The 115,343-nt window shown below is 66.1% G+C and carries 90 protein-coding genes, 3 tRNA genes, 1 pseudogene and 2 riboswitches (2 of these 96 running past the window's edge); of the genes and pseudogenes, 27 read left to right on the plus strand and 67 right to left on the minus strand.

Annotated features, from left to right (window positions below; genetic code table 11):
• The 3 genes in view from QF038_RS13465 to QF038_RS13475 are tightly spaced (at most 5 nt apart) and all read right to left on the minus strand, a layout consistent with a single transcriptional unit that may run on beyond the window.
• On the minus strand, positions 1-592 hold the 5' portion of the coding sequence (locus tag QF038_RS13465) for an acyl-CoA dehydrogenase family protein (RefSeq protein WP_307610588.1). The gene continues 572 nt to the left of window position 1, outside the view; 592 of the gene's 1,164 nt are visible here — the first part of the coding sequence; it begins with the start codon at positions 590-592; its stop codon lies off the left edge, out of view.
• A gap of 2 nt (positions 593-594) precedes the next feature.
• Complete coding sequence (locus QF038_RS13470) at positions 595-2,826, minus strand: biotin carboxylase N-terminal domain-containing protein (RefSeq protein ID WP_307610589.1); 2,232 nt, start codon at positions 2,824-2,826, stop codon at positions 595-597.
• A gap of 5 nt (positions 2,827-2,831) precedes the next feature.
• A complete protein-coding gene (locus QF038_RS13475; protein ID WP_307610590.1) occupies positions 2,832-4,439 on the minus strand; it encodes a carboxyl transferase domain-containing protein in 1,608 nt (535 codons plus the stop codon).
• A 145-nt stretch (positions 4,440-4,584) separates the two neighbouring features.
• Between QF038_RS13475 and QF038_RS13480 the strand changes: the two genes are divergently transcribed.
• The gene (locus QF038_RS13480) at positions 4,585-5,292 is read left to right on the plus strand and encodes a TetR/AcrR family transcriptional regulator (RefSeq protein WP_307610591.1); all 708 of its coding nucleotides are present in this window, start codon (positions 4,585-4,587) and stop codon (positions 5,290-5,292) included.
• Between the two features lie 132 nt (positions 5,293-5,424).
• Here QF038_RS13480 and QF038_RS13485 read toward each other — a convergent pair whose 3' ends face one another.
• The 3 genes from QF038_RS13485 to pdhA are packed head-to-tail and all read right to left on the minus strand — an operon-like array spanning position 5,425 to position 9,145.
• Positions 5,425-6,948 (minus strand): dihydrolipoamide acetyltransferase family protein, encoded by a 1,524-nt coding sequence (locus QF038_RS13485; protein ID WP_307610592.1) that lies wholly within the window; start codon positions 6,946-6,948, stop codon positions 5,425-5,427.
• Between the two features lie 8 nt (positions 6,949-6,956).
• Positions 6,957-7,967, minus strand: a complete 1,011-nt coding sequence (locus QF038_RS13490; protein WP_307610593.1) for an alpha-ketoacid dehydrogenase subunit beta — start codon at positions 7,965-7,967, stop codon at positions 6,957-6,959.
• On the minus strand, positions 7,967-9,145 hold the full coding sequence (gene pdhA, locus QF038_RS13495) for a pyruvate dehydrogenase (acetyl-transferring) E1 component subunit alpha (protein WP_373461645.1): 1,179 nt from the start codon (positions 9,143-9,145) through the stop codon (positions 7,967-7,969). Before pdhA ends, QF038_RS13490 begins: the two co-directional genes overlap by 1 nt.
• A 207-nt stretch (positions 9,146-9,352) precedes the next feature.
• Here pdhA and QF038_RS13500 point away from each other — a divergent pair, with 207 nt between their 5' ends.
• Together QF038_RS13500 and QF038_RS13505 are read left to right on the plus strand one after the other, a co-directional pair.
• Positions 9,353-9,826 (plus strand): Lrp/AsnC family transcriptional regulator, encoded by a 474-nt coding sequence (locus QF038_RS13500; protein WP_091418192.1) that lies wholly within the window; start codon positions 9,353-9,355, stop codon positions 9,824-9,826.
• A 198-nt stretch (positions 9,827-10,024) separates the two neighbouring features.
• Entirely contained in the window at positions 10,025-10,708 is a 684-nt protein-coding gene (locus QF038_RS13505; RefSeq protein WP_307610595.1) for a hypothetical protein, read from the plus strand.
• Positions 10,709-10,815: 107 nt separating this feature from the next.
• Here the strand turns inward: QF038_RS13505 and QF038_RS13510 are convergent, their stop codons facing one another.
• Together QF038_RS13510 and QF038_RS13515 are read right to left on the minus strand one after the other, a co-directional pair.
• The gene (locus QF038_RS13510) at positions 10,816-12,432 is read right to left on the minus strand and encodes a cation acetate symporter (RefSeq protein WP_307610596.1); all 1,617 of its coding nucleotides are present in this window, start codon (positions 12,430-12,432) and stop codon (positions 10,816-10,818) included.
• On the minus strand, positions 12,429-12,809 hold the full coding sequence (locus QF038_RS13515) for a DUF485 domain-containing protein (protein WP_142062944.1): 381 nt from the start codon (positions 12,807-12,809) through the stop codon (positions 12,429-12,431). Before QF038_RS13515 ends, QF038_RS13510 begins: the two co-directional genes overlap by 4 nt.
• Positions 12,810-12,984: 175 nt before the next feature.
• Between QF038_RS13515 and QF038_RS13520 the strand changes: the two genes are divergently transcribed.
• From QF038_RS13520 to QF038_RS13540, 5 genes are all read left to right on the plus strand, one after another.
• Positions 12,985-14,193 carry a sensor histidine kinase gene (locus QF038_RS13520; protein ID WP_307610597.1) on the plus strand — a complete coding sequence of 403 codons (1,209 nt, stop codon included), beginning with the start codon at positions 12,985-12,987 and terminating at the stop codon, positions 14,191-14,193.
• A gap of 36 nt (positions 14,194-14,229) precedes the next feature.
• Complete coding sequence (locus tag QF038_RS13525; protein ID WP_307610598.1) at positions 14,230-14,946, plus strand: LytTR family DNA-binding domain-containing protein; 717 nt, start codon at positions 14,230-14,232, stop codon at positions 14,944-14,946.
• Complete coding sequence (locus QF038_RS13530) at positions 14,943-15,293, plus strand: DUF485 domain-containing protein (RefSeq protein ID WP_307610599.1); 351 nt, start codon at positions 14,943-14,945, stop codon at positions 15,291-15,293. The genes QF038_RS13525 and QF038_RS13530 overlap by 4 nt, the downstream gene beginning before the upstream one ends.
• A 67-nt stretch (positions 15,294-15,360) precedes the next feature.
• Entirely contained in the window at positions 15,361-16,827 is a 1,467-nt protein-coding gene (locus QF038_RS13535; protein ID WP_307610600.1) for a cation acetate symporter, read from the plus strand.
• Positions 16,828-16,905: 78 nt separating this feature from the next.
• Positions 16,906-17,595, plus strand: coding sequence for a hypothetical protein (locus QF038_RS13540; RefSeq protein ID WP_307610601.1), 690 nt, complete (start codon positions 16,906-16,908; stop codon positions 17,593-17,595).
• Between the two features lie 5 nt (positions 17,596-17,600).
• On the opposite strand, the gene QF038_RS13545 is transcribed toward QF038_RS13540, so the two are convergent.
• The 6 genes from QF038_RS13545 to rpsB form a co-directional block, all read right to left on the minus strand.
• Positions 17,601-18,185 (minus strand): DivIVA domain-containing protein, encoded by a 585-nt coding sequence (locus QF038_RS13545; RefSeq protein ID WP_307610602.1) that lies wholly within the window; start codon positions 18,183-18,185, stop codon positions 17,601-17,603.
• A gap of 93 nt (positions 18,186-18,278) precedes the next feature.
• Positions 18,279-19,202 carry a phosphatidate cytidylyltransferase gene (locus QF038_RS13550; protein WP_307610603.1) on the minus strand — a complete coding sequence of 308 codons (924 nt, stop codon included), beginning with the start codon at positions 19,200-19,202 and terminating at the stop codon, positions 18,279-18,281.
• Positions 19,202-19,759, minus strand: a complete 558-nt coding sequence (frr, locus tag QF038_RS13555; protein WP_091418226.1) for a ribosome recycling factor — start codon at positions 19,757-19,759, stop codon at positions 19,202-19,204. Before frr ends, QF038_RS13550 begins: the two co-directional genes overlap by 1 nt.
• A 127-nt stretch (positions 19,760-19,886) precedes the next feature.
• Positions 19,887-20,624 carry a UMP kinase gene (gene pyrH, locus QF038_RS13560; RefSeq protein ID WP_307610604.1) on the minus strand — a complete coding sequence of 246 codons (738 nt, stop codon included), beginning with the start codon at positions 20,622-20,624 and terminating at the stop codon, positions 19,887-19,889.
• Between the two features lie 118 nt (positions 20,625-20,742).
• Positions 20,743-21,579, minus strand: a complete 837-nt coding sequence (gene tsf / locus QF038_RS13565) for a translation elongation factor Ts (RefSeq protein ID WP_307610605.1) — start codon at positions 21,577-21,579, stop codon at positions 20,743-20,745.
• 130 nt (positions 21,580-21,709) lie between these two features.
• Complete coding sequence (gene rpsB / locus QF038_RS13570; RefSeq protein ID WP_307610606.1) at positions 21,710-22,585, minus strand: 30S ribosomal protein S2; 876 nt, start codon at positions 22,583-22,585, stop codon at positions 21,710-21,712.
• Positions 22,586-23,027: 442 nt separating this feature from the next.
• Between rpsB and QF038_RS13575 the strand changes: the two genes are divergently transcribed.
• Positions 23,028-23,573: a M23 family metallopeptidase gene (locus QF038_RS13575; protein WP_307610607.1), complete on the plus strand. Its 546-nt coding sequence runs from the start codon at positions 23,028-23,030 to the stop codon at positions 23,571-23,573.
• A gap of 51 nt (positions 23,574-23,624) precedes the next feature.
• Here QF038_RS13575 and QF038_RS13580 read toward each other — a convergent pair whose 3' ends face one another.
• From QF038_RS13580 to QF038_RS13605, 6 genes are all read right to left on the minus strand, one after another.
• On the minus strand, positions 23,625-24,812 hold the full coding sequence (locus tag QF038_RS13580; RefSeq protein WP_307610608.1) for an acyl-CoA dehydrogenase family protein: 1,188 nt from the start codon (positions 24,810-24,812) through the stop codon (positions 23,625-23,627).
• Positions 24,813-25,266: 454 nt separating this feature from the next.
• Positions 25,267-25,340: transfer RNA gene (locus tag QF038_RS13585), tRNA-Ile, on the minus strand.
• A gap of 73 nt (positions 25,341-25,413) precedes the next feature.
• Positions 25,414-26,583, minus strand: coding sequence for a glycosyltransferase (locus tag QF038_RS13590; protein WP_307613479.1), 1,170 nt, complete (start codon positions 26,581-26,583; stop codon positions 25,414-25,416).
• 155 nt (positions 26,584-26,738) lie between these two features.
• Positions 26,739-27,647: a DMT family transporter gene (locus tag QF038_RS13595; protein WP_307610609.1), complete on the minus strand. Its 909-nt coding sequence runs from the start codon at positions 27,645-27,647 to the stop codon at positions 26,739-26,741.
• Positions 27,647-28,267, minus strand: a complete 621-nt coding sequence (locus tag QF038_RS13600) for a CDP-alcohol phosphatidyltransferase family protein (RefSeq protein WP_307610610.1) — start codon at positions 28,265-28,267, stop codon at positions 27,647-27,649. The genes QF038_RS13595 and QF038_RS13600 overlap by 1 nt, the downstream gene beginning before the upstream one ends.
• Before the next feature lie 114 nt (positions 28,268-28,381).
• Positions 28,382-29,236 carry a phage holin family protein gene (locus tag QF038_RS13605; RefSeq protein ID WP_307610611.1) on the minus strand — a complete coding sequence of 285 codons (855 nt, stop codon included), beginning with the start codon at positions 29,234-29,236 and terminating at the stop codon, positions 28,382-28,384.
• Positions 29,237-29,408: 172 nt separating this feature from the next.
• On the opposite strand from QF038_RS13605, the gene QF038_RS13610 reads away from it, so the two are divergent.
• The 3 genes from QF038_RS13610 (at position 29,409) to QF038_RS13620 (ending at position 31,332) form a co-directional block, all read left to right on the plus strand.
• Positions 29,409-30,638, plus strand: a complete 1,230-nt coding sequence (locus tag QF038_RS13610; protein WP_307613480.1) for a multidrug effflux MFS transporter — start codon at positions 29,409-29,411, stop codon at positions 30,636-30,638.
• A 17-nt stretch (positions 30,639-30,655) separates the two neighbouring features.
• Positions 30,656-30,850 carry a hypothetical protein gene (locus tag QF038_RS13615; protein WP_091418240.1) on the plus strand — a complete coding sequence of 65 codons (195 nt, stop codon included), beginning with the start codon at positions 30,656-30,658 and terminating at the stop codon, positions 30,848-30,850.
• A 74-nt stretch (positions 30,851-30,924) separates the two neighbouring features.
• The gene (locus QF038_RS13620; RefSeq protein WP_307610612.1) at positions 30,925-31,332 is read left to right on the plus strand and encodes a hypothetical protein; all 408 of its coding nucleotides are present in this window, start codon (positions 30,925-30,927) and stop codon (positions 31,330-31,332) included.
• 50 nt (positions 31,333-31,382) lie between these two features.
• Here QF038_RS13620 and QF038_RS13625 read toward each other — a convergent pair.
• The 6 genes and pseudogenes from QF038_RS13625 to QF038_RS13650 all read right to left on the minus strand — a co-directional run bounded on the left by QF038_RS13625 (position 31,383) and on the right by QF038_RS13650 (position 37,683).
• Positions 31,383-31,455, minus strand: a tRNA-Asn gene (locus QF038_RS13625).
• Positions 31,456-31,580: 125 nt separating this feature from the next.
• Positions 31,581-31,653, minus strand: a tRNA-Asn gene (locus tag QF038_RS13630).
• 78 nt (positions 31,654-31,731) lie between these two features.
• Complete coding sequence (gene dnaG / locus QF038_RS13635) at positions 31,732-33,648, minus strand: DNA primase (RefSeq protein ID WP_307610613.1); 1,917 nt, start codon at positions 33,646-33,648, stop codon at positions 31,732-31,734.
• Positions 33,649-33,700: 52 nt separating this feature from the next.
• Positions 33,701-34,990 carry a deoxyguanosinetriphosphate triphosphohydrolase gene (locus QF038_RS13640; protein WP_307610614.1) on the minus strand — a complete coding sequence of 430 codons (1,290 nt, stop codon included), beginning with the start codon at positions 34,988-34,990 and terminating at the stop codon, positions 33,701-33,703.
• Positions 34,983-36,162 (minus strand): annotated as a pseudogene (gene dusB, locus QF038_RS13645) (tRNA dihydrouridine synthase DusB). The gene QF038_RS13640 and the pseudogene dusB overlap by 8 nt, the downstream one beginning before the upstream one ends.
• A gap of 60 nt (positions 36,163-36,222) precedes the next feature.
• Positions 36,223-37,683: a YibE/F family protein gene (locus QF038_RS13650; RefSeq protein ID WP_307610615.1), complete on the minus strand. Its 1,461-nt coding sequence runs from the start codon at positions 37,681-37,683 to the stop codon at positions 36,223-36,225.
• An 84-nt stretch (positions 37,684-37,767) separates the two neighbouring features.
• On the opposite strand from QF038_RS13650, the gene QF038_RS13655 reads away from it, so the two are divergent.
• Both QF038_RS13655 and QF038_RS13660 read left to right on the plus strand, forming a co-directional pair.
• Positions 37,768-38,526, plus strand: coding sequence for an alpha/beta hydrolase (locus QF038_RS13655; protein WP_307613481.1), 759 nt, complete (start codon positions 37,768-37,770; stop codon positions 38,524-38,526).
• A 45-nt stretch (positions 38,527-38,571) separates the two neighbouring features.
• On the plus strand, positions 38,572-39,396 hold the full coding sequence (locus tag QF038_RS13660) for a 1-acyl-sn-glycerol-3-phosphate acyltransferase (RefSeq protein ID WP_307610616.1): 825 nt from the start codon (positions 38,572-38,574) through the stop codon (positions 39,394-39,396).
• A 75-nt stretch (positions 39,397-39,471) separates the two neighbouring features.
• Here QF038_RS13660 and QF038_RS13665 read toward each other — a convergent pair whose 3' ends face one another.
• The 3 genes from QF038_RS13665 to QF038_RS13675 all read right to left on the minus strand — a co-directional run bounded on the left by QF038_RS13665 (position 39,472) and on the right by QF038_RS13675 (position 43,030).
• Positions 39,472-40,500, minus strand: a complete 1,029-nt coding sequence (locus QF038_RS13665; RefSeq protein ID WP_307610617.1) for a GNAT family N-acetyltransferase — start codon at positions 40,498-40,500, stop codon at positions 39,472-39,474.
• A 2-nt stretch (positions 40,501-40,502) separates the two neighbouring features.
• On the minus strand, positions 40,503-41,888 hold the full coding sequence (locus QF038_RS13670) for a glycine--tRNA ligase (protein WP_307610618.1): 1,386 nt from the start codon (positions 41,886-41,888) through the stop codon (positions 40,503-40,505).
• Positions 41,889-42,034: 146 nt separating this feature from the next.
• On the minus strand, positions 42,035-43,030 hold the full coding sequence (locus tag QF038_RS13675) for a DMT family transporter (protein ID WP_307610619.1): 996 nt from the start codon (positions 43,028-43,030) through the stop codon (positions 42,035-42,037).
• Positions 43,031-43,062: 32 nt separating this feature from the next.
• Here QF038_RS13675 and QF038_RS13680 point away from each other — a divergent pair, with 32 nt between their 5' ends.
• A complete protein-coding gene (locus tag QF038_RS13680; RefSeq protein WP_091418257.1) occupies positions 43,063-43,290 on the plus strand; it encodes an RNA-binding S4 domain-containing protein in 228 nt (75 codons plus the stop codon).
• A gap of 60 nt (positions 43,291-43,350) precedes the next feature.
• On the opposite strand, the gene QF038_RS13685 is transcribed toward QF038_RS13680, so the two are convergent.
• Positions 43,351-44,001: an alpha/beta hydrolase gene (locus tag QF038_RS13685; RefSeq protein ID WP_307610620.1), complete on the minus strand. Its 651-nt coding sequence runs from the start codon at positions 43,999-44,001 to the stop codon at positions 43,351-43,353.
• Positions 44,002-44,150: 149 nt separating this feature from the next.
• Here QF038_RS13685 and QF038_RS13690 point away from each other — a divergent pair, with 149 nt between their 5' ends.
• The 3 genes from QF038_RS13690 to QF038_RS13700 are packed head-to-tail and all read left to right on the plus strand — an operon-like array spanning position 44,151 to position 46,737.
• On the plus strand, positions 44,151-44,948 hold the full coding sequence (locus QF038_RS13690; RefSeq protein ID WP_307613482.1) for an SGNH/GDSL hydrolase family protein: 798 nt from the start codon (positions 44,151-44,153) through the stop codon (positions 44,946-44,948).
• 53 nt (positions 44,949-45,001) lie between these two features.
• Positions 45,002-46,165 (plus strand): winged helix DNA-binding domain-containing protein, encoded by a 1,164-nt coding sequence (locus QF038_RS13695; protein WP_307610621.1) that lies wholly within the window; start codon positions 45,002-45,004, stop codon positions 46,163-46,165.
• A 32-nt stretch (positions 46,166-46,197) separates the two neighbouring features.
• Positions 46,198-46,737: a hypothetical protein gene (locus QF038_RS13700; protein ID WP_307610622.1), complete on the plus strand. Its 540-nt coding sequence runs from the start codon at positions 46,198-46,200 to the stop codon at positions 46,735-46,737.
• A gap of 76 nt (positions 46,738-46,813) precedes the next feature.
• On the opposite strand, the gene QF038_RS13705 is transcribed toward QF038_RS13700, so the two are convergent.
• Together QF038_RS13705 and mmsB are read right to left on the minus strand one after the other, a co-directional pair.
• Positions 46,814-48,298 carry a CoA-acylating methylmalonate-semialdehyde dehydrogenase gene (locus QF038_RS13705; protein ID WP_307610623.1) on the minus strand — a complete coding sequence of 495 codons (1,485 nt, stop codon included), beginning with the start codon at positions 48,296-48,298 and terminating at the stop codon, positions 46,814-46,816.
• Between the two features lie 13 nt (positions 48,299-48,311).
• On the minus strand, positions 48,312-49,214 hold the full coding sequence (gene mmsB / locus QF038_RS13710) for a 3-hydroxyisobutyrate dehydrogenase (RefSeq protein ID WP_307610624.1): 903 nt from the start codon (positions 49,212-49,214) through the stop codon (positions 48,312-48,314).
• Positions 49,215-49,352: 138 nt separating this feature from the next.
• Here mmsB and QF038_RS13715 point away from each other — a divergent pair, with 138 nt between their 5' ends.
• Entirely contained in the window at positions 49,353-50,252 is a 900-nt protein-coding gene (locus QF038_RS13715) for a LysR family transcriptional regulator (protein ID WP_307610625.1), read from the plus strand.
• Positions 50,253-50,274: 22 nt separating this feature from the next.
• On the opposite strand, the gene QF038_RS13720 is transcribed toward QF038_RS13715, so the two are convergent.
• The 4 genes from QF038_RS13720 to QF038_RS13735 form a co-directional block, all read right to left on the minus strand.
• Positions 50,275-51,393, minus strand: a complete 1,119-nt coding sequence (locus QF038_RS13720) for an alcohol dehydrogenase catalytic domain-containing protein (RefSeq protein ID WP_307610626.1) — start codon at positions 51,391-51,393, stop codon at positions 50,275-50,277.
• Between the two features lie 97 nt (positions 51,394-51,490).
• The gene (locus QF038_RS13725) at positions 51,491-52,873 is read right to left on the minus strand and encodes an MFS transporter (RefSeq protein ID WP_091418270.1); all 1,383 of its coding nucleotides are present in this window, start codon (positions 52,871-52,873) and stop codon (positions 51,491-51,493) included.
• Between the two features lie 177 nt (positions 52,874-53,050).
• Positions 53,051-54,166 (minus strand): homoserine O-acetyltransferase, encoded by a 1,116-nt coding sequence (locus tag QF038_RS13730; protein WP_307610627.1) that lies wholly within the window; start codon positions 54,164-54,166, stop codon positions 53,051-53,053.
• A 12-nt stretch (positions 54,167-54,178) separates the two neighbouring features.
• A riboswitch (SAM riboswitch) is annotated at positions 54,179-54,294 on the minus strand.
• Positions 54,295-54,401: 107 nt separating this feature from the next.
• Positions 54,402-55,727 (minus strand): bifunctional o-acetylhomoserine/o-acetylserine sulfhydrylase, encoded by a 1,326-nt coding sequence (locus tag QF038_RS13735; protein WP_307610628.1) that lies wholly within the window; start codon positions 55,725-55,727, stop codon positions 54,402-54,404.
• 44 nt (positions 55,728-55,771) lie between these two features.
• A riboswitch (SAM riboswitch) is annotated at positions 55,772-55,888 on the minus strand.
• 166 nt (positions 55,889-56,054) lie between these two features.
• Between QF038_RS13735 and QF038_RS13740 the strand changes: the two genes are divergently transcribed.
• Together QF038_RS13740 and QF038_RS13745 are read left to right on the plus strand one after the other, a co-directional pair.
• Positions 56,055-56,693 (plus strand): VOC family protein, encoded by a 639-nt coding sequence (locus tag QF038_RS13740; protein ID WP_307610629.1) that lies wholly within the window; start codon positions 56,055-56,057, stop codon positions 56,691-56,693.
• 495 nt (positions 56,694-57,188) lie between these two features.
• Positions 57,189-58,811 carry an HNH endonuclease signature motif containing protein gene (locus QF038_RS13745; protein ID WP_307610630.1) on the plus strand — a complete coding sequence of 541 codons (1,623 nt, stop codon included), beginning with the start codon at positions 57,189-57,191 and terminating at the stop codon, positions 58,809-58,811.
• A 217-nt stretch (positions 58,812-59,028) separates the two neighbouring features.
• Here QF038_RS13745 and QF038_RS13750 read toward each other — a convergent pair whose 3' ends face one another.
• The 6 genes from QF038_RS13750 to tdh all read right to left on the minus strand — a co-directional run bounded on the left by QF038_RS13750 (position 59,029) and on the right by tdh (position 65,431).
• Positions 59,029-59,808, minus strand: a complete 780-nt coding sequence (locus QF038_RS13750; protein WP_307610631.1) for a CPBP family intramembrane glutamic endopeptidase — start codon at positions 59,806-59,808, stop codon at positions 59,029-59,031.
• Between the two features lie 109 nt (positions 59,809-59,917).
• Positions 59,918-60,706, minus strand: a complete 789-nt coding sequence (locus tag QF038_RS13755) for a DeoR/GlpR family DNA-binding transcription regulator (RefSeq protein ID WP_307610632.1) — start codon at positions 60,704-60,706, stop codon at positions 59,918-59,920.
• A 97-nt stretch (positions 60,707-60,803) separates the two neighbouring features.
• Positions 60,804-62,015: an imidazolonepropionase gene (gene hutI / locus QF038_RS13760; RefSeq protein ID WP_307610633.1), complete on the minus strand. Its 1,212-nt coding sequence runs from the start codon at positions 62,013-62,015 to the stop codon at positions 60,804-60,806.
• Positions 62,016-62,026: 11 nt separating this feature from the next.
• Positions 62,027-63,139: an FAD-binding oxidoreductase gene (locus tag QF038_RS13765; protein ID WP_307610634.1), complete on the minus strand. Its 1,113-nt coding sequence runs from the start codon at positions 63,137-63,139 to the stop codon at positions 62,027-62,029.
• Between the two features lie 40 nt (positions 63,140-63,179).
• Positions 63,180-64,376 (minus strand): glycine C-acetyltransferase, encoded by a 1,197-nt coding sequence (locus tag QF038_RS13770; protein WP_307610635.1) that lies wholly within the window; start codon positions 64,374-64,376, stop codon positions 63,180-63,182.
• 8 nt (positions 64,377-64,384) lie between these two features.
• Complete coding sequence (gene tdh / locus QF038_RS13775; RefSeq protein WP_307610636.1) at positions 64,385-65,431, minus strand: L-threonine 3-dehydrogenase; 1,047 nt, start codon at positions 65,429-65,431, stop codon at positions 64,385-64,387.
• A 144-nt stretch (positions 65,432-65,575) separates the two neighbouring features.
• Between tdh and QF038_RS13780 the strand changes: the two genes are divergently transcribed.
• Positions 65,576-66,487 (plus strand): LysR family transcriptional regulator, encoded by a 912-nt coding sequence (locus QF038_RS13780; protein ID WP_307610637.1) that lies wholly within the window; start codon positions 65,576-65,578, stop codon positions 66,485-66,487.
• 57 nt (positions 66,488-66,544) lie between these two features.
• On the opposite strand, the gene QF038_RS13785 is transcribed toward QF038_RS13780, so the two are convergent.
• The 5 genes from QF038_RS13785 to QF038_RS13805 form a co-directional block, all read right to left on the minus strand.
• A complete protein-coding gene (locus QF038_RS13785; RefSeq protein WP_307610638.1) occupies positions 66,545-67,138 on the minus strand; it encodes a hypothetical protein in 594 nt (197 codons plus the stop codon).
• 209 nt (positions 67,139-67,347) lie between these two features.
• On the minus strand, positions 67,348-68,856 hold the full coding sequence (gatB, locus tag QF038_RS13790; protein WP_142060283.1) for an Asp-tRNA(Asn)/Glu-tRNA(Gln) amidotransferase subunit GatB: 1,509 nt from the start codon (positions 68,854-68,856) through the stop codon (positions 67,348-67,350).
• Positions 68,856-70,451 (minus strand): Asp-tRNA(Asn)/Glu-tRNA(Gln) amidotransferase subunit GatA, encoded by a 1,596-nt coding sequence (gene gatA, locus QF038_RS13795; RefSeq protein WP_307610639.1) that lies wholly within the window; start codon positions 70,449-70,451, stop codon positions 68,856-68,858. Before gatA ends, gatB begins: the two co-directional genes overlap by 1 nt.
• A gap of 2 nt (positions 70,452-70,453) precedes the next feature.
• Positions 70,454-70,750 (minus strand): Asp-tRNA(Asn)/Glu-tRNA(Gln) amidotransferase subunit GatC, encoded by a 297-nt coding sequence (gatC, locus tag QF038_RS13800; RefSeq protein ID WP_142060287.1) that lies wholly within the window; start codon positions 70,748-70,750, stop codon positions 70,454-70,456.
• Between the two features lie 146 nt (positions 70,751-70,896).
• Positions 70,897-72,381, minus strand: coding sequence for a CitMHS family transporter (locus QF038_RS13805; RefSeq protein WP_307610640.1), 1,485 nt, complete (start codon positions 72,379-72,381; stop codon positions 70,897-70,899).
• 184 nt (positions 72,382-72,565) lie between these two features.
• Between QF038_RS13805 and QF038_RS13810 the strand changes: the two genes are divergently transcribed.
• Together QF038_RS13810 and QF038_RS13815 are read left to right on the plus strand one after the other, a co-directional pair.
• Positions 72,566-74,314: a sensor histidine kinase gene (locus QF038_RS13810; RefSeq protein ID WP_307610641.1), complete on the plus strand. Its 1,749-nt coding sequence runs from the start codon at positions 72,566-72,568 to the stop codon at positions 74,312-74,314.
• Positions 74,307-74,969 carry a response regulator gene (locus QF038_RS13815; protein ID WP_307610642.1) on the plus strand — a complete coding sequence of 221 codons (663 nt, stop codon included), beginning with the start codon at positions 74,307-74,309 and terminating at the stop codon, positions 74,967-74,969. Before QF038_RS13810 ends, QF038_RS13815 begins: the two co-directional genes overlap by 8 nt.
• A 22-nt stretch (positions 74,970-74,991) precedes the next feature.
• On the opposite strand, the gene QF038_RS13820 is transcribed toward QF038_RS13815, so the two are convergent.
• The 20 genes from QF038_RS13820 to QF038_RS13915 form a co-directional block, all read right to left on the minus strand.
• On the minus strand, positions 74,992-75,375 hold the full coding sequence (locus QF038_RS13820) for a RidA family protein (protein ID WP_091418300.1): 384 nt from the start codon (positions 75,373-75,375) through the stop codon (positions 74,992-74,994).
• Between the two features lie 46 nt (positions 75,376-75,421).
• Positions 75,422-75,925 carry a GNAT family N-acetyltransferase gene (locus QF038_RS13825; RefSeq protein ID WP_307610643.1) on the minus strand — a complete coding sequence of 168 codons (504 nt, stop codon included), beginning with the start codon at positions 75,923-75,925 and terminating at the stop codon, positions 75,422-75,424.
• A gap of 106 nt (positions 75,926-76,031) precedes the next feature.
• Positions 76,032-76,862: an inositol monophosphatase family protein gene (locus tag QF038_RS13830; RefSeq protein ID WP_307610644.1), complete on the minus strand. Its 831-nt coding sequence runs from the start codon at positions 76,860-76,862 to the stop codon at positions 76,032-76,034.
• Complete coding sequence (ligA, locus tag QF038_RS13835) at positions 76,859-79,078, minus strand: NAD-dependent DNA ligase LigA (protein WP_307613483.1); 2,220 nt, start codon at positions 79,076-79,078, stop codon at positions 76,859-76,861. The genes QF038_RS13830 and ligA overlap by 4 nt, the downstream gene beginning before the upstream one ends.
• A gap of 109 nt (positions 79,079-79,187) precedes the next feature.
• Positions 79,188-79,802, minus strand: a complete 615-nt coding sequence (locus tag QF038_RS13840; protein WP_307610645.1) for a hypothetical protein — start codon at positions 79,800-79,802, stop codon at positions 79,188-79,190.
• Positions 79,803-79,922: 120 nt separating this feature from the next.
• A complete protein-coding gene (locus QF038_RS13845) occupies positions 79,923-84,368 on the minus strand; it encodes an FtsK/SpoIIIE domain-containing protein (protein WP_307610646.1) in 4,446 nt (1,481 codons plus the stop codon).
• The gene (locus QF038_RS13850) at positions 84,365-85,069 is read right to left on the minus strand and encodes a hypothetical protein (RefSeq protein WP_091418310.1); all 705 of its coding nucleotides are present in this window, start codon (positions 85,067-85,069) and stop codon (positions 84,365-84,367) included. Before QF038_RS13850 ends, QF038_RS13845 begins: the two co-directional genes overlap by 4 nt.
• A 70-nt stretch (positions 85,070-85,139) precedes the next feature.
• Positions 85,140-86,846 carry a serine/threonine-protein kinase gene (locus QF038_RS13855; RefSeq protein ID WP_307610647.1) on the minus strand — a complete coding sequence of 569 codons (1,707 nt, stop codon included), beginning with the start codon at positions 86,844-86,846 and terminating at the stop codon, positions 85,140-85,142.
• Positions 86,843-88,828: an FHA domain-containing protein gene (locus tag QF038_RS13860; protein WP_307610648.1), complete on the minus strand. Its 1,986-nt coding sequence runs from the start codon at positions 88,826-88,828 to the stop codon at positions 86,843-86,845. Before QF038_RS13860 ends, QF038_RS13855 begins: the two co-directional genes overlap by 4 nt.
• Positions 88,815-89,810 carry a PP2C family serine/threonine-protein phosphatase gene (locus QF038_RS13865; RefSeq protein WP_307610649.1) on the minus strand — a complete coding sequence of 332 codons (996 nt, stop codon included), beginning with the start codon at positions 89,808-89,810 and terminating at the stop codon, positions 88,815-88,817. Before QF038_RS13865 ends, QF038_RS13860 begins: the two co-directional genes overlap by 14 nt.
• Positions 89,807-91,336 (minus strand): RDD family protein, encoded by a 1,530-nt coding sequence (locus QF038_RS13870; protein WP_373461571.1) that lies wholly within the window; start codon positions 91,334-91,336, stop codon positions 89,807-89,809. Before QF038_RS13870 ends, QF038_RS13865 begins: the two co-directional genes overlap by 4 nt.
• Positions 91,333-93,891: a transglutaminase-like domain-containing protein gene (locus QF038_RS13875; protein WP_307610651.1), complete on the minus strand. Its 2,559-nt coding sequence runs from the start codon at positions 93,889-93,891 to the stop codon at positions 91,333-91,335. Before QF038_RS13875 ends, QF038_RS13870 begins: the two co-directional genes overlap by 4 nt.
• Entirely contained in the window at positions 93,888-95,219 is a 1,332-nt protein-coding gene (locus QF038_RS13880) for a DUF58 domain-containing protein (RefSeq protein WP_307610652.1), read from the minus strand. Before QF038_RS13880 ends, QF038_RS13875 begins: the two co-directional genes overlap by 4 nt.
• Positions 95,220-95,271: 52 nt before the next feature.
• The gene (locus QF038_RS13885) at positions 95,272-96,243 is read right to left on the minus strand and encodes a MoxR family ATPase (RefSeq protein WP_307610653.1); all 972 of its coding nucleotides are present in this window, start codon (positions 96,241-96,243) and stop codon (positions 95,272-95,274) included.
• An 83-nt stretch (positions 96,244-96,326) separates the two neighbouring features.
• Positions 96,327-102,428, minus strand: coding sequence for an Ig-like domain-containing protein (locus QF038_RS13890; protein ID WP_307610654.1), 6,102 nt, complete (start codon positions 102,426-102,428; stop codon positions 96,327-96,329).
• A gap of 155 nt (positions 102,429-102,583) precedes the next feature.
• On the minus strand, positions 102,584-108,502 hold the full coding sequence (locus tag QF038_RS13895; RefSeq protein WP_307610655.1) for an Ig-like domain-containing protein: 5,919 nt from the start codon (positions 108,500-108,502) through the stop codon (positions 102,584-102,586).
• A gap of 376 nt (positions 108,503-108,878) precedes the next feature.
• Complete coding sequence (locus tag QF038_RS13900) at positions 108,879-110,003, minus strand: adenylate/guanylate cyclase domain-containing protein (RefSeq protein WP_307610656.1); 1,125 nt, start codon at positions 110,001-110,003, stop codon at positions 108,879-108,881.
• Complete coding sequence (locus QF038_RS13905; RefSeq protein ID WP_307610657.1) at positions 109,993-110,592, minus strand: PH domain-containing protein; 600 nt, start codon at positions 110,590-110,592, stop codon at positions 109,993-109,995. Before QF038_RS13905 ends, QF038_RS13900 begins: the two co-directional genes overlap by 11 nt.
• Complete coding sequence (locus QF038_RS13910) at positions 110,585-111,493, minus strand: biotin--[acetyl-CoA-carboxylase] ligase (protein ID WP_307610658.1); 909 nt, start codon at positions 111,491-111,493, stop codon at positions 110,585-110,587. Before QF038_RS13910 ends, QF038_RS13905 begins: the two co-directional genes overlap by 8 nt.
• A gap of 50 nt (positions 111,494-111,543) precedes the next feature.
• On the minus strand, positions 111,544-112,431 hold the full coding sequence (locus QF038_RS13915) for an NAD(P)-dependent oxidoreductase (protein ID WP_307610659.1): 888 nt from the start codon (positions 112,429-112,431) through the stop codon (positions 111,544-111,546).
• Between the two features lie 221 nt (positions 112,432-112,652).
• On the opposite strand from QF038_RS13915, the gene QF038_RS13920 reads away from it, so the two are divergent.
• The 3 genes from QF038_RS13920 to QF038_RS13930 all read left to right on the plus strand — a co-directional run.
• Positions 112,653-114,236, plus strand: coding sequence for an acyl-CoA carboxylase subunit beta (locus QF038_RS13920; RefSeq protein ID WP_307610660.1), 1,584 nt, complete (start codon positions 112,653-112,655; stop codon positions 114,234-114,236).
• A 14-nt stretch (positions 114,237-114,250) separates the two neighbouring features.
• Positions 114,251-114,472 (plus strand): acyl-CoA carboxylase subunit epsilon, encoded by a 222-nt coding sequence (locus QF038_RS13925; protein ID WP_307613484.1) that lies wholly within the window; start codon positions 114,251-114,253, stop codon positions 114,470-114,472.
• A gap of 161 nt (positions 114,473-114,633) precedes the next feature.
• A protein-coding gene (locus tag QF038_RS13930; protein WP_307610661.1) for a DUF885 domain-containing protein crosses the window boundary here: on the plus strand, positions 114,634-115,343 show its 5' end (the start). It continues 973 nt past the right edge of the window; 710 of the gene's 1,683 nt are visible here — the first part of the coding sequence; it begins with the start codon at positions 114,634-114,636; the stop codon falls past the right edge of the window.

Consider the following 115,343-nt stretch of genomic DNA (forward strand, 5'->3'; position numbering starts at 1 on the left):
TGTCGGTGGGCACGAGGATGGTGGAGATTTCCTTCTGGATGGAGCCGTCCGCGCGTTCCTTCTGCCCGGTGACGGCGGTGACGGTGACCAGGCGGGTGATGTCCGTGCCGGAGTTGGTGATGAACTCCTTGTTGCCGTTGATCACCCACTCGCCGCCCTCCCGCCGGGCGTGGGTCTTGGTGCCGCCGGCATCCGATCCTGCTTCCGGCTCGGTCAGGCCAAAGCCGGCGAGCGCCTGGCCGGACGCGAGCATGGGCAGCCACTGCTGCTTCTGCTCCTCGGTGCCAAACCGGTAGACGGGCATGGCACCCAGGGATACACCGGCTTCGAGCGTGATTGCCACAGACTGGTCCACCCGGCCCAGCTGTTCGAGCGCGAGGGCCAGGGCGAAGTAGTCCCCACCCATCCCGCCGAAATCCTCGGGAAAGGGCAGCCCGAACAGGCCCATCTCCGCCATCTGCTTGACCACTTCGTACGGGAAGCTGTGCTCCTCGTCGTGCTTGGCCGATACCGGGGCCACTACTTCGTCAGCGAATTCGCGGACGGTGTTGCTGAGATCCTGGTATTCCTCGCTGAGTTCAAAACCTGCCATGGCTAGGCTCCTTTGCCTGTTGCGTCTGAATCTGGGGTTGCGTCTGCCCCTGTGGGGCTGGTGCCGTTTGCGGCGGGATGCGGATGAATGGTGGCGAGCACCTGGTCCGCCTTCACGAGGTCGCCGGGACGGGTGGTGAGGTGCACTGTTCCGTTCAGCGGAGCCAGCAGCTGGTGCTCCATCTTCATGGCCTCCACGGAAACGAGTACCTGCCCGGTGGTGACGGCGTCACCGTCACTGACCGGAACGGACACCACCGTGCCCGGCATGGGTGAGCGCACGGCTGGATCGGCGGCGCCCTCTTCCCGTTGGATCGCCGCAAGCACCCGTTCCAGGCGTGATTCCCGGGTCAGGACTTCCAGCCGGCAGGACCAGCCCCCGTTGCCGAGGAAGATTTCGGCAGGCAGAGGGTTGTCAGGGCCGGACGGAAGCGGTCCGGCCTGCACCCTGACCAGCGAGTACGTTGCGGACTTCCCGTCAAGGGTGATTTCAGCGTGGCCGGCACCGGGGAACCTCAGTGTGGCTTCACGCCGGGGGCCACTATCCACGGCAACGGTGGCAGTCCCCTGCCGTGCGGATTCAAACACCTGCACTGTTGCCACCCCGCCGTCGGGTGTTCCCAGGCTGATCCGGCGAGGCGCGCGCGCTCCGAGCCGCCAGCCGTTGCGGGCGTGCCACGGACCGTGCGGTAACTCCCCGCCCTCTGGTCCCTCCGCCGCAATTGCGAAGAGCGCTGCCGCCACCAGTTCGGCCTCACCCACGCGGCGGAACGCGAGATCCGGCAGTTTGCGCTCGATCAGGCTGGTGTCCAGGCGGCCTGCGCGGACGTCGGGATCGTTGATCAGCAGCCGCAGGTATTCCACGTTGGTGTCCAGCCCCAGGGCCGTGTAACCGGCGAGCGCAGTATCCAGCGTTTCCAGGGCTGCGGCCCGGTCCTCACCCCAGGCGATGACCTTGGACATCATGGGGTCGTAGCTGGAGGACAGCTGCAGCCCCTCCACAAGGGAGGAATCCACCCTGATCCGGCCCTTGCCGGCAGCCGCCTCCACGCCGGGGGTGCTTCCCGGCCGCTGCCTGGGACCGGGCAGTTCGTCCAGCAGGAGAACTGTCCCGGTGGACGGCAGGAAGTTCTTCTCCGGCACCTCCGCGTAAACGCGCGCTTCCACGGCGTGTCCGTTAAGTTCGACGTCGGCCTGCCGGACGGTGAGTTCCTCGCCGGCGGCGATCCGCACCTGCCACTCCACGAGGTCCACCCCGGTGACCATCTCGGTAACGGGATGCTCCACCTGCAGGCGCGTGTTCATCTCCATGAAGTAAAACTCGTCCGGCGCCTCGTCCGACACCAGGAACTCCACGGTTCCGGCGCCACTGTAATTGACGCTGCGCGCAGCGTTGCAGGCGGCCTCGCCGATGCGGGCGCGGATGGCGCCGCCGTCGGGCAGCGCTTCAAGCAACGGCGACGGGGCCTCCTCGATGACTTTCTGGTGCCGCCGCTGCAGCGAGCATTCACGCTCGCCCAGGTGAATGACATTGCCATGGTTATCGGCCAGCACCTGCACCTCGATATGCCGCGGGGTGGACACCAGGCGTTCCAGGAAAAGCGTGTCATCACCGAACGCGCTCGCTGCGACGCGCCGGGCGGTGGCCAGAGTGTCCGGAAGGTCCTCAGGGTGTTCCACCACGTGCATGCCCTTGCCGCCTCCGCCCGCCGAGGGCTTGATGAGCAGCGGAAAACCGACAGCGCCGGCGGCCTGGATCAACTGCTCATCGGTCATGCCGGGCTTCGCTATCCCCGGAACCACGGGGACACCATAGCCGGCCACGTGGTTCTTGGAGCGGATCTTGTCCCCCATCATGTTCAGGGCCTCGATGCCCGGGCCTATGAACGTAATGCCGGCCTGGTCCAAAGCGCGGGCGAAGTCGGCATTTTCGCTCAGGAAGCCGTACCCCGGGTGAACCGCTTCGGCCCCGGTCGTACGGCAGGCTTCAAGGATGGCGCCGATCTTCAGGTAGCTCTCTGCTGCTGCGGCGGGGCCGATCCGAACGGCAGTGTCAGCTTCGCGCACGTGCCGGGCGCCGGCGTCGGCATCGCTGTAAACGGCGACCGAACGGATGCCCAGGGCGCGCAGGGAGCGGATCACCCGGCAGGCGATCTCGCCCCGGTTGGCCACCAGGACCGTGGCGAAGAGCGGTTTACGGGTTATGGGCGTGCTGGTAAGGGAAGGCGTGGTCACAGGGCTCACATCCTGAAGAGGCCGAAGGAGGTTTCCGGCAGCGGGGTGCGGGACACCACGTCCAGCGCCAGGCCCAGGACCATGCGGGTGTCGGCGGGATCAATCACGCCGTCATCCCACAACCGGGCGGTGGAGTAGTACGGGCTGCCCTGGTCCTCGTACTGCCGGCGGATGGGCGCCTTGAAGGCTTCCTCGTCCTCGGCGGACCACTCCTGGCCGGCCGTTTCGTACTGCTCACGCTTGACGGTGGCCAGGACACTGGACGCCTGGTTGCCGCCCATCACGGAGATGCGCGCCGCCGGCCACATCCACAGGAACCGCGGTGAGTACGCGCGGCCGCACATGGAGTAGTTGCCCGCGCCGAACGAGCCGCCGATGACAACCGTCAGTTTGGGCACCCGCGCGGTGGCGACGGCCGTCACCATCTTGGCGCCGTTCTTGGCGATTCCGCCTTGCTCGGCGTCCCTGCCCACCATAAAGCCGGAGATGTTCTGCAGGAACACCAGCGGGATCCCGCGCTGGTCGCACAGCTCAATGAAGTGCGCGCCCTTGAGCGAGGACTCGCTGAACAGCACGCCGTTGTTGGCCACGATACCCACCGGGTGCCCATGCAGGCGGGCGAAACCGGTCACCAGGGTGGTGCCGTACTCCTTCTTGAATTCGTGAAACCTGCTGCCGTCCACCAGCCGGGCGATGACCTCATGGACGTCGTACGCGGCATTGACGTCCGTGGGCACGGCACCATATAGCCCTTCAGGTTCCGTGACAGGTTCGACGGCGGCACTCACGTCCCACGCCGGCGGCGCAGGAGGAGGCAGTGTGGCCACGATGTCGCGGATGATCTGCAGGGCGTGTTCGTCGTTCTCTGCAAGGTGGTCCGTTACGCCGGAGATCCTGGAGTGGACGTCCCCGCCGCCTAACTCCTCGGGGCTGACGATCTCGCCGATCGCCGCCTTCACCAGCGGCGGCCCGCCCAGGAAGATGGTGCCCTGGTTCCGGACAATGACGGTTTCGTCGCTCATCGCGGGAACGTAGGCGCCGCCGGCCGTGCAGGAGCCCATAACGGAGGCGATCTGCGGAATCTTGGCCGCCGAGAGCCGGGCCTGGTTGTAGAAGATCCGGCCGAAGTGGTCCCGGTCCGGGAAAACCTCATCCTGTTTGGGCAGGAAGGCGCCGCCGGAGTCCACCAGGTAGATGCACGGCAACCGGTTTTCCAGCGCAATCTCCTGGGCGCGGAGGTGCTTCTTGACGGTCATTGGGTAGTAGGTTCCGCCCTTGACCGTGGCGTCGTTGGAGATCACCAGCACGTGGCGGCCGTGGACCAGGCCTATCCCGGCGATCACTCCCGCGCCGGGAGCTTCGTTGTTGTACATCCCGTTGGCTGCGAGGGGAGCGATTTCCAGGAACGGGCTGCCGTCATCCAGCAGCTGGTCGATGCGCTCACGCGGCAGGAGCTTCCCCCGGGCCACATGGCGCTGCCGGGATTTCTCCGGCCCGCCCATGGCGGCGTCGGCGAGCTTCTTCCGCAGCTCTTCGGCAAGCTCATGCTGGGCCGCGCGGTTGGCTGCAAACGACTCTGCAGTCCCATCGAGCCGGGTGGCAAGGGTCTCCATTGACGGTCCGTTCCTGTTCCAATCCGAGTACTGCTTAGGCAACTCGGTTAGTGCTCAATAACTGAAATTCAGGTTAGTCTGGATTAACTGTGAAGTCCACCACATAGCCGCTCTTGCTAGAATCTGCGGGATCCGAGGAGGAAATGTGCGCAGTACCGACGCCACGCAGACCGGCACTGCCCGGACCGGCCCGTCAACACAGGGTTCATCAACGCAGGGTTCATCAACGCAGGGCCCGGCATCACCGGCCCCATCAACCCAGCGCGGGCAGGCGAAGGAGAGCCGCAGGCAGGCGCTGCTGTCGGCTGCGGCGTCGCTGTTTGCGGTCAACGGGTTCAACCGTGTTTCCCTGGAGGATCTGGGGGCGGCCGCCGGCGTCAGCGGGCCTGCCGTCTACCGGCACTTCTCCGGCAAACAGGCAGTCCTCGCAGATCTTCTGGTCACCGTCAGCCAGGAGCTGCTCGACGGCGGCCTTCAGGTCGCGGCCAGCAACTCCGACCCCGCTGCGGCCTTGAGGTGCCTGGTGGAATTCCAGGTGGATTTCGCCCTGGGCAAGCCGGACGTCATCCGTGTCCAGGACAGGGATTTCAGCAACCTTTCCGAGCAGGACCAGGCGGCAGTGCGGGCACTCCAACTGAGTTATGTCGAGGTCTGGGTGGACGTCCTCTCCAAGCTGCACCCGGACACGGATATCGCCGAGCTCCGGATGCGGGCGCATGCCACTTTCGGACTGATCAACTCCACACCGCACTCCGTGCGCAGCCACGGCCGCAAAATGGCCGCCCGTTCCGCCCGGCCCCTGCTGGAGAGTATGGCCCTGGCCGCGCTGCTGGTGGACACCCCCCAGGACTAAGACACCCGCGCGCGGCATTCACTCATTGGGGAATCCCATTCACCTTTACCTGGGGACGGCCCTGGGCCGCATGAGCGTTGCTGGCCGGCAACGCTTATGCGGTCCAGGGCCGCGGCTTCGCCAGGTAGCCACCTAGACCATGGTGAGGACCATTCCCGGGTCGGCCAGGATGGCACCAACATCGGCAAGGAAGCGCGAGCCCTGCTCCCCGTCCACCAGGCGGTGGTCGAAGGACAGGCTCAGGGTGAGGACCTGGCGCAGGGCCACCTCGCCCTGGTACTCCCACGGCGTGTTCCGCACGGCGCCGAGGGCGAGGATGGCGGCTTCCCCCGGGTTGAGGATGGGTGTCCCGGCGTCAATCCCGAACACGCCGATGTTGGTGATGGAGATGGTTCCGCCGGTGAGGTCAGCCGGTGTGGTTTTGCCGGCCCGCGCAGTTTCCGTCAGTTCAGTGAGCGCGTCTGCCAGCTGAAGGAGTGACAGCGAATGCGCGTCCTTGATGTTGGGAACGGTCAGTCCCCGGGGCGTGGCGGCTGCGATGCCCAGGTTAACGTAGTTGAAGGTCACGATCTCCTGGTTCGCCTCGTCCCACCGCGCGTTGAGGGCGGGGTTCCGGCGCAGGGCAATGAGAACGGCCTTCGCTGCCAGGGTAAGCGGCGTCAGCTTGTGTCCGGTGAACTCGCGGCTTCCCTTGAGCCTGGCCAGCAGCTCCATGGCGGGAGTGACATCCACGGTGAGGAACTCCGTGACGTGCGGCGCGGTGAAGGCGCTCTGCACCATGGCGGCTGCCGTGAACTTCCGTACCCCCTTGATGGGCGTCCGGGTTTCCCGCTCCTGGCCTGGCTGAACGCCGGCCCGGGGAACTGTTTCCCGTCCAGGCGAGCCGACGTCCGCGGACTGTCCCTCCATAAAGTGCTGGACGTCCTCGCGGGTGATCAGTCCTTGCGGTCCCGTTCCAGGGACCACTTCCAGGTTCACACCAAGGTCACGGGCCAACTTCCGCACCGGCGGTGTGGAGCGGGGCCGGGTTTCAAGACGCCGGGTTTCGACAGGCCCGGTTTCGACAGGCTCGGTTTCGACAGGCTCAACCACCGGCGACCGGGTTTCGGCTGCGTCAACCACCGAAGGCTTGCTTTCAGCAGGCTCGGTCTCGGCAGGCTCAACCACCGAAGGCTTGCTTTCAGCAGGCTCGGTTTCGGCAGGCTCAACCCCCGGAGACTTGGTTTCTGCAGGGTCAACCACCGTGGCAAGGTTGCGTTGGCGCCGCACCGGCCGGTCGGAACTTTCGACGACGGCCCCATACCCCACCAGGTTCGGTTCCCTTTTGGCCGCTGCCGGCTCCTGCTCCGGATCCGGCTTCTGCCCCGCGGGGGACGACGTGGGGGTGACGGGCCGAGAGGAGGAGGTCCCGGCGTCGTCCGCCACTTCAAACGAGACGATGGGCTTGCCCACCTCTACGATGGTGCCGGGCTGCTCGTGCAATTCTTTGATGACGCCGGCAAAAGGGGACGGAAGCTCCACCACGGCCTTGGCGGTTTCCACCTCGGCGATCACCTGGTTCAGGCTGACGGTATCCCCCACGCCTACTTTCCAGCTGAGGATTTCCGATTCGGTAAGTCCCTCGCCCAGGTCGGGGAGCCGGAATTCCTTGATCATGGTGCCGCTCATCCTTCCAGCCCGCTGAGTGAGTTCGGCCGGCCCAGGGCACGGTCCACGCCATCGAGGATCCGGTCCAGGCCCGGCAGGTGGTGCATCTCCAGCTTCGAATAGGGGTAGGGGATGTCGAAGCCGGTGACCCGGACCGGGGCCGCCTCAAGGTAGTAGAAGCAGCGTTCGGTGATACTGGCTGCCACCTCGGCACCCAGGCCGCCCGACTGGCCGGCTTCATGCGTCACCACCAGGCGGCCGGTCTTGCGGACGGACGCAACAACGGTGCGGTAGTCCACCGGCGACAGCGAACGCAGGTCGATGACCTCGATGGAGATCCCTTCATCGGCAGCGGCTATAGCGGCATCCCGGGCAGTCTTGACCAACGGGCCGTAGGCCACGAGGGTGACGTGGGTGCCGTCGGTGACAACACGGGCCTGATCCATGGGAGCGGCTGTCCGCGGATCAACGGACTCGTCCACCTCACCTTTGTCGTGGTAGCGGCGCTTGGGCTCGAAGTACAGCACGGGGTCGTCGCAGGAGATGGCTTGCTGGATGACCGTGTGGGCGTCCTGCGGGTTGGACACAGTCACCACGCGCAGGCCTGAAGTATGCGTGAAGTAGGCTTCCGGCGACTCGGAGTGGTGTTCGGGCGAGCCGATGCCGCCGCCGAACGGGATCCTGATGGTGATGGGCATCTTGACGGCGCCGCGGGTGCGGTAGTGCAGCTTGGCCACCTGGCTGACGATCTGGTCGAATGCGGGATAGATAAAGCCGTCGAACTGGATTTCCACCACGGGGCGGTAGCCGCGGTAGGCCAGTCCCACGGCCGTCCCCACAATGGCCGATTCAGCCAGGGGCGTGTCCACAACACGGTGCTTGCCGAAATCTTTCTGCAGTCCGTCGGTCACCCTGAACACACCGCCCAGTGCCCCGATGTCCTCGCCGAGGAGGACCACTTTGGGATCGTTTTCCAAAGACTTGCGCAGGCCGGTGTTAATGGCGCGGGCAAAGGTCATCTGGGTCATCAGCGTGCACCTTCTTCTGACACGGCTTCTGCGGGATCACCGAAGGAAGCCAGGTAACGGGCGTAATGGTCCTGCTGCCGGTCCAGCCAGGAATTGGGCGTGCTGTAAACGTGCTTGAAAACGTCCAGCGGCTGCGGGTCCGGCATGGTGGTGCAGCCCCTGCGCATTTCCCGGGCCACGGCGTCGGCCTTGTCCCGGACCTGCTGCTGCAGTTCTGCCGTGAGCAGGCCTTTGCGGTCCAGGAGCGCCGCAACACGGCTGACCGGATCCTTTGCCGCCCAGTCCTCGAGTTCGTTGGCATCGCGGTAGCGGGTGGGATCGTCCGCTGTGGTGTGCGGACCCATCCGGTAGCTGACTGCCTCGATGAAGGTGGGACCGCCGCCGCGCCGGGCCCGGTCCAGCGCAACCCTGGTGGCGGCCATCACGGCCAGGACGTCGTTCCCATCCACCCGGAGGCTGGGGATGCCGAACCCTGTGGCCCTGTCCGCCAGCTGGATGTGCGACTGAAGCCGGACCGGTTCGGAAATGGCCCAGTGATTGTTCGTACAGAAAAACACCACCGGCACCTGGAAGCTCGCGGCAAAAACCATGGCCTCATTGAGGTCACCTTCACTGGTGGCGCCGTCGCCGAAGTAGGTCACGGCGGCCGAATCCGCGCCATCATTTTGGATTCCCATGGCATAGCCGGTGGCGTGCAGGGTCTGGGCACCGATGATGATCTGCGGCGTGGCCATGTTGATGGAGTACGGATCCCAGCCGGAGGAGGCATTTCCGCGCCAAACCCTCACGATGTCAGTGAGGTCTACGCCCCTGCAGTAGGCGACGCCGTTTTCACGGTAGCTGGAGAACACAAAGTCGTCCTCGCGAAGGGCCCGCCCGGAACCGATCTGTGCGGCTTCCTGACCCAGCAGCGGGGGCCACAAGGCGAGCTCACCCTGCCGCTGCAGGGCTGTGGCTTCGACGTCGATGCGACGGATGACGGTCATGTCCTCGAAGAGCGAGCACAGGTGGTCGTCGGTGATGTCCTGCAACCAGGGATCGAATTCGGGGTGGCTGACGCGTTCCCCGGAAGGGGTGATCAGCTGGACAAGTCCACTTGTCCGCCCGGGGGGTTCAGCGGGACCGCCCGCGCCGGTGAAATCAGCAGCGATGGGGGCACTTGCGCTGCCTTGGCCCATTCCGTCTGTAGACACGATAGCCGCAACCTCTCACGTCGTTGACCTGCGGATTCCGGGACTTGTGGTCCCACCGCCGCCGGCCTTCCGGGCGCCGTTGCCCCGGATACTGTGACCCTACTCACAATGCTCATTGGGTACAACCACCGCGGCCGTCGCTGAGCAGAATGCTCTGTCTGGAGGCGTGAGACGGTGCTAACGTTGCGCATTATGCAAGCTTTGGATGGCACTGATACCCGGCTGCTCTCGGCCCTGGCCCAAGACCCCCGGCGGACGGTAGTGGCCCTTGCCCAGAAGCTGGGACTGTCCAGGAACACTGTGCAGGCCCGGATGGCCCAGCTGGAGAAAAAGCACGTGTTCCTGTCCTTCGAACGCCGGATCAATCCTGCGTCCCTGGGCTACCCGCTGATGGCATTTATTTCTGTCCACGTCCAGCAGCAAAAGCTGGCGCAGTTGGCCAAGGACCTGGCCGACGTCCCCGAAATCCTGGAAGGCTACGGCCTCACAGGCTCCGCCGACCTGCTGCTTCGTGTGGTGGCACTGGACGCGGAGGATCTCTTCCGGATCAACGGAAAGATCCTCGCCTGCGACGGCGTGGACCGCACGGACACGGCCCTGGCCATGGGGGAACTCATCCCGTTCCGGGTCCAGCCCCTGCTCGAGCGGGGGTCGCAGGGCGCTTAGCAGTCCCCCCGCTGTTGCCGAAGCAGGCCCCTGCCCCAGGGACGGGCGTCCGGCACGCACTCACCCCGGCTTGGGATGGGCCGCCATAAAGTACGGCGCCACGCCCGCCCGCTATAGGCTGTTGCGAGTTATCCACGGGTGCCGTTCGCTGGCCCCGCGACCAGGCGATGCATTGCAACCCGCCGGAAAGGCTCCATCTTGGGCAATCCTCAGGAACCGTACCAGCCGGGAGAACCCGGTGACGCCCCGCAGCAGCAGTTTGTACCCGCACAGCAGGCGCGGGTGCGCAGCGGACAGGCCTACGGGGCTCCCGCCGGTGCTTACCAAAATCCCGCCAGCGCTTACCGAAATCCCGCCAGCGCCAACGAGGCTCCCGCCGGCGCTAACCGGGGTCCCGCCGCCGGATACCCGGAAGCCACTCCCTTCGGCCTGCCGGGCCAGCAGCCTCCGGCTAAGGGCCGGCGCAGGCTCTGGGTCATCCTTGGCAGCATCGGCGGTGTCCTGCTGCTCGTGATCCTGGGGATCGTCATCCTGGTGAACGTGGTGGGCAGCGCCACCAACCAGGCACGGGGCCTTGCCGACGGTTTCACCCAACTGGTCATCGAAGGCGAAAATTCCAAAGCCTATGACGACTACCTCGACCCCGCCCTGCAGGAGCAGCTGTCCAAGGAAGCCTTCATCACCGGCGTCGAAAGCCTGGACATGAACGGCTCCTGCAAGCCGTCCTACAACGACCCCAAGGTGAGCACCGAAAATGGCGTCAAGGCCGCGGACGTGGCCGGCGTCATCACCTGTGACGGCAAGGAAGTGGATCTTGCCTACCGGTTCGAAGGCACGGACCAGCTGAAGATGACGAACATCAAACTCCGGCCCAAGGCTTAGCCCCAGGCAGGACCAGGAACACAAAAGAGCCTCCGCGCCCGTAGCGCAGAGGCTCTTTTTGTTGCCTGTGTAGAGGGGTCAGGTCCGGAAGCCCGCGCGTCCCGGGGTCAGTGGTTGACCGCTTTCTCGGCACCCACACCGGTGAGGGACCGGACCTCCATCTCGGCCTGCTTGGCGGTGTCTTCGCGCTTCTTGTCCAGGACGGTTCCGAGCCAGCCGAGCAGGAATGCCAGCGGGATGGACACAATGCCCGGGTTGCTGAGCGGGAACAGCGCGAAGTTGGCGTCCTTGATCATGGACGTCGCTCCGCCGGAAACCACCGGCGAGAAGATGATCAGCACGATCGCCGCACCCAGCCCGCCGTACATGCTCCACACCGCACCCTGCGTGGTGAACCTCCGCCAGAACAATGAGTAGATGATGGTGGGCAGGTTGGCCGAGGCGGCAACGGCGAAGGCCAGGGCCACCAGGAACGCCACGTTCTGCCCGTTGGCGAGGATGCCGCCCAGGATGGCGAGGATGCCGATGACCACCACGGTGCGCCGGGCCACCCTGACTTCAGTGTCGGCGTCGGCCTTGCCCTTGGCGATGACGTTGGCGTAGATGTCATGTGCGAAGGACGCCGCGGCGGTGATGGTCAGGCCGGCCACAACGGCGAGGATGGTAGCGAAGGCCACCGCCGAAATGAAGCCCAGCAGCAACGGGCCGCCCAGGTGGAAGGCCAGCAGGGGTGCCGCCGCATTCACGCCGCCCGGCGCGGTCTTGATGGTGTCCGCACCCACCAGCGCGGCCGCACCGTAGCCGAGCACCAGGGTGAAGAGGTAAAAGAGCCCGATCAGCCAGATGGACCACACCACGGACTTGCGGGCTTCCTTGGCCGTGGGGACCGTGTAGAAGCGCATCAGCACATGCGGCAGGGCAGCAGTGCCCAGGACCAGTGCCAGGCCCAGGGACATAAAGTCCAGCTTGGACGTCTCGGTCTTGCCGTACTGCAACCCGGGGTTCAGGACGGCCGGGTTGTTGGCCGTCTCCACCGCACCACCCAGCAGGGCCGAGAGGTTGAAGCCGTAAATGGCCAGGACCCAGAAGGTCATCACGGCCGCGCCCGCGATAAGCAGGATGGCTTTGATGATCTGCACCCACGTGGTGCCCTTCATGCCGCCGATGAGCACGTACATAATCATCAGGGCGCCGACGACGATGATCACCAATGCCTGTCCGCCCCAGTCGCTGATGCCCAGGAGCAGGGAGATCAAGCTTCCGGCGCCTGCCATTTGGGCCAGCAGGTAGAAGAAGCAGACGGCGAGGGTGGAGATGGCGGCGGCGATGCGGACCGGCCGCTGCTTGAGCCGGAAGGACAGGACGTCTGCCATGGTGAACTTGCCCGTGTTGCGCAGGAGTTCTGCAACCAGCAGCAGCGCCACCAGCCAGGCCACCAGGAAGCCGATGGAGTACATAAAACCGTCGTAGCCGTTGATGGCAATGGCGCCGGTGATACCCAGGAACGAGGCGGCCGAGAGGTAGTCCCCCGCGATGGCGGTTCCGTTCTGGGAGCCGGTGAAGGAGCGGCCGGCCGCGTAGTAGTCAGCTGCCGTCTTGTTGTTGCGGCTGGCGCGGAACACAATCACCATGGTCACGGCGACGAACAGGCCGAAAATGCCCATGTTCAGCAGGGTGGTGTCCTTCAGTGCGGCGACATCAACCGCTGCAAGTACGTTGATCATTTGTTGGCTCCTCCCACTCGCTTGCCGTGCTTATCGAATTCGTGACCCTCGATTTCGTCCCGGATCTCCTTGGCGATGGGGTCAAGGCGTTTGTTGGAGTAGTGGACATACCAGCCGGTGATGGCAAACGTGGATACGAACTGGAGCAGGCCGAAGATCAGGCCGATGTTGATGTTGCCCCAGACCTTGGTGGACATAAAGCCCACGGCGTAGTCCGCCAGCAGGACGTAGGCGAAATACCACAGCAGGAATGCCACTGCCATGGGGAAGACAAAGCTGCGGTGACGCTTGCGCAGTTCCTGGAACTGCCCGGTCGACTGGACCTGTTCAAAGTCCACGGACGCCGCTGCGTCCGGAGTGTGGGCCTCGTTACCCATCGTTCCTCCTCATTGAGACTTGCCTTGACACACCCCATCCCGGACAGGGAAACCACAAGTGTGACTGCAATCACTTTGCTTTCCGGAATGCACCAGACGCCATACCTGGCCCCGCCGGCGTCGCTCAACGGTCGGGATGCTGCGACAAACGGCACCCGCCGCTACGCTGGGCACCATGCTGGACTCCCCCCTCCTGACCGCCGCGGCGGTGGCCGTCATCGTCATGGCTGTGGCCGTCGTCGTCGGCGTGGGGCTCAAGGTGCTCCGCTCCTTCCGGGACCTGGGCACCGACGCGGAGCGGGCCACGTACCACACCCTGCATGCGGCCTCCCAGGCGGGGCAGCACCTGCGCCGCGGCCTGAACCCGGCCGGTGCGGCCAAAGCCAGCCGGCACCTGCGGACACTGCTGGGCTGCGAGGCCCTGGCCATCACTGACACCACCGGGGTCCTGGCATGGGATGGCGCAGCCGAGGAACTGAAGCCGCACGTGATGCGCCTCGCGGAAGGGGTGCTGGCCGGCGGCCGGACGGTGGTGTTGCCCGCCGGGAGCCCCACGTCGGCGGACGGCGGCCCGAAGGACGCGACGGGTGGTCCGCTGGCTGCGGTGATTGCGCCGGTGCGCGCGGGAACGCGCGTGGTGGGCGCAGTGGCGGCTTTCGCGCCCTCGGCGGGTGCTGGACTGGTCCGGGCCACCAGCGAGGTGGCCGACTGGGTGGCCGTCCAGGTGGAGCTCGCCGAACTGGACGCATCCCGTACCCTGCTCATGGAAGCCGAGGTCCGGGCGTTGCGCGCCCAGATCAGTCCACACTTCATCTACAACTCGTTGAACGCCATCGCGTCGTTCATCAATACCGACCCCGCCCGCGCCCGGGAACTGGTGGTGGAGTTCGCCGACTTCACCCGCTACTCCTTCCGGCGCCACGGCGACTTCACCACCCTCGCGGAGGAACTCCGCTGCATCGACCGCTACCTGCTCCTGGAACGTGCCAGGTTCGGCGAGCGCGTGCAGGTCAGCCTGCGGGTGGCACCGGAGGTCCTGAGCACTGTCATCCCCTTCCTCAGCCTGCAGCCGCTCGTGGAGAACGCGGTGCGGCACGGGCTGGAGGCCAAGGAGGGCCCGGGACACATCAGCATCACTGCAAACGACGCCGGGGCGTTCGCCGAGGTGACGATCGAGGACGACGGCGTGGGCATGGACCCCGCGCAGCTCCAGACGATGCTGGCAGGCCATACCGACGGCGACCATGTGGGGCTGCACAACGTGGATGCCCGGCTCCGCCAGGTTTACGGCAACGAGCACGGCCTGGTTATCGAGACCGCACCCGGGGAGGGAACGATGATCACCATGCGCGTGCCCAAGTCCCAGCCCGGCCACGACGCCTGAATCAACCGGTGGAGCCGCGGGAGCTAACCTAGGAAGATGATTAACGTCCTCGTCGTCGATGATGAGCTTCCCGCCGTCGAGGAACTGGCGTTCCTGCTGGGCCGGGACGACCGTATTGGCACCGTCCAGCGGGCCACCTCCGGCAGCGAGGCCCTCCGGGCGCTGGCCACGGGCCAGATTGACGCTGTTTTCCTGGACATCCATATGCCGGCAGTGTCCGGCCTGGATATTGCCCGCGCCATCAGCGGCAGCAGGAATCCCCCGGCGGTGGTGTTTGTCACCGCGGACGAGGACCATGCGCTGAAGGCCTTCGAACTCGCCGCCGTGGACTACCTGCTCAAGCCGGTCCGTGCCGAACGGCTGGCACGGTCAGTGGGGCGGATCAGTGAACTGCGCGACGGCGGAACGGCGCCGGAGATGATCACGGTGGACCAGGGCGGGACCACCAGGATGATCCGCCGCGATGATGTCACGTACGTCCAGGCGCAGGGTGACTACGCGCGGCTTCACACGGCTGATGCAAGCTACCTGATCAGGGTTCCGCTGGCCGATCTTGAGCAGCAGTGGGCCGATGCAGGGTTTATCCGGACCCACCGCTCCTACCTCGTCGCCCTGAAGCATGTGACCTCCATGAAGCTGGCAGCAGACGGGCCCAGGGTTACCGTGGCGGGGGCCGGACTGCCCATTAGCCGCCGCCACCTGCCAACGGTCCGGGAGAAGCTGGGTGCCACTCGGATCAGGCCGCACGCATGACCCGGGTCCGTGTAACTGCTCCGCGTTCCGCCGCCCTGCCCGCCAGGGAAACCCGGGAAGCTGCGCAGGACTCCGAGGTAGGGCAGGTGTTCGTCAGGTCCCTGATCAGGTCTCAGCTGCGGCTCGCCCTGGTGGTGGCCGGCGGGTTCCTGCTGATCCTGGGCGCCTTCCCGCTGCTGCTCGCCGTGGCGCCGGGGCTGTCGGAGACCCGGATCGCGGGGATCCCCTTCGACTGGCTACTCCTGGGCGCGGGCATCTACCCCCTCATCGGGCTCAGTGCCTGGTTGTACGTCCGGACTGCAGCCCGTAACGAAGCACGGTACCGGGACCTGGCCGGCGACCAGTGAACGGGGAACCGGTAATGCGCAGTGAGTCTGGGCAGGGAACCATCAAGCAGGGACCAGTGACGGCAGCATGAATCCAGGCGTGGCCATCGCCGCGCTCGTAGTGGTCTCCGTGGCCACGGCGGTGATCGGCTTCTACGGCCTGCGGATCTCCCGCACCACAGGCGATTTCTACGTCGCCTCCCGGACCGTCCGGCCCTGGTGGAATGCCTCGGCGATCGGCGGCGAATACCTCTCCGCCGCAAGCTTCCTGGGCGTTGCCGGGCTCATCCTGCTCTCCGGAACGGACGCATTGTGGTTTCCTGTGGGCTACACCGCCGGATACCTGATGCTGCTGCTGTTTGTTGCTGCGCCGCTGCGCCGGTCCGGGGCTTACACCATTCCGGACTTCACAGAAGCCAGGCTCGACTCACGGATTGTCCGGAAGGTCACCAGCCTTGTGGTGGTAGTGGTGGGCTGGCTCTACATTGTGCCGCAGCTCCACGGCGCCGCCCTGACCATCCGGATCACCACCGGTTTGCCTTCCTGGGTCGGATCGGTGGCGGTGGTGATCGTGGTGTGCCTGACGGTAGTGGCCGGCGGCATGCGTTCCATCACCTTCGTGCAGGCTTTCCAGTACTGGCTCAAGCTCACCGCCTTGGCCGTCCCCATCCTGTTTATTGTTATTGTGCTGGCCGGCACGGGAACACCGGCACTTTCCGCTCCCGCGGTAAACCCCACCAGCCTGCCCCCTGCCGGCGCCTACCAGAACGTTTCGCTGCTGGTGGCCCTGCTCTTCGGCACCCTGGGTTTGCCGCACGTCCTGGTCCGCTTCTACACGAACCCGGACGGGCAGTCGGCCCGGCGCACCACGGTGATTGTCCTTGGCCTGTTGTCGGTGTTCTACCTCTTTCCCACCGCGTACGGACTCGTGGCCAGGATGTTTGCCCCCGGCCTGGCCCGCGCCAACCAGGCCGACGCCCTGGTCCTGCTCCTGCCAGGCGAACTGGTGGGCGGTACCGCCGGAGACCTGCTCTCGGCCCTGGTGGTGGCCGGCGCCTTTGCCGCTTTCCTGTCCACTACCTCCGGCCTGGTGGTGTCGCTGGCCGGCGTCATCAGCCAGGACGTCCTGGGCGGCGAAGTGGGCGGTTTCCGGCTCGCAGCGGTGATCTCCGCAGTGGTGCCCCTGGGCTTCGCCTTTATGACCGATTCGATGGCCCTTGCCGGCAGCGTCGGCCTGGTTTTTGCGTTCACCGCCTCAACGGTGTGCCCGGTGCTCCTGCTGGGGATCTGGTGGCGGGGGCTTACCGACGCCGGCGCGATCGCCGGGATGGTGACGGGCGGATTTCTGTGCGGCGGGGCGATGATTGCCGGTGCCCTGGTGGGAGCTGCAAACCTTGCGCCCTGGCTGGCGCAGCCGGCGGCGTGGACCGTGCCCACGGCCTTCGCGGTGATGCTGGTCGTCTCGCACGCCACTGCGCACAGAATCCCCGCAACAATGGCCCGTGTTATGACGCGGCTGCACACCCCGGAAAGGCCTCTGGTCACGGAACGTTGATTCCGCCGTCGGCCGCCCGTACATTTCCCAACGCTCCTTTTCCTCGCGCTGATGCCAGTGATGGGAGAGAATTGCGCCATGTCCATCGAGGGCGAAAGCCCGTCCGGCGCACCGGCCGAAATCCCCCCGTCCGTGCGGGCGCAGCTGCTGGCCACTGAGCATTGGGGCCTGCTTGCCTCCCGCAGCACCACCCAGAGCGAGGTACTGACCCGGATCAGCATGTTCCTCACCTTTACCTCCGCCAGTGTGGTGAGCGTGGCGCTGGTCGGCCAGGCCACACGGTTCTCGGAAGCCTTCGTGATGCTTGCCGTGATTGTGCTCTGCATCGACGTGGCCATGGGGCTCCTCACCCAGGTCCGTGTGCTGAACGTGGCCCAGGAGGACCTGATGTACGTGACGGCGATGAACCGGCTGCGCGCGGCCTATGTGGACCTGGATCCCGGGGTGGCGCCCTATCTGATGGCTGCGTACCACGATGACCAGGCCGGCTCCGCGCGGACCTATTTCTTTTTCGGCAACCGCAGCGATCTGAGCCACGTTGCCGGCAGCAGCATGGTTTTTATGAGCGCGGCAAACGCTGCGCTCATCGCCATCCTCTCGGGCCTGCTGCTGACGCTAGTAGGGGCAGGGACGACGGCGGCGGTCATCGCAGGTGCCGTCTGCGGCTTCGCTTTCCTGGCTGGTTCGGCCTACCACGGCTACCGGACCTACGCTGGAATCTGGCAGAGGTACGCGCCGCTCTCTCCCACGCCCCCGGATGAGGGCTGAACGCGTCAGTCGATGGCCGCCATCAGTTCAACTACCCGGTCCAGGAATGCGTCCACCTGGGTTTCCTCGTAGCCATCCTTGCCTGCCGCGGGACGGAAAACTGCCCGGCGGACGTTGTCGACGCTGAGCGGCTTGTCCTGTTCAAGGTAGGCGATGAGCTCATGGCACAGCCGGTCCACATCGGTAGTGTTGTAGCTGCGGGCCTTCTTCTTGGCAGGCCTGCGGAACCGCTCACCGTCAGGGCGGTGCAGGCGGCCGCGAAGGATTCCGGACAGATTTCCGATTTCGCGCAGCCACGCTTCCTCGCCCTGCGCCGCAATCAGCTCGTCCCGCTCGCGCCGGGCAAAGGCGTCCTCCAGGCGGTCCAGGGCCGCGTCCACAACTGCGGCGGAATAACCGCCCTTCACCGGATCAAAGGAGACCGCGCGGACATCCGAGCTGTTGATGGGATGCGCCGCCTCCTCCGGGGTCTCGAGGGAAACCCGTGCCCGCTGGAGGAACTGGTCCACCTGCTTGGCGTTGTAGCCATATTCGCTGCGCTGCACGCGCTCAAAGGACGCAGGGATCTGCCGATGAATGTCCAATGCCACTGTGATTCCTTCAATGCTCTTCCGCCGTATCGCTTCTGCCCCAGTCTAGGGGCGGCCGGATCCGGCAAGGGTTTGTGTCAGGCTAAGCCCGCGTCAGGCTCCGGCGACCAGCCCGTACAGGATAAACACCACCGGGGAGGCGAAGACGATCGAGTCGAGCCGGTCCATCACGCCGCCGTGTCCGGGCAGGATGCTGCTCATGTCCTTGACGCCGAGTTCGCGTTTGACCATGGATTCAGCGAGGTCGCCGGCGGTGGATGCCGCTACGGTTCCTACCGCCAGGGTGATGCCCACCCACCAGGGCTTATCCAGCACAAAGAGGCAGGCAAGGACGCCGATCAGCATGGCACCGGCGATTGAACCGGCGAATCCTTCCCAGGACTTCTTCGGGCTGATCTTCGGGGCCATCGGATGCTTTCCCAGGGAGGCTCCCACCAGGTACCCGAAGGTGTCGTTGGATACCACCAGCAGCAGCATCACCGCCACCTGCCATGCGCCGTCCGGAATGGTACCGCCCGGCCAGAGACCCAGCGGCGTGGCGCCTCCTGCGGCGTGCAGCGGAAGCGCGGCGAAACTGATAAAAAACGGCACCCAGCCCAGGGTGAACACACCGGCGAAGATGCTGTTGGCGGAGCCCGCAGCGCTCTCCACCGACCGCCACAGCAGGACGGCCACCGAGCTGAGCAGCATGGCGAAGAGCAGGCTCTCGATGCCGCCAAGGTAGGCGCAGAACGGCATGGCCACCGCGCCCGTTATCACTGGAATGATCGGCATCCGGGTGCCGTTCGCTTCCAATGCCCGGTAGATTTCCCAGACACCGAAGACAGCAAACGTGGTGGTCACCGCCACAAACCCAAGCGGGAGGAACAGCAGGCCGCCCAGCACCGCGAACAGCATGGCCAGGCCCACCACCACCGCGGCCGGCAGGTTACGCCCGGCCTTTGGTGTTGGATTGCTCCTGGGCTGCTTCCCCCGTGTGCGCGCCCGTTGTGCCGGGGCCTGTTCTGCCTGGCCCATCAGACTTCGAGCAGCTCTGCTTCCTTGCGCTTGAGCAGCTCGTCGATGCCGTCCACGTGGGCCTTGGTGATGCCGTCCAGTTCCTTTTCGGCGCGGGTGCCCTCGTCCTCGCCGGCCTCCCCGTCCTTGACCAGGCGGTCCAGGGTTTCCTTGGCCTTGCGGCGGATGTTGCGGATGGAGATCTTGGCGTCCTCGCCCTTGGTCTTGACGATCTTGACGTATTCCTTGCGGCGTTCCTTGGTCAGTTCCGGAATGGTGATCCGGATGACGTTGCCGTCGTTGGACGGGTTGGCGCCCACCTCGGAGTCGCTCAGGGCGCGTTCGATGTCGCGCAGTGCCGTCTTGTCGAACGGGGTGATGAGGATCGTGCGTGCGTCCGGGATAGCAAAGGAGGCGAGCTGCTGCAGCGGTGTGGGGGAACCGTAGTAGTCCACCAGGACCTTGTTGTAGAGCCCCGGGTTGGCCCGGCCGGTGCGGATGGAAGCGAAGTCTTCCTTGGCTACCTCAACGGCCTTGTCCATCTTGTCTTCGGCTTCGAGCAAGGTTTCTTCTATCACGGTCTCTCCTGACGGTTCTGGTGCAGTCCGGGGCGCCGGCTCCGTGCACGTGGTTCTCGGTTGCTGCTTTCCGCCCCCGGTCCCGAAAGACGGGGGCGGAACTGTCCTGAAAACATCCTAGCCGTAGCTAGGCGCTGACCAGCGTGCCGAGCTTTTCACCCAGGATGGCACGGGTGACATTGCCCTCACCCTCCATGCCAAAGACCACCATGGAGAGGTTGTTGTCCTTGCACATGGTCATGGCGGTCTGGTCCATCACACGGATGTCGCGCCGCAGGGCGTCGTCGTAGCTGAGCGTTTCGAGCCGCTCTGCTGAGGGGTCCTTCTTGGGATCGGCCGTGTACACGGCGTCCACGCCGCTCTTGGCCATCAGGACCACGTCTGCATGGACTTCGAGAGCGCGCTGGGCAGCAACAGTATCGGTGGAGAAGTAAGGGAGCCCGGCGCCTGCACCGAAGATGACCACACGGCCCTTTTCCATGTGCCGGATAGCGCGGCGGGGAATGTACGCTTCAGCCACCTGGCCCATGGTGATGGCGCTCTGGACGCGGGTTTCGACACCGGCCTGCTCCAGGAAGTCCTGCAGTGCCAGGCAGTTCATCACCGTTCCCAGCATGCCCATGTAGTCGGCCCGGGAACGGTCCATGCCGCTCTGGGACAGCTCGGCGCCGCGGAAGAAGTTGCCGCCGCCCACCACGATGGCCACTTCCACCTCGGGAACTGCGGCAGCGATCTGCTTGGCGACGTCGCGGACTGTCTCCGGGTCAACGCCCAGCTTCCCGCCGCCGAAAACCTCGCCGGAGAGCTTCAGGAGGACTCGGCGTCGACTTTTCTCTGGCTGCAATACAGTGTTGACGGCTTCCATGATGCCTTCCGGTTGGGGGGTCTGAAAAAAGATTATCCTGCTTGGGCCGATGCTCGGAACTGGCCCGTTGCATGCAAAAGGGGCGGCCACCGAAGTGGCCACCCCCTTGCAGTACCGGCTAGGAGCCGACGCGGAAACGCGTGAACGCGGTTCCCTTGACACCGGCCTCTTCGAGGACCTGCGCCACGGACTTCTTGGCGTCCTTGGCGAATGCCTGGTCAACCAGCACTTCACCCTTGTAGAAGCCGGTCACGCGGCCTTCCACAATCTTGGTGAGTGCAGCTTCGGGCTTGCCCTCGGCCTTTGCGGTCTCTTCGGCGATGCGGCGCTCGGACTCAACCAGCTCGGACGGAACGTCCTCGCGGGTCAGGTAGTTCGGGGCCATGGCAGCGATGTGGACTGCAACGTCGTGGGCGGCCGTGGAAGCGGCTTCGCCTTCACCGTCAACGGCGAACAGCACGCCAACCTGGGCCGGGAGGTCCTTGGAGGTCTTGTGCAGGTAGGCGTCAACCGTTGCACCCTCAACGCGGGAGATGCGGCGGACAACAACCTTTTCGCCCAGGACAGCGCCTTCTTCGACGACGACCTCGGAGAGCGGCTTGCCGTCAACTTCGGTGGCCAGCAGGCTCTCGAGATCGGCTGCGCCGGACTCGACGGCAACGGCCAGGACCTTGTCAGCCAGCTGGATGAACTTGTCAGCCTTGGCCACGAAGTCGGTCTCGCAGTTGACTTCGATCATCACGCCGACGCCGTTGCTGACCTTTGCGGCCACCAGGCCTTCAGCAGTGGAGCGGCCCTCGCGCTTGGTAGCGCCCTTGAGGCCCTTGATGCGGATGATTTCGATGGCCTTCTCGGCGTCACCGTTGGCTTCGTCAAGAGCCTTCTTGACGTCCATCATGCCGGCGCCGGTGCGCTCGCGCAGGGCCTTGATGTCCGCGGCAGTGTAGTTCGCCATGTGAACCCCTCTGTCTAGAAATGTGTTGTGGTGTACGGACCGACAGGACGGCAGCCCACGAAAGTGGGCCGCCATCCTGTCAGCTGCTCCGGCGCCGCAGGCGGCACCGGGAAATCCGGATGTACTTGTGTTACTTGGCGTCTTCAGCCGGAGCTTCGGCAGCCGGAGCTGCCTCTTCGGCGGGAGCCTCGGCAGGAGCCGGGGCTTCCTCAGCAGCGGGAGCGGCAGCCTCTTCAGCCTTGCTGCCTTCGAGGAGTTCACGCTCCCACTCAGCCAGCGGCTCTTCCGGAGCTTCGGTGGTGCCCGTGCCGCGGTTGTTGCGGGCGATGAGGCCCTCGGCAACGGCGTCGGCAACAACGCGGGTCAGGAGGTTCACGGAGCGGATGGCGTCGTCGTTGCCCGGGATCGGGAAGTCGACCTCGTCCGGATCGCAGTTGGTGTCCAGGATGGCCACAACCGGGATGTTCAGCTTCTTGGCCTCATCAACGGCGAGGTGTTCCTTCTTGGTGTCCACGATCCAGAGCACGGAGGGTGCCTTGGTCAGGTTGCGGATACCGCCGAGGTTGGACTCGAGCTTGGTGAGTTCACGCTTGAGGAGCAGGAGCTCCTTCTTGGTGTAAGCGGAGCCGGCAACGTCGTCGAAGTCGATCTCTTCGAGTTCCTTCATGCGCTGGATGCGCTTGGCGACGGTCTGGAAGTTGGTCAGCATACCGCCGAGCCAACGCTGGTTCACGTACGGCTGGCCCACGCGGGTTGCCTGCTCGGCGATTGCTTCCTGGGCCTGCTTCTTGGTACCGACGAAGAGGACGGTGCCGCCGTGGGCAACGGTGGCCTTTACGAACTCGTAGGCGCGGTCGATGTAGGACAGCGACTGCTGCAGGTCAATGATGTAGATGCCGTTGCGCTCGGTGAAGATGAAGCGCTTCATCTTCGGGTTCCAACGGCGGGTCTGGTGTCCAAAGTGGACGCCGCTGTCAAGCAGCTGGCGCATAGTTACGACGGGCATGCCGACGCTCCTTCCGGCAGGTCATTCATGAGAAACCCCTGGGGCTTCTTACCCTGCCAATAGTTGACGGTTGATTAGCCTGGCCCGGGCGGGCCGTGCTCCTGGCGTCCATCGGGCTTCCCATCAGGACCGTAGTCCTGACCGCAGGAAGTCCGATCCTCCGAAGAGGGCTGGACGCGCGTAGTCAGCCGCTGCTCCCCCACACTCCTGAATGAGATGTGCCGACGCAGGCCGGACAGGGGCATATACCGTAGGAAGAACCTTTGGGATAGACGCTGGACGGAAAGCGTTGAGGGCGCAGCAAACTGCTCCATCAAGTGTACTACAGGCCCCCGCACGCGGAGGACATGCAGAAAGGTTTGCACGACGGCGTCAACGTGCTTTTTCCACATAGGGGAACCTGGCCCTGCCGGCAGCTTTGCAACCCGCGCAGGCTGGATTCATGAAACCACCGGCACTGCTTGCGGCCCTGCTCCTGCTGCCCGCCTCCTTGGCCCCGGCCGGGGAAGTACTCGCGTTCGGCCCGGCATACTCTTTTGCAGCGCCCCAGACGGAAGTTTCCGCCACCGTCGAAGCGCCTTCATGGATGTGGCCGCTCACCCCGCGCCCGGACGTGCTGCGGGATTTTGATCCGCCGCCCAAACCCTGGCTCAGCGGTCACCGCGGCGTGGACCTGGGCGCGGTGTCCGACCGCGCAGAGGTCATCGCGCCGGCGGCAGGCACCGTCAGCTTCGTGGGCGTGGTGGTGGACCGGCCGGTGATCGCCATAGACCACGGCAACGGCCTGCGCAGCAGCTTCGAACCGGTGGACAGTACCTTGACCGCCGGCAGTGTGGTAGCCGCCGGGCAGGTGGTCGGGACGCTTGTGCCCGGCCACTGCGCTGCCGCGTCCTGTGTGCACTGGGGCGTCCGGCGCGGCGACGACTACGTCAATCCGCTGCAGTTCGTGATGGACTTGCGTCCGTCCATCCTGCTGCCGCTGGGCTAGCAGGCAGCAACAAGCACCAGCCGGAGGCCAGACGCCTGGCCCGGCGCCTGATCAGACGATGGCGGAAATTCCCGTGATCGCCCGGCCTGTCACCAGCGTGTTGATCTCGTGGGTTCCCTCGTAGGAGTAGATGGCTTCGGCGTCGGCGAAGATCTTTGCCATCTCAAAGTCAGTCACGATGCCGTTGCCACCCAGGATGTTCCGGCCGATGGCCACGCTTTCACGCATCCTGGCCGTGGTGAAGGCCTTCGCCAAGGCCGACTGCTCGTCCTTCGCCTCGCCCGCATCCTCAAGCTGGGAGAGCCGGACCATCATGCCCATGGAGCTGACGGCATTGCCCAGGATCTGTACAAGCTGGCTCTGGACCAGCTGGAAGGAGGCAAGGGGCCTGCCGAACTGGTGGCGCTCCACCGCGTACCGGCGCGCCACGTCGAAGGCTGCCAGCTGCTGGCCCACGGCCTGCCAGGCGACACCGAGGCGGGTGACTTTGAGGACTTTGTTGACGTCGCGGAAGCTGTTGGCGTGCGCCAGCTTGTAGAAGTCCGGTACCACCACGTTATCCAGGGTGATGTCGGCGTTCTGGACCGTCCGGAGGGCGATCTTGTTCTCGATCTTCGCCGCGCTGAAGCCCTCCAGCGAGGCGTCCACTAGGAAGCCTTTGACCCGGTTGTCTTCAACATCGCGGGCGTAGATCACCACCCAGTCGGAGAAGGTGGCGTTTCCAATCCAGCGCTTGGCGCCGTTGAGGATCCAGGAGTCCCCCTCGCGCTTGGCAGTGGTGCGCGTCCCGCCGGCCACGTCCGATCCGCCGAGCGGTTCGGTCAGACCGAAAGCCCCGATTTTCCGAAGCGAATATATGTCGGGAAGCCACGCGTCCTTTTGCTCCTGGGAGGCCAGGGCTTCGATGGAACCGGTAAAGAGTCCGTCGTGCACACCCATAAAGGTGGCGATGGAAGCGTCGGCCCGGGTCACCTCGGCGTGCATCAGGCCGGCGAAGAGGTTGGAGTGGCCTTGCCGTCGGACCGGGCTGACCAGGTCGATGTCGGCGAGCTTCGGAATCAGCTCCATGGGGAATTCGCCGCGGTTCCAGCAGTCCACGGCGATGGGCTTGACCTCGCGGGCCAGGAAGTCCCGGACCTCTGCCAGCCGGTCCTGCTCTTTTGCACTGAGCATCTGTTCGAAGGCATAGAAGTCGCCGTCGGCGTAGGGCAGGCCGAGGTTGGAATCGGACGTGGACATGGTTACCTCGCAAGTGATCAGCGGTGACCGGGGCTCGCGGAATGAGCACGGTATGTTACTGGTCAGTAACATACCGCATCTGCGGCTCTTACGAAAGGCCGGGATAGGACATGCTCCCTCCCCCAAACGCCCCATCACCCCCTGCTGTTTCAGTCGACCGCCCCATCACCCCCTGCTGGTTTCAGTCCAACGCCCCATCACCTCCTGCAGGTTTTGGAGCATGGCTCTATCACTTCGGGGATGGGGTTTCCTCGGTGGGACCCGGGCACGCGTCCGGGACCCACCGAGGGAAGATCCAAACACTGCTGGGGCGTTCGCCGGAATGTTGCGGGAGGTGATGGGGCGTTCCCCGGAATGTTGCGGGAGGTGATGGGGCGTCCCAGTTTTGACCTGTAACCGAAACGAAACTGCGGCCGGCAATGTGCGCCGGCCGCGGTTTCGCGTGTGTTGAAAGTAGGGCTACTCGGACTTGAACCGAGGACCTTAGGATTATGAGTCCCGCGCTCTAACCAGCTGAGCTATAGCCCCTTGCTGCCCCGAACCTCCCACAAACAGTGCGCGGCAGCAGGGCAAAAACACTCTAGCAAACCCCGGAAGGCGTTTAGACCACCTTGTCTTCGAATCCAGCGCCGCGGTAAAGGTCCTCGAAGGTCTGCAGGGTGCCTTGGATGCTGTGCGGTTCCACCATCTGCCGGCTGGCCTGTCCCATGGCAGCGCGCTGGTCTGCGGGCAGCTCCAGGACCAGGGTGATCTTTTTGGCCAGGTCATCGCTGTCGCCGGGAGCGAACAGGTATCCGTTTTCGCCATCGCGGACCAGGTGCGGCAGGGCCATGGCGTCTGCGAGTACAACCGGGGTGGAGGCTGACATCGCCTCCAGGGTGACCAGTGACTGAAGCTCAGCGGTGCCGGGCATGCAGAACAGGTCAGCCCGGATGTAGGCCTTCCGCAGCTCCTCGTCGCTGGCCAGGCCCAGGAACTTCACCCGGTCCCCCAGCCCGAGCCGCTGGACGAGGTTTTCGAGGTTCGACCGCACCTCGCCGCCGCCCACGATCTCCAGGTGCACCTTCAGCTCTGCGGGCGTCTTGCCGACGGCCTCGATCAGCACATCCACATGCTTTTCCTCCGCCAGGCGGCCCACGAACAACACAGTGGGGTGGGCGTGCGGTTCGATCTGTTCGCCGGGCTGCAGTTCGTAGGCGGCGGAGTCGATGCCGTTGGACAGCGGAAGGACTTTGCGCAGGAAGGCATGCTGGTGCATGGCTTTGGCCGCCAGCGGGGTGGGTGTGGTCACCACATCCGCCTGGCCCATGACCTTGCCCATGTCCTTCCAGGAGATGCGCCCGATGATGTTCTTGAACCACTGGGGAAAGGGAAGGAACGGGTTAAGGTTTTCCGGCATGAAGTGGTTGGTGGCAACGATGCGGATGCCGCGCCGGGCAGCCTCGTAGAGGACGTGCTCGCCGATCATGTAGTGGCTCTGGATATGGACCACATCGGGCTGGACGCGGTCGAAGAGGAGGCTGATTTCCTTCTTGATTTCCCAAGGGAAGCAGATCCGGAAGTACTCGTGGGTGGGGACGCCGTGCGAGCGGAGCCGGTGGACGGTCGCCTCCGAGCGGAACTCGGTGAAGCTCTTGCCGTTGTCCGCACGGCAGGCCAGCACGTGCACGTTGTGGCCGCGCCCGGACATTCCCTTCGCCAGGCGGTAGCCGAATTGGGCTGCGCCGTTGATATGCGGCGGGTAGGTGTCGGCGGCTATCAGGATGGTCAGGGGTTGCTGGTCTGGCGGGCGTGGTCACGTGGAGGGCTCCTGATGGTCACGGTGCGGACAGCGTGTACTGACAGCACGGCCGGCCGCGGCTGGCGCCGGGGCCTCGTGTATTTGCTGGGTGGAAGGGACTGGATGGACGGGAATGGCGGACAGGACTACGGGGACGGCTTGCCCTCGGCCCGCGGCGCGTCCTTCTTGCGCCTGGTGACCTCGGGGTGGTGCCTGGAAAGGGCAATTACCCCCACGATAGCAAGGGATGCGGCAGTTCCCATGGCAATGGCCATTACGGCGTGCACATCCGCACGGAGTTCGCCGAGGATGACGATCCCGATGGCGATCCCCACTAAGGGATCAATCACCGTGAGTCCTGCGATGACCAGGTCCGGCGGCCCAGAGGAGTAGGCGTTTTGGACAAACCATGACCCCAGTCCAGCTGCGGCGATGAGGGCAACCACTGAGTACCACTGCACGTTCAGCAGGAAGAGCCCGTTGGGATCGAGCAGGTGCTTGCCGATAATCCGGGTGAGTACGGCCACGAATCCAAAGAGTACCCCGGCGCCCAGTATGTAGACGAAGGCGTTTATCCGGTGCTTGAACATGACTGCCAAAGTGCCGAAGAGTCCGACGGCGAGGGCCAGCAGCAGCACGATCGTAAGTTCGTCCGCGAAGCTTACATGGTGGTTTTCCTGGGTGACGTTGACCGCGAGGATGACAAAGAGTGCCGAGCCTGCCACGCAGGCTGAGATGGCAACCACCGTTGCCCGGTTGATCGTTAGGTCCTGGTCCTTGGCATTGATGATGGTGGTGATGACGAGCGCGATGGCCCCGATGGGCTGGACGACGGTAAGTGGGGCAGAGACAAGGGCAACAGCGTTCATCGCCATTCCGGCGCCCAGCAGGAGGAGGCCGAACACCCAGCGCGGGTTCTTCAGCAGGCGGAGGAACCCGTTCGAGCTCAGGGCCAACCCCCCGGTGTCGGCCTTGACCGCACTCCCCTGGCGCTGCGCGCCCAAAGCCAGGCAGAACGCTCCCAGCACCGCAAGTACCACGGCGAGCCAGACCATCAGCCGGTCCCGCCGTCGTGATGCAGCCTTCTGCCCTTGCGCAGAATGGCCCAGAAATAGTTGTATGCGGCTATCCAGTGGCCGATCAGGCCCAGGCCCAGCACAATCCATGCTGCCACGAACAGTTCATCAGAGAATCCCGTATCCAGGCGCGAGAGGACCAGCAGCGGAGTGCCCAGAAGCAGCAGGCCGGTGCGGACCTTTCCCACAATGCTGACCGGAAGATCCGGGTGACCGCGGAAGAAGGACAGCGTCAGGGCCAGCAGTATGGCGTCCGGGACCACCAGTGCGGCAAGGTAGAGCCAGTGGACGACGCCGGCAATCACCAGCGTGACGGCGACGGCGATCAGAGCCAGGCGGTCGGCGATGGGATCCAGGACCCGTCCGAGCTTCGAGGCCTGGTCGAAGCGGCGGGCAACGTACCCGTCGATCCAGTCCGTGCCGGCCATAACCGCCAAAACCACCACGCCTGCGGCGTATTGCTTTTGGCCCAGGACGAGCCAAATGAACAGGGGCACGCCCATAAACCGCACAACGGTGAGCAGGTTGGGGATGGTGAAGACGCGGTCGTGGTCTACGTGGGGGCGGCCGGGACGGGAGCCGGCACCGATGAACTTCATCCCGTCCCCTTTCCTTCCTGCTGCCCTGCGGCGCGTACTGACGATTCGTGTCCCTGTTCACTGCCACGGTCTTTGTCTGGCCGGGCTGCCGGAGCAGGCTCAGTGTGGCCGGGGCTAGTACGTCCGGAGGAGCTTGCGGACCAGCACAACCAACACGGTCCCGGCGGCCGCAAGGGCAGCCAGAGGTTTCCACCGCGCACCCAGGCCTCCGGTGGATTCGGAGAGACCGGCCAGCCGGCTCGCGGCGAGGTCTTTGCCCCGGGCGGCCAGAACCTGGCCCTCACGCATCTTGACCTGCGCAGCAGCCAAGAGGAACCGGGCCTGGGTTTTGACATCGAGTTCATCGCCGAGGTCGTCGCGGACTTCGGTGAGGTGGTGGCGGCGCTGGCTCAGGCGGCGGGCGAGTTCCGGCTCGGAGGCCTGCGGGAATTCCTTGTTATGCTCCGCGGCCTTGGCCTCCTTTTCAGCCTTGGCCTTCGCAGCGGCTTCCGCCTTCGCTGCCTTGGCAGCTTTTGCCTCGGGAGTCCGGGGATCCAGGACCGCAGGGTTGAAGGCAGATCCCTCCTTGGCAACGCCAATATCGTGCTTGATGCCGCGGATGGTCTCCTCGGGCAGCAGCGGCATGGCCTTCTTGAACCTGCTGATGCCGATCAGGCCGCCGATGAGTGCAATCAGCAGGAACGCCGCGGAAACCAGCACCGCTGCCAGCCAGGCGGGCATGATGGTGGCCAGTCCCATGATGGCGGCAACGATCAGTGCCACCACGAGGAAGAGGACAAAGACCAGGGCCACAGCGAGGAAAGCGGAAGCAACTCCAACCTGGACACCTTTGCGCTTCAGCTCGATCTTTGCGAAGGCAATCTCGTCGTTGAGCTGGCGGGGCGCCAACCGGAAAAGGAGTTTAAGCGTCCCGGGCAGCGCGGCGATGCGCACTCCCTGGCTGGTCCGCCCGCTGTGACGTCCGCTCATCGGTCCCGCCTTACTGTTTCATGGTGGATTCGGCTTCCATGTGCTGCGGGAGAGTGCAGCTGCACCGTCCCCGCCCCCAAAAGTATCATTCAGTTCAATGGCGGACTCCGGGGCTTGCCGGACGGCGCGGCCTACAACGCTGCAAAAATCTGTTATCCCGGGCCTAGGATTGATCATCGTGACCATTCCCAGCAATCCGGGCGATCTGTTGAGCCGCCGCCGCAAACTCCTGTACATCCTCCTGCTCGGCGCCCTGACTGCCCTGGGTCCGTTCACGATCGACCTTTACCTTCCGGCCTTTCCCGCCCTCGAGGAGAGCCTGGGCGTCACCGAAGCCCAGGTCCAGCTGACACTGGCCGGGACCACGGTGGGTTTCGCCTTCGGCCAGCTGGTGGTGGGCCCGTTCAGCGACAAGGTGGGCCGGCGGATGCCGCTGATCCTGGCGACGGCACTGCACATTGCGGCGTCGCTTGGCGCCGCGCTGTCCACCGACATCACCACCCTGGGCATCTTCCGAGTTTTGATGGGTGTGGGGGCGGCCGGCGGAGGCGTGGTGGCCATGGCCATGGTGCGGGACCTCTTCTCCGGTTACGCCATGGTGAAGATGTTTTCTCGTATGTCCCTGGTCAACGGGCTGGCACCGATCCTGGCTCCGGTGATCGGTTCACAGCTGCTCCTGGTAATGGCGTGGCCGGGGATCTTTGTGTTCCTTGCCTCATACGGCACCCTGGTCATTGTCGCCGCCCTGTTCCTGGTGCGGGAGACGCTGCCGCCGGAAAAGCGCCGGCAGAGCGGCATGACGGTCCGCCAGCGCTACGGCATCCTGTTCAGGGACAGGATCTTTGTTGGCCTGCTGATGGTGGCCGGCCTGAACTTCGGCGGGCTGTTCACTTACCTTTCGGCCTCGCCCTTCCTGTTCCAGGATGTGTTTGGCTTCTCGGCTCAGGAGTACGGGCTGCTTTTCGGCATCAATTCACTGGGCATCGTGGCCGGCATCCAGACCAGCTCCCGCCTCATCCGGCGGGTGCCGCCGCAGTGGATCCTTGCCGGAGCCACCGCCTGGACCTTCTTGATGGCACTGCTGATCGTAGTGTTCGACCAGCTCGGACTGGGACTGTGGGGCGTTATGGTTCCCCTGTGGTTCTACATCATGGGCACGGGCTTTATGTTCCCCTGCGTCCAGGTCCTCGCCCTGGCCGGCCATGCGGGCCAGGCCGGCACCGCCGCCTCGCTGCTGGGTGCCGCGACCTTCCTGACCGCCGGCCTCATCTCCCCGGTGGTCGGCTGGCTGGGCATCACCAGCGCCACCCCGATGGGCGCCGTCCAGGCCGCCTGTATCCTGCTGGCCATCGCGGCTTTGTGGCTCGTGGTCCGGCCCCGGACCGTCCCATCCATCCACTGACTGCCGATGCCCTCCTGATGCCAAAGAAACCTGCCAGGCGCAAGCCGCACCGGAACCGCCGGGGACTCTTCCTCGGGGCGGTGCTGGGCGCCGTCGTGGGCTATTTCGCGGGGCGCGCCCTGGGCAATCCCGCCATGGGCATTGTCCTGGGCATGCTGGTTGGCTCCGCGTTGCTGTACCGGGTCAATCCGGGCCCCTGGAACCGTCCCTAGGCCTTCTTTCGGGTCTGGGTGCCGGTGCCGCGCCGTCTGCCGCTGATTGCCCCTCCCGAGATAAAATGTTGTTTGTGCCAGGCTGGCAGGATCAACCGCAGCTCCCGGCCACGTGGCAACGGTGCGATACCGGGATCCTGCCACTGTGGTGGGAGCGGTTGTGTGCCCAGAGCGGCGAGCAGTCGGCGGCCCTCTATGCGGCCGGGCTGTTCACCGAAGACCGCCGCCGGCCGATCGCCCAGTGGTACAACCCGGCCTTCAATGCAGCGCTCCTGGTGGCCCCCGAAACCTCTCCGGAGTGGCCCGTGCAGCGGTTCGGCATCTTCTATGCGCCGCCCGAAACAGGATTCGTGCGTGTCCATTCCGCACCGCACGAATGGAACCCGCGCCAGCCGCGTAAGTCACCCACCGAAAAGGAGGCGTTCCTGGCCGCGATCGCGGAGGCAGAGCGCTTCCTCCAGGTGGAGATGGACTTTGTCTAAAAGAAAAATCCCCGTTCCTTCCAAGGGAAGGAACGGGGATTTTTGGTTTGCTCCTCCTGCTGGACTTGAACCAGCAACCCTTCGATTAACAGTCGAATGCTCTGCCAATTGAGCTAAGGAGGAATGAAGCAGGTATGACATTAGCAAAGGATCCGCACCAATGTGAAATCGGCGGTTTTGCGGGCCCGCCGTCCGCATCCGGGCATAAAAAATCCCCGCTCCGAAAGTCCCGGAGCGGGGATTGCGCGCTCCTCCTGCTGGACTTGAACCAGCAACCCTTCGATTAACAGTCGAATGCTCTGCCAATTGAGCTAAGGAGGAATGAAGCGGGTATTAGCCTAGCAAACACCCGCAGTGGAAACGAAATCGAGGCCGTCCCGGACGTGTGTGGGTGCCTGCCTATGCGTCAGCACGCAGCGCGCGGCGTTCCATTTCGAGCATCATCAGCTCCCGGTTGAGCCGCTGGTAGGTTTCAGGGTCCGCCGACGGATCCAGCCGCTGCAGCTGCCCCATCTTGTCCGCCTTGACCCTGGTGATCTGCAGCTCGAACAGCCGTGACAGGATGTCCCGGCAGTACTTCTGCACCGCCTCTTCGGTATTTGCCGGCAGCGGCACCACCGCCAACTCGGAGACCAGGGGCCGCAGCGGTTCCGGAACTTCGTCCATTACGTGCTCCACCCACCGCACCGGGTCAACGGTGAGGCCCGGGCCGGTGGCACGCATGGCGTCGTGGACAGCTTGGAAGGCCGGGGTAGCGAAACGGGCGGCGGCGAAGCGGTCCCACACTCCGCCGGCCAGCAGCGCGGGTTCCTGCAGGGCCACTTCCAGCGCCTGCCGTTCCATGGAGGCCACGGGGTCCCGCGGGTCCGGCCGGTGGAAGGAGGGCACAGCGCCCGAGGCCGGTCCGGCAGCTACGCCAGGTCCGCCCGGTGGGGCCGGGCGGGAGGAAGCCCCGGGACCGACAGCGGCAGGGCCGCCCTGGTCGCCGCGCTTCACCGCGGCGGTGACCAGGCGCAGCACCTCATTGGGGTCCGGCATGCCCAGCCACCCGGTCAAGGCCTGGCAGTAGCCGGTGCGGGTGGACGCGTCACGGATGGCGGCAACCACGGGGACGGAGGCTTTCAGGCCCTGCACGCGGCCTTCCACGGTGTCCAGGTTGAACTGCTTGAGCGTAGTGCGGATAGCGAACTCGAACAGCGGCCGGCGGGACTGCACCAAGGCATGGACTGCCTCGTCGCCTTTGCTTTGGCGCAGGTCGCAGGGATCCGCCCCGGTGGGCTCCACAGCCACGTACGTCTGGGCGGTAAACCTCTGGTCCTCTTCAAAAGCGCGCAGCGCCGCTTTCTGGCCGGCGGCGTCGCCGTCGAAGGTAAAGATGACCTCTCCCCCGGTGCCGTCGTCAGAGAGGAGCCTGCGGGCGATCTTGATGTGCTCGGTGCCGAACGCCGTTCCGCAGGTTGCCACCGCCGTCGGAATTCCCGCCAGGTGGCACGCCATAACGTCCGTGTAGCCCTCCACCACCACCAGCTGCCGGTCCTTGGCGATGTTCCGTTTAGCGAGGTCTATCCCGTAGAGCACCTGGGATTTCTTGTAGAGCGTGGTCTCGGGGGTGTTGAGGTATTTGGGACCTTGGTCGTCCTCGTAAAGCTTTCTGGCGCCGAAGCCGATGGTGTCCCCCGCGATGTCCCGGATGGGCCAGATCAGGCGGCCGCGGAAACGGTCGTAGATGCCCCGGTTTCCCTCGGAGAACATCCCGGTGAGCTTGAGCTCGCCATCGGTGAAACCCCGGTTGCGGAGGTGCTTGAGCAGCGCGTCCCAGCCCTGCGGCGCATAGCCTACGCCGAACTGCTCGGCGGCGGCACGATCGAATCCGCGGCCGTGCAGGAACGTCCTCGCCTCCGCGGCCCCGGGCGTCAGCAGTTGAGACTGGAAGAACTCGTCGGCGATTTTGTGGGCGTCCAGCAGACGCTGCCGGCGGCCCACTTCCTCGCGGTTGGGGCCGGTGCCGCCGTCCTCATAACGCAGCTCGTAGCCGATCCTGGCGGCGAGCTTCTCCACGGCTTCCTGGAAGGAGCTGTGGTCCTGCTTCTGCACAAACGCGATAACGTCGCCATCCTCGCCGCAGCCGAAGCAGTGGTAGCGGCCTACCTGCGGGCGGACGGTGAAGGAAGGCGAGCGTTCGTCGTGGAAGGGGCACAGCCCCTTGAAGGTACCCAGGCCGGCGCCCTTGAGCGTGACGTAGCCGTCAACCACTTCCTTGATGTCCGTGCGCTGGCGTACTTCGTCGATATCTTCACGTTTGATCAGCCCAGCCACAGAGCAATCCTAGCCCCGGGGTACGACGACGACTGGAACCCTGTGGCGACCCTCACCACAGCGACGGCAGGCTCCCTACCAGGCGTTCGTACATTGCCAGTGCCGATCCGTCGGTGAGTGAGGCCACCTGGTCGATGACCACGCGAAGGCGCGCTCCGTCGTCGGGCGCGTCCCGCCAGTCCGCGGCGAACATCGGCTCGAGGTGGCGGTCCCCGGTGGCGCTCAGGGCCGTCACCAGGGCGTGGAGCACCTCGCGCTGGCGCTCGTAGATGGGCTGGCGGTGCTCGGTGGTCATCACGAAGGTGGTGGCCAGGCCCTTCATCACGGCGATCTCCATGACCGTCTCGTCCGGCACCATGAGCTGGGCGTTGTACCGGGTCAGGTTCTCCGGACCGTACACGGCGCGGGTGGTCTCCAGGGCGCTCTGGCAGAACCGGCCGATCAGCTGGCTGGTCATGTTTTTCAGGGCGGCCATGGACTTGCGGCTGCCGTCCGCTTCCCGCACCCACACATCAGTAGCCTCAAGCCGGGCCAGGGCGGCGTCGATCGCGGCGGGATCGTTGTGCGGCAGGTACCACTGCTTGGCGTAGCCCACCACCCGGGCGCGGTGGTCCGGGTTGTCCATCCAGCGGAGCTGGAAGTGGCCGGCGACGATGGCGTCCTCAACGTCGTGCACGGAATAGGAGATGTCATCGGCCAGGTCCATCACCTGGGCTTCCAGGCAGGACCGGCGCTCGGGGGCGCCTTCCCGGATCCAGTTGAAGATGGGGAGGTCATCCTCATAGGCGCCGAACTTGCTGGTTCGCTGGCCGTGGATCACAGGTGCTTCCAGCGCGGACCACGGATACTTCGACGCGGCGTCCAGGCTTGCCCTGGTCAGGTTGAGTCCGGCGGGCTGGCCGTCAGGGGCCAGGACCTTGGGTTCGAGCCGGGTCAGGAGGCGCAGTGTCTGGGCGTTGCCTTCGAAACCGCCGATGGCATGCGCCACCTCGTTCAGCGCCGATTCCCCGTTGTGCCCGAACGGCGGGTGACCGAGGTCGTGGCTGAGGCAGGCGGTGTCCACAACATCGGGGTCGCAGCCCAGGGCCCGGCCCAGCTCGCGGCCCACCTGGGCCACCTCGAGGCTGTGCGTGAGCCGTGTCCGGACGAAGTCGTCAGTGTCCGGTGCCACCACCTGCGTCTTGGCACCGAGCCTGCGCAGCGCGGAGGAATGCAGCACCCGGGCGCGGTCCCGCTCAAAGTCCGAGCGGTAAACATTCTTGGGCGGTTCCTCCACCCAGCGGGCGGAGTCGTGGGTGTCGTAGCCGGGCAGGACGGGCGCGGCGGTCCGGGTCTCAGCCACCGGAAACGTCCAGTTCAGCGGCTGAGATGTCGGCGGACTGCGCCGCGTTCAGCGCGCGGGACTCCAGCCAGTCCTTGGGCAGCGCCGGCCTCTTGGGTGAGCCGGCGCGGCCGCGCGGACCTTCTGCGTCAACGCCCGGGTACGGGGAGTCGAGGTCCAGTTCTGCGAGGGTGTCCCGCAGGACCTCAAGGCTGGTCACCAGGGCCAGGCGGGTGCGCAGTTCCCCGCCCACCACATAGCCCTTGAAGTACCAGGCGATGTGCTTGCGGATCTCACGCAGCGCCTTGCCCTCGTCACCGAAGGTCTCCACCATCAGTTCCGCGTGCCGGTAGACGCCCTCGGCCACCTGGCGCAGGTTGGGCCGGAAGCGGGTGTCGCTGCCTTCGAAGGCGGCCTGGAGGTCGCCGAACAGCCAGGGCCTGCCCTGGCAGCCGCGGCCCACCACCACGCCGTCAACCCCCGTTTCGCGGACCATGCGAACCGCGTCCTCGGCGGACCAGATGTCGCCGTTGCCCAGCACCGGAATGTCGGGCAGGGCTTCGCGCAGGCGGGCGATGGCCGACCAGTCGGCCTGGCCCGAGTAGAACTGGGCGGCGGTCCTGCCGTGGAAGGGCGACGGCGGCCACACCGGAATCGCGGGCGATGCGGCCGGCGTCGAGGTACGTGAGGTGGTCGTCGTCGATGCCCTTGCGCATCTTGATGGTCAGCGGGACGTTGCCTTTGGACGCTTCCTTGACGGCAGTCTGCACGATGGAGGTGAAGAGGTCGATCTTCCAGGGCAGGGCGGAGCCGCCGCCGCGGCGGGTCACCTTGGGGACGGGGCAACCGAAGTTGAGGTCGATGTGGTCCGCGCGGTCTTCCTCGACGAGCATCCGCACGGCAGCGCCCACGGTGCCGGGGTCCACACCGTAGAGCTGGACGGAGCGGACCTTTTCGTCGTCGTCGTGCGAGATGATGCGCAGGGATTCGGGGGTGCGCTCCACGAGGGCGCGAGAGGTGACCATCTCCGCCACGTACATTCCGCCGCCGTATTCGCGGCACAACCGGCGGAACGCCGAGTTGGTGATGCCGGCCATCGGCGCCAGGATCACCGGGGTGTGCACGGTGATGGGGCCCAGCTTCAGGGGCGGGAGTTCCAGCTTGGGGGCGGGAGGAGTTGCTGTAACAGTCACCTGTCCATTGTTGCAAAGCCGGGCAAATCGTGGATTGTCGGTGGTACTTCGGGCCCTCTGTCAGTCCCGCTCGGCGGCCCTGCGGCCCCGGCGGGTCTGGAAGGCTGCGGCTGCGAGCGTACCGGTGTCGGTGACATCGTCAGGGTTGACGGCGGGCTGCGCTGTCGCGGGCGTGGCTGTGAGTTCGGCACCTAACGGCCGGTCGCCGTCGTTCGCCGTACGTGTGCCGGACACCGCCACACCGGGCGAGCCCGTAGCCTTCACCACCAGCACCGCGATCAGAGTGGTGACCGGGATGGCCAGGACCAGTCCGATGGAACCCACCAGGGTGCGGATGACCTCTTCGGACAGTTCGGCGCTGGTGAGCGTGTCTGCGAGCGGACGGTCGTAGAGCATCACAATGATGAGGATCGGCAGGGCGGCGCCGGCATAGGCGAACGCAATGGTGTACACGGTGGAAGCGATGTGGTCGCGGCCGATCCTCATGGCTGAGGTGAACAGCTTCCGGGCGCTGCTCTGCGGCGCAAGTTCGTACAGTTCCCAGACGGCCGAGGACTGTGTGATGGTCACGTCGTTAAGGACACCCAGTCCGGAGATGATGAGCCCGCACAGGATCACCCCCGAGATGGAGATATTGGCCGAAGTGTTCATCAGGGTGGTGGCGTCATGGTTGCCCACTCCCGCGAGGTTGGCAGCACCGGTGGCCCACGCGGCCAGCAGAGCCGTGATTGCCAGGCCGAAGATGGTGCCCAGGAGTGCCGTGGAGGTGCGCGCGGAGAACCCGTGGGCGAAGTACAGGACCCCGATCATAATCACCGTGGATCCCACCAGTGCCAGCAGCAGCGGCGGCTTACCTTCCACCAGGCCCGGCAGCATAAAGCTGGCCAGCACAAAGTAGGCGCCGACCAGTCCGATCAGGGCACGCAGGCCGCGCCACCGCGCGACGGCGATCACCACCGCCGCGTACAGCAGCGCGAGCAGGACGATCGGGAGGGTCCGGACGAAGTCCACGAAGATATAGGCGGGCGAACCCTGCGAGGCGGAGGCACCCTGCGCGTTGGACAAGTTCAGGTAGCGGATCTGGTCGCCGGGCTTGACGCCGTGAGACTTGGCGACGTCCGGGTTGATGACCACCTTCACCGGACTTCCGCCTTTGTCCGGTTCGGTGAAGGCAAACGTGCAGTCGGACCCTTGTCCTTGTTGGGCTTGTCCCTGCTGGGCCTGTCCTTGCTGAGCCTGGCCCTGGTTCTGTTGGCTGACGCCCTGCATGCAGTTCTCGACCGCCACGCTCTGGATGGTTCCCGTGTCGAAGGTGACGCCCGGGGCCGCCGAATAAGGGTTGGCCAGGGAAACGCCTTCTTTGCTTCCCGAGGGCCACAGCATCGCCATGCCGGCAAGGGTCAGCAGGGTCAGTGGGATCAGCACTGCGGCCAGGATCCGGTTTGCCCGCCGCCTGGCGGCAATCGCCTCTGGTGTCGGCTCCGAATGGTCTGTAGAAGCGTGGGAGTGTCCGGACCCCATCAGCAGTAGAACCTCATACGTTGAACTCTACGTCCGGCACCATAGGGTTGATAAATGGATCGGCAGAACTGGGAGGAACCGGGCATGGCCAACCGCAGGAATGAGGAAAATGGCAGCCTGAACGCGGCTGGAGCCGCCGCGGGAATGCTGCACCAGCCCGTGCTCAGCGTGCTGCCGTCGTCGGGTCCCACCCGGGGCATTGCCCTGGTGCTGCACGGCGGAAAGTCCCGCAGCCGCGAGCCGGTGGAGGCCCGGCACCTGAGTCCAGCCCGGATGGTCCCCTTTGCCAGGCACCTCCACCGGGCGGGCCGGAAGCATGGGCTTTCCGTGTGGTCCTTGCGCAACAGCGTGCGGGGCTGGAACGGGGAGGACATGACGCCCCTGCAGGACGCCCGCTGGGCCCTTAAGCAGATAAGCACGCAGCATCCGGACGTCCCGGTGTTCCTGGTGGGCCATTCGATGGGCGGGCTGACGGCGGTCTGCGCCGCGGACCACCCCCAGGTTGCAGCCGTGGTGGCCCTGGCCCCGTGGCTCAGCCCCGGAACGCCGGTCTCCGCAGTAGCGGCCAAGAAGGTGCTGATTGTCCACGGGACGTTCGATCGGTGGACCAGCCCGTCGGCGTCGCTCGCGTTTGCCCGGCGGGCGGCGGCCGGTGCCGCCTCGATGCAGTACGTGGCGCTGAAGGGTGCCGGGCACTTTATGCTCCGCAAGATCAGGCTGTGGCACACGCTCTCCACCGGGTTTGTGCTGAAGGCCTTCAACGAAGCGGCGGGGACGGGTGTGGCCCTGCCGCGGGGATTCAACCAGCTGCTGCCGGAATCGTCCGTGCAGGTGACCCTCTAAGCACCAAATCCTGCCTGCACTGGCGTCACGAACGAAAGGAACGCTATGCCCTGGCGCCCCCGGCCGAGTGACCGTTTCTACCGGCTGATTGTCCGCCTGGGCCTGTTCCTCCGGTGGGGTTTCCAGATCAGGATTCTTGCCAGCGGCGTGGAGCAACTGCCGGCACCCGGGCCGCGGCAAGGGATCGCCCCGGCCGTGACGCCCGGCAGCGGTGCGGTCTTTGCCATCACGCACTTCGGCTACCTGGATTTCGCCCCGGTGGAACTCATCCTGTGGAAGCATGCGCATGCCCAGCTGCGTTTCTTGATCCATCAGGGCGCGGCCGACCACTGGCTCGCCGGCCCGGCCATCAGTGCCACCAGCAGCGTGGTGGTGGGATACGCGGAACGCGCCGGCGCCCTTGACGAGGCCGTGGCCAAGCTGCGGAGCGGCGAACACCTGGCAGTCTTCCCGGAGGCCGGCGTGAGCCGGAGCTTCAAGGTCCGGGAATGCAAAACCGGCGCTGTCAGAATGGCTGCGGAAGCCGGTGTCCCTGTTATTCCGGTCTCCGTGTGGGGCGCCCACCGCCTGCTGACGAGGGGTCATGGGTCGTCACTGCAGTCAGCCTGGCGTGCGCCGGTCCGTGTCCATGTGGGTGAGCCGTTGCAGGTGGGACCTGACGTTGACGCCGAAGCGGCCACGGCTGAACTGCGCGCCCGGCTGCAGGCGGGGATCGATGCGTGCATCGCGGACTTTCCCCTGCCTGTCCCGCCGGGCGCATGGTGGATGCCCGCCGACCTGGGCGGCGGGGCCCCGACCGAAGCCGAGCGGCAATTGCTGGACGCTGAGGACGTGCTGACGCGCCGCCGTCGTACTTCCCGCAGAAAGTAGCCCAAGTAAGTAGCGCCAAGTGTCGTTTTGGGCGGTCAAACGACACTTGGCGCTACTCAGTTGCGGCCGCGCTGCTTAGTCCGAGACCACCCAGGTCTCCGGGCCGGCGAGGCGGGCTTTGCCGCTTTCCAGCAGGGGCTCGACGGCGGCACGCAAGGCAGTCATGGAGTCGTCCAGTTCCAGCATCACCGGGTGCTGGTACGCGATCAGGGACAGCATGTCGCGGACGGCCTCGGCGGCGTCTTCCCGGGCCAGCGCCGGCTCGTGTCCAACGAACACGTCCGTGGGCGCTTCCTGCCCGGCAGCTTCCTGCCCGGGGGCGGCGTCAGGATCGGACGGCGCGGCGTAGCTGACGGCAAAGGCCCGGATCCGGCCCTTCTTACTGGGCGCAACCCCGGCGCCGAAGGCAGACTCCGGCTGTGCGCGCAGCACGATGGCGCCGTGGGCTCCAGTGAGGTCGTCCAGGAACAGTTTCTGCACCTGGCCCACGGACAGAACTCCCGGGGAATCCCAGTCGTGGATGGCGGTGTAGTAGCGGCCCACAACGTCCGTCAGTTCCACGGAGCCGGTGGCCAGGTCCATCACCACGTCAGAACCGGCGTTTTCGTCGTTGGCCGGTCCGCCGTCGTCCTTGGCCGGGAACACTGGAAGCCGCAGGGCGCCCGGTTCCACCACCACCAGCCGGGAACGCTGGATCGGGGACAGCCCGAAATGTTCGGCGAAGGCGGCGCCGGGGGTACCCGGCTCCACCTTGGCGCGGAGCTTCGTAACGCCCGACGGCGACTGTTCGGCTTCGCGGCGCAGCATGGTCAGGAGCGTGGCACCGATGCCGGAGCGGCGGTGGTCCCGCGCCACTTCGATGTAGGTCCAGAGCCGTTCCGGATGCAGCGACGCTTCGTACACCACGCCCGCCGCAACCGGGATGCCGACGCCGTCGATGACGTCCTCGGCCACTATGCAGCGCCGCCAGGGCGTGCTGCTCCCGTCGGAGGAAACCGCCAGGGCACCGCGGAACTGCCGGGCCTGGGAGGTTTCCGGGCCGCCCCAGATTTCCAGGAGGGCGAGGTCGTCCCCCTCGTGCCATTCGCGGTATTCGATGGCCATGCTCAGGCGCCTATCAGGCGTGCGGCCAGGTAGCCTTCCACCTTGTCCAGGGAGACGCGCTCCTGGCTCATGGTGTCCCGCTCGCGGATGGTCACGGCCTGGTCCTCGAGGGTGTCGAAGTCCACGGTGATGCAGAACGGGGTGCCGATTTCGTCCTGCCGGCGGTAGCGGCGGCCGATGGCACCGGCGTCGTCGAAGTCGATATTCCAGTTCTTCCGCAACTGCGCGCCGAGGTCCTTGGCCTTCGGAGACAGGTCCTCGTTGCGGCTCAGCGGGAGCACGGCGGCCTTGACCGGGGCCAGGCGGGGGTCGAGCTTCAGCACCGTGCGGACGTCCACGCCACCCTTGGCGTTGGGGGCCTCGTCCTCGGTGTAGGCGTCCACCAGGAACGCCATAAAGGAACGGGTCAGGCCGGCGGCGGGCTCGATGACGTACGGGGTGTAGCGCTCGTTGGTGGCCTGGTTGAAGTAGCTCAGGTCCGTGCCGGAGGCCTTGGCATGGGTGGAGAGATCAAAGTCGGTGCGGTTGGCGATGCCCTCCAGCTCGCCCCATTCGGAGCCCTGGAAACCGAAGCGGTACTCAATGTCCGTGGTGCCCTTGGAGTAGTGGCTCAGCTTTTCCTGCGGGTGCTCGAAGAAGCGGAGGTTCTCCTCGCGGATGCCAAGGCCGGTGTACCAGGACATGCGCTCCTTCATCCAGTACTGGTGCCATTCCTCATCGGTGCCGGGCTCAACGAAGAACTCCATTTCCATCTGCTCGAACTCACGGGTGCGGAAGATGAAGTTGCCGGGCGTGATCTCGTTGCGGAAGGACTTGCCGATCTGGCCGATGCCGAACGGCGGCTTCTTGCGGGAGGTGGTGAGGACGTTGTTGAAGTTCACGAAGATGCCCTGGGCCGTTTCCGGGCGCAGGTAGTGCATGCCTTCCTCGCTCGCCACCGGACCCAGGAAGGTCTTGAGCAGGCCGGAGAATTCCTGGGGTTCGGTCCACTGGCCGCGGGTGCCGCAATTGGCGCAGGCGATGTCCTTCAGGCCGTTCTCGGCGGGGCGGCCCTTCTTTTCCTCGTACTCTTCCTCGAGGTGGTCCGCGCGGTAGCGCTTGTGGCAGGAAAGGCACTCCACCAGCGGATCGGAGAAGACCTCGACGTGGCCGGAGGCTTCCCATACCTGGCGGGGCAGGATGACCGAGGAGTCCAGGCCCACCACGTCCTCGCGGCCGCGGACCATGGACTGCCACCACTGGCGCTTGATGTTTTCCTTCAGTTCGGCGCCGAGGGGCCCGTAGTCCCAGGCAGAACGCGAACCTCCGTAGATCTCACCGGCCTGGAACACAAAGCCCCTCCGCTTGGAGAGGGAAATGACCTGGTCGAGAACGGATTTTGCTGCCATGGGGGTAACTCCAATTTCTACAGGGCCGCTGGGTGCGGTCCGCGGTTTTCAGGCCCCGGTTGCGCCACAGGTATGCACCAGTGGCTGCCGGGAGGGGCGGATGAAGGAAAGATGCGTGAAAGCTGCGTGTCCTAGCCTACCGGTGCCTACCTGCGGAACGCTCCCCGCGGCCAGGGCAGGGTTGCCAGGACGATAGCGGCCAGGGTGAGGATGGTGCCCAACACGGTGGCCGGCGCCACCACTGTTCCCGGCGCTGGCAGGATCACGTCCAGCGCAAGCGAGCCCAGCAGCTGGCCTGCGATCATGCCAAGGCCCGTGACCAGCACGCCCAGGCTGCGGACCAGCAGTGCGCCCAGGCCAATGAACACACAACCCATGGGCCCGCCGGCGTAGTACCACCACTCCCCCGGCAGCGGGTTGCCCGGCCCGGCCACGGCCAGCTTGATGCCGTAAGCCGTCCACAGCACCAGGCCGCCGGCAACGAAGTTGACCAGCGTGGCGGCGATAGGAGTGCCGTAATGGACTGTGGCCGTCCCGTTCATGGCCTGCTGGAAGCTCATCAGGAACCCTGCCAGCACGGGCAGGAGGAGGGGAAGCAGCAGGGCTGAAGGGCCGGCGTCCGGTGCGCCGGCACCCGTGCCGTCCGCGGCCGCGCTGAACCGGGGAGAAACAGCCCAGGCGACGGCGGCGATGGTCAGCAGGCAGCCGATGATCCGGATCCCCGTGACTGATTTCTTGCCGGCCGGCCCAATGCCGAGCCGGTCAACCAGCAGTCCGCTGACGGTCTGTCCGGTGACGGTGGCAACAGTGAAGAGGGCTACGCCAAGGATGCCCACGGTGAAGGACTGAGCGAAAACGAACAGTGCACCAATACCGCCGGCGAAAACGTAGATCCGGGGAAAGGCCCTGCTCCGGACGGCGGGGAGGATGCTGGCCAGCCCGGCGCGGCCGCGTGGCAGGACCAGCGAGATGAGGATCATCAGCAGGAGGCCTGTGCTGAAACTCACCACGGACGCGGCGATGCCATCGCCCAACCGGGCTCCCAGCGCACCGTTAATGCGGCCCTGGACTGGAATGGCAAGGCCCGAGCCCACCGCCAGCGGCAGGCCTGCGAGCAGGGGCAGGCGGTGGGTGGAGGTCATTGAATCCACATTACGTCAGGCATTATTGCTTCATGAGCAACGTTGAAGAGGTCCCCATCCGCGACAGCATGATCCGCCTTGGCCAGCTCCTCAAGCTCGCCAACCTCGTGGAGGACGGCGTGGAGGCGGCGGACCTGATCAAGAACGGGCTCGTCAAGGTCAATGGGGAGATCGATGACCGCCGCGGCCGGCAGCTTCACCACGGGGACACTGTCACCGTGAACAACCAGACAGTGAAGGTCGTCGCGCCGGAGGCCTGACGCACCGACTCGGCACCCGGCGGGCCTGGCCGCCTGAGCCGCCGCCCCGCCGTCGTATGCCTACTTCTTGAGCACCTCGTGGGTAAGGAACTCGGACACGTGCCCGATCTCCTGCTGGTTGATGCCGTGCCACATGCCCGTGTAGAGCACTTTGGTCAGCTTGACGTGCTTGCGGACCCAGCCCATGGTGAATTCGATTTTGTCCGGAGTGATCACCGGGTCCTGCTGGTCCCGGCCCCAGAAGAAGGGGACGCTGCCGTCGAGTTCATTGTCCTTGAACGAGGGATCGTCCCCGGCGTCCACCACAAAACCTGAGAGTCCGACGACGGCCGCGAAGTCCGTGGGCCGCTGCCGCAGGAGCGTGGTGGCCATGGCCATGCCCATCGAGAAGCCGAGCAGGGTCACCGACGGGTGCCCCACCCGGATGGCGTCGATCCAGTCGAGCACATAGGACGAAGCCGCCTTGACCCGGTCCAGCGAGTAGTCGATGGATGCGGTGAGCGGGAACCAGGTGAAGCCGGGGCCCATGGCAATCGGTGCCCGGACCGATGCAACGGTGAAGTCATCCGGCAGCAGGTCGGCCAGACTGAGCAGGTCCTGTTCGTTGGCGCCGTAGCCATGCAGGAGCACCAGCAGCGGCTTGCCGTCGCGCTGGTCCTCGGGATGGGACCACAGAACTACAGGGGCAGGAAATACTTCGGCTTCAGTCATGGTTTCCATTCTTACAGTTACCCAAAGGTAACAACCTACGTTCGCGCAGCCCGCGCAACGGAAGGCAGGATAGGACCGTGACTGACACAACCAGCATCCCAACGTCCACTGCCCCTGCCGGATCCCACCCCTGGACCCGGTATGTGGCCATGGGCGATTCCTTTACCGAAGGCATCGGCGATCCCGAGCCTTCAAGCCCCGGCGGCTACCGCGGCTGGGCTGACAGGGTGGCGGAGGAACTGGGCCGCACCAAGCCCGACTTCGCCTATGCGAACCTGGCTGTGCGCGGCCGGCTGCTGCAGCAGGTCGTGGACCAGCAACTTGCTCCGTGCCTGGCGCTGAAGCCGGACCTGGTGACCCTCTCCGCCGGCGGAAACGACCTGATCCGCCCGGGCGGCGATCCCGATGCGCTGGCCGAGAAGCTCGATTCCGTGGTCCAGTTGCTGGCCATGGACGGCGCCACAGTGGTTCTCTTTAACGGCCCTGATACGGGGTCCTCCGTGCTGGGCAGGATCCGCAGCAAGGTGGCCATCTATAACGAAAACCTGCGGACGGTGGCAGCGCGCCATGACGCGATCATCGCCGACATGTGGTCCCTGCGCCAGCTCAACGATCCCCAGATGTGGGACGTGGACCGGCTGCACTTCTCGCCGCTGGGCCACCACACCATCGCGGCCATGGTGCTGGACGCGCTCAACGTTGACCACACCCTGGAGCCGCTGCAGCCCAAGCCGCTGCCGCCGCGGACCTGGCGTGAGGCCCGGTCCGGAGACCTCGTGTGGGCCCGGGAGTACTTTGTGCCCTGGGTGCTGCGCCGGCTGCGGAACCAGTCCTCCGGTGACGGGATCATGCCAAAGCGGCCGACGCCGGGACCTGTGTTCGGGCCGGGCGTTCCATTGGGTTCCGGCGAGGGTCCGTTGGGGAGCACCGAGGCTGCCCGGCGCTAGCGGAGTGATTGTGGCCGGCGGCCCGGTGCGGGCAGTTGAATAGCGGGGCTGACATGGAACCACATCAGGTGGTGCGGCTGCGGCTGCGGTCCCAGATGCTTCGCGGGCCCGGTGCTGCCTCGCCGGAAGCCGCCCTGCAGTCACTGCTGGCGGTGCAGGCGCAGGAGTTTCCCTATGCCAGGTGGAGTCTGGCCCAGCGCGTGGGGGCCGCTGGCGGGGATGCCAGCGCCGTCCCCGCCAGTGCGGCAGACACCGAGCAGGCAGTCGCGGACGGCCGGGTCCTGCGGACCCACATCCTCCGGCCCACCTGGCATTTTGTCCACCGGGACGATCTCCGCTGGCTCCGTGCACTCTCCGAGCCACGGCTGGAACAAATCAACGCAGCCACGTATCGCAGGACCGGTATTGACGCGGCTGCGGCCGCCCGGAGCGCGGAAGTCCTGGGCAGCGCGGTTGCGGGCGGCAACCATCTCACCCGGGACGGACTGGCGGCGCGGCTTCACGACGCCGGCTTTCCGGCTAAGGGCCTGGAGCTTGCCTACCTGATCATGCACGCGGAAATCAGCGGCGTCCTGGTCAGCGGCACGCCCGTGCACAGCCCGGGCGGGGCACTGAAACAGACATATGCGCTGTTTGATGAACGGGTCCCCGCCGGTCCCGGGATGACCAGGCCGGAAGCTGTGGCGGAACTCGCCCGCCGCTACTTCACCAGCCGCGGCCCGGCGACGGTCAAGGACTGCGCCGACTGGTCCGGGCTGACCATGACGGACGTCCGGAAGGGCCTGCAACTTGTCTGGGAGGCACATCCGGAAGCCCTGGCTGAAACGGTGATTGACGGCGTCGTCCACTATTACGCCGCCGAAAGTCCCGGCGGCAGCGAAGGGGAAGTCGAAAGTACTTCGGAAACCCGCCCCCGGATCGACTTGATCCAGTGCTACGACGAGTACGTGATGGGCTATTCGGCCACGCGGCACTATATGGGCGGCGGCGCCCCGGCCTTCCCGTTCCAGGGCGAGCCGATGCACGTGGTGCTGCTGGACGGGCGGATGGCCGGCTCGTGGCGGCACAGGCTGTTGCCTGGCCGCTGCGAGCTCGACATCCGGCTCTCCCGGACCGAAACTCCCGGCTCTCCGCTGGCCGCGGCCGTGCAGGACGCCGTGGACCGGTACAGCGCCTTCATTGGGCTTCCCACCACCCGCGTGGAGTCCGGGGCTTAAGCTGGAAGGACACCAATGAGAGGCACGGCACCGTGAGCAACTTGTTTTTCTGGATCATCATTTTGTCGTTCCTGATCCCGATGGCCATGCGGATGTACCGGAAGTCCGTCGCCCGCAGGAACCATGAACAAAGCTTCTCCGGGCGCTACCCGGACCAGTTTCCCGGCGGCGGAACGTACCCCGGCTCCAATGGCCCGCAAAGCAAACAGCCCCGGGACGGTTTCACCCAGCAGGACTACTTCGGCGGCGGGTTCCGCGAGCTTGACCGGCCGCAGCCGCTCCCGGGCGAGCCGCTGCCGCCTGTCCAGCCGCTCCCGCCGGTCCCGCCCATGGGCCAGCAGTTCCCGCCTTACGGGCAACCGATGCCCGGGCAACCGATGCCTGGACAACCCGGCTACGGTCAGCGCGAAGAAGCCCCGCAGCAGCCTGCTGCCCCCGCAACTCCCCCGCCGCCGTCGGCCCCGCAAGGCTACCGCGCGCGGAAGCTCGCCGAACTGGATCAGCAGTACAGCAACGGCGAGCTCTCCATGGAGGAGTACATGAGCCGCCGCAGCGACATCATGAACGGCTAGGCCCTGCCGTTGCTGCTTGGCCCCGGCCTTAATCCACCTGGGCCTTAATCCACCTGCGTCTTAATCCACCTGGGCCTTAATCCACTTGGGGGAAGCCCAGGTCGATGACGGACGTTGCCGGATCAGGCCACCGCGTGGTGACCACTTTGCCGCGGGTATAAAACCGGATACTGTCCGGCCCGTACATGTGGGTGTCGCCGAACAGCGAGTTCTTCCAGCCGCCGAACGAGAAGGTTCCCACGGGAACGGGAATGGGCACGTTGACGCCGACCATGCCTGCTTCTACGTCGAACTCGAACTGCCGTGCGGCACCGCCGTCGCGGGTGAAGATGGCAACGCCATTGCCGAACTCGTTGTCGTTGACCAGGCTGACGGCGTCACTGTAGGTATCCACCCGCACCACGGACAGGACCGGGCCGAAGATTTCGTCGTCGTACACCTTCATGCCCGGCTTCACGTGGTCCACCAGGCTGACTCCGATGAAGAACCCGTTTGAATCGAACTGCTGTTCGCGGCCGTCCACCACCACGGTGGCGCCTTCATTCTCTGCGCCCGCCACGTAAGAGGCCACCTTGTCACGGTGTTCGGCGGTGATCAAAGGGCCCATCTGCGACGTCGGGTCGGTGCCCGGGCCGATCGTGAGGGTGGCCATCCGGCTCTTGATGGCGGCGACGAGGTCGTCGGCGATGCTCCCGACGGCGACGAGCACGCTGACCGCCATGCAGCGCTCACCCGCCGAGCCGTAGGCGGCCGAGATTGCGGCGTCCGCGGCCATGTCCAGGTCCGCGTCTGGCAGGACCACCATGTGGTTCTTGGCCCCGCCCAGGGCCTGGACCCTTTTGCCGTGGTCCGCGGCGCGCTTGTAGATCGACTGCGCAATGGGCGTCGATCCCACGAAGCTGACGGCTTTGACGTCGCGGTGTTCGAGCAGGACGTCCACCGCCTCCTTGTCGCCCTGGACCACGTTCAGCACGCCGGCGGGCAGGCCTGCCTCCGCGAAGACCTCCGCGATGAACACCGCGGAGGACGGATCCTTTTCGCTGGGCTTCAGCAGCACGGTATTGCCGCAGGCCAAGGCGCTGCCGATCATCCAGAGCGGCACCATGGCCGGAAAGTTGAACGGGGTGATGCAGGCGACGACGCCCACCGGCTGCCGGACGGAATGGACGTCCACGCCGCTGGAGACCTGTTCGGACCGTTCGCCCTTGAGCATGTGGGACAGTCCGGTGGCGAACTCGATATTCTCGAGGCCGCGGGAGATCTCGCCTTCGGCGTCGGAAAGTACCTTGCCGTGTTCGCTGGTGAGGATGGCGGCCAGTTCGGCCTTGCGCTGGGTCAGGATTTCCCTGACCCGGAAAAAGATATTGGTCCGCTTGGCCAGGCTCGTTGCCCGCCAGGCCGGCAGCGCTGCCTTGGCCGCGGCAATGGCTTCCTCCACCCGCGCCGCGGAAGCCAGCGCCACCTGCTTCTCCTGCTCCCCGGTGGCGGGGTTGAAGACGGGGCCGAAGCGCGCGGCATCGGCAACGCGGCTGCCGTTGATGTAATGCGGAATGGTTTGCACGGCTATCTCTTTTCTATTTGGCTGATTGGAGCGAACCATCGGCAAGTTTGATGATCATGGAGCAGTCCTTGCCGGATTCGCCCGCGTCAATAAGGCGTTGGTACAGCTGCTGAACGTGCCTGCCGATTTCGAGTGGCGTGCCGGTGTCCTCCGCAGCGCTGATGGCCAGGCCGATGTCCTTGTTCGCCAGCTCGGCAGTAAACGTGGGTGCGAAATCGTTGTTGGATGCGGCGGTGGGGACTACGCCGGGAACGGGGTACCAGGTGCGCAGGGCCCAGCTGTCCCCGGACGACACGGAGGCGATGTCCCAGAACACCTTCTTATCCAGGCCCAGTCGGTCCGCCAGCACTGCACCCTCGGCCGTGGAGGCCAGGTTGATCAGGAGCATCAGGTTGTTGCAGATCTTCGCCGCCTGGCCCGTGGTGGCTCCGCCGGTAGGAATGATGTTGGCGGCCATCGGCCCGATGTAGGTGGTGGCCTCGGCCACGGCGTCCGGTTCACCGCCCACCATGAACGTCAGTGTCCCTGCCTTGGCGCCGCTCATCCCGCCTGAGACAGGGGCATCCACGAAGCGGAAGCCGGCGGCAGCGGCGGCGTCGTGCAGTTCCTTTGCTGCGGCAATGTCAATGGTGGAGGAATCCACCAGGAGTGTGCGCGCATCGGCATGCGCCAGCACGCCATCCGCTCCCAGATAGACGGCCTTTGCATGCTCGCCTTTCGGAAGCATGGTGAAGACGGCGTCCGCGCCGGTGACTGCCTCCGCGATGCTCCCGGCCGGCTTTACCCCTTCAGCCTCCGCAGCGGCGAGGGCGGCCGGGTTGAGGTCGAATCCGCGGACGTCGTGCCCCGCTTTTGCAAGGTTCGCCGACATGGATCCGCCCATGTTCCCCAAACCGATCCAACCGATTACTGCCATCGCCCAAGCTCCTTTGCTGTGCCTCCGGCCGGGAGCAGCCGGAAGGTCTGTGTCCACCATCACACCCTGCTACAGTGCAATCAAGGCGAAAAATCACAGACGGCATGTGCACTGATGCACACGAATGAAGGGACACGGATGGCGCGGCTTCCAAGTCCGGACGACTTGCTGATCTTGCTCACTGTGGCCCGGCTGGGCCGCTTCAACGCCGTAGCCGAAACGATGGGCACCACGCACACCACCATCTCGCGGCGGATCCTTGCCCTCGACAAGCAACTGGGCGGCCGCACGCTGGAGCGCAGCCCGCACGGGTGGGAGCTGACGGAGCTTGGCGCGTCGGCCGTGGCCGCGGCGGAAACGATCGAGGACACGCTCGGTTCTTTGGCCGCCGTTGTGGGCCAGGACCGGGACGCCGTGTCCGGCATGGTGCGCATCAGCACCTCTGACGGTTTCGGCGCCGAGTTCGTGGCTCCTGCACTGGTCCGCCTCCAGCAGCGGCATCCGTTGCTGAATGTGGAGATGCTCAGCGCCACACGCAAGGTCAGCCAGAACCGCTCCGGCGTGGACCTGGAAGTGGTGGTGGGCCGCACGGACGTGAGCAACGCGCAGGCCATCTTCCTGACCAACTACTTCCTGCGGCTTTACGCAAGCCCCGCCTACGCCAAGGAACGGGGTTTGCCGGAAACGCCCGACGGCGTGGGGCAGCACGGCTTCGTCTCTTACGTGGAGTCAGCACTCCAGGTTGCCGAACTGGGCCACCGGTCCTCGCAGCTTCCGGTGCCGAAATCCAGCTTCCAGGCGACCAGCATCTTTGCCCAGGTGGAGGCGGTACGCCGCGGCGGCGGCATCGGACTGCTTCCGAACTTTATGGTGGCGCAGAGTCCGGAGTTCGTTCCGGTGCTCCCCGAAGCCTTCCAGCGCCAGATTCCCATCTGGGCCGTGGCACGGCCGGAATCGCTGCGGTCCGCCCGGGTTCAGGCCGTGATTGCTGCGCTGAAGGAAGAAGTGGCGGAGCGCCAGGATCTACTGGCAGCCTAGGTCCTGGCACCCACAGCAATTGTCAGGCCTGGAAAAGGCGCCTCACCACCCGCCCTGCGGCGAGTGCGTCGAGGCCTTCGTTGATCTCGGCAAGGGGCCTGGTGTCGGTGTGCAGCAGCTCAACGGGCAGCCGGCCTTCGCGCCAGTACCCCAGGTAGAGGGGGATGTCCCGGTTCGGTACGGCGTCACCCATGTACGAACCAAGCAGCCGCTTGCCCGCTCCGGCAAACTGGAGGGCGGGCACCGTCAATTCCGCCGTGGGATGCGGCAGCCCTACCGAGACCACGGCGCCGCCACGCGTCACGTGCTCGAGGCATGAAGCAATGACCCGGGCTGAGCCCACAGCCTCTACGGCCGTATCCACACCATCACCTGCAGCCTCCGCGATCAGCCGGGCCGCGTCGTCGGGAGTCCCCACGGCCGTTGCCCCGCACTTCATGGCGAGCCCATGCTTGCTGGTGTTGGGGTCAATGGCGATCACCGCTGAGGCGCCGGCGAGCGCCGCCGCCATCACTGCCGAAAGCCCCACGGCCCCGAGGCCGAAAACGGCTACGGACTGGCCTGGTTGAACCGCCGCGGTGTTGAGCACGGCTCCCATCCCGGTGAGCACGGCGCAACCAAACATCGCCGCGATGGTGTCGGGGACGTCGTCGTCGATCACCACTACCGATTCACGGGCCACCACCGCATAATCCGCGAACGCCGAAACCCCCAGATGGTGGTTGATCCGCTGCCCCTCGGGTGTGCGCAGCAGGGCCTCGCCATGCAAAAGGTCGCCGGAGCCGTTGACCTCGGCGGCCCGGTGGCACAGGGCGGGCCGCCCCGCAAGGCACGCACGGCAGGAACCGCAACTGGGGACGAAAACGAGGACCACGTGGTCCCCCACGGACACGTCCGTGACACCTTCGCCTACCGAGGCAACCCGTCCTACGGCCTCGTGCCCCAGCGCCATGGGAAGCGGCCTGACGCGGGAACCGTCCACCACCGACAGGTCTGAGTGGCACAGGCTGGAGTAGGCGACGGTGACGCCCAGCTCGCCGGCCCGGGGTTCGGGACGGCTGAGCTCCTGAACCACCAGCGGCTGCGCTTGGCCATAGCTGGTGCCGGCGGGAACGGTGGAATAGAGGACGGCTGCTCGCATGATGTTCCTAACCTTGAAATGGGGACAGGCAGCTGCCCGGACCGGCGGTACGTGCGGTCCGGGCAGCTGCCATTTCCGTCTTGCCGTTCTGGGAAGACTACTTCTTGGTGGCTGCCAGAAGGTCAGCCGTGCCCTGGGCGTCCGCGGCATCGACGTCCCGCAGCGAAATTCCGCGGGTTTCCCTCAGGAAGAGGACAGAGACCGCTGTGACGATGCAGGCACCCAGCAGGTACAGGGCCACCGGAGTGGAGGACTTGAAACTGCCCAGCAGCGAGCTGGCGATGATCGGTGCCAGCGAACCGGCCACGATCGAGGTCACCTGATAGCCCAGCGAAACGCCCGAATACCGCATCCTGGTGGGGAACATTTCAGCCATGATGGACGGCTGCCCGGCGTACATGAGTGCGTGGAACAGCAGGCCGATGGTGATGGCGGCCAGGATGACGAGGTCGTTGGCGGTGTCCATCATGGGGAACGCGAAGAAGCCCCACGTTCCGCCCAGGACGGCACCTGCCATGTAGACCGGGCGGCGGCCGAAGGCGTCAGACATTTTGCCAACAAGCGGGACAGCGCAGAAGTGAATGAAGTGGGCCACGAGCAGCAGCAGCAGGATGCGGGACGTGTCGGTCTGGACAACGACCTTCAGGTAGGTGATAGAGAAAGTCACCACGAGGTAATAGAGGATGTTCTCGGCAAAACGCAGGCCCATGGCGGTGAAGACACCCCTTGGGTAACGGCGGAAAACCTCGGCCACGCCGTAACCCTTTTTCTCTTCCGTGACCTCCCTCCGGGCCTCCAGGAAGATGGGGGCATCCTGAACCTTGGTGCGGATGTAATAGCCGATGACGACGATCACTGCCGAGAGCCAGAAGGCCACGCGCCAGCCCCAGCCGAGGAACGCCTCCTGCGAAAGGGTGGAGGACAGGATGAACAGCACGCCGGTGGCGAGCAGGTTGCCCATGGGGACGGCGGATTGCGGCCAGCTGGACCAGAAGCCACGCGACTTGTTGGGGCTGTGCTCGGCAACTAGCAGCACTGCGCCGCCCCATTCGCCACCCACGGCGAAGCCCTGGACGAAGCGAAGGAACACCAGCGCCGCCGGAGCCCAGTAACCGATCTGGGCAAAGCCTGGCAGGCAGCCCATCAGGAAGGTGGCCACTCCTACCAGGATGATGCTCAGCTGCAGGAGCTGCTTCCGGCCGAACTTGTCCCCGAAGTGGCCGAAGACAATGCCGCCTACAGGCCGGGCAACGAAGCCCACGGCGTAAGTGACGAATGCGGCAATGATGCCGTCCAGCTCGGTTCCGGAGTTGGGGAAGAACATCTTCCCGAACACCAAAGTGGCTGCTGAGGCGTACAGGAAGAACTCATACCACTCCACGACGGTGCCGGCCATGGAGGCTGCAACAACTTTTCGCAGGCCTGACGCCTTGACATCGGTTTCCCCGGACCGTTGTGCGGCGGACTTTTCCGTACTCATTGATGAACTCCTTCGGCGTCTTCTTCGACACCACTGGACAGGCTAAGGCGGGTACGTGTGATTTTGGCCACGCGCCGCCGGGTCCAAATGAGTATCGTCTGCCATTCCGTCGAGCTCAACGACGAATCCTGCAGAGGCTATCTGCATTTATGCACAATCCCGCCGGTGGCGGTCCGGCTATGCCGCCAAGTGCACCCGGAGCTGGTTGCCCAGCTGGCCGATTTCGGTGAGGAAACCGTCGTGTCCGATGGGCGCCTCGATGAAGTGGACGTCCACGTCCCCCGGGAGTGCGCGGGCCAGTTCCAGGGACTGGGACGGGAAGTAGAGCCGGTCCGAATCCACGGCGGCCACGAAGAAGCGTGCACCGGCACGGGACAACGTTTGTTCGAGTGGCCCGCGGCCGCGGCAGACGTCGTGGCTCATCAGCGCCTCGGTAATGGCGATATAGCTGTTGGCATCAAACCGCTGGACCAGCTTGGTGCCCTGATGGTCCAGGTAGCTCTCCACCTGGTAGCGTCCGCGCGCCGCGAGCTGCTCGCCCTGGAGCGGCGATTCCGGGGCCTGGGGTGTCCGGCCGAAGCGGCCGTCCAGCTCCCCGGGTGAACGGTATGTGATGTGGGCTATGCGCCGGGCCAGGGCCAGGCCCTCTTCCGGCGACGGCCCGCCGTAGTAGTCGCCGCCGTTGAAGTTGGCATCCTGGCGGATGGCGAGCGTCTGTGCCTGGGCAAAGGCGATCTGTTCGGCGGTGCTCGCGGCCCCCACGGAAATCACGGCGCAGCGCTGCACGCGTTCCGGATACGTCACGGCCCATTCCAGGGCCCGCGCGCCGCCCATGGACCCGCCCAGCACTGCGAACCAGCTGCTGATGCCCAGCTGGTCCGCCAGCCGGGCCTCCGCCGCGGTGCTGTCCCGGAGGGTCACCAGCGGGAACCGGGAGCCCCACGGCGTGCCGTCGGGTGCGGGCGAGGACGGGCCGGTGGACCCGTAACAGCCGCCCACAATGTTGATTGAGACGACGAAAAACCGGTCGGTGTCCACCGGAGCGCCGGGGCCTGCAAGCTGCTCCCACCAGCCTTCTTCGTTGGTGTCGCCGCGGGTCACGTGCGTGCTGCCGGTGAGCGCGTGCTCGATCAGGACAGCGTTGCTGCCGTCCGCGTTGAGCGTGCCCCAGGTTTCGTAGGCCAAGGTGACATCCGGCAGGTAGCCGCCGGCTTCCAGCTTTAGATCGCCAATGGAGGCATAGCGGACAATCCCGTGTTCGGGAACGGTGGTACGGGTGACGGTAACCGTCATGGCAAGACCTCTTCTACGCGCTTGCCTGCCGTCGTCTGACCGGCAGGCCAGGTCTTCACCCGGGGCACCCCACCGCGGAAGGAGGGTTGCCGGCCAGCAAGCCGGGGCTGTCACTGGCACTCATGACCTGCATTGAGTGTACGAAACAGCCCCCGCCTGCCGCCAAGAGTGTGACTGGTTGTGACTTCCCGGCTTGCCGCTGGTGCCCCTCATCAGGCGACGCTGGTGCCCGTGGTCAGGCGCCGCTGGCCTCCTTGGCGGCACGGAAGCCGGCTTCGAGGTCAGCGAGGATGTCATCGATATGCTCGATTCCCACGGAAAGCCGAACCAGGCCGGGGGTGACGCCGGCTACTTCCTGCTGTTCCGGCGAGAGCTGGCTGTGGGTGGTCGACGCCGGATGGATCACCAGGGAGCGGACGTCGCCGATGTTGGCAACATGGGAGTGCAGTTCCAGGGCGTCCACGAAGCGCTTGCCCGCCTCGGCCCCGCCGGCCAGATTGAACGAGACGATGGCCCCGGTCCCCTTGGGTCCGTACTTGCGGCCCCGCTCGTACCAGGGGCTGGAGGGCAGGCCCGCGTAGGCGACGGATTTGACGTCGTCCCTTCCTTCCAGCCAGCGCGCCACTTCGGTGGCATTGGCCACGTGCCGTTCCACCCGCAGGCTCAGGGTCTCAAGTCCCTGGGCGATCAGGAACGCGTTGAAGGGCGACACCGCCGAGCCCAGGTCGCGCAGGAGCTGGACCCGGGCCTTGAGGATGTAGGACAGGTTGGCGCCCAGCGCTCCATCGGCGCCGAGGTCGCGGGCGTAGACCAGCCCGTTGTAGGTGGGGTCCGGGGTGTTGAAACCAGGGAACTTCTCCGGGTCATTACCAAAATCGAACTTCCCCGAGTCCACAATCACTCCGGCAATGGCGGACCCATGGCCGCCCAGGTACTTGGTGGCCGAGTGCACCACGATGTCCGCGCCCCATTCGAGCGGGCGGATCAGGTACGGGGTGGACAAGGTGTTGTCCACGATGAGGGGCACGCCGGCCTCGTGTGCAACCTGGGACACGCCTTCAATGTCCAGGACGTCCTGCCGCGGGTTGGAAACCACCTCACCGAAGAAGAGTTTGGTGTTGGGCTGCACCGCGTCGCGCCACTGGTCCAGGTTGTCCGGGTCCGCCACAAAGGTGACCGAGATGCCGAACTTCTTCAGCGTATGCGCGAAGAGGTTGTAGGTGCCGCCGTAGAGGCTGGGGCTGGCCACGATGTGGTCTCCGGCTTCGGCGATGTTCAGGATGGCGAATGTTTCTGCGGCCTGCCCGGAGCTGAGCAGCAGGGCTCCCAGGCCGCCCTCAAGGCTGGCGATCCGCTGTTCCACGGCCTCCTGTGTGGGATTGCCGATCCTGGTGTAGATGGGAGCCAGTTCGGCCAGGGCGAAGCGGTTGGCCGCACTTTCCGCGCTCGGGAACACAAAGGACGTGGTCTGGTAGATGGGGAGGGCGCGGGCGCCGGTGGCGCTGTCCGGTTCCTGGCCGATGTGGATCTGGCGGGTTTCGAAGGACCATCCGTTGGACAATTCAAGGCTCCTTTGACATGGGCCCGGCATGCTCGAAGCACTGCGGGCCGCGCTTGCTATCCGGCCTCTTGCCGGACAGCCAGGTCCTCACCCGGGGCACCCCACCGCGGTTGGAGGGTTGCCGGCCAGCGAGCCGGGGCTTGATGCTGGCACTCATGACCTGAGCCCAGTGTAGGAACACGCAGAGTGCGCCCGACAGCATTGTGACGAACATGGTCCTGAACATCTTTACGCGCGCTGGTACGAATTTATGAGGCTTGACCAGCGGAAATCCCAGTAAGGGTACCCTTAGCTGAGAGCCCGATCACAAAGTGCCAAGATGATGGCATGCGCATGGATCACGTCTCTTACGCCTGTGAACACGATGGCCTGGCGGCCACCACCGAACGTATTTCTTCTGCCCTCGGCGTCGAGGCAGTGAAGGGCGGGGTACACCCCCGGTTCGGCACCCGAAACATGATCATCCCCCTCGCCGGGCACAAATACCTCGAAGTCGTGGAGGTCCTGGACCACCCCGCTTCGGACAAGGCGCCGTTTGGACAGGCAGTGCGTGCCCGGTCTGCTGCGGGCGGCGGCTGGATGGGCTGGTGCGTCGAAGTGGACGACCTCGCCCGGTTCGAAGAGCGGCTGGGACGCTCTGCCGTCAACGGCAACCGCAAGTTCCCTGACGGCCGCGAACTGGTCTGGAAGCAGATTGGCATCCTCGGTCTGATCGCCGACCCCCAGGTTCCCTACATGCTCAAGTGGGAGGGCGATCCATCCCTGCACCCGTCCAACGCGTACGAGAGCAACGTCAAGATGAGCTGCCTCACCATCGCCGGCTCGGCTGCACGGGTCACCGAGTGGCTGGGCGAGCCGGTGGAAAAGCCCCTCGAAGACGTGGCCGTTGAGTGGGTGGCACCGCACGGGACGCCCGGCATCCTGTCCGTCACTTTCGAAACCGCCACCGGAGCAGTCACCATCTGACGTTCCATCCGATGCCCGGGCCGCCGCGCGCGGTCATCGCAGTGGTGCGCCCGGGCTATTGCCTGGGTACCCTGTCCTCCCAAACTTCGGCCGCCATCAGCCGGTGACAACGGCGTCACCAGTTGATGGCGGCCGAATTCATTTTCTGCCTCCCGTTGCTCACACCTTCTGCTGGAATGCTCCAGTGGCGAGTGGGGCTGCTGCCCTACGGCACCGGCGCCGGCGGGACTGGTGCGCTACGGCACCGGCGCCATTTGCCGCTTGCTGCTCCGTCGTCGCTCTGACTCAAGCTACACAAATGACCCCAGCGCCTTCACATAGTTTCCGGTCATCTTAATTCGTACGGGGGTGCCGGGTGTGGGAGCTCCTACCCGCTGCGATGCGCGTTTTCGATCGGCTCCCTTTGGTCGGACGTGCAAGAAACTTTTCATAGTTCTCCCAGGAACCGAAACTTGGCGCTCCCAAAATGTCAGACCCCGTTGTCATGATGGGTTTATGGGGAAGGCGGCGGTGGTGAAGGCATTTGAGGACATCAAGGCCGCCCTTGTTGTGCTCAACGCGGAGGCGGAGGGGTGTGGTTCGGAGCCGTTCGCGGATGCTGATCCGTTAGCCGGGCTGGCGGATGGGTGCCTGGACATTCTTGCCAGGGCACGGGTGGCGGACGCCGGGATCGCTGGTTTGAAGGCCCGGGCTGCCGTCACGTATGCGGACACTGCCCACGCCATTGCGGGGCCGGCCGTGCCGGTGCAGGCGCAGGAGATGGCTGTCGCCGCGGAAATCGGCGCCCTCCTGGCTCTCGGTTCCCGGGCAGCCGGTGCATTCCCGGCCGCGTCCCACGCCATAACGAAGGAACGGCCGCTGACGTTGTCGGCCTTGCAGGCCGGGACGATCTCCTGGCAGCATGCCATGGTCGTGGTGGAGGAAACCGCCGGCCTTGACCCCGCCGGCGCCGCCGCACTCGAGGCACACTTCCTGGACCCGGACGTGCCCCGGCCACCTACGGCCGCCCCCATCGGGGAGCTGCCCGCCTACCGGTTCCGCCATAAGGCCAAGAACTGGCGGGAACGCCACCACCCCGAATCCATGGAGAAGCGCCACGTCAAGGGTGTGGCGGACCGGCGGGTGGAATACCGGCCAGACCGCGACGGGATGGCCTGGCTGTCCGCCTGCCTGCCCGCGGACCAGGCGATGGCGGGCTGGAACCGGCTCACCGCCCTCGCCCGCGGAATGCAAGGACCCGGCGAGACCCGCACCCTCACCCAGTTGAAGGCCGACACCTTTACCGATGCGATCCTTGGCAGCGGCAACCACACCGGGTTCGCCCATGCAGGCGGCAGCAACGGTAACAGCACCGAAAGAATGGATGGCCTGCACGGCAGCGGTACTCCCGGCGACAACGGGAACGGCGTGGCTGGCAGCCCTGGCGGTGGACTGACGGGCGGCGGTGTTGGTGGCGGGGGTGGAACAGGTCCAGGACCAGCCTCCGGCCAGCGATCACCGATCCATGCGCAGGTTCTGGTCACCGTCCCCGTGCTCACCCTGATGGGCCTGACCGACGAACCGGCAATGCTGGACGGCTACGGCCCGATCCCGCCGTCAATGGCCCGGCGGCTCGTCGCTGAAGGTGCCGGTTCGTTCTATCGTGTGCTGGTAGATCCGCGGGACGGGGCACCGTTGGAGATTGGCCGGACCAGCTACCGGGTGAGCAAGGCGATGCGGAACTGGCTCAGGTTGCGGGACGGTAAATGCCCGTTCCCCGGCTGCAACAACCCATCCCTGGACAACGAGGCCGACCATATCCTCGCGTGGCATCAGGGCGGCAGCACCGGGGTATCGAACCTGGGACAACCCTGCCCGAAACACCACAAACTCCGCCACACCAGCGGCTGGAAACCCACCCCGGCTACCAAAACCGAACCACCCGGCTGGACCTCACCTACCGGCAGGCACTACAAAAGCGAACACCAGGACTGGGAACCACCCAACTGGCCACAACAACTGAAGCCAGGACAACCGCAACCCGCTCGCCTCAATCCGACCTGCCTGCCACCTGATTTTGTCTACGGTCCCTCCACAGGAGAAGGCAGCATCATACGGTTCCTCCACGGCCGCTCTTAGCGAACCCGGAATCTAAGAGTGCCGCCCGGTGACCCGCAGATGACGCATGCCAGGCGTTCGGTGCTGGACGGGTGAATCACTCCGACACGGATGAACTGCCGTCGACCGAGCGCTTGCTGTGCCAGCTAGGGCGGGTCAGCTTGGGCGCGTCAGCTTGGCTGCAATTCGGCCGCATCAACCTGGCTGCGTCAGCTTGGGCTGGGTCAGCTTGCCTGCCTTAGCCCAGCCCGACCGCCCTGCCAAAGAGGCTGAAGCCAACAAAGGCCACGATGTCCAGGAGTGCATGGGCGATCACCAGCGGCATCACCCGCCGCGTCCGGGTATACAGCCACGCGAAGACCACCCCCATCACAAAATTGCCGATAAATGGTCCGAACCCCTGGTACAGGTGGTAACTGCCGCGCAGAAGCGAGCTCACCAGAATGGCGAGCGGCACGCTCCAGCCGAACTTCCCAAACCGGTCCATCAGATACCCCACCACAATGACTTCCTCCACCACGGCATGACGGATGGCGGACAGAATCAGCACCGGGACTGTCCACCAGTAGGCGTCCAGCGCACTGGGAATGATCGCGGTGGTGATTCCCAGCGCCCTTCCCGCCGCGTACAGGCCAAGGGACGGGATGCCGATCAGCGCCGCCAGTCCCAGCCCCTGGAGCAGGTCCCGGCCCGGGCGCGCGAAGTTGAAGCCCAGCTTGCGGAATGCGGAACCAGGGTTGCCGCCGTCGCCTGCCGCAGCGTGCCGCTGGTCGGTGAGGAAGTAGATCACCAGCAGCACCGGCACAAGCGCGAAAATGATGTCCAGCAGCTGGTAGGTGAGGTCGAAATACTCCCGGGTGCTCTGGGAGCGGTTCAGGGTGGAGGTGCCTTCCGCCAGCGGCGCCCGGGTCATCTTGTCCAGAAGCTGCACCACGGAGTACACGGCAGACTGCCCCAGGGACAGGCCTAAGACAATCCAGACTTCGATCCGCAGGCGACGGCGGGAGGGAACCAGCATGTACCTATCTTGCCTGCAGTTTCTGGATCAGCCCTGATTGCCCTCTGGCATCCGGCAGCGTGGTTACTGGGGCCGGACGCCTAACCTGGCGCCGGGGCCGGCCCCGCGGTCAGCTGCCGGCCACAATCACTTCCGTGCCCTTGGCCTCGAATGCCGCCTTGTCCCGCGCCGAGATGCCCGAGTCCGTGATCAGGCGGGTGAAGTTGTACCCGTCCATGGTGGCGAAGGCACGCACGCCAACCTTGGAGGAGTCAGCCAGCACGTAGGAAACGCGCGCGCGGCTGGCCAGCAGGGCGTTGACCGATGCCTCGCCCTCCCCCGTGTTGGTTGGCCCTACCTCGGGATCGATGCCGTTGACACCGATGAAGGCGATGTCCAGCACCACCTTCTGCATAATGATGTCCGTGTAGGGGCCCACCAGTTCGTAGGACCTCGGGTTCAGGATCCCGCCGGTAACCATGACCTTGATATTGGGCCGCACGGCCAACTGCCCTGCGATGTTGATGGCGTTTGTGACCACCGTCAGGGTGGGCTGGTTGGAGGGCGCGTTGAGATCTTCCCGGGTGGCCAGGATCTGTGCCAGCACAGTGCTGGTGGTGCCGCCGCACAGGCCAATAACGGCGCCGGGAGCTATGAGGTCGGACGCGGCCTGGGCGATCTGCTGCTTGGCCTCGGCGTGATCATCCCGGTTGTACCGGCCGGGGAGGTCGTAGGCAAGGGCACCCGTTGTGGCCCCGCCCCGGGTACGTGTGAGCAGCCGGCGCTTGGCCAGGCTGTCCAGGTCGCGCCGGGCAGTGGCAGGCGAGACGTGGAGGGTGCTGACGATCTCATCGACCTCAACTTGGCCGGTCTTGGCGAGGAGGTCGAGGATTGCCGTCAGACGGTCGGTGCGGGTCATGCAAGTGCCTCCAGATACTCCCGCCACCAGCTTCGATGACGTTTCCTGATCATAACAGAACCCAAATGATCATCTAACGTCACATCGGAGGAAAAGGTCAGCGAGCCCGAGCTCCAGCCCGCCATACAGCGTACGTCAGCGGCATGCCCGGGCGGTACGCGAGGTGCGTCGCGGACGGCGCGTTCAGCAGGTGGAGGTCAGCCCGATGTCCGACGGCGATGGAACCCACCGCCCGTTCGCCGTCGACGTCGTTCCCCTTGTCCTTCCCTAGCGCGAGAGCCCCGCCGTAGGTTGCAGCCCGCACGGCTTCATGGACGCTCAGATGCATCTGCAGCACCGCCGTTGTCACGCAAAAGGCCATGGAGCTGGTGTAGGACGTGCCCGGGTTGCAGTTCGAGGCGAGCGCCACCTGGACACCGGCGTCGAGGAGTTCCCGCGCCGGGGCAAGTGGTTGGCGGGTCGAGAGGTCGCAGGCGGGCAGGCATGTTGCCACCGTGCCGCGAGTACCGGTTCCGGTGGCGGTATCCCACCCGGTCCAGGTCCCGACCAGGGCATCCACGTCCTTGTCCGCCAGGTAATTCACGTGGTCCACACTGGCGGCTTCGAACTCAACCGCGAGCTGGACACCGGGCCCCTCGCCGAGCTGGTTGCCGTGGACGCGCAGTCCCAGGCCGGCGTCGCGGCAGGCCAGCAGGACCCGGCGGGACTGCTCGGCGTCGAAGGCCCCCTCCTCACAGAACACGTCGGCCCACTGCGCGTAAGGGCGGACAGCGGCGAGCATCGGGCCGCACACGAGGTCCAGGTAGTCGTCCGGATCCTGCCCGGCGGGGACAAGGTGCGCACCAAGGTATGTCACCTGGTCCGCAATGGTGGAGGCGATGCGCGCGCTCCGGGCTTCATGCTCAACGTCCAGGCCGTATCCGGTTTTGGTCTCCAGGTAGGTGGTTCCCTGCGAAACGGCTTCGGCCACCCGGCCCAGCGCCAGCCGAGTGAGGTCGTAGTCGGACGTTGCCCTGGTGGCGTTCATCGTCACCCCGATGCCGCCTGCGGAGTAGGACTCGCCCGCCATCCGCGCCTCGAATTCGGCCGTCCGGTCGCCCGCAAACAGCAGGTGGGTGTGCGAGTCCACCCACCCCGGGAGCATGGCACGCCCACCCGCGTCGACCGCGTCATCCGCAGCGGGAGCGTCGGCTGCAGCACCGATCCACGAAATCCGCTCGCCGTCAATCACCACGGCGGCATCTTTCAAGACCCGGTGGTCCAGGTCCTGGGTCATCAGCTCGGCGATATTGGTGATCAGGGTGCTCATAGGACCATTCTTCAGCGCCGGACGGACCAGCGGGTGGCTGCCAGCGCCTGCGCTGTCCGGGATGCCGGACCCGTCCCCGCTGCCTCAGCCGTACCACGGCCGGCAAGGATGTGGGCGGCGGCCAGTTCCGCCATCGCCGCTGAAGTCTGGAAGCCGTAACCCCCTTGGCCGGCAAGCCAGTAGAAGCCCGGCGCTTCGGCGTCGAAACCGGCCACCGGCACGCCGTCGGCCGCTTCCGTCCGCAGCCCGGTCCACGCCCTGCGGACCTCCGTGATGCCCAGCGTAGTCACCTGGTTCAGCCGGGCCACCAGGCGCTCCACGTCCCCGGGCCGGGGCTTGGCGTCTTCGGGCCCGCTGGGCACTGATTCAGACGGGGAGATCAGGATGTCCTCCCCGTCCCGACGGAAGTAGAACGAGTTATCCGCGGCAGCCACCATGGGGCTGTGTTCAGGCAGGGGGCGTTCGACGGCGGCAATCGCCGCAGTGCGCCGGTACGGCTGCAGTCCGAGCTTCTCCACCCCGCTGATGACAGCCAGTTCATCCGCCCAGGCGCCGGCAGCATTCACCAGCACACCGGCTTCGAAGGCTTCCATGCCGGCACCCACCTGCCAACCCGAGCCCACGCGCTGCGCGGAGTGGACCCTGGCGCCGGTGATGATGTCCACGCCGGCGGCGAGCGCGCGCTGGCGGTGATCCTCCAGCAGCAGGGGGGCGTTGCAGCCGAAGGAGCCGGTATCCAGGCCGGCAGCGGTGAAGGTTCCGGGAACGAGGGCCGGGCAAAGTTCCAGCGCTTCGGCCGGGGTAATGGCACGCATGTGGCCGCTGGCTTCGGCTGCCACTGCCTGCTCCGAACCGACCAGCATAAAGCTGCGCGGCGCGAGCACCGGCTCAGGCAACTCAGCGTCTCGGGCGGCGATTAACTCCAACGTGCGGACAGTCAGTTCCTGGACCACTGCCGGGCCGTAGCTGGGGATGAGCTGGCGGGCGGAGCGGGAGGACGTGTGGTACGCCAATTCCTGCTCCGCCTCCACCAGCGCCACGGTGCAATTCCCTGCCAAGGCAGAGGCCAGGGACAAGCCGGCGATGCCGCCGCCGACTATCAGGACGTCGTAATGAGCTGCCATGCCTTCATCCTCGCAGAGTTGAGGCAGGTCGTGGCTGTTGTCAGCCTGCCACCTCGGCACGGCTGGCCACGAAGGCACCCACGCACGCCTCGACGTCGTCCGCTGAATGCGCGGCCGAAAGCTGCACACGGATCCTCGCTGCCCCGCGCGGAACCACCGGGAAGCTGAAGGCGGTGACGAAGACGCCGTGCTGCAGCATCCGGTCGGCCACCTTGGCGGCCAGGACGGCGTCGCCAAACATCACCGGGACAATGGCGTGCTCTCCCGGCAGCAGGTCAAAGCCTTCCTCCATCATGCGGCGGCGGAACAGCGCGGCATTCTCGAAAAGCTGACGCCGGAGATCCGCCGAGTTCTCCACCAGGTCAAGGGCTTTGATGGTGGCGGCCACGATGGCCGGAGCCAGCGAGTTGGAGAACAGGTAGGGCCGGGCCTTCTGCCGGAGCATGGCCACCACTTCACTGCGGCCGGAGACGTATCCGCCCGAGGCGCCGCCCAGTGCCTTACCGAACGTGCCGGTGTAGATGTCCACCCGGTGGGACACGCCTGCGTGTTCCGGAGTGCCGGCTCCGGTTGCTCCCATAAAACCAACGGCGTGCGAATCGTCCACCATCACCAGGGCGTCGTGTTTCTCGGCGAGGTCGCAGATCGCTTCGAGCGGCGCGAGGTACCCGTCCATGGAGAAGACGCCGTCGGTGACGATGATCTTGCGGCGGGCGTCTTTCGCCTCCATCAGCTTGGCCTCAAGGTCTGCCATGTCCTGGTTGGCATACCGGTACCGCTGGGCCTTGCACAGGCGGATGCCGTCGATGATGGAGGCGTGGTTCAGGGCGTCGGAGATGATGGCATCCTCCGGGCCGAAGAGGGATTCGAAGACCCCGCCGTTGGCGTCGAAGCAGCTGGAGAACAGGATGGTGTCCTCGGTTCCCAGGAAACGGGAGACGCGGGCTTCGAGTTCCAGGTGCAGGTCCTGGGTGCCGCAGATGAAGCGCACGCTTGCCATGCCGAAGCCGCGTTCGTCCATGGCCTCCTTGGCTGCAGTGATGATGTCCGGGTGGTCCGCCAGCCCCAGGTAGTTGTTCGCGCAGAAGTTCAGCACGTCCGCGCCTGGCTGGCCGAGCACTCCGGCGGTGATGTGGCTTGACTGGGGCGAGTTGATGCTGCGTTCGGTCTTGAAGAGACCCGCGGTGCGGATCTCCTCCAGCTCGGCGTCCAGCTGGTCCTTGATCGAGGTGTACATGGTGTTCCTTAGAGTCGGGTCCAGTCGAGGACAACTTTTCCACCGGCGCCGCTGCGGGCAAGCTCGAAACCCTTTTGCCAGGCGGTGGCAGGGAGCGTATCAGTAACGACGGCGGAGATGCCCGCGTGCAGTACGGGGTTGGAGGACAGCATGGCGCTCATGGCGTACCAGGTCTCGTACATTTCGCGGCCGTAAATGCCCTTGAGCGTCAGCATGTGGGTCACCACCTTGCCCCAGTCGATCGTGATGTCCTGGCTGGGCAGCCCCAGCATCGCGATCCGGCCGCCGTGGTTCATGTTGTCGATCATCTCCGGCAAGGCGGTGGGGTGGCCGGACATCTCCATGCCGATGTCGAATCCCTCCCGCATGCCCAGCTCACGCTGGGCGTCGTGGACCCTGGTGGTGGCGACGTTGATGGCGAGGTCTGCGCCCAGTTGGCGGGCCAAATCAAGCCGGTGTGGCGACACATCCGTGATGGCGATCTTGCGGGCACCGGCGTGGCGGGCGACGGCGATGGCCATCAGCCCGATGGGCCCGGCTCCGGTGATCAGCACATCCTCGCCCACCAGCGGAAAGCTCAGGGCGGTATGCACGGCATTGCCGAAGGGGTCGAAGATGGCGCCGAGTTCAGGAGTCACGGAGGGATCGTGGTGGACCCAGACGTTGGTTTCAGGAATCACCACGTATTCGGCGAAGGCACCGTCGCGCTGGACGCCCACACTCACGGTGTGGATGCACATCTGCCGCCGGCCCGCCCGGCAGTTCCGGCAGATACCGCAGACTACGTGGCCTTCGCCGGACACCCGGTCCCCGACCTTCACATCGCGGACGTCCTCGCCCACTTCCACCACTTCACCGTAGAACTCGTGGCCCGGGATGAGGGGCGCTGCGATGATCCCCTGTGCCCAGGAGTCCCAGGACTGGATGTGGAGGTCGGTACCGCAGATGCCGGTGGTCATCACGCGGATCTTCACGTCGGCGGGACCGGCTTCCGGTTCGGGGCGGTCCACGAACTCGAAGCCGGCCTGTGGGCCGGCCTTGTACAAAGCCTTCATCGGCTTCCTTACTCTTTGTCTGCGTCACGTTGTCTGCGTCGTCGGCGGGTGCTGACCTCCTCATTACAGCGAGGAAGAAGCTTTAGCACAACCGCTAATTTCTCAATCAACGATGTAGCAAAAGCTAACGCATAGACTGAACGCATGGAGATACACCAGCTGGAAATCCTGCGGGAACTAGGCGCCCTGGGCAGCGTCAAGGCTGTAGCGGACACGCTGATGGTCACGCCTTCGGCAGTGTCCCAGCAGCTGGCCCTGCTGCAGCGGACTGTGGACGTGCCGCTGACCCGCAAAGAGGGCCGGAACCTGGTGCTCACCGAGGCAGGCCAGGTGCTGGCTGACGCTGGTGCCGCCGTCGTCAGCGCCATGGCCGACGCCCGCGGAGCCATCGGGAGTTATCACGGCGATGCGGCAGGGCGGGTAACGCTGTCCGGTTTCCACAGTGTGGGGCAGGCGGTGTTTGCGCCCCTGGCGAGGATCCTCGATGCCCCGGGCCAGCCACGGATCGAACTGTCGGATGAGGATGTGGCGCAGCAGGATTTCCCCGCCCTGACGGCGCGCTACGACCTGGTCCTGGCCCACCGGATGGACCACAGCCCCCGCTGGCCCGCCGAACGGGTCACGGTGATACCACTCGCGCACGAGCCGCTGGATGTTGCCTTGCCCGCCGCTCACCCCTTAGCGGGGAAGCCTGCCGTCACGGCGGACGACGTCGGCGGCGAGGCCTGGGTGACCAGCCACACCGGCTACTCCCCCGCCGATGTGCTGTCCGCCGTCGCGGCCGTCTCCAGCCGCGAACTGAACATCGTCCACCGGATCAACGACTATTCCACCGTGGCCGCGCTGGTGGCTGCCGGCGGGGTGGTGGGGCTGCTGCCGCGGTACACCGCAGGTCCCGTGCTCAATCCCGATATCGTGCTGCGGCCGCTTGAGGGCATCAGCACCCGGCGCCGGATCGACCTGCTGGCCCGGCCGGAAAACCTGAAGCGGCGGTCGGTCATGATCGTCTCCGAAGCGCTGCAGGGCATCATGGCCGGGCTGGTGGAGCAGGGCTGACCCAACTGGGTAGCACCAAGTGCCGTTTTGAGCGTCCAAAACGGCACTTGCCGCTACCTACTTTGAGTGGCCCTTGCCGTGGCCGTGCCCGCGGCCCATCCCGAACCCGGGTCCGTCACCGGCACCCTCCGAGATCCGCTCCGCCGTGGCCTGGTCGCCGTCCTTTACTCCGGCAATCCGGACGGTGTCCCCAGTGGCGATGTCCGCAATGGTTCCCTCGGCTGGCTTAAGCCGCTTGCCGCCGTCGTCCGTTCCCTGGGCGTTGTCCGGCTCAGCGGCCGGAGCCTTGGTGACCTTCGTGTCCGCGTTAACCGCATACGCCTGGGAGTAGCCGTCCTCGCTCTTGACGGTAATCGAGGTGTCGCTGACGGCCTCCACCGTGCCGCGCTGCTCAAGGATAGTCTGGAAAGTGCCGTCCGCCTTCTTGACCACGCCTTCGCTGTGGAGGTGCTGGGGGCGCTGGGATTTGTCCGGCTTTTTTTGCCCCGGAGCCTCGTCCGACTTGCCCCGCTCGGACTGCGACTGCGAGGGCGGCGGCGAGGCGGGGTCGTTCGCTGCCCATGCAAAGGCCACCCCTGTCCCGGTCAGAGCCAGGGCTACCGCCCCTGCGAGCACGGCTTTACGGTATTTAAGTGGTTCCCGACCGGACATAAAACATACCTCCCACAAAAGCGGCAGGGCCGGCCTCCCTTGGAACCGGCGCCCTGGAGCTACAGTGTAGGACCGCCGCATGCCGCTGCACACGAGTAGTCAGCGGCCGACGGTGACCTGAGTACTACTTAAAGCAAAACTGGGTAGCGCAAAGTGTCGTTATGAACGCTCAAAACGACACTTTGCGCTACCCAGTTGGGGTGGGCGGGCTAGACAGTGACGCCCAGCTTCTCCAGGATCAGCTCGCGGACCCGGGCGGCGTCAGCCTGGCCGCGGGTGGCCTTCATAACCCCGCCCACGATGGCGCCGATGGCCTGGACCTTACCGCCGCGGATCTTGTCCGCGACGTCGGGCTGCGCCGCCAGGGCAGCGTCGATGGCTTCGAGCAGGGGCCCGTCGTCGGAAACCACGGCCAGGCCGCGCTTCTCCACGATTTCCGCCGGGGTGCCTTCGCCGGCGAGCACGCCGTCCAGCACCTCGGAGGCCATCTTGTTGTTGATCTTGCCTTCCTCCACCATGCGGGCGAGCTCCACAATGGTGGCGGGCTGGACACCAAGTTGGCCCGGGTCCACGTCGGCGTTCTTGGCCCGGCCCACGATCTCGCCCATCCACCACTTGCGGGCGACGGAAGCCGAAGCACCGGCGGCGATGGTTTCCTCGATCTCGTCCATCACTCCGGCGTTCACTACATCGCGGAATTCCAGGTCAGAGTAGCCCCAGTCCGCCTGCAGGCGCTTGCGGCGGGCGGCCGGCGGCTCGGGCAGCGTGGCCCGCAGCTCCTCCACCCATTCGCGGGACGGAACCACGGGAACCAGGTCAGGTTCCGGGAAGTAGCGGTAGTCGTCGGCGTCGGACTTGGCGCGGCCGGACGTGGTGGTGCGGGTGTCCTCGTGCCAGTGGCGGGTCTCCTGGATGACCGGCTCGCCGGAGTCCAGCACGGCGGCATGCCGCTGGATCTCGTAGCGGACGGCGTGTTCGACGGCGCGCAGCGAGTTCACGTTCTTGGTCTCGGACCGGATGCCGAACCGTTCACGGCCGTGCGGGCGTAGCGAGACGTTGGCGTCGCAGCGGACGTTCCCGCGCTCCATCTTCGCGTCGGACACACCGAGGTTCTTCACGATTTCGCGCACGGCAGCCACGTACGCCTTGGCCAGCTCCGGCGCGCGGGAACCGGCACCCTCGATGGGCTTGGTGACGATTTCCACCAAGGGCACGCCTGCACGGTTGTAGTCCACCAGCGAGAAGTCTGCTCCCTGGATCCGTCCGGTGGCACCGCCCATGTGGGTCAGCTTGCCGGCGTCCTCCTCCATGTGGGCGCGCTCAATCTCCACCCGGAACACCGTGCCGTCAGAGAGTTCGATGTCCAGGTATCCGTCGTACGCGATGGGTTCGTCGTACTGGGAGGTCTGGAAGTTCTTGGGGGTGTCCGGGTAGAAGTAGTTCTTCCGGGCGAAGCGGCAGGATTCGGCGATCTTGCAGTTCAGCGCCAGTCCGATCTTGATCGAGGACTCGATCGCGGCCTTGTTCACAACCGGCAGGACGCCGGGCATGCCGAGGTCCACCTCGTTGACGTTGGTGTTGGGCTCGTCACCGAAGACGTTCGGGGCGGAGGAGAACATCTTGGTCTTGGTGTTGAGCTCCACGTGGACCTCGAACCCCAGGACGGGATCGTACTTCTCCATGGCCTCTTCGAAGCTCAGGATTGCGTCGGTGTTCATTATTTTGCCTCCTGGCTTCCAACAAGGGTTTCGACAGGCTCAACCACCGGCGAGGCGGCGACGGCACCGGCCAGGTCCGGGGCCTGGGCCAGCAGCGGGCCGCCCCACTTCGCCTCGAGCAGCGACTCCAGCACGGCGCCCACGCGGTACAGGCGGGCATCCTCGCGGGCCGGGGCCAGCAACTGGATGCCCACGGGGAGTCCGTCCTCGTCCGCAAGGCCGCCCGGCAGGGACAGGCCCGGAACGCCGGCCAGGTTGGCGGGGATGGTGGCGACGTCGTTCAGGTACATGGCCAGCGGATCGTCCAGCTTCTCGCCGAGGCGGAAAGCGGTGGTGGGGGCCGTGGGCGAAATCAGGACGTCCGCCACCGTGAAGGCAGCATCGAAGTCGCGCTGCACCAGGGTGCGGACCTTCTGCGCCGAGCCGTAGTAGGCGTCGTAGTAGCCCGCGGACAGGGCGTACGTGCCCAGGATGATGCGTCGCTTGACCTCGTCGCCGAAGCCGGCGGCGCGCGTGGCACCCATGACGCGTTCAATGGTCATGGGGCCCTCTTCGGGCAGGACGCGCAAGCCGTAGCGGACGCCGTCGAACTTTGCGAGGTTGGAGGACGCCTCGGAGGGCATGATGAGGTAGTAGGCGCCCAGGGCGTACTGGAAGTTGGGGCAGGAAACCTCAACGATTTGCGCCCCTGCCTCCTTGAGCAGGTCCAGGGCATCGTTGAAGCGGTTTTCGACGCCGGCCTGGTAGCCCTCGCCGTGGAGCTCCTTGATGATGCCGATCCGCAGGCCCTCAACGCTGCCGGTTTTCGCTGCGGCGACGAGGTCCGCCAGCGGGTCCGGCAGCGAGGTGGAGTCGCGGGGATCGTGCCCGCCGATGACCTGGTGCAGGAGTGCCGAGTCCAGGACGGTCCGCGAAACGGGGCCGATCTGGTCCAGCGAGGACGCCATGGCGATGGCTCCGTAGCGGGACACGCTGCCGTAGGTGGGTTTCACGCCCACGGTGCCGGTGACAGCGCCGGGCTGGCGGATGGACCCGCCGGTATCGGTACCGAGGGCCAGCGGAGCCTCAAAGGCGGCGACGGCGGCCGCGGAACCGCCGCCGGAGCCGCCCGGAATCCGGTCCAGGTCCCACGGGTTGCGGGTGGGCCCGTAGGCGGAGTGTTCGGTGGAGGAGCCCATGGCGAACTCATCCAGGTTGGTCTTGCCCAGGATGGGCATCTTGGCAGCGCGCAGGCGCTCCACAACGGTGGCGTCGTAGGGGCTGTGCCAGCCCTCGAGGATCTTCGACCCTGCCGTGGTGGGCTGGCCCACCGTGACGATGAGGTCCTTGACGGCGATGGGCACACCGGCCAGCACATGCAGGGCTTCGGCTTCGGCGCCGCCGGCGGCGCGGATGGCGTCCACCTCGGCGGCGACGGCGAGCGCTTCCTCGGCGTTGACGTGCAGGAAGGCGTTGACGCCACGTTCGCCGCCGTCCACTGCGGCGATCCGGTCCAGGTAGGCCTGGGTGGCCTCGACGGAGGTTACCTCGCCGGCGGCCAGCTTTTCGGCCAGTGCAGCGGCGGAGAGGCGGATGAGTTCGTTGCTGTCAGTCATGGTTAAGCCTCATCCAGGATTGCCGGAACCTTGAAGCGGTTCTCGTCTGAGTCCGGTGCACCGGAAAGTGCCTGTTCCGCTGTGAAGGTGTGCCCCACCACGTCCTCGCGGAAGACATTGCTGAGCGGAATGGGGTGGGACGTGGCCGGCACGTCGTCACCGGCGGCTTCGCTGACGGATTTAACCGAATCAACGATGACGGCGAGTTCTCCGGCCATCCTGTCCAGCTCTTGAGCACTCATCTCAATGTGAGCGAGCCGCGCGAGATGCGCGACATCGTCACGGTTGATCGCAGCCATGGATCTCCCCTGCAAAGTTTGAATTGATTTCCGATCCATTCTAGTGGGGAAACGGAGATGCCCGTCTGACGACCCCCAGCGGGCGTCAGACGGGCACCTTCATGCCGGGGTGCCGCCCACAAGGGGCAACACGCGGCAGGTACAGACTAACCGATACCGATGGCTCCAGTCAGCACTCCAATTCCCAGCATGACCAGCGAAACCACTGCCGCGCGCCACAGGACTTTCTTGTGGTGGTCGCCCAGGTCAACCTTGGCCAGTGATACCAGGAGCAGGATGGCGGGAACCAGCGGGCTCTGCATGTGGAACGGCTGTCCGGTGATGGAGGCGCGGGCCATCTCGGCTCCGCTGATGCCGTAGTGCGCAGCCGTTTCACTCAAGACGGGAAGCACACCGAAGTAGAAGGCGTCATTGCTCATGAAGAACGTCATGGGGATGCTCAGGAGGCCGGTGATGACAGCCATCAGCGGGCCCATGCTGGACGGGATGATCTGGACCAGCCAGGCGGACATCGCTTCCACCATGCCGGTGCCAGTGAGCACTCCGGTGAGCACTGCTGCAGCCATGACCATGCTCACCACGGCAACGATCGACGGCGCGTGGGCCACGATCTGCGCGGCCTGATCCTTGACGTCAGGGAAGTTCACCAGCAGGGCGATGGCCGAACCGACCATAAAGACATACGGCAGGGGCACGAGGTCTGCGATGAGCATGCCCATCACGGCCACTGTGAGGGCCAGGTTGAACCACTGCAGCTTGGGGCGCAGGGTGGTGCGGTTCGGATCCAGGGCAGTGCCTGCCATGGCGGTGTGGTCTTCGTCCACGAGTGTTTCGGTGCGTTCCAGGACTGCAACGGAGGAGCCGGCGGAACCGTCGACGGCGGGAGCTGCTCCGCCGGGGTTGTTCCCCTTGCGTCCTGCGCCGCTGCGGAAGGTACCGGAACCGGTGCCGGCGGCCGGGGTGCCGCCGTCGAACGCTTCAGCGGTATCGGGCACTCCCCAGATTTCGGGCTGGGTGGCGCGGAGGCGGTTGCGTTCCTGGAGGCCCAGGACCCAGGCGAAGACCAGGACAACGGCCAGGCCGGCGGCCAGGGACGGGATCATGGGGACGAAGACCTCGTTGACGTCAATCTTCAGGGCGCTGGCGGCGCGGGCGGTGGGGCCGCCCCAAGGCACGATGTTCATGGTGCCATTGGCCAGGCCCGCCACGCAGGTAAGGACCACGGGGCTCATCTTCAGCCGCAGGTAGATCGGCAGCATGGCAGCGGTGGTGAGGATAAAGGTGGTGGATCCGTCGCCGTCCAGGGATACCGCAGCTGCCAGCAGGGCGGTGCCCAGGACCACCTTGGCGGGGTCGTTGCCCAGCTTGCGCAGAATAAAACGGACCAGCGGATCAAAGAGCCCGACGTCGATCATCAGGCCGAAGTAGATGATGGCGAACATCAGCAGGGCTGCTGTGGAGGTCATGGACTTCATCGAGTCCATCACCATGTCGCCAATGCCCAGGCCGGCGCCGGCGAACAGGCCAAAAACTGTGGGGACGATGATCAACGCCAGCACTGGCGTCAACTTCTTCGTCATGATCAGCACCATGAATACCGCGATCATGGCGAATCCAAGTAATACCAGCACGGCTGGGCTCCTTCTTTGTGAACAGCGGCACAGCGGTGTGACGCGTGCTACAGACTGTAGGGTGGCCGGCGTCACGGCAGTGCTTTTGGCTCAATTGATTGGCATACTGCTTATTGCGAGCATTTAGCTCATTGTGCTCACGGGCTTTTGCAGACCCCTACACCCACCCGGATCGAGGAGGATCATGCCGCGTTCCAGTCCCCGCGCGCCGCTGCGGTTCTCCACCCAGACGCTGTTGTTGCAGCTGGCGGTGGTGCTTTTGGTGGTTCTGCTCAGCGCCGCGGTGCATGCCTGGCTGACCTATGACCGGGTGGGCCGCGAGGCGGAGAACCAGGCACTGACGCTGGCCCGGACTGTGGCATCGGATCCCTCCGTACGGGCCGATGTGCTGGCCATCAGCGAACAACCCGGCACTCCCCCGGCCTCCGAACTCGCCGCTGGCCCGCTGATGGCATCCGCCGAAGCGGTACGCGCCCGGACCGGTGCACTGTTTGTGGTGATCACCGACGAAACCGGGATACGCCTGGCCCACCCGGACCCGCAGCGGCTCGGCGAAAGGGTGAGCACCGATCCGTCCGCGGCGCTGTCCGGCCAGGAAATAACTACCCGCAACACCGGAACACTGGGGCCGTCCGCCGGCGCCAAAGTACCCGTCTACGGCCCCGGCAGCAGCACTGTGGTGGGCGAGGTCAGCGTAGGGTACTCGATGGAAACCGTGGGCCAGAGCGTGGAACGGGACATCGGCCCGGTTGCGTTGACGGCCACCGGGGCACTGCTCGCCGGCGTCCTGGGATCCTTCCTGCTGCGCCGCCGCCTGCAGCGCCTCACCCTGGGCCTTGAACCGGAAGAGATCAGCACGCTGGTCCATGACCAGGTGGCGGTCCTCCAGGGTGTTGACGACGGCGTGATCGGCGTTTCCGCCGACGGCAGGATCACCGTGTTCAATGCCGCGGCGCAGCGCCTGCTGGGCCTGGGCGACCTCGCCGGAACCCCTTGGGCGGACGCCCCCGTACCCGACCTGCTGAAGTCCCTGACCCGGTCCGGCCCCGGCGACGCCTCCGCCGTTGAACTGGTGGCGGCCGGCCGGGTGCTGGTGGCAAACGCCCGCAAAGCCCTGCACCGGCGGGAGGACCTGGGCTGGGTGGTGATGCTCCGTGACCGCACGGAGCTGCAGCAGCTCACCCGGCAACTGGACGCCGTGGGCACCATGTCCACGGCATTGCGGGCGCAGCGGCACGAGTTCGCCAACCAACTGCACACCATCGCGGGGTTCATGAGCATTGGCCAGCACCAGCAGGCCCGCGAGTACCTTGCCCGGTTGGCCGCCACCGGGCCGCTGAAATTCCCGGTGGACCAGGCCGAGCTGCTCCAGGACCCCTACCTGCAGGCCTTCGTCGGAGCCAAAGGCGTGGAAGCCGACGAGCGCGGAGTGGCCCTGCGGATAGGGCCCGAGACCCTGGTCCGCGGGCAGGTCACCGATGCCCAGGACGTGACCACAGTGCTGGGCAACCTGATCGACAATGCCGTTAATGCCGCCGTGGCCGGCTCGGCGGAGGACCGTTGGGTTGAGCTGGAGGTGCTGGATGAGCCGGGCGACGACGGCGGCACCCTCCATGTGGTGGTCGCCGACTCGGGCGACGGGCTGGCGGAGGGAACGGACGCCGAAGCGGTCTTCGCCGAAGGTTTCACCACCGCTTCCGGCCCTGTACGTGCCGGCGGGGGCCAGGGGTTCGGGCTTGCCCTGGCCCGCCAGCTGGCCCGGCGCCGCGGCGGGGACGTCAGGGTGCTTGACCGCGGAACCCCGGGCGGACCGGGAGCAGTCTTTATGGCAACCCTCCCTGGCACCACTGCGGGGACTACGGCGGGGACCAAGGATTCCCGGCTCAATGATGCGGCGTCCCGGGATGCCGCAGGAAAGGACACCCATGGCTGATGATTTTCGGGTGCTGATCGTGGACGACGACTTCCACGTGGCCAAGCTGCACGCCGCGTATGTGGATTCGGTGGCGGGGTTCCTGGCCCTGGCGCCGGTGGGAACGGCGTCGCTGGCGCTGCAGGCCATCCACAGCCTACGTCCGGACCTGATACTGCTGGACGTCTACCTCCCCGACGCCTCCGGGCTGGACCTGCTGCAGCAACTGGATGTGGACACCGTGATCCTCAGTGCCGCCTCGGACGCAGCTTCCATCCGCGTGGCCTTCCGCCGGGGTGCGCTGGGCTACCTGCTGAAGCCGTTTACCTCGGAGTCCCTGTCCCAGCAGCTCCGGTCCTACGCGCGGTACCGGCGCCTGCTGTCCCAGCCGGGAGCGCTGGACCAGGACGCGGTGGAGCGGGCCAAGCGCTCGCTCATCCCCGGTGACGTCACGCCGTCGTCAAGGCCCAGGTCCGCCACGGAAGCTGCGGTGCTCGAATCCCTGGTCGCCGGTGAGCAATACTCGGCGGCGGAAGTGGCAAGCAGGGTGGGTGTTTCCCGGGCGACGGCGCAGCGGTACCTGTCCTCGCTGGCCGACGACGGCGCCGTGGACATCCAGTTGCGCTACGGGACCACCGGCAGGCCGGAGCACCGCTACGGCCTGCCGGCTGGGTAACGGGCAGCCCCGCGGCGGCGGGTTAGTTCGCGCTCTTCTGGGCCACGAGTTCGATTTCGACGAGCATTTCCGGGTCCAGGAACGGCAGGACGTGCACCAGTGACAGGGTGGGCCGGATGTCGCCGAAGACTTCACCGTGCGCGCGGCCGGCTTCTTCCCACTTGCTGATGTCCGTCAGGTACAGCTTGGACTGGACCACATCCTCGAAGCTGAAGCCGGCGTCCGCGAGGACCTTGCCGAGCTTCTGCAGGATGAACTGCGTCTGGGTGTAGAAGTCGTTCCCCACGATGCCGTCCTCGCCGCTGGCGGCCGTGGCGGAAATGTACAGGGTGTTGTCCACCTGGACGGCGCGGGAGTAGCCGAGGGTCTGTTCCCAGACGGAGCCGGTGCCGAAGGTTTTGCGCATGGTGGGCCTTTCAAAGCTGGAATGAGTCGGCACCACTTTAGGGCGGCTACAGGTCCAGCCGGTAAACCAGCAGTTTTATGTCAGTTCCGGGGACAAACCAGTCCCTGTCCGGCACCCGGGCGAAGCCGGTTTTGTTGTACAGGCTGCGGGCGCTTTCCCAGGTGCTTCCGGTGGTCAGCGAGACGGCGTTGATGCCGTTCAGCGCCGTGGCATGGTCCACAATGGCAGCCATCATGGCCTTTCCGGCGCCGCTGCGTTGCACGGCCGGGTCCACCACCAGCATGCGGAATTCCAGCTCGTCATGCAGGGCGATGTCCGCGTACGGCTCGCCTGCCAACGCCAGGGTCACCGATCCCACCACGTCTCCGGCCCGCTCCGCCACCCAGACGGTGGCCTGGCCAGCGCGCTCTGCGACGTCCTGCACCTTGCGCATATACGGGTGCCCGGCGTCGTCAAAGTACCCGGCGGCCAGGTAGGAATCCCTGGTGATGCGGGCAACGGCGTCGAAATCGGATTCGACGGCGGGACGGACGGTTATCTGCGAAGGCACCCATCAATGGTAGTGGTACTGACGAGTACCATCCTGCTAAACCCGGCTTTCCGTGACTGAACTATCAGTCAAGGCGAAAACCGGCAGGCAGGGCGAACACCGGCAGTCAGAGCGGAAATTTGCCCGACAGCTCCAGGCTTGCCGCACACGTCCAGCTGTCCAGCCGTTCCTGGTCCGTGGGCCCGCCATCCAGCGGGCTGGTCAGCCGCGGCCGGCGGACCCAGCACCCGGCTTCCTCCGCGATCAGGGCGCCGGCGGAGAAGTCGTGCTCGTTCAGCCCCCGTTCGCCGAAGGCGTCGTGCGTGCCGTCGGCCACCATGCACAGGTCCAGCGCGGCCGACCCCAGCCGGCGGACGTCGGCGAACCCCTCCAGCAGCCCGGCAAACTGGGTGGCCTGCTCGGAGCGGACCAGCGGATCATAGTTGAAGCCGGTGGCAAGGATCTGCCCCTTGCGGCCCGGGACGGGGCCTTCCAGCCGGATCAGGGTTCCGGCTTCTTCCAGCCACGCACCCTGGCCGCGGGCAGCGTAGTAGATGCGGCCCAGTGCAGGGGCGTTGACGACGCCGGCCAGCCAGGTGCCGTCGGAATCCGCCACCGCAACGGAGGTGCCGTAGTAGACGATGTTGCGGATGAAGTTGGTGGTGCCGTCCAGCGGGTCGATGGACCAGCGGTAGCCGGTGGGGTCCGCCGGCCTGGTGGTGCCGTGCTCCTCGCCGGTGATGCTGTCCCCCGGCCGCGCAGCCGCGATGACGTCGCGGACGGCGTTCTCAGCGGCGACGTCGAACGCGGTGACCCAGTCGCCGGCGTCGCCCTTGTTGCTGACCTGGAGCGCGTCACCGTTCCGGCCGGCAAGGACTTGGGCACCCGCCGCTGCGGCCTTCCTGGCCACGTCCAGCAGTTCGGCCGGCGATACGAGTGTTGCCCCGGCACCGCTCATGAGGCCGCCTCCGCCCCGGCCGGTTCCGCCGCGGCACCAGCGCCATCCTCCAGCGCAGCGGGACCCCCGGCCAATAGCTGCCGGAAGCCGTCTTCATCCAGCACGCGCACACCCAGCTGTTCGGCCTTGTCCAGCTTGGTTCCGGCATTTTCGCCGGCCACCACATAGCTGGTGTTTTTGGAGACGGAACCTGCGGCCTTGCCTCCGCGGAGCAGGATGGCCTCCTTCGCCTCGTCCCGGCTGAAGTTCGGCAGGGAGCCAGTCACCACCACGGTGAGACCCTCCAGGGTCCGGGGCATCGACTCATCCCGCTCGTCCTCCATGCGGACACCGGCTGCAGCCCAGCGGTCCACGATTTCGACGTGCCAGTCCTCGGCAAACCACTCCTTGAGCGCGGCGGCAATGGTGGGGCCCACGCCGTCAACGTGTGCCAGTTCTTCCTCCGAAGCAGCACGGATGGCGTCCATGCTGCCGAAGGCCTGCGCAAGCGCCCGCGATGCCCGGGGGCCGACGTGCCGGATGGACAGGGCCACCAGTACCCGCCACAGCGGCTGGGTCTTGGCCTTTTCCAGCTCCTTGAACAGCTTTTCGGTGGTGGCGGTGGGCTTGGACGGCGACTTCGCAGTGCCCTTGCTGTAGAAGTAGGGCACCAGTTCGAACTCCCCGGTGGGCACGCCCTTGCTGCGCTTCTCACGCCTGATGCGGACGTCAGCCAGAATCTCCGGGGTGAGGTCGAACAGCGCAGCTTCGGTGGTCAGTGGCGGAACCTCGGGCTCGGCCGGCTGGGTGAGGGCGATGGCAGCTTCCCAGCCGAGGGCCTCGATGTCGAAGGCGCCACGGCCGGCCAGGTGGAACACCCGCTCCCGCAGCTGGGACGGGCAGGATTTTGAGTTGGGGCACCTGATGTCCACATCGCCCTCCTTGGCCGGAGCCAGGGGCGTGCCGCAGGAGGGGCACTCGGTGGGCATCACGAAGTCACGGACCGGAGGATCCTGCTGGTCCCGCAGGGCAAGGACCGGGCCCACAATTTCGGGGATGACGTCGCCCGCCTTGCGGAGGATGACGATGTCGCCGATCTTCACCCCCTTGGCCTTGACCACGTCCTGGTTGTGCAGGGTGGCCATTTCCACGGTGGACCCGGCAACTTTGACCGGCTCCATCATGCCGAAGGGCGTGACGCGGCCGGTGCGGCCCACGTTGACCTGGATGTCCAGCAGCTTGGTGTGGACCTCCTCCGGCGGGTACTTGTAGGCGACGGCCCACCGCGGCACCCGGGTGGTGTAGCCGAGGGCCCGCTGGGTGGCGAAGTCATCCACCTTGACCACGATGCCGTCGATTTCGTGCAGCAGTTTGTGGCGCTTGTCCCCATACCGCTTGATGAAGTCAAGGACCTCGTCCAGGCTCCCCAGCACTTCGGAGTAGGGGCTGACCGGCAGGCCCCAGTACTTCAGCACGGCGTAAGTTTCGGATTGGCTGCGCGCCTGGAGCCCTTCGCGCGCCCCGATGCCGTGGACAAACATCTTCAGGGGCCGTTTGGCTGTTTCCGCCGGGTCCTTCTGCCGCAGCGACCCGGCTGCCGCGTTGCGGGGGTTAGCCAGCGGCGCCTTGCCTGCTTCGATCAGCGCTTCGTTGAACTCGGCGAAGGCCTGGGACGGGATAAACACCTCGCCCCGGATTTCCACTTCCGACGGAAACCCTTCGCCGCTCAGCTCCTGCGGGATTTCCTTGATGGTGAGGACGTTGTGGGTGATGTCTTCGCCAGTGGTGCCGTCGCCGCGGGTGGCGGCGCGCACCAGTTTGCCATCCCGGTACAGCAGGTTGACCGCGAGGCCATCAATCTTCAGTTCAGTCAGCCAGGCGGGCTGCTGGGATCCGTCACCGAGCTTTTCGATGCTTGCCGACGCTTTGGTGAGCCAGGCTTCGAGTTCCTCGAGGGAAAAAACATCCTCGAGGCTGTACATCCGCTGCAGGTGCTCCACGGCGGCGAAGGCGGCGGAGACTTCCCCTCCCACTTCCTGCGTGGGCGAGTCGTTGGATACCAGTTCCGGATGCAGTGCCTCTATTTCCTCCAGCCGCCGGAACAGTTCATCGAATTCGGCGTCGGAGACCAGGGGTTCGTCTTCCTGGTAGTACGCGAACCGGTATTTCCGGACCTGGTCCACGAGGTTCTCGTATTCCTCGCGGATTGAGTCGGTGGGGGTTGCTTCCGGTTCCACGGGTTCGGTGGTGCGGGTGGCGGTCTGTTCTGCGGGGCCTGGTCCTGTACTCACAGACCTATCTTGCCATCAAGGCACGTCAGCAGGGTCTGAACCCGTGACCCTTCACCTAGTGAGCCCTGAGGCGGGAGCGGTTCCTGCCCCACCACATGAAGGAGGCACCGGCGGCGCCCAGCAACAGGACGCCGGCGATGATCGGCAGGACGGCAGGATCACCGGAATCTGGATCACGGCCAGGGGTGACAGCAGCCACCCGGCTGGCCCGGGCAGACCGGGTGACGGGCGTATTCCAGTCCTGACCGCTGGACGCACCGGTGGGTGGCGGAGAAATAGAAGATCCCGTGGCGGTGACGGCGGACGGGCTGGTGGATTCTTCCGGTTCCGCCGCCGGGGCAACCGGCGCTGGAACAGTGTGGTCCGGAGCAGCCACCGAGGGAGCCGGCTGCTCGGGAGCCGCCGTTACGGGATCGGCGGGCGGAGCCGGCGGGCTCTGCGGTTCCCTCGGTTTCCGGGTCCGGGTGGGCTCCGCGGGCTTGGGATCGCCGGCGGGCTCTGCCGCGCAGAACACCAGGAAACACTCGTCCGGAGATGTTGTGGATGCGGGCGTGGGTTCTGTAGTTTGGGCGGAAGCCGGGCCGGCCGGAAAGAGGCCAAGGGTGATGGCCAGGACTGCTGCTGATGCCGTCGTCGAAGCAACGCGGAGAACCGGTGGAGACGGGGTCATTTGCTACCTTTCGATGCGCGCAGTCCCCCACCGCGGCTTTCTGGTGTCCCCGGTAGTCTTCTACACCGCACAACAGGGCCGCAAATCCACCGGATCCGCGGCGCTGTTGCCGCAGACCGGTCAGTCCCTGTTTTCGGGCGGCAGCGCAACCTGGATTTTGCGCGCCTTTCCGCGCCCCACCACGTACCCGCGGCCCGGGATGAAGTCCGGGCCGGTCCGGCCCAGCGATGTGTTCAGCAGGCTGTCACCTTCGATGTCGCCCGGGTTCAGCAGCAGGCCCCGCCGGCCGGATTTGAAGGGCTGGGCCAGTGACCAGGCCGAGGACCAGGTGGAGGTTTCGGATTCACCGATGACCCATTGGTCCGCCTTAATGGACGCTGTCACCAGCCGGCCCACGCCGGACTCCGCCATGGTGTCGGTGAATTCCGTCAGCCCCTCGATGAAAATGGCCAGAGCCCCCGGGTTTCCCGAGGAGTGCTCCACCAGGTCTTCCACTACCTCGGCTACGTCGTCCGGGCCCACCACTGAGCGGTTCCAGATGGGCAGGGAGGCGACGGCGGACCGGCGGGCCCCGATGTAGATGAGCTCCGTGGCGGGGTTGGACCGTCGGAGGGCGTAGGCCAGGGTCACGAGCGCGACGGTCCGGCCGGCGCCTGGCGGGCCGGCGAGGAGGAGCGGTCCCCGTGCCATGACCTCAGCCGGGCGGAGCGTTTCGTTGTCGACGCCGATCACGGGCAGGTCCGGGCCGCCGGCGGGAAGGACGTCCAGATCCACCTGCTCCGGCAGCTTCTCGATGCCGGGGGCGGACTCCAGGCCCTGGCGCAGCATGGCTTCGCTGAGCTTGTGCACTTCACGGGCCTGCAGGGCAAGGTTGGAGTTCCCGCCCAGCACGGCGAGCTGCACTTCGAGCCCGTCCAGCAGCCCCCGGCCGGGCGGGGAGCCGGCGCCCAGCACGTCCCGCGGAACATCCATGGACATGTAGTCCTCCTCGGAGGAGAGCCGGAGGACCAGGCGCCGCTGGATGGAGGCGAGCAATGAGGCGGGGACCGAGTTGGGCCTGTCCCCGGTGACCACCAGGTGGATGCCGAGGGTACGGCCGTCGGTGGCCAACTGCAGGAAAATGTCCCACAGCCCGGACAGCCTGCTGTGTTCGTACGCCTCGCGGAACGCCGACATACCGTCCACCAGGACAAAGATCCGCTTCTCATGGGGCCGGTTGGCGAGCTTGCGGTACTCCACGATGGTGGAGGCACGCACCTCGGCGAATGCGGCGGACCGCTGCTCAGCGATGTCCCGCAGCAGGCGCAGCAGGCGGCCCACGCGTTCCACGTCGTCGCCATTGATGATCTCGCCCACGTGCGGAAGCTCCTCCAGCATCCGCAGCCCGGAGGATCCGCAGTCGATCCCGTAGACGTGCACAGGCCCGCCGCGGGGAGTGACTGCAGCGGCGATCGCGATGCCCCGCAAAGCCGCCGATTTTCCTGATCCGCCTGTGCCGTAGATGGCCATGTTGCCGTCTTTGTCCGGCTGGTAGAACACGGTGGGCTGGGCCTGCCTGGCAGGATCATCAGCCACCCCGAGGAGCAACTGTTCGTCGGTGCGGGGGTTGGGCAGCCTGGAGAAATCGTAGGTCTTGGCCAGTTCATCCAGCCATGGTTTGCGCGGTGGCCCGATCGCGAGCGAGCCGGCCGCGCGGACAATGGTGGCCGTCATCCGCGCGATGTCGTTGGGGCCAGCCGGCGCCTCGAGCACGGGCTTTTCCGGGGCGGGAGCCTCCCAGTTGGGGCCGGAGCCGAACGCCATCTCCACGATGTCGATCTGCGGCCGTTGGGGTTTGTCCGTAGTCCAGCCGCCGGCGTAACCGGTCTGGAAGCCCTGGATCCGGCCGGGACCGGTCTTGGCCGCGCCCCGCCCCGGGATGGCGGGGTCGAAGTAGGCGGCATCCGGGACGCCCAGGATGTCCGTGGCGTCCTCCTCGTCGGCCATACGCAGCGCCACCCGAAGGTTGGTATTGGCCCGCAGGCTGTCCTTGATCACGCCGGCCGGGCGCTGGGTTGCCAGGATGAGGTGCAGGCCCAGGGACCGTCCGCGCGCGGCAACGTCCACCACGCCGTCCACGAACTCGGGGACCTCGCTGGCGAGCGCCGCAAATTCGTCCACGATGATGATCAGGTAGGGCGGCGCTTCCGGATCGGCCTCGCGCTGCAGCGCCAGCAGGTCCTTGGCCTTCTTCCGGTTCAGCAGGTGCTCCCGGTAGTGCAGTTCGGCGCGCAGCGAAGTCAGCGCACGCCGGACCAGGTGCGGCGAAAGGTCCGTCACCAGTCCTACCGTGTGCGGCAGGTTGATGCAGTCAGCGAAAGCGGCCCCGCCCTTGTAATCAACAAACAGGAAGCTGACCCGGTCCGGGCTGTACGCCGCCGCCATGCCCATCACCCAGGACTGCAGGAATTCGGATTTGCCGGCACCGGTGGTTCCGCCCACCAGGGCGTGCGGGCCCTCGTTCTTCAGGTCCAGGTACAGCGGTTCGATGCCTTTGGAACCCACCAGGGCGCGGAGGGTGCCGTTGTCCTTGCGGTTGGCCACGGCGCTGCTGTGCACGGAGTTGTTTTCCGTCCAGCGTTCGGCGACGGCCTGCGGGTTGTCCAGGAAATCCTTGCCGATCAGGGTGGCATAGGAGACGGCGCGTGGAAGGTCGGAATCATCGGTGACCGGTTTGCCAACGTCCACCACCGGCGTGAGCATCCTGGCCAGCTGCCCGGCGAGTTCGGCGTCCACGCTCTCGCAGCTGACGGGGTAGGTGTGGCGGCCCAGCCGGACCTGTCCGGTGGTGGTGCCGTGTTCGGCGTCCACCACCATAAAGTCGCGGCAGGCAGCGGGTATGGCCTGCACATCGGTGGCCACCCACAACACGTGCACGCCGGCATCCGGGCCACGTTCGGCGAGCCGGGTAAGACGCCCCCGGTCCACGGGGGCGTCGTCCTCCACAACCACCAGCACGGCCGGCACCACCGGTGCCTCCACCTCGTCCTTGGCTGGATCCAGGGCGGGGCGAAGGGCGGGGCCGGAGCGTTTGGCGGCGGTTTCCCTGGCTTCCACCAGGTCTTCGAGGCGGGCCACCAGGGATGCGCCGCCTGCCGAACCGGCGGCCAGGTGGTCGCCGGACAGGGGGCTGTGGCCGGAGCCGACGTGCGGCAGCCACTGGAGCCAGTTCCATCTGTCCCTGGACTGGGCGGAGGTGATGGCTGTGAGGACCACTTCGGCCGGTGAGTGCAGCCCTGCGAGCTGGAGCACCATGCCGCGGGCAATATCGTCCACCAGCCCGCGGGCGCCCGCGATGCCCAGCGAGCCGGCTGTCCGGAACTGCGATACCACCGGCACGCCTTCGATGTCCCGGAACTGCTTGATGCAGTCCTGGATTTCGCGGGCGTACTCCACCTCGGTGTCGTTGTTCGACGGTTCCTCCAGGAGGACCCGCGAGGGCACGGTGCCCAGGCCGAACCGCAGGCCCAGGAAGCCGCTGTGTTCCGGGCGGTGGGTCCACAGCAGCGGACCCAGTTTGTAGATGGCGTCAACGGTGTCGCTGACGGAGGGTGCCTCCTGCAAGCGGACGGCACGCTCCACGTGCTGCAGTTCGGTGATGTCCTCCCGGAAGGCGGCCATGGACGCGCGGAAATGCTTGAGCTGGTCCTTCTGCTGGCGCTTGGTCCGCATTTTCTGGTCCACGTAATGGCCCACCACGAACAGCGGCATCATCAGCATAAACACCGCCGAGAGCGGATTGTTGCTGACCGAAAAAATCACCGCACCCATCAACAGCGGGATGAGCAGCATGATGAAGGGGAAAGGATGGTCCTCGGGGCGTTTGGGTCCGGCGGGCAGGACGCGCTTCGGTTCCTCAAACCGGGGAACCACCCGAGGTGAACGGTTGAAGTCCACCAAAGGCGAGGTGGGCGCGGCGGCCTGGTTGTGTCCCAGAGGGACCACCGTGATGGTGGTGTCGCCCAGGGTGATGGTGTCCGAGGAATTCAACGTGGCGCGGGTAACCGGCAGGCCGTCCATCAGCAGCCCGTTGGCGGAATTGGTGTCCACGATTTCCACGGACTCCCCCACCGTGATGCGGGCATGCCGTTTGGAGGTCAGCGGATCGGAGAGCCGGATGTCCACGTCCCGGTCCCGGCCGATGTAGCTGGTGCCGGATGGCAGCGAAAATTCGCGGCCGACGTCGGGCCCTGACAGCACGCGCAGGGTGGCGGCCGCGGGGCCGCGGGTGGCACTGGGGTCACCGAACTGTGCGCTGACCTGGGCCAGGGACACTACGGAGCCGGGCCGGAGGCCTGATTCGAGGAGGTTGTCCTCGCGGGCGAGGACGTTGCCGCGCATGCCGCCGCCCACAAAGGCCTCATCGATCTTCAGCGAAAGGTTGTCCGGGGCGGGCGTGCCCTTGCGGGCAGGGTCGGCGGCCCAGAGCGTTGCAGCAACGTCAGCCACGGTGGCGAGACCGTCCACGGTGACGGCGAGGTCCTTGGCGTCGGCAGGGTCCCGGCGGAGAGTCAGCCGGATCCTCATCCTTCGTCCACGCCCCTCATCTTTTCCAGCAGGTACAGGTCATCGGCTGTGACCAGGTGCGAGGTGACTGCGTGCTCCACCAGCCGGGCACGGCGGTTGGTGGCGAGTTTGCCGCCGCCGCCACGAAGGCCGACAACGCCCACTCGATCCAGTTTGTCGCACACGTTGTCCAGTTTCCGATTGAAGCGGGTCAGGGCCCAGCCCAGCGTTTTGGCGGCGGCAGCGGAGGACGGGATGGCACTGAAGCCGGTCCCTTCGCGCCGCAGCATCGGCTCGGCGAGCGCCACGATCAGTGCCTTCTGGGAATCCGTGAACACCACGGGGCCGATGGTGGTGTCCCCGTTACTGTCCTCCTCCCGCGCCTGCTGCCGGAAGGACGGCGTCTTCAGGTGCACCGCGAATTCATAGGTGGTGGGTCCGGCAGTGAAAATGATGTTGGTGTGGCTGAACACCAGCGGGATCCGGGCGCCGGGCGAAAGCCAGGCCTGCATGCCGCCGGACGCGTCCGCCACCGTGGCGGAGAGCATGCTGCCCACGTTGCTGAGCCACCAGATCCCGTCATAGCGGGCCACCTGCAGGAACTGCCGGTGCAGGTAGGGGTTGTCATCCACTTCGAGGTCGCCTTCGCGGCCGATGTTGAAGACGTCCTCGTCTGAGGGTTCGTACCATTCACCACAGAAATCTATTGCTAGATCCCCCATTTTCCGTGCCTCCTCGTCGGGCAAAACTCTGAATGTCGTCGTTGCGTAAGGGCTTGGAATATGGGGCCGCTCATGGGCCGGTGCAGGCGATGGACGCTTCCTCCAGCGGGGAGAACGCTCCGTCGGAGCGGACGATCATCACCTGCACGCAGGTCTGTCCGGAGGGGTTCGGCTTCACTCGAACGGGAGGCTGGTCGATGGACTGGTATTCGCCGCCTCCGCCGATCGTATAGACCCGCCACTTGTAGGTGTCGCCGGGCTTGGGTTGCGGGTTGGTCCAGGTAAAGGAGGCATCGCCGCCGGGCGCCAAGGTCCCGGTGAGGCCTTCGACATCCGGCACTGTGCCGTTGTCGAGGGCGTCGGCCGGCGGCTTGCTGGCTTCCTGGCTCTGCGGAGCCTTGGGTGTCTGCGGTGCGGCGTTGGCGATCACGATGCCCACCACTGCCGCAAGGACCAGCAGGGTACCGCCGGAGATGGCAAGCCAGAGGTTGCGTTTCCCGTGATCCCGGCCGGAAGCGGCAACTTCGGCCGGTTCCTCCACCCGCGCGGGCCGGTGGACAGTTGTATCAGCAGCGTCTACACCGTCGGGAAGCCTACCGTCCTGCGGCCTGCCGGCCGGGGAAAGTCCGGGGGTAACCGGCGCGCTGCCGGCGCTGCCGCGGAGCACCGTGGCCGGGGTCCAGTCCTGGGGCTGGGGTGCATGCGCTGGCGGGGTCAGGGCTGCCAGGGTCAGGGCTGCCGGCGGCGTAACGCGCGACGGCGGGGCCTCCTGTGCGGGGACCTGCGGCCGGGTGCGGGCCGGGAACGTGGGCGCGCTCCCGGTCCGCTCCGGGTCGATGGCCGCGATGCTCCGCACCCGCGTTTCCTCGGCGCCGTCATCGGGGTGGTTGTCCTCCTGCTGCGGCTCTTCGAGGACTTCGAAGGGCGTGACCGAGAGGTTCAGTTCAGCCTGGATGCGCTGCAGGGCAAGGGCGAAGGCATGGGCAGAGGAGTACCGGGACTGCGGGGACTTGGCCATGGCCGTGGACAATGCCAGTTCCAGGGATTCCGGGACATCGGCGCGGCCCAGCCGGGGCACGGGCATGTTGCTGATTCTGTTGATCAGTTCGCGCTGGGAGTTGTCGGCGCCGGGCATCACGAAGGGCGACCGCCCGGCCAGGAGCGTGTACAGCGTTGCGCCAAGGGCCCACACATCCACCATCACGCCGTCCACGTTGCCGTCGGTGAACTGTTCCGGCGGGGACCACGGGATGGACATGCCGGAGTCCTCGTCGGCGTCGCCGGCCAGGGTTCCGGAAATGCCGAAGTCCGTCAGGGCAGGGCGGTTGTAGTCGGTCACCAGGATGTTGGCAGGTTTGATGTCGCGGTGCGCGATGCCTGCGCGGTGGGCGGTCTCGACGGCGGACGCCACCTGGATGCCGACGGCCAGCACCTCATCAACGCTGAACCGCTGCCGGCGGTACCGTACGTCCAGGCTGGGCCGGGAGCAGTACTCCATGGCCAGGTAGGAATGCCCGTCGTCGGTGACCTCCGCCTCGAAGATGGTGACGATGTACGGGTGGGAGGACAGCTGGGCCATCAGGTTGGCCTCGGACTCAAACCTGCGGCGCGCACCTTCGGTTTTCAGGTCCGAGAGCAGCACCTTGACGGCAACTCTTCGCCGCGGCCGGTCCTGTTCGTAAAGGTAGACGTCGGAGAACCCGCCGGATCCCAGCAGGCTGATGTAGGTGAACCCCGCGATGCGGGGCGGCGGCGCAGACGGCCGTTTGGAACTCAAAGAATCTCCTCAAAACGCAGAGAGATGTTGTCGCCCAATTCAGCAATGTCCCCGTCCAGCAGGATGGCCATCTCGTTCTGGGCCAGGCGGCGCGGAGGCTGGCCTTCACGCACCAGGACGGTGCCGTTGGTGGCTTTGAGGTCGCAGAGCATCACATGCCAGCCCTCCAGCCGGACTTCGACGTGCGAGCGGGAGATGTCCCCGCCGGGGCTCGCAACCTGGACCAGCCGGGGCATCACACCGCCCTGAACCCGGGACACCGAGGGTTGCCGGCCGATCACCAGCGACTGGTCGAGGTCCACGAGTTCTCCAGTGGAGATGCGCATCCGTCCCAGGCGCGGACGGGCCACCTGCACTGCGTCGGGCAGCAGGCCGGCGCCGCACGCGGCACAGGTGGCGCTGGTGGGCGGGTTGGCGTGGTCCTGGGGGCAGAGCCGTGCAAGCACCAGCGGCCCGGCCACCGCGGAGGCGTCCGCCGCCGTACGGACGGGCCGGGCAACCATCCCTTTCAGGCTGCCCTTCATCACCGTCTGGCCGTCGTGGTCGGCGTCATACTCCGCATGGCTGGCTTCCGGCGCGGGCGCAACCGTTTCCGCTGAAGCGGCGGCGGGAATGGCGGACAGTATGGGTGAGGGCACGGCCGGCGGCGGGGCCGGCTCGCTGCCTCCGGCCGGTGTGCGCCAAGGCACGGAGTCGATGAGGCCACCGGCTGCGGGCACGGGTGCGGAGTTGGGTGCGGGCTTGGGTGAACCGGCGGAAGGTGCCTCCGGAACGACGGCGGGCGGAGCGCCTGCCGTTGCCGGGAATACTTCCGGGCGGGCAGAGGTATCGGGCGGGCCAGGTTCTGATGGCTCCCCCACCGCCTGCTGTTCAACGGCCTTCTGTTCGACGGCCTTCTGTTCAACGGCCCGCAGTTCGGCGGCTTCGTGGTCCTGGGCCTGAGGTTCCGGCTGGCCTGCTGGCTCCGGATCTTCGCGGACGGCGGCATCTTCGATACTGCGGACCACGGTCCGTTCCCACAGGTGGTCGTAGGAGCTGGTCATCTCGCTGGCCACTGCCTGTTCGGAAGCACTGGACGAGGTGCCCTCCCGGGCTGCACTGAGCCCCGAGTCAGTGGCAGGGCCGGCGCCAGTCCCCGCGATACTGTCAGCCCCCGGGGCAGCGTCTGCCTCCGGGCCGGCATCAGTTTCGGCCACTCCCTCGTCCTCGAAGTCCTCGTCGATGACGGCATAAACAGTCTCTGACGAGGCCCCATGCTCGGGCGCAACAGTGACCTCCGGAAGGTCTGTCTCTTCGGACGCTTCGATCGCGGGCACCAGGACGGCGGAGGTGGGCGTTGCAGGCGGAGACGTTACAAAAACCGGCGCGGCTGCGCCGGCTGCCGGGGGCGCCGCAGCGGCGGGTCCGGCAGCAACGGCGGTTCCAGCAGCATCGGCGGGCTCAACTGCTGCGGGAGCAGGCCTTGCGGTGGCGGTGGTCCCTGCCCCGAGGGTGAGGACCAGGGACTGCAGCAGCACCACGCCTTCCCCGAGCGGGAGGTCCGGAAGCCCCGACGGGCCGGCGTGCGCGGCCTCAGGCACCTGCGCGGAGGTTGGCTCGTGGTGCAGGCTCCGGCCCGCCCCGGGAATAACCAGCCGGCACAGCCCGGACTGGTCGAGCCGCCGTTCCGTCCATGTGGTCACGTCCCGGCCGTTCAGCTCCACCGGGCCATCGGCCGACTGGACAGTGACGTCCAGGTCCCCGCGCAGGAAGACGCGCAGTGGTCCCTGGAAGTCGAGGATGCCGAAGGACGGGATGTTGGCCAGCGATCCCCCGGAACTGCTGGTCACTGCATGAAGGACTTCGTGCACTTCCGGCCGGCTTTCGAGCAGGCCCCAGAGTGCGGCAATGAGCGCCGGCTTGGTGTCCGGCTCCAGGAGGACAGCGGTGTGGGAGCGGACGATACCCAGCCAGGTCCCGGGGATGTAACTAACGGCGGTCATCGCCCGGTTCCCCACTCTCGCCGGCGGTGCCCGATTCCGCGGCTTCCGGTTCCCCACTGCCCGAGTCAACAGTGCCCGGTTCCGCAGCCTCTGGTTCCAGAGTGCCTGAATCCACGGTGCCCGTGCGATCTGCGGTGCCCGTGCGGGGCAGTGTTGTTTCGTCTTCGGCCGTCTCCGGGCGCGGTGCAGTGGTTGCTGCACCGGCGTCGTTCAGGACGTTCCGGGCGTCCACCACAACGACCGTGACGTTGTCCCTGCCGCCGCTGCGGAGCGCGGCCTGGATCAGGGCGTCCGCTGCGTCCTGCGGGTGGCCCACGGTGCTGAGTATCCGGTAGATGTGTTCATCCGTCAGCTCGCCGGTGAGCCCATCGGAGCAGATGAGGACGCGGTCACCTTCCTCCACGGGGAGCAGCCAGTAGTCAGCCTCGGTTTCGTCTCCGGTGCCCAGAGCCCGCGTGACTACGTGCCGGCGCGGGTGGACGGTGGCCTGCTCTGCCGTGATCTCCCCGGCGTCAACGAGTTCCTGGACTTCGGAGTGGTCCACGCTGATCTGCTCGAACCTGCCCTGGCTCAGGCGATAGGTCCGGGAGTCGCCAATGTTCATCACCAGCCAGTACGGCATGCCCATCTGTTCCACGATGACGGCGCCAGTGAGGGTGGTGCCGGCGCGTGCGCCGGTGGCCTCGCGGATAGAGTCGTCCGCCTTCACCAGGTACTGCTGGAGGACCCCAGCCGTGACACTCCGCTCCCCCGTAGTGAGCTGGGGTATCGACGCCAGGGCCCGGACACACATACCGCTGGCAACCTCACCGGCTTCATGGCCGCCCATCCCGTCCGCCACGGCGAAGACAGGATCGGAGGCTATGTACGAATCCTCATTCAACTCCCGGCGGAGTCCCCGGTCCGTCCCGTGGCCGACGCTCAGGCTGAGCCCTGCCCCCGGTTTAGTGCTGGAGGGAACGCTTGCGGGCTGTTGGTTCATGCCTGTCCTAGGTAAAAGGTGCGGTCTCCAAAATGGACACTGGATCCCGGAGTAACAAATGAGGGCACTCCCGGCTGAAGGGGCGTGCGGTGGCCGTCCGGGGTGGTTACGGCGCTGCCGTTGGTGGAGTTCCGGTCCGTCACCCAGATGCCCGCCCCGTCAGTCAGCAAGTGGAGGTGGGTTTTGGAAATGGACCGGCCGGGGTCGTCGACGGCGAGCAGCTGGGCCTGCTGTTCGCCCGCCTGGCCCACGGGGTTCCTGCCCACCAGCACGCTGCGGTCCAACTGGAAGTCGCGGCCGTCATCCAGCCTGATCCGCAACACGGCGACCGGTGCCGGGGCGGCGGAGCCGGGGCGCACCTGGGTACGGTCCACGTCGTCGTCCGGGTGCCAAGGCTGGACGTGTGGTTCCGGAACTGTCTGGACAGGCGCCGCAGCGGGGACCGTCCGGACCGGAGCCGCGGCGGCAGGAGCGGATTCAGACGCCGCGGCAGGAGCAGCGGGGCCGGGGACCTGCGGGAGGGGGTTTGGGGTTGGCTGCGGGACGTCAACGACCTTTGGCCTGTTGGCGCCCGCCACCGGGGACAGCACCGGCTGCACCGGCGGCAGGTCCAGCGGGGCGAAGCTGTACGGCCCCTGGATTCCGCCAGTGGCGATGGGGTTCCGGCCCGCCTTAACGTCGAAGGCGAGGGTCTTTGCGGCAGTATCATGCCAGCCCCGGAGCCGGCCGTTTTTGTCCCAGCTGTTCGAGACCACCACCAGCACGGCCCACACCGTTCCCGCCAGCACCAGCGGGCCAAGCACAAAAAATGCGGCCGCGAACCACTGGAACACCACCACAAGGATGGCCGCGAGCAGCGCCAGCAGGATGCCCGCCCCGGTGACCAGGCCGCGCAGGAAAACAGGACCGGCGCCCGGCGCGTAGCCGTCATTGTCCGCACTCCGGATCCCCATCAACAGGTTGCCCAGGGTCTTGCCAGTCCGGGATTCCCACCCCAGCACCACAAAGAGGTACACGAGGGTCAGTCCCAGCCCGATCCCGCCGAACAGCACCAACGACGCGGTGTCGTAGATGATGAAGCCGCCGCTGCGGGTCCGGGTGATGCCGGCGAAACCGAGGGCGAACGTCACCACGAGGACAGCCAGGGGCGGGAGCCAGTCAATCACGGCAGCACCAAGGCGCTTGCCCGCCGTGGCTGGAACAAGCTGAAGATTCACTGCCATTCCCGTTCCTCCCCCTGGACCGGCCCCCACCTGTACGGTGGACCCGCCGGCGCTCCCCCGGCCTGTGCCCGCGTTGATGCCCGCCGCCGGAAATGCCTGCGGCCTTTCTACTACCGGGATAGTACCGGGAATCCGGGGCGGGTGCGCGGCGGGGGTACCCGCGTGCGGCCCCGCCGCCGGGTGCGGCTGGCGCATGCTGCGCGCCGACCGGTTGGGCAAGGGCGCGCCGCAGGCGGTGCAAAAAGCAGCCCCGGCGCGGATGGGTTGCCGGCAGTGCGGGCAACGCCCGGCGTCGTCTGTCACTGGGTTCCTTGCCTTGGGGTCTCGGGAGTTGTTGCGTCAGGAGCCGCTGCGTCGGGTCCGGCCGGCCCCGCAGGCGCTTCCGGCCCGGCAGGACGACGGCGGCCGCTCCCCTTGAGGGACGGCAGCACGGGCAGTGCCAGCCCGGCGCCGCGGCGGCCCAGGAGGGTGCGCGCGTCCGCGAGCAGGGAACGTGGCGAGAACCGTGCCTGCTGCCGGCGCCAGAACCCCACCGTGGAGGTCATCTCCTTCAATGACCCGTCAACAATGGTCCAGTACTCCCGGACCTCGTCCTCGCTGGGCTGGCCCGCACCGAAGATCGATGCGTCTGCCCGCCTGGCCAGCATGGTGGTGGTGCCGCCGCTGGCGGGGAACGCCTCGGCGAGCACTGCGGCGCTTTCGCGGCGCGTGGACCGGGTGTCGACGGCGGCACCCATGTCGGTGGCAAGGCTCACCACCTCGCTCCATCCTCCGCCGACCCGCTGGGCAGGGTCACCGTCCCGGAAACGGGACTTCCGGCGTCGTGATTTCAGCAACGCAACCAGCAGCAGCGGCAACGCGAGGATGGACAGCGGGATCAGCGCGACGCCCAGGGCGCCCAGCAGCGCCCCCCAGAACAGCCAGGGGTTGTTTTTCTTCTGGTCCGCGTCCAGGGCGTCCGGCGAGGAGTCCGGCGGCAGGTCCGCGGGTTCCTGCGGCGGGGGCGGCGGCTGCAGGACCTGGGGCTTGGGCTTGGACTTGTTTTCGGGATCCGGCGGAATAGGCACGTTGTCCTTGGGCGGGGTGGGGTCGAAGCTGACCCAGCCCACCCGCTCGAATGCCACCTCCACCCAGGCGTGCACGTCCTTGCCGGTGATCTTCACTTCCCCTGCCCCGTTTTCCGGGCTCGTCGGCTCGGGGTAGAAGCCCATCACCACGCGGGACGGAATACCGAGGTGGCGCAGCATCAGTGACATCGCCACCGCGTACTGCTCGTCGTCACCCAGCATCTGCTTTGCCGTCAGCAGGTTCCTGATCCGGGCGGAGCCGTGGCCTGAGACGCTGGGCAGCTGCCCTTCGCTGACCAGGCCGTTGCTGAAGGCGCCGGTCTTCTGGAAGTGCGCTTCAATCTGGCGCACGCGGTCAATGGCCGTGGGCGCATCAGCGGAGAGGTCGTTCGCCTGCGATCCCACCACCGGCGGCACCTCGGCCGGGTCCGGCAGGGACACCTGGGCGAAGTCGTACTGCGTCAGCTGCCCGTGTTCCAGCTTGACCGGATCGGACACCTGGACGCTGTAGGAGTCGCCTTTGGACAGCCCGTTGGTGGTGACAGCGGTATCAGTGCCTGAGTTGAAGTACAGGCCCGAAGCTGCGGCAGAGGCGCCCTGGTCGAAGCTGATGCCGGTAGTCTTGCGGCCGCCAGGAACAAAGAATCCCTGGTAGTCCTCGATGGTGATGCCGATGGAGTAGTCGTTGGTGGGGACCACTCCCGAAGTGTCGGCCAGGGTGTTGATGGACTCGGTGTCGCCGACCTTGCTGAAGTTGCCCGAGCCGTTGGGGTCCATGTTGTAGTTGGTGCCGTTGAAGGCGTCCAGGGCTCCCAGCCGGACGCGGCCGTCCCGCGGGAGGCCCTTGACCACAAAGAGGGTGTCGTCCTTCTTGTCCTTAACGAATGTGCGGAAACTTGCCAGCGGGGTGATGTAGTCCTTGGGGTCGAACGGCGGGACCACAACGTTGCGGAGGACCTTCCGGTCTCCCCCGGCAGTCACCAGCGGGGCGGACACAGCTGTAACAGCCACGCTGGCGGCGATCACGCCGGCTGCCATGCCCAGCCTGCGCAGTTTGGCCCGCTGGGCGGTGGCGGAGTCGGTCTGCGGGTTGTTGACGGCCACTTTCCGGCTGCTGCTTCGCCGCAGGGCGTCCCGGCGGAATGTTGCCCACGCGATGCCAAGCACCGTGAGGCCGATGCCGCGTTCGAGGGTGAGGAAGGCGGCGTTGGTGCTGAAGGCGATGCCCGTGACGAACAGGACCAGGACGGGGATCAACGGCAGGTACGGGGTCCTGGCCCGCCAGGTGAGGACCCCTGCCACCAGCGCAGTGATCATGGAGCTCAGGAACGGGACGATCAGCACGCCGCCGGCAGTTCCCACCGGTACCCCGACGGTGAGCATGTCCTTCCAGGCGAACACAATGCCCAGGAGGAGGATCCGGAGCGAATCCAGGGTGGGCACGAAACCGGCGATGGCCGAGTCCGGCACCGCCAGCAGGGTCCCGAAGACGAGGTAGGCCCCCAGCGCCAGGGCCGAGGTGATGAGCAGCCCCAGGCGCAGGTGGGCGTTGACCACGCCGATGGCCAGCCCCAGGATGATCCCGCCGAAGCCGGACACCAGGTAGTAGGGATCGCCGCCGAAACTGAGGCCGAAGCCGAGCAGGCCCAGCCCCAGGAGTATGGTCAGGGCGCCGGCGTCGAGCAGGAAATGCCAGAGCGGCTGGCCGTCGGCGAAGCCGGACTGCAGGCTGCTGCGGGTCTGCTGCCGGGCGGATGTGGTGCGCGGACGCAGCCCTGGTGCGGAGGTCATGCTGCCGCCTTCCGGAGAACGATGCCGAGGTCGGCGAGGTCGCCAAGGGTGAGTACTGTCAGGTCGGCGATGTTCGCCCTGCTGGATGCGGCGCCGGCCTCCACGCGGACAGCGAGGCTGCGCACCCCGGGCGGCACGGAGGCGGCGGCGGACCTGAGCTGGGTGGCGGTGACGTTGCTGCCCACCACAAAGAACACCACGGAGGCGTTGGGCACGGTATCGGCCAGCGTCCTGGCGAGGTCGACGGCGGTCCGGCGCATGGGTGCGCCCACGATCCGGGTCATGTCATCGAGCATGTTGCGGCCGGTTTCGCACCTGAGCGGCCCCTTTTGGGTGAGGACGTCCAGCTCGCGCTGCTCGCGGATGGCCTGCCGGCCGATGGAGGCGGCGGCGGAAATCGCCATCTCGAATTCCTCTTCCGAGGCGTATTCGTCCGTGTTGATGGACAGCGAAACGGCGAGGTGGGCGCGGCGGGTCTCTTCAAACTGGCGGACCATCAGCTTGTTGGTCCGCGCCGTGGTTTTCCAGTGGATGTGCCGCCGGTCATCGCCCGGGACATAGTCACGCAGGGCGTGGAAGGAAACGTCGGCGCTGGACAGGTCGGTGGTGGGCATGCCTTCGAGGTCGCGGATGAAACCGGCAGCCGATCCGGCCAGGGCCACCGTGCGGGGATGGACAAAAAGGTCCTCGGGCTCGGTCCACAGGACCTGCCGGCGCAAAAGGTGCAGGGGGTCGGCGCGGACCGAGCGCACCGGACCTACCACGATCACGGCACGCCGGGCCGTGGGGATGGTAAAGAGGTCCTCATGGACCTGCTGCGGTTTCATCCGGGGCAGGTGGAAGACCGCCGTGACACCGCCGACGGGCAGTTCGACGACGGCGGGCAGCAGGGGCCGGTTGGAGGTGTTGGTGACGGCAATGCTGCCCACGGCGCTGTCCCCCACGGCAACGCGGGTCCGGGCAAGGTCCAGGACCACGCCGTAGGTGGAGCGTCCCAGGATGAAGCCCACGGCAATCACGAACATCACAAAGGCTGCCACCGCGGCGGCCTTTGCCTCCTGCCAGCCGTAGGCCTGCCCCGCGGTCCAAAGGAGGATGGCTGCGGCCAGTACGGACCAGCCGAGCACGCTGATCACCGAGAGGACAGGCCAGGCGTGTTTGAGCCACACCTCTTTGGCTGTCCGCCAGGCGGGTGCCAGGGCAAGTCCGGCAGTGCTGCTGGCCTCGGCCCAGACGGCGGACGGGTGCAGGCGCGTTGGCTGGCCGTTCCGGTGGAAGGGTTGCCTGAGGCGCTCGGCGATCCGGGTCAACGGGGTGCCGGTGGACATATGTGAACCTTCGTTGTGCTGCTGGGATGGACTGTTGAGCCGGGTGCGGCGGTCAGGCGTTGGTGCGCTGCTGGGGCGCGGCCACGTCTGCCAGGATTCGGGTCAGGACGGCTTCGGGTGTAGCGCCGGAGAACTCGGCTTCCGGGTCCATGACAAATCGGTGGGTCCACACCACGGGGGCGAGTTCTTTGATGTCGTCCGGGAGGACGAAGTTCCGTCCCTGGGCGGCTGCCCAGACCTTCGCGGCACGCACCATGGCCAGGGCGCCGCGCACGGAGACTCCCAGCCGGGTTTCCGGTGCACTGCGGGTCTCCTCGCAGAGCCGGGAGATGTATTCCAGGACCGCGGTGTCCACGTGGGTGGTGGCGGCGAGGTCGGCCATGTCCGCCACAGCCTGAGTGGTGATGACGGCCGTGAGTTCCTGGGAGCGGTCCTTCAGGTTCGAGCCGCCCAGGAGCCGGACCGTGGAGGCGTGGTCCGGGTACCCGATGGACGTCTTGATCAGGAAGCGGTCAAGCTGTGCCTCGGGCAGCCGGTAGGTGCCGGCCTGTTCTATGGGGTTCTGCGTGGCCATCACCATAAAGGGGCGTCCGGCCGCGTAGGTGACGCCGTCCACCGTGACGCGGGATTCCTCCATGACTTCCAGCAGGGCCGACTGGGTCTTGGGCGAGGCGCGGTTGATTTCGTCCGCCAGGACGATGTTGTTGAAGATCGGACCCTTGTGGAACTCAAACTTCTGCGTCTTCTGGTCATAGATGGTGACGCCGGTGACGTCCGAGGGCAGGAGGTCCGGGGTGAACTGGATGCGGTTGTTGGATCCCTGCACCGTGGCCGCCAATGCCCGGGCCAAGGACGTTTTGCCGGTGCCGGGCGCGTCTTCGAACAGGACATGCCCCTCCGCCAGCATGGCGGTGAAGGTCAGCCTGATGACGTGCTCCTTGCCAAGGACGGCCTGCCCCACGTTGGCGACGAGCTTTTCGAAGGTTTCAGCAAACCAGGCGGCCTGCTCGGTGGTCATGGTCATGGGGTTGCTCTTCCTTCTGTGATGGTCAGGTTGTGGTGCGGGACGGGGCTTGCCGGTCCCGCTGGTGCACCGGCGGTGCCGGCTTAGCGGTTGGGCATGTATTGCGGCGGGTTGCAGCCGAGGCTGCTGGTATCGCAGCGGATCCAGTTGCCGGCGGCCATGCCGGAGGTCAGGTGGTACCAGATGCCGCTGGGGTTGTTCGACGTCTTGTACCAGACCTGGTACCGGTCAGTCTGTGCGCCGGCGCCGGCATCCAGCCACTTGCCTTCGCCGTTGCACTGCGACGGGTTCCCGGCAACATAGCTGTCCGTTCCCTTCCGGGGTTCGGTGCAGCTGCGGACCGGGCTCGCCGTGATGCTCCACGAGGTGGGCGGCGGAGGCGTCGGGTCCTTGCCACTGGTTGCGTTGGCAGAATCTTGCGCGCCGCACACCACCGAACACGCCCGTACCTTGAGATTCTTTGTGGAACTCCAGGCGTTTGCGTCCCGGTCATACCGCGTGTCCATCCCCACGCTCGTCCACGGGCCCCCCTCATAGCTGACTTCAAAACGTTGAATAGCACGTCCGTTGTTGGCCGGTGTGGTCCAAGTCCAGTGGACTTGCTGCGTGTTGGAACTTTGTCCCGTCAGCACTGGTGCGTTGGGCGGCCCGTAGGGGTTGCCGGTGCCGATGGCACTGGCATCGCCGGACACGTTGTTCTTGGTCGATGTAGCAATGATGGTGACGGTGATGTCCCGGCCGTTGGTCATGCCGCCGATCACCCCCCCGCCTGCAGTGATGGCGCCGCTCTTGCCGTCGGCGTTGTAGCTGTAGGCGATCTCACTTGCCGTGGAGCCGTTCCGCTGGGCCTCGGTCAGCGGCGTGAAGGTCACCTTCAGCTGGCCGCTGGTGCCGGTGGCCTCCACCGTCCCGCTGCTGACCTGGCCGGGCTTGCCTGCTGCCCGGATGGCAGCCGACTGGGGGCTGGTCCCGCTGGTTCCGGCCTTGTTGGTGGCGGAAACCGTGAACGTGTAGTTGGTTTCGGAGTTGTCCACCGTCACGTTCTGGGTGGTGCCGGCAACCTGCTGGCTGGACACCACTGCCCCGCCCCGGAGGGTGGTCAGGGTGTAGGCCGAGACGGCGTCACCATTGTTGTTGGGGGCAGCCCAGCTGACCTTCAGCTGGCTTTGCGAACCCAGCGAACCCGCCTGTGCAGCGGTGGGCGCGGTCGGCGTCGCCGAGACGCCGGCCGGAACCTCGGCGGCGGAGTAAGGGCTCCACTCCGACGGTCCCTTGGCATCATTGCGCGCCAGGACGCGGACCTTGTAGGACACTCCGTTCTGCAGGCCTTTCCAGACGTAGCTGACGGCGGTCAGGTTCTGGATCTGGGCGTTCTGCCCGGGCGGCGGCGGTGAGATCTCCAGGTCGTAGGACTTCACCGGCGAACCCTTGCTGGCTGGGGCGGTCCAGTTGACGGACAGCTCCTTGTCGCCAAACTTCAGCGACGGCGCCAGCGGGGTATCTGGTTTGACGTCCGGACGCACCTCCGCGGAGGCGGGCGACCGGTCAGACTCGCCGAACTCGTTGCTGGCCGTCACCTGGAAGTGGTACTTGGTGTTGTTGACCAGCCCGTTGAGGGTGCAGGTGTTGGCGGGGCAGTCCTGCTGGAACCCGCCCTCGCCGTACACCGTGTACTTGGTGATGGGTGAGCCGCGGTCCGCGGGCGCCGTCCAGTTCAGCAGCGCCGTCCGGTCCCCCACGCTCTGGGCCTGCGGAGTGGTGGGCGCCTGGGGCTTGTCCTTGACGGTGAGCCGGATGCGGGCCGTCGCCTGCCGGCTGGAATCCCCTGTCTTGTCGGCCACCGTGTAGGACACCACCATGGTTCCGGTGAAGCCCGGTGCGGGAGTAACCGTCACCGAATCTCCGCTGACCTCCACGTTGCCGCTGCCGGTTTCCGTTGCGGCCGCGATGATCTTCAGGGCCGTCTCCGGGAAGGGGTTGGCGTCGTTGGCCAGGACGTTGACCGTCACGGCCTTTCCCGCGGCGGCGTTGGGTTCCAGGTCGTCGTTCGCTACCGGTTTGGGCCGGTTCGAGGCGGTGACGGCCAGCTGGTATGTGGCCGTGGCTTCGAGCCCGCGGGGATCGCGGGCCTTGACCTGGACAGCGCCAGTGGTTCCGGTGCCGCTGGAATCCGCCGCGGAGACCTTCAGGGCCTTGCCGTCGATGCTGGCGTTGAAGCCGGCCGGTGATCCGCCCACCAGCTCGTACTTCATCTTTTCGACGTCGTCCCGGTCCGGATCCGAGGTCAGCTTGCCCAGGTCGGTGCTGGCGGAGTCCCCCTTCGGGACCTCCACCGTGGCGCCCAGGAGCTCGGGCGGGTTGTTTTTGTTGGGATCAGGCAGCACTTTGGTGCGGATGCTGAGCGTGGACTTCAGGCCGGCCGGATCGTCGGGGCCGGTGCCGTCTGTCACTTCGAAGGTCAGCGAACCCGGACCCACGTAGTCGGCGCCGGCCCTGTACTTGAGTCCGGTACCGTCCCCGGTCACGGGGTCGCCGCCGTCGGCGCCGATCAGTTTGATCCGGTCCGCCTGGGTCAGCCGCGGGGAACGGCCCTCGCGGACTTTCACCCACTCGTCCAGGGCTACGTCCACGGACTGGCCCGCGATGACCTCGATGACTTCGTCCTTGGCCAGGGTGGGCACCTGCTGTCCCAGGCCCGGGACCCAGATGACCGCCGTCGATTGCTGGCCGTCCACGTCCTCCACGGTGTACGGGATCAGCTGCGGCTGCTCGGTAAGGTCCACCACCATGTTGCCCTCGGGGCCGGGCCGGGCGGTGGTGGCCTCGGTGCTGATTTTGAGGTTTTCGCCCACGCCGTCGGGGTCCTCGTCGTTTTTCAGGACGGGGACATCAACAGCGGTCTTTCCCAGGGTCTGGGCGGACGTCACCCTGTCGTCCCGGGCGATGGGCGCCTTGAGGGGTACCTCGTTGTCCACCACCACGCGGATGGCAGCCTGCGCCGAGGCATCCCGGTCATCGGCAATGGTGTAGCGGACGTTGACAGTACCGGCTTCGGCCGGCGCCAGCAGGATGATCCTGCCGCTGGCCTTGCTCACCGTGGCCTGAAGTGCCGGATCAGCTCCGATGCCGTCGGTCAGGATGCGGATGAGGTCGCCGTCCGGGTCGGTGTCATTTCCGGTGGCGTCGACGGCGATCTGGCGGCCCGGGCGTACCCTGACCTCGTCGTCCACGGGAGTGGGTTTCTGGTTGACCTCGCCGCGAGGTGCGACCCCAACCGTCACCGTGCCGCTGTTGACCGCACCCTGCCGGTCCACCACCTTGTAGCGGAACGTGTCGGTACCGGCACCGTCCCCGGCCGCCGTGAAGTCGATGAAGTTGCTGCCCACCGTGGCGGTACCCATGGCGGGGGTGCTGTCGATGCCGGTCAACTGGACCGAGTCGCCGTCGGGATCGATGCCGTCCAGCGGGACGGGAATCCTGACAGTACCCGCAGCGACCACCCGTGCGGTCAGGTTCCGCGGCTGCGGACGCGAGTTCTCAGCGCCTTCCAGCGGCAGGATATGGATGGTCACGGCGGCGGCACTTTTTTGGCCCTGCGGGTCCACGGCATTGTAGATGGCCCGGACTGTCTTGGGCTGGCTGCCGGCGATAAAGCGGAGGGTGTTCTCCGAGACAAAGCTTTTCCCGTCCGCCGGGTCCACACCCTGCGGCAGGACCGGGTCCACCGTCAGTTCCTGGCCCTGCGGGTGGGTGTCGTTGTCGAGCACGGGGATAGTGACGACGTCGTTCACCCGGACATTCACTTCGTCCGGCTTGGGCTGGGGTGCTTCCACGACGGCGGGTGCCGGGACCGGGACCACCGAGACGCTGCCGGTGGCCGACTTCTTCCCGTTGGACATGGTGTATTCGAAGAGGATCGGGTCCTTCGTCCCCAGGACGTCCGTGATGCGCAGGACGCTGTGGTTGATCACGCTGACCGACGCAGTGGAATTCTCCGGGAGCTTCACGGACTGCAGCACCAGGACGCTGCCGGACGGATCGGAGTCGTTGGCCAGCGGGTCCAACAGCACGCTTCCGCCCGTCGGCATCAGCGCGACGTCGTGGACGGCCACGGGATTGCCGGTGTCGTCGCCGGATTCCACGTCCACCCGGATGAGGCCCTGGCTGCTTTGCGGCCCGTTGCTGGCGATGTAGGTGAGGTAGACGGGCCCGGGGGTGGTGCTGCGGAAGGTAAACGTGCCGCCGTCGGTGACCGGGCCGAGCTCTGCGGGGCCGTTGGCTTCCACCTGGGCCAGGCGCAGGGCACCCCCGTTGGGGTCGACGTCGTTCTTCAGCGGGGAGATGACCAGGTCCTGGCCTGTCACGGCCGTGACGTGGTCGGCGTTGACCACCGGTGCCAGGGCTCCCGGGGGCTGGACGTTGACCACCACTTTCCCGGTGACCGTGGCGCGGCCGTCCAAGATGGTCACCTCCACGTTCTTTTTCCCGGCGGTGGCGCCGGAGTCCTGGAACGTGAGCAGGCCGTCGCGGCGGACCTTGACCTGGTCCTGCTCGTTGTCTGCCTTGGCGTCAAGGAGTACCAGGTCGTCGCCGTCGGGGTCGATCCAGTCGGTGAGGATGTTCTGGCTGACGGTTTTGCCTTGTTCCACCAGCATGGTGGTGTTGTCGCCGCGCTTGAACTGCGGCGGCTTGTTCTCGTCCGGAGCCACCACGCTGAGGGTCACCTGCCCGGCGGCGGAGAGGCCGCGGCCGTCAGAGGCGTTGTAGCTGAACGTCTCCGTCCCGGGTTTCGCGTCGGCCGGGACGGAGACCTGGAACGCGGTTCCGCCGTAAATGTCTTCGAGGGTGCCGGCCTTGGGGCCGGAGTCAGTCACAGCTGCGGTGAGAACATCGCCGTCGGGGTCCGAGTCATTGTCCAGGACGCTGAGGATGGTGGTTCGGCCCGGGCGGACGCCGACGGCGTCGGGCTTGGTTTCGGGCGGACGGTTGGGTTTGGTGCGGTCCGGCAGGACGTTGATGGTGTTGTTGTCCGCCGATTCCTGGTCCTGTTCGTCGGATTCGTTTTTGGGTGGAACAACGTCGTCCCAGTTGTTGACCAGCTGCATGTTCTGGTTGACCAGCCACACATTCCCGGAGTTCACATCGTTCAGGACCACCAGGTCCCGGTTCACCCGGAAAACATACGACGGCGACGCACTCGCCTTGGGAACATCCACGTTCTTGTCATCCGCGTCGTTCGTGCAGTCACGGACGTACTTGTTCGCCCCCGACCACGCCGCATGCACACACCCGCCCAACTGCACCGGCGCCGCCGGCACACCCTCACCACCGAACGACACCGTCCTCGCCGTGCCACCGTCCAGCGGCTGCTTCAACAACGCCTTCGGCGTGGAGATTGCAACAAAGTCGCTGCCCGGACCGGTCTGCTGCAGTTTCGCATCCCGGGCATTGTCCAACTGCAGCCGCTTACCACCGGGAAGGAACAACTTCCCCGCCGCCGCATCCAGCACCACCGGCTTGTCCCCCACCACCGTGACCTGCAGATCCCCGGCGCCCTTCAACTCAGACCACGTCTCAGCATCCGAGGACACCACCGCACCGTTGACATCAACACCAGTCACCGTCACCACACCGGATTTCGGATCCGCCGAATAAACCCGGTCATCGGCCCCCACCGCCGACACCGTACCCTCCGAACCCACCAGCACCGGCTCGGTGGCCTCCTCATCAAAACCATTCACCGTCGACGGCGACACCGCCCACACCTTGCCCGACACAGCATCCGTCACCGAGATCACCTCGGAGCCGAAACTCACATCAGCAGCACCAGGCAACCGCTTATCCCCACCCAGGCGCATGTTCGCCGGCGACACCTGGTTCAACGTCGAACCAGACTCATCATCAACAAACACCTCCCCCGCATCCTGCAAAATATCGAACGTCGTCGACGCCGGCGTCACCGCCCCATCCAAAACACGCGACGGATAATTCAACCGCCCCACCGCATTCTTAGACTTCGACACCACCCACACGCCACCATCATTCAAATCCACCTCAGTGGTCTTAAACCCCGGATACAACACAGCACCGGTCACCACCACAGCAACAGCAGCACCAAACGCCGTACCACCCACAAGCTTCTTATGGCGCGTTTTGAGCCCAAGCTTCCCCAGCAGACTTGTCACAGCGTTACGTTTCCCTCAGTTTGTGTGGCCGTACGGCAGCGCGTTCGCGTACTGGCATGAGACTCTCTTTTCCCCGGCGCAAGCCTACCCAACCCTTACAGGCCCCGCGATGGGGAGCCCTCCCCAGTTCCGGGCCCGCGCCCGGGCCATACCGGCTATGGCGTTGCTCCCGTCGGGAAGGTGCACAGCGGCACACCGCTTTGGGCCGGAGCACCGATCGAGGTGTGCGTGGAATTGATCCAGCGGGTCGCGTTCGGTGAGCCGCGCATGATGTAGTACCACTGGCCGTCACCGCCGTAGGTGGTGCCGTGCGGCTTCCAGCACATAACTGTGAACGAGTCCATGTAGGACATCCACGGCCGGTCGTAGCCGCCCTTGCCGTCGCAGGTATGGGCCACCGGATCATAGGACGTAGGCCCGGGAAGATCGGTACAGCTGCGGTCCATTCCGGTATTCAGGCGTGTAGCCCAGCTGGTCTTCTGCGGGCCGGACTGTGCGGACGCCGAGGCCAGCGGCCCGCCGGTGCCACGCGAGTTGACGCCCTGGACCTCGATGGAGTGCCGCTCGCTGAAGCCGCCGGTGTTGATCGTGCGGCTTCCGGAGGCCGCCACCCGTTCCCAGCCGCCGCCGTCGATCCTGATCTGGGTGTAGGCGATGTCCCAACTGCTGGCGGGAGGTGAGGCCCAGCTCAATGTCAGGTTCTTCTGGTTTTCAGCGCCATCCGTCCCGGAAGCCGACGGCGTACCGGGCCAGCCATAGGGGTTCACGGTGGCCGGCGCACTGGCGTCAGAGCTGGGGGCAACGGCGGAATTGGCGACCACTGTGATGGCGGTGCTGGTGCCGTTCGTGAAGCCGCCCACGGTTTGGCCGGGCCTGATAGGCCCGGTCTGGCCCGTACTGGCGCGGTACGTGTAACTGACCTCGGCGTACGATGAACCGTTTCGTTCCGCTGCCGTCAATTCCCGGAAGTTGATGGTGACGGAACGGCCGGCGCCTCCGGTGTCTGCTTCGGTTGCCGACACGCCGGAGACCTGGGCGAGCTTGCCGGTGGCCCGGCGCGGAGCCGACGCGGCGCTGACTGCGCCCTTGCCGGCTTTGTTCTCGGCCTGGACGGTAAAGGTGTACGAGGCTTCGGAGTTGTTGGCGGTGAAGTTGGCGGTCCGGACAGTGCCTGCCACCACCTGCGTCTGCGCCGCACCTCCGCCGCCGCTCATGGTGACGTAATAATTCCTGATGGCGTCGCCGTTGGTGTTCGGCTCGCTCCAATCAACCTTGAGCTGGTTGGACGTACCCACCGAAGATGCCACGGACGAGGTGGGCGCCGCCGGAGCAGCGGGGACGCCCGCCGGATTGTCCTCAGCGGAGTACTGGCCCCAGTCGGACGGGCCGAGCTCGTTGACGGCCTGGGCGCGCACCTTGTAGCGCACACCGTTGGTCAGGCCCGGCCAGTTGTAACTGAGTCCCGTCACGCCGTTCTTGACGGCGATCCCGGTGGCCGGCGGAGGGGAGATTTCCAGGTTGTAGGTCTTTACTGCGGAGCCCTCGGTTTTGGCCGGGGCCCAGTTGATCTCCATGTTCTTGTCGCCGGCCTTGACCGTGGGGGCGTCCGGCGGTGACGGTTTTTCATCCGGCCGGATTTCGTTGGACACCGGCGAAGGATCGGATTCCCGGACTTCGTTGGTGGCCGTGACGGTGAAGACGTACTTCACGTCGTTGGTCAGCCCGGTCAGTGTGCAGGTGGTGGTGGGGCAGTCCTGGGTGAAGCCGTTGCCGGAGCGCACCGTGTACTTGGTGATGGCCGCGCCGTTGTCCGACGGCGGTGTCCACTTGAGCACGGCGGTCCGGCTCCGGACGTCCGTTGCCGTAGGCGCGGAAGGGGCGTCGGGCCGGTCGCGGACGGTGATGCGGATCCGGCCGTCGGTCTGCCGGGAAACGTCCTCCGTCTTGTCCATCACCGTGTAGCGCACCACCATCACGCCTTTGGAACCATTGGCCGGGGTGACGGTGATGGAGTCCCCCGAGACGGCGGGCTGCCCGGCGGCGGAGCCGGTTTCCACGGTTGCGGACGTGATCCGCAATGGGGTCTCGGGGAACGGGTTGAAGTCATTCCCGAGCACATTGATGGTCTCGGAGCTGCCGGCGTTGGCTTTGTCCACCACGTCCTCGTTAGCCACCGGCAACGGCCGGTTCGATGCGACAACCGTTGCCGTCACCGTGGCACGGACCGGCTCGGACCGGCCGTCGGTGACCTTGAGCGGGATGCTTCCCTTCCAGCCGGCGTCCCTGGCCGATTCCGGGGTCACTTTGAGGGTTGTTTTGTCCACGCTGGCGGTGAAGCCCTCGGGCAAGGAACCATCGAGTTCGTACCTGAGCTTTTCCTGGTCGCCTGAGTCCACGTCCTTCGCAAGGTTTGCCAGCTCCAGGGTGGCGGATTCGCCCTTTGGCACGTCGAGGGTGGCACCGCTGAAGGTAGGCGCGTGGTTGGCGTTCGGATCCGGAATCACCTTGGTGATGATGCTGAGTGTGGACTTGAGGCCGGCGGGATCATCCGGTCCGGTACCGTCAGTCACTTCGAAAGTGAGGGACCCCGGACCTACATAGTCCTTGAGGGCGGCGTAACGGAGGGCGCCGCCGTTCCCGGCCACCACGTCATCCGGCTCCGCACCCTGGACACGGACCTTGTCCACCTGGGTGATGAGGGGTGTGCGGCCGTCGCGGACCCGGACGTAGTCAGCCAGGTCAAGGGTGACCTCCTTGCCGGACATCACCTCCACGACGTCGGTCCTGGCCAGGGTGGGGTGCTGTTCCCCCTGCCCGGGAACCCAGATGACCGCCGTCGCGGTTTGGCCGTCAACATCGGTGACCGTGTAGGGCACCAGCTGGTCCTCCGGCGCGAGCGTGACCTGCACCGTGCCGTCACCCGTTGCACGCGCATTGGGGTTGCCATCAGGGAGGCTGATCTTCAGCTCGGAGGCAACGCCGTCGGGATCGGAGTCGTTCTTCAGCACCGGAACATCCACCGCGGACTTGCCCAGCGTCTCCGCCTGGGTGACAACGTCATCCTTGGCGAGCGGAATCTTCAGTGCGGCTTCGGGGCTGACCCGGACCCGGATCACGGCGCCTGCCTGGGCTTTCTTGTCGTCCTGGATTTTGTAGCTGACGCTTTCGTTGCCTGCGGCGGCGGGCGCCGTGAGCAGTACTTTGCCGCCGTCGGCTGCTTCGACGGCAAGCTCGGGGCGGGCTTCGAAGCCGTTGGATACCAGGCTGACCGGGTCACCGTCCGGGTCCGAATCGTTGGTGAGTGCGTCAACCGCGATTTTCCGGCCGGGACGGACATCCACGGCGTCGTCAATGGCGATGGGTTTCTGGTTGTTGGTCTCCTGCGGCGCGATGCCAACGATCACCGTGCCGGTGTTCTCTGCACCGATGCGGTCCCGGACGCGGTAGGTGAACGTGTCTGTCCCGGCGGCGTTGCCTGCAGCGGTGAATTCGAGGTATCCGTCCTTGACCACGGCCGTTCCCATCGCCGGCGCCTTATCCACGCCGGTCAGCTGGACGGAGTCGCCGTCGGTGTCCACGCCGTCCAACGGCACTGGGATGCGGACGGTCATGCCTGCCACAACGCGGGCTGTCAGGTTCCGGGGTTCGGGCCGGGTATTGAGTTGATCGTCCCGGGCCCGGATCCGGATGGTCACCTGCTGGGAGTCGGACTGCCCGGACTCGTTGGTGACCTTATAGATGGCGTACACCGTTTTGGGCAGGTCGCCGGCGATGAAACGCACTGATTGGCCGGAGGTGAAGATGCGGCCGTCCGCGGTGTCCGGTGTTTGCGCCAGCACCGGTTCCAGGGTGAGCTTGCCGCCGTTGGGGTCCGTGTCGTTGTCCAGCACCGGAATGGTGACCACGTCCCCGGCGCGGACGGTGGCTTCGTCCGGTTTGGCCTGCGGCGCCTGCAGCTTGGCGGGGGCGGGGACCACCAGTACGGAGATTTCGCCGGTGGCAGAGGACTTGCCGTTGGAGATTGTGTACTTCACGCTGAGCTGGCCATGGGCGCGGAGGTCGGTAATCCGCACCACCGAGTGGTCCAGGACCGCGACGCTCAGCGGCAGCCCGTCCGCGGCCGTCACCGACTGGACCACCAGTACACCGCCGGAGGGGTCGGAGTCGTTGCCCAAAACGTCCACCAGCACGCTGCCGCCGCTGGGCAGCAGGGCGGTGTCACGGACGGCCACCGGGGCGGCGTCGCCGCCGCCAGGCACGACGTCGACGCGCACCAGCTGCTGGGCGCTGGCGGGTCCGTTGGTGACGAGGTAGGTGATGTAGTGGGCGCCCGGTGCGGTGGCGTTGAACGTGAACGTTTGCTGGTCGGCGCCCATAACGGCGGTGGAGTTGCCATCTGGTGTGATCTGGGCCAGCCGCAGGGCGCCGCCCTGTGGGTCCGAATCGTTCTTCAGCGGGGCGATCACCGTGTCCACCCCGGCAACAGCCACCACATGGTCCGCGTTGGCGATCGGCGGCAGTGCGCCGGCCGGTCGCACGTCCACGGTGACGTTGCCCTCCGCGGTGGACCGTCCGTCCGAGACAGTGACGGTGACGGTTTTGCGCCCGGGGTCGGACCCGGAGTCCTGGAAGCTGAGCAAACCGTCGGGCCGGATCTTGACCTGGTCGCGCGGATCGCTGCTGGACGCGCCAACAACGAAAAGGTCGTCGCCGTCGGGATCGATCCAGTCGGGGAGGATGTTCTGGCTGACCACTTTGCCCGACTGCACCACCAGTGTGCTGTTCCGGTTTGGTTTCTGCCGCGGCGCGGAGTTTTCCCCCGGCGGGATGATGTTCAGCGTGACGTCGGCGGAGCCGGAGAGGCCGCGGCCGTCGTCCACCGTGTACTTGAAAGCCTCGGTGCCGGTCTTGTCAGCGCCGATGCTGACCTGGAAACCGGTGGCGCCATAGATGGGTGAGAGCAGGCCGGACTGGAGCGGCTCAGGGGTCCGCACGGTGAGGATGTCGCCGTCGGGGTCCGAATCATTGTCCAGCACGGGGAGGATGGTGGTCTTCCCGGCGCGCACCCCGAAGGTGTCCGGCTTGGCCACGGGTGCGCTGTTGGGTTTGGTGCGGTCCGGCAGGACGGTCTGCTGCACTTCATCGGCGGAGTCCTTGTCGGCGTCGTCCGAGGTCTGCTGCGGCGGGATGACGTCGTCCCAGTTGTTGACCAGCTGCATGTTCTGGTTGACCAGCCACACATTCCCGGAGTTCACATCGTTCAGGACCACCAGGTCCCGGTTCACCCGGAAAACATACGACGGCGACGCACTCGCCTTGGGAACATCCACGTTCTTGTCATCCGCGTCGTTCGTGCAGTCACGGACGTACTTGTTCGCCCCCGACCACGCCGCATGCACACACCCGCCCAACTGCACCGGCGCCGCCGGCACACCCTCACCACCGAACGACACCGTCCTCGCCGTGCCACCGTCCAGCGGCTGCTTCAGCAACGCCTTCGGCGTGGAGATTGCGACAAAGTCACTGCCCGGACCGGTCTGCTGCAGTTTCGCATCCCGGGCATTGTCCAACTGCAGCCGCTTACCACCGGGAAGGAACAACTTCCCCGCCGCCGCATCCAGCACCACCGGCTTGTCCCCCACCACCGTGACCTGCAGATCCCCGGCGCCCTTCAACTCAGACCACGTCTCAGCATCCGAGGACACCACCGCACCGTTGACATCAACACCAGTCACCGTCACCACACCGGATTTCGGATCCGCCGAATAAACCCGGTCATCGGCCCCCACCGCCGACACCGTACCCTCCGAACCCACCAGCACCGGCTCGGTGGCCTCCTCATCAAAACCATTCACCGTCGACGGCGACACCGCCCACACCTTGCCCGACACAGCATCCGTCACCGAGATCACCTCGGAGCCGAAACTCACATCAGCAGCACCAGGCAACCGCTTATCCCCACCCAGGCGCATGTTCGCCGGCGACACCTGGTTCAACGTCGAACCAGACTCATCATCAACAAACACCTCCCCCGCATCCTGCAAAATATCGAACGTCGTCGACGCCGGCGTCACCGCCCCATCCAAAACACGCGACGGATAATTCAGCCGCCCCACCGCATTCTTAGACTTCGACACCACCCACACGCCACCATCATTCAAATCCACCTCAGTGGTCTTAAACCCCGGATACAACACAGCACCGGTCACCACCACAGCAACAGCAGCACCAAACGCCGTACCACCCACAAGCCGCCGCGAACGGAAGCGCCCTTCAGCGGTTCCCGGCCCTTTTGAGCGCGCAGGTCTGCGAAGTTTCACGATGTTGTTTCCCCCAGTAAGGCTGCGGCAGAGCCGGTTTCCGGCATGCGGTGGCCGGGTGTCTTCCGACTATATCGGAATTCACCATCAAATGGATAAAGTCATGATGGGCGGTTTCACAGGCCGCCAGTCAGTCCAGGACCAGCCCCTTGCCCAGGCCGCGGGTAAGCCGGACGGGCCGGATCTCGCCGAAGCCGCGGACGTTTTCCGGCGGCTGGGGCATCAAAACAAAGCGTTCATCCTGCTCCAGTGCGGAGGCCGTCATGGAGTCCACCAGCACGGTTCCCGGGTCCGCGAGGGACGTCAGGCGCGCGGCAAGGTTGACGGTGGGCCCGTAGATGTCCCCCAGCCGGGACAGAATCCTGCCCCACACCATGGCCACCCGGGCCTCGGGCAGGATTTCGTCCTCGGTGAAGGCGTGGGCGAGCGCCAACGAAATTTCTGCTCCCGCAGCGGGTGTTTCGGCAATGTAGAGGACTTCGTCGCCCACTGTCTTGACCAGTCGGCCGCCGCCAACGGAAATGATCTCCGCGCACTTGTTCTCGAAGCGCTGCACCAGGCGGGCGAGCGTTTTTTCGTTCATGCGCCGGGACAGGCTGGTGTAGGAGACCAGGTCAGCGAAGCCGACGGCGCGTGCCAACGGCAGCGGGGCGTCGTCCTCATCGCCCTCCCGGCCTTCTTCGCTTGCCTGCAGGCCGGCCTCTGCGCGGACCGCCAGCCGCTGCACCCCTGCGTTGAGCTGGCGCCGCCAGGAGTAGACCAGCATTTCCTCCAGGGCGTCCACCAGGGCGGGAAGTTCGTTGACCAGGCGCTTGCGGGCCACGGCATCGCTGACGCCCTGCTCGTGCACCATGTCCTCCACCAGGGCCTCAATTTGCCAGACCACCATCCGGTCCGTCATTTGCCCGATGGAGCGGGTAACGGAAATGGCTGCTTCCTCGGTCAGCTTTCCGGAACGGACCAGGTCCACCACGGTGGAAAGGGCTGCCTGGTCGCGTTCGGTGAAGGCAACGTCCTCGTCCCCGAAGTTGGGAAAGCCCAGGGCGCGCCACAGTTTGCGTGCAGAGAGCAAGGACAGCCCTGCGCCGGCAGCGACTTCACGACGGCGGAGCTTGCGTTCCCCGCCCAGAAGCCGGGCCTCGAGGGCTTTCATGGCCAGCCGCTCGGCGGACATGGTGCCGGTGGGAGGATGGGCGTCGGCCTCCGGAGCGGGCGCGACGGACCCGACGCGTTCCTGCTGGTCCTCATCGTTCATCCTGTCCACCTTCTCTCATTTCCCAGGGCAAAGTTTCGGCGGGGCCATCCGTTGACCCGCCAGGCTGGACATCCTGCTCGTCCGGCAGGTCCTCAATGGCGTCCAGGATGAAGTCCCGAAACCTGGCCACCTCCGGCACGTCCGGGAACGTCACCACTGACTGATATCCGGTTTCCAAGGATATATTCCCGGAGCGGAAGAGGCGTTGCAGGACCGATTCATGGACAGTGAGGTTGCGGACCGACACCAGGTTCACCTGCTGGTCACGCCGCTTCCACATCCCGGACCTGGCCACGAGCCTCCTGCTGGTCAGGGTGTACCGGGTATTTTGCCAGCGCAAAAGACGGGGCAGGCAGAAACCCAGCCATACGGCGGCAGCAGCAAGGACACAACCGCCCACCAGCCACGGGGTCCAGCGGCCGGAGAGCGCGGGCACAGCCCGCGTGGCTCCGCCGCGGATGAGCCAGGCTGAACAATAGGCTGCAACCGCCGGCGCGAGAATAAAGGCAACCGCGGCGCCGGCAAGCTGCCGCGGCTGCGGGCGGGTGGTCACAATGACCTGCTCGCCCGGCAGGAGGTCTTTACGCATAACCGCCTTGGCCGGAAGCATTGGGGGATGTCCACGGCCGAAGATGCACCACGTCCCCGGCGGTGACCACATGTTCGCGGGAGTCCCGGTCTACCACCAGCAGGGAACCGTATTCGTCAAGCCTGGACGCGTGGCCGATGATCTCGTGGTCCCCCGGAAGCTGCGCCCGGACCTGCTTGCCCAGGGTGACCATGACCGCCTCTACCCGCTTGTGCAGGGAGGGCCCGCCCGCCATGCCTGCCGCCGGGTCGCCGTCGGCATTGCAGAAGCTGCGGTAGAGCACGGAAAAGTTTGACAGGTAGCTTTTCAGGAGCGCTGTCCGGTCCGCCGTTTTGGCGCCCTCCAGTACCACCGAGGTGGCGGTGGGAACAGGCAGTTCACTGGCGGTGAGCGTGACGTTGAGGCCGGCGCCCAGGACGACCGGCGGCACCGAGCCGTCCACCATCGGGCCCAGCTGGGCCAGGATGCCGGCGATCTTCTTACCCCGGACCAGGACGTCGTTGGGCCATTTGAGCTCGGCGGGGATACCGGCGGTTTCGAGGAGGGTTTCGCGCAGCGCCAGCGCCGCGATCAGGGACAACCACGAGTAGCTTTGCGTGGGCAGCGGCCGGCCTTCGGCATTGGCCGGGCGCAGGACAACGGAGACCGAGATGGAACTCAGCGGCGGGGCTTCCCAGTGCCTGTCCAGCCGTCCCCGCGCAGCTGTCTGATACTCCGCGGTCAGCACGGACAGGTCCGGCCAGGCGGCGGGCTCCACGGTGACTGACCGGAGGAGGTCGGCGTTGGTGGAGCCGGTGGAGTCCACCACGTCAAGCCGCGGGATGCCGGTGGCGGACAGGAAACGCTCGTCCGCCAGGTCCCTCCGGTTCAGGGGCGTACCGGGGGTGTGTGCGTCATCCATAGCTAAATCCTACAGAGCCAACCCGTGCTGGTCCGCGCCGGCTCCCGCCCTTACAGGAAGATGTCCGCTACCAGCCGGTCCTCTGAGGCCCCCAGGCTGTAAGGACGGAAGTCCGCTACCCCCGCCGCTGCCAGGACTTGTTCGTCCGTGTAGAAATTGCCGCTGGCCGCGCCGCCGGCCCCAAGGTTGGCGCCGGTGAGGACGGCGTGGGCGGCATCAGCCATGATCTGTGGCCCGCGCGCCGCCTGGACCATCTGGTCGCCGTGGGGCATGTTCCGGATTGCTGCGGTGTCGATCAAGGTGCAGGGCCACAGTGAGTTGACCCGGATTCCGTCCGCCTTCAGCTCTTCCGCAAGCCCCAGCGTGGTCAGGCTCATCCCATACTTGGCCATGGTGTACGCCAGGTGCTTGCCCGCCCACTGGGGGTCAAGGTTCAGCGGCGGCGAGAGGGTCAGGATCTGCCCGGCGCCGGAGGCGCGCAGGGCGGGAAGGGCCAGCTTGGACAGCAGGAACGTCCCCCGGACATTGATGTCCTGCATGAGGTCGTACTTTTTCATGTCCACCATGTCGGTGCGGGACAGGTCGATGGCGGAGGCGTTGTTGATAACGACGTCGATGCCGCCAAAGCGGTCCACGGCAGCTGAGACAGCGCGCGCCACGTCGTCGTCATTCCGGACGTCACCCACCAGGGGAAGCGCCTGGCCCCCTACGGCCGCCAGCTGCTCTGCCGCCGTATATACGGTGCCGGCAAGCTTGGGGTGCGGCTCGCCGGTCTTGGCCATCAGCACGATGTTGGCGCCATCCTTCGCGGCGCGCACAGCGATCGCGAGCCCGATTCCGCGGCTGCCGCCGGAAATCAAAACAGTGCGTCCCCGCAGGGATCCGCTGGCCTGGTAGGGGCTTGCCGGGGAGTCCGAAGCGTCATTGCTCAAAGTCATGGAGCCACTCTAACCCAAGTATGTTACCGGTAAGTAACATACTGCGGCGTGCTGCGGCACGGCAGAAAATTGTAGGTTTTCTACAGCAGCCGCCGCCAGAAGCGTCACTAGACTAGCCAGCAGGGTTCGTTTTTTGTGTGGATGCTACTTAACTCCCGCAACAGACCAGCCAGCAACAACAGCGCCACTGGACCAATCTGCTACAGAGCCGGAGATATTTGATGAGCCACGATCTGACAACGACAGCGGGAAAGATCGCCGATTTCCGCGACCGCCAGGCCCGTGCCGAACAGCCCTCCGGCCCCGAAGCGATCGAAAAGCAGCACGCCCGCGGCAAGAACACCGCCCGGGAGCGCATCAGCCTCCTGCTCGATGTTGACTCGTTTGTCGAATTCGACGCCCTGGCAGTCCACCGCTCCGCCGCGTTCGGCATGGAGAAAAAGAAGCCGCTGGGTGACGGCCTGGTTTCCGGCTATGGCACCGTGGACGGGCGCCCCGTGGCGGTCTACAGCCAGGACTTCTCCGTCTACGGCGGCTCCCTGAGCCAGGTCAACGGCGAGAAGATCGTCAAGGTCCAGGAGTTCGCGATCCGCAACGGCTGCCCTGTGGTGGGCATCCTGGACGGTGGCGGCGCACGTATCCAGGAGGGTGTCGCCTCACTGGCCATGTTCGCCGACATCTTCCGCAACAACGTCCACGCGTCCGGTGTGGTACCGCAGATTTCCCTGATCATGGGCCCCTCCGCAGGTGGCGCCGCCTACTCCCCCGCCCTTACCGACTACGTGGTGATGGTGGACAAGACCTCGCACATGTTCATCACCGGCCCGGACGTGATCAAAACGGTCACCGGGGAGGACGTGGACATGGAGACGCTTGGCGGCGCCCGCCAGCACAACGCCACCACCGGCACGTCCACCTACCTGGCCTCGGACGAAGCCGATGCCATCGAGTTCGTCCGCGAACTGCTGGACTTCCTGCCGTCGAACAACCTTTCGGAGGCACCTGTCCTGGAGCACCAGCAGGAGCTGGAGATCGACGACGACGACCTCGCCCTGGACACGCTCATCCCCGATTCGGCCAACCAGCCCTACGACATGCGCAGCGTGGTTGAGCAGATCGTGGACGACGGCCACTTCCTGGAAATGCAGGCCCTGTACGCCCCCAACGTGATGATCGGCTACGGCCGGGTGGAGGGCCACACGGTGGGCATCGTGGCCAACCAGCCCCTGCAGTTCGCCGGGACGCTGGACATCGCCGCGTCGGAAAAGGCTGCGCGCTTCGTCCGCCACTGCGATGCCTTCAACATCCCCATCATCACCCTGGTGGACGTGCCCGGCTTCCTGCCCGGCAAGGACCAGGAGTTCCAGGGCATCATCCGCCGCGGTGCCAAACTCCTGTACGCCTACGCCGAGGCCACCGTTCCCAAGCTCACCGTCATCACCCGCAAGGCCTACGGTGGCGCCTACATCGTGATGGGTTCCAAGAAGCTGGGCGCTGACCTGAACCTCGCCTGGCCCACCGCGCAGATCGGCGTGATGGGTGCCCAGGGCGCCGTCAACATCCTCTACCGCCGCGACCTGGCCGCAGTTGCCGAGGCCGGCGGGGACGTCGAAGCCCGCCGCGCCGAAGTCATCCGCCAGTACGAGGAAGAGCTGCTGAACCCGTACCAGGCAGCCCAGCTTGGCTATGTTGATGCTGTCATCGCGCCCTCCGAAACCAGGACCCAGATCATCAAGGGTCTGCGCGCGCTCCGCGACAAACGCGCCAGCCTGCCCACCAAGAAGCACGGGAACATCCCGCTGTGAACGGGGACGATCCGATGGTTGAGGCTGCCAAGGCACCCGCCGCACCGCTGCTGTCTGTTGTTAAGGGCCAGCCAACGGCCGAGGAACTGGCTGCACTGACCGCCGTCGTCCTTTCCCTGGGCGGCGGCGAACCGGCGCCCGAAAACAAGCCGTCCGTTCGGCACTGGGTGCGCCGCCAGCAGCTGCGGTTGGACCCCACGCCCGGACCCGGGGCCTGGAAGCGCAGCCGCGGCTGATCCTCCCCGTCGGCTCCCAAATCTCGCTTCGCTCGACTTGGGCCCCTCCCCGTCGGCTCCCAAATCTCGCTTCGCTCGACTTGGGCCCCTCGCCGACGTGGGCCCACCCGCCCCACACCAGCCTCCTTCCGGAACCTTGGGTGCCCGGTTAGTGTCGTGGGGTGACTACAGACACCGCACCAGCCGCCCGCCCGAAAACCCGCATCGACGCCGTCGCGGACAACTATACGGACACACTCATCAGGCTCAATCCGTCGTTCGCCACCACCCTCGGCGTACCCGGACACGAAACGGAATACCAGGACTTCTCCCCCGCCGGCATCGCGGAATTCGCCGAGGCTGCCCGCCATACCCTGGAAGAACTTGAGGGGCTGGAGCCCGAGGACGACGTAGACGCCGTCACCCTCGACGCCATGCGGGAGCGGTTGGGCCTGCAGCTGCTGATCCACGCGTCGGGCTGGGAGTACGCGGACCTGAACAACATCGCTTCCCCGGCCCAGGACATCCGCGCCATCTTCGACCTGATGCCGACGGAAACGGAACAGCACTGGCAGCACATCGCCGGCCGCGCAGCCAATGTTCCCGCGGCCATCGCCGGCTACACGGAGTCGCTCCGGCAGGCCCGGGACTCCGGCCGGGTGGCCGCCGCGCGCCAGGTCAAGATCGTCATCGAGCAGGTCACCAAATACGCGGCGGAGGACGGCTTCTTCGCCAAGCTGGCCGCGGAAGCATCCACTGCCGCCGGCCCCCTGCCTGCCGCCATCCAGGAAGAGCTCGACGCCGGTGCTGCCGCGGCCCGGAGCGCCTACGCAGGGTTGGCGGACTTCCTCCGCCGGGAACTGCTGCCCGCCGCGCCCGAGAAGGACGCCGT

The sequence above is a fragment of the Pseudarthrobacter sp. W1I19 genome, assembly GCF_030817835.1.
GTDB lineage: Bacteria > Actinomycetota > Actinomycetes > Actinomycetales > Micrococcaceae > Arthrobacter.

Excerpts from the sequence above, each read along its gene's own strand:
- QF038_RS13475 (WP_307610590.1), bottom strand. The coding sequence starts at position 4,439 with ATGGAGACCCTTGCCACCCGGCTCGATGGGACTGCAGAGTCGTTTGCA.
- QF038_RS13485 (WP_307610592.1), bottom strand. The coding sequence starts at position 6,948 with ATGATCAAGGAATTCCGGCTCCCCGACCTGGGCGAGGGACTTACCGAA.
- QF038_RS13490 (WP_307610593.1), bottom strand. The coding sequence starts at position 7,967 with ATGACCCAGATGACCTTTGCCCGCGCCATTAACACCGGCCTGCGCAAG.
- pdhA (WP_373461645.1), bottom strand. The coding sequence starts at position 9,145 with ATGGGCCAAGGCAGCGCAAGTGCCCCCATCGCTGCTGATTTCACCGGC.
- QF038_RS13500 (WP_091418192.1), top strand. The coding sequence starts at position 9,353 with ATGCAAGCTTTGGATGGCACTGATACCCGGCTGCTCTCGGCCCTGGCC.
- QF038_RS13510 (WP_307610596.1), bottom strand. The coding sequence starts at position 12,432 with ATGATCAACGTACTTGCAGCGGTTGATGTCGCCGCACTGAAGGACACC.
- QF038_RS13515 (WP_142062944.1), bottom strand. The coding sequence starts at position 12,809 with ATGGGTAACGAGGCCCACACTCCGGACGCAGCGGCGTCCGTGGACTTT.
- QF038_RS13520 (WP_307610597.1), top strand. The coding sequence starts at position 12,985 with ATGCTGGACTCCCCCCTCCTGACCGCCGCGGCGGTGGCCGTCATCGTC.
- QF038_RS13525 (WP_307610598.1), top strand. The coding sequence starts at position 14,230 with ATGATTAACGTCCTCGTCGTCGATGATGAGCTTCCCGCCGTCGAGGAA.
- QF038_RS13530 (WP_307610599.1), top strand. The coding sequence starts at position 14,943 with ATGACCCGGGTCCGTGTAACTGCTCCGCGTTCCGCCGCCCTGCCCGCC.
- QF038_RS13535 (WP_307610600.1), top strand. The coding sequence starts at position 15,361 with ATGAATCCAGGCGTGGCCATCGCCGCGCTCGTAGTGGTCTCCGTGGCC.
- QF038_RS13540 (WP_307610601.1), top strand. The coding sequence starts at position 16,906 with ATGTCCATCGAGGGCGAAAGCCCGTCCGGCGCACCGGCCGAAATCCCC.
- QF038_RS13550 (WP_307610603.1), bottom strand. The coding sequence starts at position 19,202 with ATGGGCCAGGCAGAACAGGCCCCGGCACAACGGGCGCGCACACGGGGG.
- pyrH (WP_307610604.1), bottom strand. The coding sequence starts at position 20,624 with ATGGAAGCCGTCAACACTGTATTGCAGCCAGAGAAAAGTCGACGCCGA.
- tsf (WP_307610605.1), bottom strand. The coding sequence starts at position 21,579 with ATGGCGAACTACACTGCCGCGGACATCAAGGCCCTGCGCGAGCGCACC.
- rpsB (WP_307610606.1), bottom strand. The coding sequence starts at position 22,585 with ATGCCCGTCGTAACTATGCGCCAGCTGCTTGACAGCGGCGTCCACTTT.
- QF038_RS13575 (WP_307610607.1), top strand. The coding sequence starts at position 23,028 with ATGAAACCACCGGCACTGCTTGCGGCCCTGCTCCTGCTGCCCGCCTCC.
- QF038_RS13580 (WP_307610608.1), bottom strand. The coding sequence starts at position 24,812 with ATGTCCACGTCCGATTCCAACCTCGGCCTGCCCTACGCCGACGGCGAC.
- QF038_RS13595 (WP_307610609.1), bottom strand. The coding sequence starts at position 27,647 with ATGGTCTGGCTCGCCGTGGTACTTGCGGTGCTGGGAGCGTTCTGCCTG.
- QF038_RS13600 (WP_307610610.1), bottom strand. The coding sequence starts at position 28,267 with ATGAAGTTCATCGGTGCCGGCTCCCGTCCCGGCCGCCCCCACGTAGAC.
- QF038_RS13605 (WP_307610611.1), bottom strand. The coding sequence starts at position 29,236 with ATGAGCGGACGTCACAGCGGGCGGACCAGCCAGGGAGTGCGCATCGCC.
- QF038_RS13615 (WP_091418240.1), top strand. The coding sequence starts at position 30,656 with ATGCCAAAGAAACCTGCCAGGCGCAAGCCGCACCGGAACCGCCGGGGA.
- QF038_RS13650 (WP_307610615.1), bottom strand. The coding sequence starts at position 37,683 with ATGGGGTCCGGACACTCCCACGCTTCTACAGACCATTCGGAGCCGACA.
- QF038_RS13655 (WP_307613481.1), top strand. The coding sequence starts at position 37,768 with ATGGCCAACCGCAGGAATGAGGAAAATGGCAGCCTGAACGCGGCTGGA.
- QF038_RS13660 (WP_307610616.1), top strand. The coding sequence starts at position 38,572 with ATGCCCTGGCGCCCCCGGCCGAGTGACCGTTTCTACCGGCTGATTGTC.
- QF038_RS13665 (WP_307610617.1), bottom strand. The coding sequence starts at position 40,500 with ATGGCCATCGAATACCGCGAATGGCACGAGGGGGACGACCTCGCCCTC.
- QF038_RS13670 (WP_307610618.1), bottom strand. The coding sequence starts at position 41,888 with ATGGCAGCAAAATCCGTTCTCGACCAGGTCATTTCCCTCTCCAAGCGG.
- QF038_RS13675 (WP_307610619.1), bottom strand. The coding sequence starts at position 43,030 with ATGACCTCCACCCACCGCCTGCCCCTGCTCGCAGGCCTGCCGCTGGCG.
- QF038_RS13680 (WP_091418257.1), top strand. The coding sequence starts at position 43,063 with ATGAGCAACGTTGAAGAGGTCCCCATCCGCGACAGCATGATCCGCCTT.
- QF038_RS13685 (WP_307610620.1), bottom strand. The coding sequence starts at position 44,001 with ATGACTGAAGCCGAAGTATTTCCTGCCCCTGTAGTTCTGTGGTCCCAT.
- QF038_RS13690 (WP_307613482.1), top strand. The coding sequence starts at position 44,151 with ATGGGCGATTCCTTTACCGAAGGCATCGGCGATCCCGAGCCTTCAAGC.
- QF038_RS13695 (WP_307610621.1), top strand. The coding sequence starts at position 45,002 with ATGGAACCACATCAGGTGGTGCGGCTGCGGCTGCGGTCCCAGATGCTT.
- mmsB (WP_307610624.1), bottom strand. The coding sequence starts at position 49,214 with ATGGCAGTAATCGGTTGGATCGGTTTGGGGAACATGGGCGGATCCATG.
- QF038_RS13715 (WP_307610625.1), top strand. The coding sequence starts at position 49,353 with ATGGCGCGGCTTCCAAGTCCGGACGACTTGCTGATCTTGCTCACTGTG.
- QF038_RS13720 (WP_307610626.1), bottom strand. The coding sequence starts at position 51,393 with ATGCGAGCAGCCGTCCTCTATTCCACCGTTCCCGCCGGCACCAGCTAT.
- QF038_RS13725 (WP_091418270.1), bottom strand. The coding sequence starts at position 52,873 with ATGAGTACGGAAAAGTCCGCCGCACAACGGTCCGGGGAAACCGATGTC.
- QF038_RS13730 (WP_307610627.1), bottom strand. The coding sequence starts at position 54,166 with ATGACGGTTACCGTCACCCGTACCACCGTTCCCGAACACGGGATTGTC.
- QF038_RS13740 (WP_307610629.1), top strand. The coding sequence starts at position 56,055 with ATGCGCATGGATCACGTCTCTTACGCCTGTGAACACGATGGCCTGGCG.
- QF038_RS13745 (WP_307610630.1), top strand. The coding sequence starts at position 57,189 with ATGGGGAAGGCGGCGGTGGTGAAGGCATTTGAGGACATCAAGGCCGCC.
- QF038_RS13750 (WP_307610631.1), bottom strand. The coding sequence starts at position 59,808 with ATGCTGGTTCCCTCCCGCCGTCGCCTGCGGATCGAAGTCTGGATTGTC.
- QF038_RS13755 (WP_307610632.1), bottom strand. The coding sequence starts at position 60,706 with ATGACCCGCACCGACCGTCTGACGGCAATCCTCGACCTCCTCGCCAAG.
- hutI (WP_307610633.1), bottom strand. The coding sequence starts at position 62,015 with ATGAGCACCCTGATCACCAATATCGCCGAGCTGATGACCCAGGACCTG.
- QF038_RS13765 (WP_307610634.1), bottom strand. The coding sequence starts at position 63,139 with ATGGCAGCTCATTACGACGTCCTGATAGTCGGCGGCGGCATCGCCGGC.
- QF038_RS13770 (WP_307610635.1), bottom strand. The coding sequence starts at position 64,376 with ATGTACACCTCGATCAAGGACCAGCTGGACGCCGAGCTGGAGGAGATC.
- tdh (WP_307610636.1), bottom strand. The coding sequence starts at position 65,431 with ATGAAGGCTTTGTACAAGGCCGGCCCACAGGCCGGCTTCGAGTTCGTG.
- QF038_RS13780 (WP_307610637.1), top strand. The coding sequence starts at position 65,576 with ATGGAGATACACCAGCTGGAAATCCTGCGGGAACTAGGCGCCCTGGGC.
- QF038_RS13785 (WP_307610638.1), bottom strand. The coding sequence starts at position 67,138 with ATGTCCGGTCGGGAACCACTTAAATACCGTAAAGCCGTGCTCGCAGGG.
- gatB (WP_142060283.1), bottom strand. The coding sequence starts at position 68,856 with ATGAACACCGACGCAATCCTGAGCTTCGAAGAGGCCATGGAGAAGTAC.
- gatA (WP_307610639.1), bottom strand. The coding sequence starts at position 70,451 with ATGACTGACAGCAACGAACTCATCCGCCTCTCCGCCGCTGCACTGGCC.
- gatC (WP_142060287.1), bottom strand. The coding sequence starts at position 70,750 with ATGGCTGCGATCAACCGTGACGATGTCGCGCATCTCGCGCGGCTCGCT.
- QF038_RS13810 (WP_307610641.1), top strand. The coding sequence starts at position 72,566 with ATGCCGCGTTCCAGTCCCCGCGCGCCGCTGCGGTTCTCCACCCAGACG.
- QF038_RS13815 (WP_307610642.1), top strand. The coding sequence starts at position 74,307 with ATGGCTGATGATTTTCGGGTGCTGATCGTGGACGACGACTTCCACGTG.
- QF038_RS13820 (WP_091418300.1), bottom strand. The coding sequence starts at position 75,375 with ATGCGCAAAACCTTCGGCACCGGCTCCGTCTGGGAACAGACCCTCGGC.
- QF038_RS13830 (WP_307610644.1), bottom strand. The coding sequence starts at position 76,862 with ATGAGCGGTGCCGGGGCAACACTCGTATCGCCGGCCGAACTGCTGGAC.
- QF038_RS13840 (WP_307610645.1), bottom strand. The coding sequence starts at position 79,802 with ATGACCCCGTCTCCACCGGTTCTCCGCGTTGCTTCGACGACGGCATCA.
- QF038_RS13845 (WP_307610646.1), bottom strand. The coding sequence starts at position 84,368 with ATGAGGATCCGGCTGACTCTCCGCCGGGACCCTGCCGACGCCAAGGAC.
- QF038_RS13850 (WP_091418310.1), bottom strand. The coding sequence starts at position 85,069 with ATGGGGGATCTAGCAATAGATTTCTGTGGTGAATGGTACGAACCCTCA.
- QF038_RS13860 (WP_307610648.1), bottom strand. The coding sequence starts at position 88,828 with ATGACCGCCGTTAGTTACATCCCCGGGACCTGGCTGGGTATCGTCCGC.
- QF038_RS13865 (WP_307610649.1), bottom strand. The coding sequence starts at position 89,810 with ATGAACCAACAGCCCGCAAGCGTTCCCTCCAGCACTAAACCGGGGGCA.
- QF038_RS13875 (WP_307610651.1), bottom strand. The coding sequence starts at position 93,891 with ATGACCTCCGCACCAGGGCTGCGTCCGCGCACCACATCCGCCCGGCAG.
- QF038_RS13880 (WP_307610652.1), bottom strand. The coding sequence starts at position 95,219 with ATGTCCACCGGCACCCCGTTGACCCGGATCGCCGAGCGCCTCAGGCAA.
- QF038_RS13885 (WP_307610653.1), bottom strand. The coding sequence starts at position 96,243 with ATGACCATGACCACCGAGCAGGCCGCCTGGTTTGCTGAAACCTTCGAA.
- QF038_RS13900 (WP_307610656.1), bottom strand. The coding sequence starts at position 110,003 with ATGAACGATGAGGACCAGCAGGAACGCGTCGGGTCCGTCGCGCCCGCT.
- QF038_RS13905 (WP_307610657.1), bottom strand. The coding sequence starts at position 110,592 with ATGCGTAAAGACCTCCTGCCGGGCGAGCAGGTCATTGTGACCACCCGC.
- QF038_RS13910 (WP_307610658.1), bottom strand. The coding sequence starts at position 111,493 with ATGGATGACGCACACACCCCCGGTACGCCCCTGAACCGGAGGGACCTG.
- QF038_RS13915 (WP_307610659.1), bottom strand. The coding sequence starts at position 112,431 with ATGACTTTGAGCAATGACGCTTCGGACTCCCCGGCAAGCCCCTACCAG.
- QF038_RS13920 (WP_307610660.1), top strand. The coding sequence starts at position 112,653 with ATGAGCCACGATCTGACAACGACAGCGGGAAAGATCGCCGATTTCCGC.
- QF038_RS13925 (WP_307613484.1), top strand. The coding sequence starts at position 114,251 with ATGGTTGAGGCTGCCAAGGCACCCGCCGCACCGCTGCTGTCTGTTGTT.